Origin of the sequence: Cryobacterium sp. CG_9.6, from assembly GCF_029893365.1 — a bacterium.
In the GTDB taxonomy this organism is placed as follows: domain Bacteria; phylum Actinomycetota; class Actinomycetes; order Actinomycetales; family Microbacteriaceae; genus Cryobacterium.
Map to the genome: position 1 here is coordinate 56,356 of NZ_JARXUZ010000002.1, position 115,343 is coordinate 171,698.

At 61.3% G+C, this 115,343-nt stretch carries 109 protein-coding genes, 6 pseudogenes and 2 riboswitches (2 of these 117 only partly in view); of the genes and pseudogenes, 71 read left to right on the forward strand and 44 right to left on the reverse strand.

All coding sequences use genetic code 11. From position 1 onward, the window contains the following. The 4 genes in view from mobC to H4V99_RS15900 are tightly spaced (at most 12 nt apart) and all read left to right on the forward strand, a layout consistent with a single transcriptional unit that may run on beyond the window. On the forward strand, positions 1-34 hold the end of the coding sequence (gene mobC / locus H4V99_RS15885; protein WP_280680243.1) for a plasmid mobilization relaxosome protein MobC. It extends 362 nt beyond the left edge of the window; only the last 34 of its 396 coding nucleotides appear in the window; the start codon falls outside the window, past its left edge; the stop codon is at positions 32-34. Continuing rightward, positions 31-1,674 (forward strand): relaxase/mobilization nuclease domain-containing protein, encoded by a 1,644-nt coding sequence (locus H4V99_RS15890; RefSeq protein WP_280680244.1) that lies wholly within the window; start codon positions 31-33, stop codon positions 1,672-1,674. The genes mobC and H4V99_RS15890 overlap by 4 nt, the downstream gene beginning before the upstream one ends. A 12-nt stretch (positions 1,675-1,686) precedes the next feature. Further along, entirely contained in the window at positions 1,687-2,532 is an 846-nt protein-coding gene (locus H4V99_RS15895; RefSeq protein ID WP_280680245.1) for a hypothetical protein, read from the forward strand. Beyond that, a complete protein-coding gene (locus tag H4V99_RS15900; protein ID WP_280680246.1) occupies positions 2,529-2,744 on the forward strand; it encodes a hypothetical protein in 216 nt (71 codons plus the stop codon). The genes H4V99_RS15895 and H4V99_RS15900 overlap by 4 nt, the downstream gene beginning before the upstream one ends. Before the next feature lie 167 nt (positions 2,745-2,911). Here the strand turns inward: H4V99_RS15900 and H4V99_RS15905 are convergent, their stop codons facing one another. After that, on the reverse strand, positions 2,912-4,120 hold the full coding sequence (locus tag H4V99_RS15905; protein ID WP_280680247.1) for an ATP-binding protein: 1,209 nt from the start codon (positions 4,118-4,120) through the stop codon (positions 2,912-2,914). Positions 4,121-4,261: 141 nt separating this feature from the next. Then, on the reverse strand, positions 4,262-4,414 hold the full coding sequence (locus H4V99_RS16565) for a hypothetical protein (RefSeq protein ID WP_348522385.1): 153 nt from the start codon (positions 4,412-4,414) through the stop codon (positions 4,262-4,264). Between the two features lie 215 nt (positions 4,415-4,629). Here H4V99_RS16565 and H4V99_RS15910 point away from each other — a divergent pair, with 215 nt between their 5' ends. Both H4V99_RS15910 and H4V99_RS15915 read left to right on the forward strand, forming a co-directional pair. Then, entirely contained in the window at positions 4,630-5,031 is a 402-nt protein-coding gene (locus H4V99_RS15910; RefSeq protein WP_280680248.1) for a hypothetical protein, read from the forward strand. A 575-nt stretch (positions 5,032-5,606) separates the two neighbouring features. Then, positions 5,607-7,973, forward strand: coding sequence for an FdhF/YdeP family oxidoreductase (locus H4V99_RS15915; protein WP_280680197.1), 2,367 nt, complete (start codon positions 5,607-5,609; stop codon positions 7,971-7,973). A 25-nt stretch (positions 7,974-7,998) separates the two neighbouring features. On the opposite strand, the gene H4V99_RS15920 is transcribed toward H4V99_RS15915, so the two are convergent. From H4V99_RS15920 to H4V99_RS15930, 3 genes are all read right to left on the reverse strand, one after another. After that, positions 7,999-8,301: a DUF6457 domain-containing protein gene (locus H4V99_RS15920; RefSeq protein ID WP_280680249.1), complete on the reverse strand. Its 303-nt coding sequence runs from the start codon at positions 8,299-8,301 to the stop codon at positions 7,999-8,001. A gap of 138 nt (positions 8,302-8,439) precedes the next feature. Continuing rightward, a complete protein-coding gene (locus H4V99_RS15925) occupies positions 8,440-9,438 on the reverse strand; it encodes a 2-oxoglutarate and iron-dependent oxygenase domain-containing protein (RefSeq protein WP_280680250.1) in 999 nt (332 codons plus the stop codon). 497 nt (positions 9,439-9,935) lie between these two features. Beyond that, the gene (locus tag H4V99_RS15930) at positions 9,936-10,607 is read right to left on the reverse strand and encodes a helix-turn-helix domain-containing protein (RefSeq protein ID WP_280680251.1); all 672 of its coding nucleotides are present in this window, start codon (positions 10,605-10,607) and stop codon (positions 9,936-9,938) included. Between the two features lie 100 nt (positions 10,608-10,707). Here H4V99_RS15930 and H4V99_RS15935 point away from each other — a divergent pair, with 100 nt between their 5' ends. The 3 genes and pseudogenes from H4V99_RS15935 to H4V99_RS15945 all read left to right on the forward strand — a co-directional run bounded on the left by H4V99_RS15935 (position 10,708) and on the right by H4V99_RS15945 (position 13,524). Beyond that, positions 10,708-11,937 (forward strand): FAD-dependent oxidoreductase, encoded by a 1,230-nt coding sequence (locus H4V99_RS15935; RefSeq protein ID WP_280680252.1) that lies wholly within the window; start codon positions 10,708-10,710, stop codon positions 11,935-11,937. An 86-nt stretch (positions 11,938-12,023) separates the two neighbouring features. Beyond that, a pseudogene (ribA, locus tag H4V99_RS15940) lies at positions 12,024-12,617 on the forward strand (GTP cyclohydrolase II); the annotation flags it as partial. A 403-nt stretch (positions 12,618-13,020) separates the two neighbouring features. Then, a complete protein-coding gene (locus H4V99_RS15945; RefSeq protein WP_280680253.1) occupies positions 13,021-13,524 on the forward strand; it encodes a GNAT family N-acetyltransferase in 504 nt (167 codons plus the stop codon). A 244-nt stretch (positions 13,525-13,768) separates the two neighbouring features. On the opposite strand, the gene H4V99_RS15950 is transcribed toward H4V99_RS15945, so the two are convergent. Next, the gene (locus H4V99_RS15950; RefSeq protein WP_280680254.1) at positions 13,769-14,062 is read right to left on the reverse strand and encodes an antibiotic biosynthesis monooxygenase; all 294 of its coding nucleotides are present in this window, start codon (positions 14,060-14,062) and stop codon (positions 13,769-13,771) included. 43 nt (positions 14,063-14,105) lie between these two features. Continuing rightward, a complete protein-coding gene (locus H4V99_RS15955; protein WP_280680255.1) occupies positions 14,106-14,462 on the reverse strand; it encodes a sulfur reduction protein DsrE in 357 nt (118 codons plus the stop codon). 73 nt (positions 14,463-14,535) lie between these two features. Here H4V99_RS15955 and H4V99_RS15960 point away from each other — a divergent pair, with 73 nt between their 5' ends. The 4 genes and pseudogenes from H4V99_RS15960 to H4V99_RS15975 form a co-directional block, all read left to right on the forward strand. Next, positions 14,536-15,090, forward strand: a complete 555-nt coding sequence (locus H4V99_RS15960) for a helix-turn-helix domain-containing protein (RefSeq protein ID WP_280680256.1) — start codon at positions 14,536-14,538, stop codon at positions 15,088-15,090. A gap of 442 nt (positions 15,091-15,532) precedes the next feature. Continuing rightward, complete coding sequence (locus H4V99_RS15965) at positions 15,533-15,835, forward strand: DUF427 domain-containing protein (RefSeq protein ID WP_280680257.1); 303 nt, start codon at positions 15,533-15,535, stop codon at positions 15,833-15,835. A 216-nt stretch (positions 15,836-16,051) separates the two neighbouring features. Next, on the forward strand, positions 16,052-16,723 hold the full coding sequence (locus tag H4V99_RS15970; protein ID WP_280680258.1) for an isochorismatase family protein: 672 nt from the start codon (positions 16,052-16,054) through the stop codon (positions 16,721-16,723). A 26-nt stretch (positions 16,724-16,749) separates the two neighbouring features. Further along, positions 16,750-17,342: pseudogene (locus tag H4V99_RS15975) on the forward strand (flavodoxin family protein); the annotation flags it as partial. 438 nt (positions 17,343-17,780) lie between these two features. Here H4V99_RS15975 and H4V99_RS15980 read toward each other — a convergent pair. Next, on the reverse strand, positions 17,781-19,148 hold the full coding sequence (locus H4V99_RS15980; protein WP_280680259.1) for an NAD-dependent succinate-semialdehyde dehydrogenase: 1,368 nt from the start codon (positions 19,146-19,148) through the stop codon (positions 17,781-17,783). Between the two features lie 20 nt (positions 19,149-19,168). Next, positions 19,169-19,408 (reverse strand): transposase, encoded by a 240-nt coding sequence (locus H4V99_RS15985; RefSeq protein WP_280680260.1) that lies wholly within the window; start codon positions 19,406-19,408, stop codon positions 19,169-19,171. Positions 19,409-19,440: 32 nt separating this feature from the next. Here H4V99_RS15985 and H4V99_RS15990 point away from each other — a divergent pair. The 4 genes and pseudogenes from H4V99_RS15990 to H4V99_RS16005 all read left to right on the forward strand — a co-directional run bounded on the left by H4V99_RS15990 (position 19,441) and on the right by H4V99_RS16005 (position 22,447). Then, positions 19,441-20,084, forward strand: a pseudogene (locus H4V99_RS15990) (recombinase family protein). An 84-nt stretch (positions 20,085-20,168) separates the two neighbouring features. Then, complete coding sequence (locus H4V99_RS15995) at positions 20,169-21,428, forward strand: IS256 family transposase (RefSeq protein WP_280680261.1); 1,260 nt, start codon at positions 20,169-20,171, stop codon at positions 21,426-21,428. A 284-nt stretch (positions 21,429-21,712) separates the two neighbouring features. Then, positions 21,713-21,856 carry a GPGG-motif small membrane protein gene (locus H4V99_RS16000; RefSeq protein WP_280680262.1) on the forward strand — a complete coding sequence of 48 codons (144 nt, stop codon included), beginning with the start codon at positions 21,713-21,715 and terminating at the stop codon, positions 21,854-21,856. Between the two features lie 402 nt (positions 21,857-22,258). After that, the gene (locus tag H4V99_RS16005; protein ID WP_280680263.1) at positions 22,259-22,447 is read left to right on the forward strand and encodes a hypothetical protein; all 189 of its coding nucleotides are present in this window, start codon (positions 22,259-22,261) and stop codon (positions 22,445-22,447) included. A gap of 141 nt (positions 22,448-22,588) precedes the next feature. Here the strand turns inward: H4V99_RS16005 and H4V99_RS16010 are convergent. The 7 genes and pseudogenes from H4V99_RS16010 to H4V99_RS16040 form a co-directional block, all read right to left on the reverse strand. Further along, positions 22,589-24,092 (reverse strand): annotated as a pseudogene (locus tag H4V99_RS16010) (NAD(P)/FAD-dependent oxidoreductase). A gap of 356 nt (positions 24,093-24,448) precedes the next feature. Further along, complete coding sequence (locus H4V99_RS16015; protein ID WP_280680264.1) at positions 24,449-24,859, reverse strand: ester cyclase; 411 nt, start codon at positions 24,857-24,859, stop codon at positions 24,449-24,451. Between the two features lie 255 nt (positions 24,860-25,114). Beyond that, positions 25,115-26,298 (reverse strand): IS3 family transposase gene (locus tag H4V99_RS16020; RefSeq protein ID WP_280680265.1). Its coding sequence is split into 2 segments (ribosomal slippage): positions 25,115-26,037 and positions 26,037-26,298, totalling 1,185 coding nucleotides; the frame shifts between segments, so codons are not numbered across the junction. Between the two features lie 183 nt (positions 26,299-26,481). Further along, on the reverse strand, positions 26,482-27,624 hold the full coding sequence (locus H4V99_RS16025; protein ID WP_280680266.1) for a glutathione-independent formaldehyde dehydrogenase: 1,143 nt from the start codon (positions 27,622-27,624) through the stop codon (positions 26,482-26,484). Positions 27,625-28,233: 609 nt separating this feature from the next. Then, complete coding sequence (locus tag H4V99_RS16030) at positions 28,234-28,689, reverse strand: SRPBCC family protein (protein WP_280680267.1); 456 nt, start codon at positions 28,687-28,689, stop codon at positions 28,234-28,236. Between the two features lie 160 nt (positions 28,690-28,849). Beyond that, positions 28,850-29,434: a hypothetical protein gene (locus H4V99_RS16035; RefSeq protein ID WP_280680268.1), complete on the reverse strand. Its 585-nt coding sequence runs from the start codon at positions 29,432-29,434 to the stop codon at positions 28,850-28,852. After that, entirely contained in the window at positions 29,435-29,968 is a 534-nt protein-coding gene (locus H4V99_RS16040) for an FUSC family protein (protein ID WP_280680269.1), read from the reverse strand. A gap of 352 nt (positions 29,969-30,320) precedes the next feature. Here H4V99_RS16040 and H4V99_RS16045 point away from each other — a divergent pair, with 352 nt between their 5' ends. Together H4V99_RS16045 and H4V99_RS16050 are read left to right on the forward strand one after the other, a co-directional pair. Further along, positions 30,321-31,187 carry a DNA/RNA non-specific endonuclease gene (locus H4V99_RS16045; RefSeq protein ID WP_280680270.1) on the forward strand — a complete coding sequence of 289 codons (867 nt, stop codon included), beginning with the start codon at positions 30,321-30,323 and terminating at the stop codon, positions 31,185-31,187. Between the two features lie 1,134 nt (positions 31,188-32,321). Continuing rightward, a complete protein-coding gene (locus tag H4V99_RS16050) occupies positions 32,322-33,683 on the forward strand; it encodes a DUF4143 domain-containing protein (RefSeq protein ID WP_280680271.1) in 1,362 nt (453 codons plus the stop codon). A 155-nt stretch (positions 33,684-33,838) separates the two neighbouring features. On the opposite strand, the gene H4V99_RS16055 is transcribed toward H4V99_RS16050, so the two are convergent. After that, entirely contained in the window at positions 33,839-34,519 is a 681-nt protein-coding gene (locus tag H4V99_RS16055) for a response regulator transcription factor (protein ID WP_280680272.1), read from the reverse strand. A gap of 339 nt (positions 34,520-34,858) precedes the next feature. Between H4V99_RS16055 and H4V99_RS16060 the strand changes: the two genes are divergently transcribed. Continuing rightward, a complete protein-coding gene (locus H4V99_RS16060) occupies positions 34,859-35,071 on the forward strand; it encodes a hypothetical protein (RefSeq protein ID WP_280680273.1) in 213 nt (70 codons plus the stop codon). A 230-nt stretch (positions 35,072-35,301) separates the two neighbouring features. On the opposite strand, the gene H4V99_RS16065 is transcribed toward H4V99_RS16060, so the two are convergent. Next, on the reverse strand, positions 35,302-36,513 hold the full coding sequence (locus tag H4V99_RS16065; RefSeq protein ID WP_280680274.1) for an IS4 family transposase: 1,212 nt from the start codon (positions 36,511-36,513) through the stop codon (positions 35,302-35,304). A gap of 272 nt (positions 36,514-36,785) precedes the next feature. On the opposite strand from H4V99_RS16065, the pseudogene H4V99_RS16070 reads away from it, so the two are divergent. From H4V99_RS16070 to H4V99_RS16085, 4 genes and pseudogenes are all read left to right on the forward strand, one after another. Beyond that, positions 36,786-37,673: pseudogene (locus tag H4V99_RS16070) on the forward strand (IS1380 family transposase); the annotation flags it as partial. Positions 37,674-38,862: 1,189 nt separating this feature from the next. After that, positions 38,863-39,237, forward strand: coding sequence for a recombinase family protein (locus H4V99_RS16075; RefSeq protein WP_280680275.1), 375 nt, complete (start codon positions 38,863-38,865; stop codon positions 39,235-39,237). Next, a riboswitch (TPP riboswitch) is annotated at positions 39,209-39,309 on the forward strand. It overlaps the preceding gene by 29 nt. Before the next feature lie 56 nt (positions 39,310-39,365). Continuing rightward, a complete protein-coding gene (locus H4V99_RS16080; protein ID WP_280680276.1) occupies positions 39,366-40,130 on the forward strand; it encodes a 3-oxoacyl-ACP reductase in 765 nt (254 codons plus the stop codon). Between the two features lie 13 nt (positions 40,131-40,143). Beyond that, on the forward strand, positions 40,144-41,460 hold the full coding sequence (locus H4V99_RS16085; RefSeq protein ID WP_280680277.1) for an LLM class flavin-dependent oxidoreductase: 1,317 nt from the start codon (positions 40,144-40,146) through the stop codon (positions 41,458-41,460). Here the strand turns inward: H4V99_RS16085 and H4V99_RS16090 are convergent. The 3 genes from H4V99_RS16090 to H4V99_RS16100 are packed head-to-tail and all read right to left on the reverse strand — an operon-like array spanning position 41,457 to position 44,107. Next, entirely contained in the window at positions 41,457-42,251 is a 795-nt protein-coding gene (locus tag H4V99_RS16090) for an ABC transporter ATP-binding protein (RefSeq protein WP_280680278.1), read from the reverse strand. The genes H4V99_RS16085 and H4V99_RS16090 overlap by 4 nt on opposite strands. Further along, positions 42,244-43,038 (reverse strand): ABC transporter permease, encoded by a 795-nt coding sequence (locus H4V99_RS16095; RefSeq protein WP_280680279.1) that lies wholly within the window; start codon positions 43,036-43,038, stop codon positions 42,244-42,246. The genes H4V99_RS16090 and H4V99_RS16095 overlap by 8 nt, the downstream gene beginning before the upstream one ends. Before the next feature lie 7 nt (positions 43,039-43,045). Beyond that, complete coding sequence (locus tag H4V99_RS16100; protein ID WP_280680280.1) at positions 43,046-44,107, reverse strand: ABC transporter substrate-binding protein; 1,062 nt, start codon at positions 44,105-44,107, stop codon at positions 43,046-43,048. 38 nt (positions 44,108-44,145) lie between these two features. After that, positions 44,146-44,255: riboswitch (TPP riboswitch) on the reverse strand. On the opposite strand from H4V99_RS16100, the gene H4V99_RS16570 reads away from it, so the two are divergent. Then, positions 44,244-44,528: an SDR family oxidoreductase gene (locus H4V99_RS16570; protein ID WP_348522381.1), complete on the forward strand. Its 285-nt coding sequence runs from the start codon at positions 44,244-44,246 to the stop codon at positions 44,526-44,528. It overlaps the preceding riboswitch by 12 nt. A gap of 76 nt (positions 44,529-44,604) precedes the next feature. Here H4V99_RS16570 and thiE read toward each other — a convergent pair whose 3' ends face one another. Beyond that, positions 44,605-45,249: a thiamine phosphate synthase gene (gene thiE, locus H4V99_RS16110; RefSeq protein WP_280680281.1), complete on the reverse strand. Its 645-nt coding sequence runs from the start codon at positions 45,247-45,249 to the stop codon at positions 44,605-44,607. 147 nt (positions 45,250-45,396) lie between these two features. Between thiE and thiO the strand changes: the two genes are divergently transcribed. From thiO to moeB, 4 genes are read left to right on the forward strand one after another with little or no spacing between them, the layout of a single operon-like run. Then, a complete protein-coding gene (gene thiO / locus H4V99_RS16115; RefSeq protein ID WP_280680282.1) occupies positions 45,397-46,629 on the forward strand; it encodes a glycine oxidase ThiO in 1,233 nt (410 codons plus the stop codon). Next, positions 46,622-46,876 carry a sulfur carrier protein ThiS gene (thiS, locus tag H4V99_RS16120; RefSeq protein WP_280680283.1) on the forward strand — a complete coding sequence of 85 codons (255 nt, stop codon included), beginning with the start codon at positions 46,622-46,624 and terminating at the stop codon, positions 46,874-46,876. The genes thiO and thiS overlap by 8 nt, the downstream gene beginning before the upstream one ends. A 4-nt stretch (positions 46,877-46,880) precedes the next feature. Then, a complete protein-coding gene (locus H4V99_RS16125; RefSeq protein ID WP_280680284.1) occupies positions 46,881-47,708 on the forward strand; it encodes a thiazole synthase in 828 nt (275 codons plus the stop codon). Then, positions 47,705-48,874 carry a molybdopterin-synthase adenylyltransferase MoeB gene (moeB, locus tag H4V99_RS16130; protein ID WP_280680285.1) on the forward strand — a complete coding sequence of 390 codons (1,170 nt, stop codon included), beginning with the start codon at positions 47,705-47,707 and terminating at the stop codon, positions 48,872-48,874. The genes H4V99_RS16125 and moeB overlap by 4 nt, the downstream gene beginning before the upstream one ends. Positions 48,875-48,958: 84 nt before the next feature. Here moeB and H4V99_RS16135 read toward each other — a convergent pair whose 3' ends face one another. The 4 genes from H4V99_RS16135 to H4V99_RS16150 all read right to left on the reverse strand — a co-directional run bounded on the left by H4V99_RS16135 (position 48,959) and on the right by H4V99_RS16150 (position 53,337). Then, positions 48,959-50,119: a recombinase XerD gene (locus H4V99_RS16135; RefSeq protein ID WP_280680286.1), complete on the reverse strand. Its 1,161-nt coding sequence runs from the start codon at positions 50,117-50,119 to the stop codon at positions 48,959-48,961. 294 nt (positions 50,120-50,413) lie between these two features. Continuing rightward, positions 50,414-51,319, reverse strand: coding sequence for an ATP-binding protein (locus H4V99_RS16140; protein ID WP_280680287.1), 906 nt, complete (start codon positions 51,317-51,319; stop codon positions 50,414-50,416). Beyond that, positions 51,306-52,736: a Mu transposase C-terminal domain-containing protein gene (locus tag H4V99_RS16145; protein WP_280680288.1), complete on the reverse strand. Its 1,431-nt coding sequence runs from the start codon at positions 52,734-52,736 to the stop codon at positions 51,306-51,308. The genes H4V99_RS16140 and H4V99_RS16145 overlap by 14 nt, the downstream gene beginning before the upstream one ends. Positions 52,737-52,770: 34 nt before the next feature. After that, positions 52,771-53,337 carry a recombinase family protein gene (locus H4V99_RS16150; RefSeq protein WP_092111921.1) on the reverse strand — a complete coding sequence of 189 codons (567 nt, stop codon included), beginning with the start codon at positions 53,335-53,337 and terminating at the stop codon, positions 52,771-52,773. Positions 53,338-53,633: 296 nt separating this feature from the next. On the opposite strand from H4V99_RS16150, the gene H4V99_RS16155 reads away from it, so the two are divergent. The 13 genes from H4V99_RS16155 (at position 53,634) to H4V99_RS16215 (ending at position 66,137) form a co-directional block, all read left to right on the forward strand. Continuing rightward, on the forward strand, positions 53,634-54,458 hold the full coding sequence (locus tag H4V99_RS16155; RefSeq protein ID WP_280680289.1) for a hypothetical protein: 825 nt from the start codon (positions 53,634-53,636) through the stop codon (positions 54,456-54,458). A gap of 93 nt (positions 54,459-54,551) precedes the next feature. Beyond that, positions 54,552-55,229 carry a response regulator transcription factor gene (locus tag H4V99_RS16160; protein WP_280680290.1) on the forward strand — a complete coding sequence of 226 codons (678 nt, stop codon included), beginning with the start codon at positions 54,552-54,554 and terminating at the stop codon, positions 55,227-55,229. Next, a complete protein-coding gene (locus tag H4V99_RS16165; RefSeq protein ID WP_280680291.1) occupies positions 55,226-56,662 on the forward strand; it encodes a HAMP domain-containing sensor histidine kinase in 1,437 nt (478 codons plus the stop codon). The genes H4V99_RS16160 and H4V99_RS16165 overlap by 4 nt, the downstream gene beginning before the upstream one ends. A 68-nt stretch (positions 56,663-56,730) precedes the next feature. Next, positions 56,731-57,468, forward strand: a complete 738-nt coding sequence (locus H4V99_RS16170; RefSeq protein ID WP_280680292.1) for an ABC transporter ATP-binding protein — start codon at positions 56,731-56,733, stop codon at positions 57,466-57,468. After that, positions 57,465-58,364 carry an ABC transporter permease subunit gene (locus H4V99_RS16175; RefSeq protein WP_280680293.1) on the forward strand — a complete coding sequence of 300 codons (900 nt, stop codon included), beginning with the start codon at positions 57,465-57,467 and terminating at the stop codon, positions 58,362-58,364. The genes H4V99_RS16170 and H4V99_RS16175 overlap by 4 nt, the downstream gene beginning before the upstream one ends. A gap of 4 nt (positions 58,365-58,368) precedes the next feature. Then, on the forward strand, positions 58,369-59,328 hold the full coding sequence (locus H4V99_RS16180; protein ID WP_280680365.1) for an ABC transporter permease subunit: 960 nt from the start codon (positions 58,369-58,371) through the stop codon (positions 59,326-59,328). Then, on the forward strand, positions 59,325-59,903 hold the full coding sequence (locus H4V99_RS16185) for a hypothetical protein (protein ID WP_280680294.1): 579 nt from the start codon (positions 59,325-59,327) through the stop codon (positions 59,901-59,903). The genes H4V99_RS16180 and H4V99_RS16185 overlap by 4 nt, the downstream gene beginning before the upstream one ends. A gap of 36 nt (positions 59,904-59,939) precedes the next feature. Next, positions 59,940-60,620, forward strand: a complete 681-nt coding sequence (locus H4V99_RS16190) for a response regulator transcription factor (RefSeq protein ID WP_280680295.1) — start codon at positions 59,940-59,942, stop codon at positions 60,618-60,620. Further along, the gene (locus H4V99_RS16195) at positions 60,617-61,570 is read left to right on the forward strand and encodes a HAMP domain-containing sensor histidine kinase (RefSeq protein WP_280680296.1); all 954 of its coding nucleotides are present in this window, start codon (positions 60,617-60,619) and stop codon (positions 61,568-61,570) included. Before H4V99_RS16190 ends, H4V99_RS16195 begins: the two co-directional genes overlap by 4 nt. 146 nt (positions 61,571-61,716) lie before the next feature. Continuing rightward, entirely contained in the window at positions 61,717-62,196 is a 480-nt protein-coding gene (locus H4V99_RS16200) for a PepSY domain-containing protein (protein WP_280680297.1), read from the forward strand. A gap of 388 nt (positions 62,197-62,584) precedes the next feature. Further along, positions 62,585-63,253 carry a DedA family protein gene (locus H4V99_RS16205; RefSeq protein WP_280680298.1) on the forward strand — a complete coding sequence of 223 codons (669 nt, stop codon included), beginning with the start codon at positions 62,585-62,587 and terminating at the stop codon, positions 63,251-63,253. Between the two features lie 164 nt (positions 63,254-63,417). After that, complete coding sequence (locus H4V99_RS16210; RefSeq protein ID WP_280680299.1) at positions 63,418-64,959, forward strand: glycosyltransferase family 39 protein; 1,542 nt, start codon at positions 63,418-63,420, stop codon at positions 64,957-64,959. Continuing rightward, entirely contained in the window at positions 64,959-66,137 is a 1,179-nt protein-coding gene (locus H4V99_RS16215; protein ID WP_280680367.1) for a glycosyltransferase, read from the forward strand. The genes H4V99_RS16210 and H4V99_RS16215 overlap by 1 nt, the downstream gene beginning before the upstream one ends. Before the next feature lie 198 nt (positions 66,138-66,335). Here H4V99_RS16215 and H4V99_RS16220 read toward each other — a convergent pair whose 3' ends face one another. Continuing rightward, positions 66,336-66,668 carry a helix-turn-helix transcriptional regulator gene (locus H4V99_RS16220; protein WP_280680300.1) on the reverse strand — a complete coding sequence of 111 codons (333 nt, stop codon included), beginning with the start codon at positions 66,666-66,668 and terminating at the stop codon, positions 66,336-66,338. Next, on the reverse strand, positions 66,652-67,305 hold the full coding sequence (locus H4V99_RS16225; RefSeq protein WP_348522382.1) for a site-specific integrase: 654 nt from the start codon (positions 67,303-67,305) through the stop codon (positions 66,652-66,654). Before H4V99_RS16225 ends, H4V99_RS16220 begins: the two co-directional genes overlap by 17 nt. 215 nt (positions 67,306-67,520) lie before the next feature. Between H4V99_RS16225 and H4V99_RS16230 the strand changes: the two genes are divergently transcribed. Further along, positions 67,521-67,757: a hypothetical protein gene (locus tag H4V99_RS16230; protein WP_280680377.1), complete on the forward strand. Its 237-nt coding sequence runs from the start codon at positions 67,521-67,523 to the stop codon at positions 67,755-67,757. Between the two features lie 798 nt (positions 67,758-68,555). On the opposite strand, the gene H4V99_RS16235 is transcribed toward H4V99_RS16230, so the two are convergent. Then, positions 68,556-69,740, reverse strand: coding sequence for an ATP-binding protein (locus tag H4V99_RS16235; RefSeq protein ID WP_348522383.1), 1,185 nt, complete (start codon positions 69,738-69,740; stop codon positions 68,556-68,558). Positions 69,741-70,099: 359 nt separating this feature from the next. Here H4V99_RS16235 and H4V99_RS16240 point away from each other — a divergent pair, with 359 nt between their 5' ends. The 6 genes and pseudogenes from H4V99_RS16240 (at position 70,100) to istB (ending at position 74,573) form a co-directional block, all read left to right on the forward strand. Next, positions 70,100-70,462 (forward strand): hypothetical protein, encoded by a 363-nt coding sequence (locus H4V99_RS16240; RefSeq protein WP_280680301.1) that lies wholly within the window; start codon positions 70,100-70,102, stop codon positions 70,460-70,462. A 432-nt stretch (positions 70,463-70,894) separates the two neighbouring features. Further along, on the forward strand, positions 70,895-71,056 hold the full coding sequence (locus tag H4V99_RS16245; RefSeq protein WP_280680302.1) for a hypothetical protein: 162 nt from the start codon (positions 70,895-70,897) through the stop codon (positions 71,054-71,056). 157 nt (positions 71,057-71,213) lie between these two features. Then, complete coding sequence (locus tag H4V99_RS16250; RefSeq protein WP_280680303.1) at positions 71,214-71,552, forward strand: hypothetical protein; 339 nt, start codon at positions 71,214-71,216, stop codon at positions 71,550-71,552. Between the two features lie 41 nt (positions 71,553-71,593). Further along, positions 71,594-72,034, forward strand: coding sequence for a hypothetical protein (locus H4V99_RS16255; protein ID WP_280680304.1), 441 nt, complete (start codon positions 71,594-71,596; stop codon positions 72,032-72,034). 60 nt (positions 72,035-72,094) lie between these two features. Next, positions 72,095-73,770 (forward strand): annotated as a pseudogene (gene istA, locus H4V99_RS16260) (IS21 family transposase). Next, positions 73,767-74,573: an IS21-like element helper ATPase IstB gene (istB, locus tag H4V99_RS16265; protein ID WP_280680305.1), complete on the forward strand. Its 807-nt coding sequence runs from the start codon at positions 73,767-73,769 to the stop codon at positions 74,571-74,573. Before istA ends, istB begins: the two are co-directional and overlap by 4 nt. Before the next feature lie 14 nt (positions 74,574-74,587). Here istB and H4V99_RS16270 read toward each other — a convergent pair whose 3' ends face one another. From H4V99_RS16270 to H4V99_RS16310, 9 genes are all read right to left on the reverse strand, one after another. Then, entirely contained in the window at positions 74,588-74,878 is a 291-nt protein-coding gene (locus tag H4V99_RS16270) for an antibiotic biosynthesis monooxygenase (protein WP_280680306.1), read from the reverse strand. Positions 74,879-75,598: 720 nt separating this feature from the next. Beyond that, positions 75,599-76,009, reverse strand: coding sequence for a DUF4913 domain-containing protein (locus H4V99_RS16275; protein ID WP_280680307.1), 411 nt, complete (start codon positions 76,007-76,009; stop codon positions 75,599-75,601). Next, positions 76,006-77,832: a TraM recognition domain-containing protein gene (locus H4V99_RS16280; RefSeq protein WP_280680308.1), complete on the reverse strand. Its 1,827-nt coding sequence runs from the start codon at positions 77,830-77,832 to the stop codon at positions 76,006-76,008. The genes H4V99_RS16275 and H4V99_RS16280 overlap by 4 nt, the downstream gene beginning before the upstream one ends. Further along, a complete protein-coding gene (locus tag H4V99_RS16285) occupies positions 77,829-79,511 on the reverse strand; it encodes an ATP/GTP-binding protein (RefSeq protein WP_280680309.1) in 1,683 nt (560 codons plus the stop codon). The genes H4V99_RS16280 and H4V99_RS16285 overlap by 4 nt, the downstream gene beginning before the upstream one ends. Further along, a complete protein-coding gene (locus H4V99_RS16290; RefSeq protein ID WP_280680310.1) occupies positions 79,511-81,010 on the reverse strand; it encodes an SCO6880 family protein in 1,500 nt (499 codons plus the stop codon). Before H4V99_RS16290 ends, H4V99_RS16285 begins: the two co-directional genes overlap by 1 nt. A gap of 14 nt (positions 81,011-81,024) precedes the next feature. Next, entirely contained in the window at positions 81,025-82,590 is a 1,566-nt protein-coding gene (locus H4V99_RS16295) for a hypothetical protein (RefSeq protein ID WP_280680311.1), read from the reverse strand. A 3-nt stretch (positions 82,591-82,593) separates the two neighbouring features. Next, complete coding sequence (locus tag H4V99_RS16300) at positions 82,594-83,331, reverse strand: hypothetical protein (protein ID WP_280680312.1); 738 nt, start codon at positions 83,329-83,331, stop codon at positions 82,594-82,596. 31 nt (positions 83,332-83,362) lie between these two features. Beyond that, positions 83,363-83,665 carry a hypothetical protein gene (locus H4V99_RS16305; protein ID WP_280680313.1) on the reverse strand — a complete coding sequence of 101 codons (303 nt, stop codon included), beginning with the start codon at positions 83,663-83,665 and terminating at the stop codon, positions 83,363-83,365. Between the two features lie 11 nt (positions 83,666-83,676). Next, on the reverse strand, positions 83,677-84,297 hold the full coding sequence (locus H4V99_RS16310; RefSeq protein WP_280680314.1) for a DUF6668 family protein: 621 nt from the start codon (positions 84,295-84,297) through the stop codon (positions 83,677-83,679). A gap of 166 nt (positions 84,298-84,463) precedes the next feature. Between H4V99_RS16310 and H4V99_RS16315 the strand changes: the two genes are divergently transcribed. The 8 genes from H4V99_RS16315 (at position 84,464) to H4V99_RS16350 (ending at position 92,462) form a co-directional block, all read left to right on the forward strand. Beyond that, positions 84,464-84,742 carry a helix-turn-helix domain-containing protein gene (locus H4V99_RS16315; RefSeq protein WP_280680315.1) on the forward strand — a complete coding sequence of 93 codons (279 nt, stop codon included), beginning with the start codon at positions 84,464-84,466 and terminating at the stop codon, positions 84,740-84,742. After that, positions 84,739-86,049, forward strand: coding sequence for a chromosome partitioning protein (locus H4V99_RS16320; RefSeq protein ID WP_280680316.1), 1,311 nt, complete (start codon positions 84,739-84,741; stop codon positions 86,047-86,049). The genes H4V99_RS16315 and H4V99_RS16320 overlap by 4 nt, the downstream gene beginning before the upstream one ends. Beyond that, positions 86,046-86,558, forward strand: coding sequence for a hypothetical protein (locus H4V99_RS16325; protein ID WP_280680317.1), 513 nt, complete (start codon positions 86,046-86,048; stop codon positions 86,556-86,558). Before H4V99_RS16320 ends, H4V99_RS16325 begins: the two co-directional genes overlap by 4 nt. A gap of 2 nt (positions 86,559-86,560) precedes the next feature. Then, positions 86,561-87,685 (forward strand): M23 family metallopeptidase, encoded by a 1,125-nt coding sequence (locus H4V99_RS16330; protein WP_280680318.1) that lies wholly within the window; start codon positions 86,561-86,563, stop codon positions 87,683-87,685. 172 nt (positions 87,686-87,857) lie between these two features. Then, positions 87,858-88,277, forward strand: coding sequence for a helix-turn-helix domain-containing protein (locus H4V99_RS16335; protein WP_280680319.1), 420 nt, complete (start codon positions 87,858-87,860; stop codon positions 88,275-88,277). 229 nt (positions 88,278-88,506) lie between these two features. Then, complete coding sequence (locus H4V99_RS16340) at positions 88,507-88,743, forward strand: toxin-antitoxin system HicB family antitoxin (protein ID WP_140425453.1); 237 nt, start codon at positions 88,507-88,509, stop codon at positions 88,741-88,743. A gap of 196 nt (positions 88,744-88,939) precedes the next feature. Next, on the forward strand, positions 88,940-90,862 hold the full coding sequence (locus tag H4V99_RS16345) for a hypothetical protein (RefSeq protein WP_280680370.1): 1,923 nt from the start codon (positions 88,940-88,942) through the stop codon (positions 90,860-90,862). Between the two features lie 736 nt (positions 90,863-91,598). Beyond that, positions 91,599-92,462: a hypothetical protein gene (locus H4V99_RS16350; RefSeq protein ID WP_280680320.1), complete on the forward strand. Its 864-nt coding sequence runs from the start codon at positions 91,599-91,601 to the stop codon at positions 92,460-92,462. A gap of 37 nt (positions 92,463-92,499) precedes the next feature. Here the strand turns inward: H4V99_RS16350 and H4V99_RS16355 are convergent, their stop codons facing one another. Further along, positions 92,500-95,499, reverse strand: a complete 3,000-nt coding sequence (locus H4V99_RS16355) for a Tn3 family transposase (RefSeq protein WP_280680321.1) — start codon at positions 95,497-95,499, stop codon at positions 92,500-92,502. Positions 95,500-95,642: 143 nt separating this feature from the next. Here H4V99_RS16355 and H4V99_RS16360 point away from each other — a divergent pair, with 143 nt between their 5' ends. From H4V99_RS16360 to H4V99_RS16405, 10 genes are all read left to right on the forward strand, one after another. Further along, complete coding sequence (locus H4V99_RS16360; protein ID WP_280680322.1) at positions 95,643-96,212, forward strand: recombinase family protein; 570 nt, start codon at positions 95,643-95,645, stop codon at positions 96,210-96,212. 59 nt (positions 96,213-96,271) lie between these two features. After that, entirely contained in the window at positions 96,272-96,487 is a 216-nt protein-coding gene (locus tag H4V99_RS16365) for a hypothetical protein (protein WP_280680323.1), read from the forward strand. 462 nt (positions 96,488-96,949) lie between these two features. Further along, on the forward strand, positions 96,950-97,831 hold the full coding sequence (locus H4V99_RS16370) for an AAA family ATPase (protein ID WP_280680324.1): 882 nt from the start codon (positions 96,950-96,952) through the stop codon (positions 97,829-97,831). Next, entirely contained in the window at positions 97,828-98,214 is a 387-nt protein-coding gene (locus H4V99_RS16375; protein WP_280680325.1) for a hypothetical protein, read from the forward strand. Before H4V99_RS16370 ends, H4V99_RS16375 begins: the two co-directional genes overlap by 4 nt. Positions 98,215-98,505: 291 nt before the next feature. Continuing rightward, positions 98,506-98,748, forward strand: coding sequence for a glutaredoxin-like protein NrdH (nrdH, locus tag H4V99_RS16380; protein ID WP_280680371.1), 243 nt, complete (start codon positions 98,506-98,508; stop codon positions 98,746-98,748). Beyond that, positions 98,745-99,455, forward strand: a complete 711-nt coding sequence (locus tag H4V99_RS16385; RefSeq protein ID WP_280680326.1) for a single-stranded DNA-binding protein — start codon at positions 98,745-98,747, stop codon at positions 99,453-99,455. The genes nrdH and H4V99_RS16385 overlap by 4 nt, the downstream gene beginning before the upstream one ends. Before the next feature lie 291 nt (positions 99,456-99,746). Further along, the gene (locus tag H4V99_RS16390; protein WP_280680327.1) at positions 99,747-100,844 is read left to right on the forward strand and encodes a hypothetical protein; all 1,098 of its coding nucleotides are present in this window, start codon (positions 99,747-99,749) and stop codon (positions 100,842-100,844) included. Between the two features lie 929 nt (positions 100,845-101,773). Then, the gene (locus H4V99_RS16395) at positions 101,774-102,040 is read left to right on the forward strand and encodes a helix-turn-helix domain-containing protein (protein WP_280680328.1); all 267 of its coding nucleotides are present in this window, start codon (positions 101,774-101,776) and stop codon (positions 102,038-102,040) included. Continuing rightward, a complete protein-coding gene (locus H4V99_RS16400) occupies positions 102,040-103,320 on the forward strand; it encodes a HipA domain-containing protein (protein WP_280680329.1) in 1,281 nt (426 codons plus the stop codon). The genes H4V99_RS16395 and H4V99_RS16400 overlap by 1 nt, the downstream gene beginning before the upstream one ends. Before the next feature lie 479 nt (positions 103,321-103,799). Next, positions 103,800-106,664, forward strand: coding sequence for a DNA methyltransferase (locus tag H4V99_RS16405; protein ID WP_280680330.1), 2,865 nt, complete (start codon positions 103,800-103,802; stop codon positions 106,662-106,664). A gap of 276 nt (positions 106,665-106,940) precedes the next feature. On the opposite strand, the gene H4V99_RS16410 is transcribed toward H4V99_RS16405, so the two are convergent. After that, a complete protein-coding gene (locus tag H4V99_RS16410) occupies positions 106,941-107,243 on the reverse strand; it encodes a tyrosine-type recombinase/integrase (protein WP_348522386.1) in 303 nt (100 codons plus the stop codon). Positions 107,244-107,472: 229 nt separating this feature from the next. On the opposite strand from H4V99_RS16410, the gene H4V99_RS16415 reads away from it, so the two are divergent. After that, a protein-coding gene (locus H4V99_RS16415) for an IS3 family transposase (RefSeq protein WP_280676597.1) occupies positions 107,473-108,656 on the forward strand; the annotation gives its coding sequence in 2 pieces (ribosomal slippage) (positions 107,473-107,734 and positions 107,734-108,656; 1,185 coding nt in all). Between the two features lie 592 nt (positions 108,657-109,248). After that, entirely contained in the window at positions 109,249-109,656 is a 408-nt protein-coding gene (locus H4V99_RS16420; RefSeq protein WP_280680331.1) for a hypothetical protein, read from the forward strand. On the opposite strand, the gene H4V99_RS16425 is transcribed toward H4V99_RS16420, so the two are convergent. The 4 genes from H4V99_RS16425 to H4V99_RS16440 all read right to left on the reverse strand — a co-directional run bounded on the left by H4V99_RS16425 (position 109,653) and on the right by H4V99_RS16440 (position 113,018). Further along, a complete protein-coding gene (locus H4V99_RS16425; protein ID WP_280680332.1) occupies positions 109,653-110,873 on the reverse strand; it encodes a hypothetical protein in 1,221 nt (406 codons plus the stop codon). The two genes, H4V99_RS16420 and H4V99_RS16425, sit on opposite strands and share 4 nt — an antisense overlap. After that, positions 110,870-111,466 (reverse strand): serine/threonine-protein kinase, encoded by a 597-nt coding sequence (locus tag H4V99_RS16430; RefSeq protein ID WP_280680333.1) that lies wholly within the window; start codon positions 111,464-111,466, stop codon positions 110,870-110,872. Before H4V99_RS16430 ends, H4V99_RS16425 begins: the two co-directional genes overlap by 4 nt. A 44-nt stretch (positions 111,467-111,510) precedes the next feature. After that, a protein-coding gene (locus tag H4V99_RS16435; protein WP_280676597.1) for an IS3 family transposase occupies positions 111,511-112,694 on the reverse strand; the annotation gives its coding sequence in 2 pieces (ribosomal slippage) (positions 111,511-112,433 and positions 112,433-112,694; 1,185 coding nt in all). 66 nt (positions 112,695-112,760) lie between these two features. Then, a complete protein-coding gene (locus H4V99_RS16440; RefSeq protein ID WP_280680334.1) occupies positions 112,761-113,018 on the reverse strand; it encodes a hypothetical protein in 258 nt (85 codons plus the stop codon). Positions 113,019-113,251: 233 nt separating this feature from the next. Here H4V99_RS16440 and H4V99_RS16445 point away from each other — a divergent pair, with 233 nt between their 5' ends. Next, entirely contained in the window at positions 113,252-113,704 is a 453-nt protein-coding gene (locus tag H4V99_RS16445; RefSeq protein ID WP_280680335.1) for a hypothetical protein, read from the forward strand. A 267-nt stretch (positions 113,705-113,971) separates the two neighbouring features. Further along, positions 113,972-115,343 carry the 5' portion of a DDE-type integrase/transposase/recombinase gene (locus H4V99_RS16450; RefSeq protein ID WP_280680336.1) on the forward strand. Its footprint extends 158 nt past the window's final position, so the window shows 1,372 of its 1,530 coding nt (coding positions 1-1,372); the start codon lies at positions 113,972-113,974; its stop codon lies beyond the right edge, outside the window.

Here is a 115,343-nt window from a genome sequence, read left to right on the forward strand (position 1 = left end):
TGAGGATGTTATTGAGCGGTTGGCTGAGTCATGATGCCCAACATTCGGCGGGGCGATCAGATGGGTGGCCTGATGGTGTACCTGGCTGGTGGTGGTCGGTCGAATGAGCATGAGGAGCAGCACCTGGTCGCGGGGGACGCGGCGATCATGGCGCAGCACGGGTACAGCATGTTGGATCGCAACACGGCGCTGTTGATTGCGAAGAGTTTGGATGCTCCGCGCCGGGCGTTTGGCACGGAGATCACCCGGATGGCGCGGGAGAGCGACCCGGCCACGGGGGCGATGACGACGAAACGTGTCGGGGCGGACGTGTGGCATTGTTCGTTGTCGTTGAGGGCCGAAGAGGGCGCGTTGTCGGATGAGAAGTGGGGCGTCATCGCTCAGGACTTCGTCGATCGGATGGGTTTCACCGAGGCGTCCGGGAAGGCGGCGTGCCGGTGGGTTGCTGTGCGGCACGGTGTGTCGACAAACGGGAACGATCACGTGCACCTGGCTGTGTCATTGGTCCGCGAGGACGGGACGAAAGCGAGCACGCACAACGACTTCACACGCGCCCAGGAGGCATGCCGTGATCTGGAGCGTGAGCATGGCTTGGAGCAGCTCGAGAGCCGCGGTCTCGGGTTGGGGGAGCGGGGGGTGAAGCCGGCCGAGCGGGAGCGTGCCGCACGCACGGGGGCGTCGGAGATCGACTCACACACGCTCGAGCGTACGGTGCGTGCGGCGGCGACGGCGTCTGTTGATGAGGGGGAGTTCGTGCGCCGGCTGCGCCGTGGCGGTGCACTGATCCGCCCCCGGTATGCGGCGGGCCGGGACGACGTTGTCGCCGGTTACTCGGTAGCTCTTCGTTCCGCAGGCGGGACTCAACCGGTTTGGTTTGGAGGCGGGCGCCTTGCCCGGGACCTCACGTTGCCGAGGCTTCGCGAGGGCTGGCCGGACAGCCCTCAGACTGCGCAGGGCGCCGTCGACGAGTGGCGGGCCACGGCGAAGAACCCGCGGCAGTACCGCCCCGTTGCGCCGGGCCGGGAAGAGAGCACGCCGGCGCCGGAAATGTGGAAGCAGTACAGCGATGAAATTGGTCAGCTCCGTAAGCAGCTGCGCGACGTGCCCGTGACTGACCGTGCAACGTGGGCGCATGTCGCCCGCGAGACGGCCGGCGCGTTCGCGGCGTGGTCGCAGCGTGTGGAGGTGACGCCGGGGCCGTTGGCACAGACCTCTCGCGATTTGGCACGGTCGGCGCACCTGCGGGCGCACGAGTCCCAGCCGAAGCCTGTCCAGCTGGGGTCGGCGTCAAACGCCGCCATGATCCTCATGCAAGCCGCCAGCGGAGGTACGGGGACCATGGCGGAAGCGATCATGCTCCGACAGTTGGGCCGGGTATCCGTGGCCATCCTCGACATGCACAGTGCGGTCGGAGACGCCCGGCGCGCCGAGCAGATCACGGCAACGCTGCGCACTCAGTTTGCCGCGGTGACTGATCGTCTCCCGGCCGTACCCAGCAAGAGTGCCCAATCGGACTCCCGCACGAGGTCGGTCGAGGTGCCGGACGTGATGCGTCGTGCGACTGAGGGTCTTGCCGCGCCCGGGACCGGTTCGCCGGTTCCGACGACGTTGAATCCCAGCAGACGTAAGACACCAGCCACGCCACGTGAGCGTGACGGACACGGAAGAGAATAGGGGCGACAGATCATGGCTGAAGACACCGACGGTGTCGGCGAGACGTTCGACGATTCGCTGCGCATCGCACTGACCATCGCAGCGCAGTTCGGCGAACGCATTGCCCGGCTGCGGGAGCAACTGGCCCGCCAGCGTGAAGCGGGCACCGTTCAGGAATCGCGCGAGCTGCACGCACGCTTCGACGCGGAACGCGGAGCCGCCCGCGCCAGCCTCGCTCCCGTCCAACAGGCGGAGTGGTGGGATCAGGCCAGTCCCGACAACATCGCTGGCATGCACGAAACGGCGACGGCGTGGCGCGACGTCGACGACGGTGCCCGGGATGCGGGCGACACGATCAAGCGCGAGGTTCAGGACCGGTACGGGATCGACGTTGACGCCCCCGGAGCGGACCCCGCTGTGGTTGCGGCGGCGCTCCGTGACGGCGAGCGCGACCGTGCTGACGCTGCGGCCGAGCGGCAGCGCGCGGGCGAGGACCTCACGATTAGTCAACTCTTGTTTGCCAACGCTGACCGCCTCGACAGGGATGCTCAGGACGGTGCAGAACGGGAGTGGAATATCGCTGACCTGGACGAGTTCACCAGCCGCGACGGGGATGGCGGGGCGGGGACTGACCAGGCACGCACTGCGACGGGTTCGGGCGAGTTGGCGTATGACAGCTTCGAGCGGCGTGAACGGTTCGCGGCCAGCCTCGAAGGCACCGCCGATCAGAAAACGATTAACGCCCGAATTCTCGCAGATGGCGAAAACGCCAAGCACCCTCGTGAGGCTGTCATGGCGCAGTCGGGGAAAGCGGCGAAGCCGCGCCGAAACAGTAAGAGCAACACTCAGCAGCGTGACCGTGGGGGGCTGTCACGATGACGCGTTCAGAGGATCGGTACGTAGCGAGCTGGTCCGTGTTGCGGAAGGGCGTTCGAGTTGATGTTTACGTGCACGACGACCTGTTGCACAAGTCGCTTGCAGTTGTCTACGCGTCGGACGAGGAGGTCATACTCGTTCAGAGCAATCCGGCGTGGGGGAAGCTTCACTATGTGCGTGACGCTCGAAAAGACATCGAGCTCGAGCGAACCTGATCTGGGGAGCGCCAAGAAAGGGGCTGCGCATCATTGGGTTTTAGGAGTTTTTGGTGAGGCGCGTCGAAACAGTAGAAGTAGCGCTCAGCAGTGTGATCGTGGCGGGCTGGACCGCTGGGAAGGCACCGTGTGCTGAGCCTGACGTGCGGGAACAGGGCTGGACTGCGTCATACAGACCAGAGGCGGTCTACGGGCATGACGTGTAAACGGTCGTCAAATGTGTATGACCGTTCACCCAGGTAGAGGGCGACTCCGGCGATGAACGCGTCTCCTACCGTGTCGCGTAATTTGCGCATGGGGGTAAAGCTGTCACCGGGGACTCGACTCCCTGCTTTGATTTCGAATGCGATGATTGCGCCGTCGTCGCGTTCAATAACAAGGTCGACCTCATCGTGGTCGTGGGTTCGCCAATGGCCGATCCCGGCGACTCCGTCCATCCACGACGCCTCACGCTGTATTTCTCCGACGACGAATGTCTCGAGTAGATGCCCGAATTCAGTCAGCGATGTTGCGTCGCGGCGTGCCAGTTTCTCGGGGGTGAGACGCAACAGTCGCGCTGCCACGCCGGAGTCGATGATGTGGAGTTTGGGGGTGGCAGCGGTTCGTGCTGTCAAGGTCGAGTGCCAGGCCGGAAGCCGCTGCACGAGGAAAACGGCCTCGAGGAGTTTCGTGTAGCTGTCGGCTGTTCGTTCGTCGAGGCTGATGTCAGCTGCCGCGCTGGCAATGTTGAGTACTTGGGCTGTTTGGCTGGCGAGCCTTCCGAGTAGGCGAGGCAGCATGGCGGATTGTCTGATGTTGGACAATTCCCGGGCGTCGCGTTCGAGAGTCAACCGGACGTAGTCGTCGAACCAACGATTTCTTGATGCCGCGGTCGTTCGTTCTATCGCGATCGGGAACCCGCCGCGGGCAATGCGTTGGATGTATTCATCGCGGGTCGTCTTCGAGGCGGCCGCGTGGATCGCAGTGGCGGGGGACGCGAAGAGCGTTTCGACAAGGTGGCTGGTGTGTCCCTCGATTTCTGCCTGTGTCAGGGGATAGATGGTCATCCGGTTCAACCGTCCGGTCAGCGCTTGCGCCGCTTTAGGCAACGCGTCGTGTCGGGTTGACCCGGCCAGAAGAAAACGGCCCGGGCGTGTGTTCTTGTTGAGCTGGGCTTTGATCGCATCCAAAACTAAGGGTGCTTTCTGGTATTCGTCCACACACACCGGGGGCGTGCCCGCCATGAATAGTCCCGGGTCCGCCAGGACGGCATCTCGGGTTGCTAAATCGTCTAGGTCGATGACCTCCGCGTTGTGGGCATCAGCCAAGGATTTCAGCAGGGTGGACTTGCCTACGGAGCGGGGACCTTCCAACAGCACCACTGGCTCTTCGGTCATCCGATCCCGAATTACGCTGAGGGCCCGGCGTTCTATGTGATGTGGCGAAGCTGACGTCATCCCGCAATCCTAGTACTTTCTACGGATTTCGAAGCACTTGAACTGCGGATTCCGTACCACTTAAACTGCGGATTTCGAGGGTCAGGAGTTGCGGAAATCGCCCGCCCGGAATGTGAGGGTTCCAGCCAGGCTGCGTAGATCTAGGAAGTCCCTCCATCTAGTGCTCGTCACACCGCGCTGAAGGCCAGTGACGGCTTTTTCGGCGATCACTGTCTCGGGAGGATGGCCGGATATCGCAAAAAATCACCGCCAAGGAGACACGGGATGCGCACCAGGCGGGTGTGCTGGGCAAATTGGCGAGTAGCCCTTGAAGGTAGCGCTTGTCCGGCGACACACGAAGCTATGAGACCCAGCGTCCGCGAAGTGATGAGTTTTAGTGTCCACGATGTCATGAGATAACACACCGGTGGGCTCGCGCGCGACGACAGTCCGACCTTCACCGGGCGCCGTTGACGATCTCCAAGATCGGGCAGGTCATGCTCGACGACAACGCACGGCCACAGACCGCGGATCAGTCACTCGTGGAGGTCACCAAAGCCAACCGGCAGGTCTACTTTCAGGGCTACCAGGTGTCCCTGCCGACGACGTACGCTGACCGCACGTTCTACCGGACGATCACCGACGACGCGTTCTTGCTGACCGATCCTGTGACCGCTGAGATCGTGTTCTCATTCCCGCTGCCGATGGTCGCGCTGAACGTCCGAGGCCGATATGTTGCCTCCTACTCCATCCAGGGCGTTGGCGTGACCCACCCGACGAAGCCCTGGGAACGCAAGAACGCGGAGTATCAGACACAGTTCGCCCAGCGTCAGACTGATCTCCCCGCCGTGCTCGGTGAGCCAGAGCGGTAGCTGTGCACGAAGCCATGAGACCCCGCGTCCACGAAGTGATGAGACTCACTGTCCACGATGTCACGAGATAACACACCAACAACGTGGACCATCAGTACCCAAACCGACTATCCGCCAACACGGGACGTGACCAACGGACCCGTCGTGAACAGTGTATTTTCGGCGTGTGCGGTCATATCGATCTCTACTTTCTGGAGACCCTCATTTCTTGATGCCTGACTGTCCGAGTAATTCACTGCAGTCCAGCGCCGAGTGCTTCGGAGAGGCCAGCCGCAGCCAGTGAGGTGCAAGACGAATGAGAAGATCTGGGTCCGCCAAGGCGAAGTGCCGGAGTTCCCAGTTCTTGGCCCAAGGACCATGAAACAGCGGTCATCGAGGGTTTGAGGTTGGATCTGAGCGCAGAAGGTGGCCTGTGGTGTCGGGCCCTACCCAACGTGTCTAATTTGGCCCAGCGTGATTCAGTCAACACTGGCGGGCTCTTCTCCTCTAATGCGGGTGGAGGCCTTGCAACGACTCGCTAAGCCTGTTAGGTCTGGAGGAGACATCTCAAGTTGGGGTGTGGAAAGGGTAGGCCCATGACTCGCGAGCATCCCTCGGCGGTAGAACCGGACGAGACCGACCTTGAAGTGACAAAACCGAAAGACTGGGCCGCGGGTGTGCCCGGCGTGTACCACTCCATGAAGCCGGCGCTGGAGCAGATGGGTGTGATCCGGACCGGTAAGACGATGCTCGCCCTCAATCAGAAAGACGGCTTTGACTGCCCGAGTTGCGCGTGGCCAGACCCCACTCACCGGAAGACCTTCGAATTCTGCGAGAACGGTGCGAAAGCCGTCACGTGGGAGGCAACACCGGTCACCATCGACTCGGACTTCTGGGCCGAGTATTCCCTCGATGATTTGCTGGAGAAGTCGGAATATTGGCTGGGAATGCAGGGTCGTCTGACCGAGCCGGTCTATAAGCGCGCCGGTGAGAACCATTACCGACCGATCAGCTGGAACGATGCGTTTTCGGTGCTGGCTACGAAGCTGAATGCGCTCGCGTCCCCGGACGAGGCTGCTTTCTATACGAGTGGCCGCGCCTCGAATGAGGCCGCTTTCGCATACCAGCTTTTTGTGCGTGCTTTCGGCACGAACAACCTGCCTGACTGTTCCAACATGTGCCATGAGTCAACCGGATGGGCCATGGGGCAGACGTTGGGCATCGGCAAAGCCACGATCAGCTACGACGACTTCGCCCAAGCCGATCTCATCATCATCATGGGCCAGAATCCGGGAACAAACCATCCGCGGATGCTGACAGCCTTGGAAGAGGCGAAGGATGCCGGTGCGGAGATCGTCGCCGTCAATCCGCTGCCGGAGGCCGGGCTGCACCGCTACAAGAACCCGCAGCGAGTCAAGGGAATCATCGGGCGCGGCACCCCCATCGCAAACCAGCACGTCCAGATCCGGCTGGGCGGCGATATGGCTCTGCTCCAGGCGGTCTCCAAACGGGTGCTGGCCGCCGAGGCGAAGCATCCCGGAACAGTGCTAGACCACGAGTTTTTGGCGACGCACTGCTCGGGCCTAGAAGACCTCACCAAGCATCTGCACCTGCTCGATGAGCAGGCCGTGCTTGAGGCGACAGGACTTGAGGCGCACGAGATTGATGAATTGGCCGCACGTTACATTAAGGCCGATCGCGTGATTGTGACCTGGGCCATGGGTCTGACCCAGCAGAAGAAGGCCGTCTCGACCATCAAAGAGATTATTAATTTGCTCTTGTTGCGGGGGAACATCGGCAAACCCGGTGCGGGTGCCTGCCCGATTCGCGGTCACAGTAATGTGCAGGGTGATCGCACCATGGGCATTTGGGAACAAATGCCTCCGGCATTCATGAACGCCCTCGAGCAAGAGTTCGGGTTTGATCCCCCCCGAGAACACGGGGCGGATGCCGTTGAGACCATTAACAGGCTGCGGGACGGTGAGATCAAGGTTTTCATGGCGCTCGGTGGGAACCTGGTCGCGGCAATCAGTGACACGAACGCGGCCGAAGCTGCCATGCGGGGCGCTGAGATGACTGTGCAGGTATCTACGAAACTGAACCGGTCTCATGTGGTCACCGGTGCTGAGGCACTCATCCTGCCTACGATGGGTCGCACCGAGATCGATATGCAGGCGTCGGGGCCGCAGTTCGTGTCGGTCGAGGACACGGTCTGTGCCGTGCATCCGTCGTGGGGGAAGGTCGATCCGGTGGCACCCGACCTCCTTTCGGAGGTGGCGATAGTTTCTCGGCTGGCGCGAGTTGTTCTCGGTGACACAGTGAAGATTAATTGGGCCGGTTTCGAGCAGAACTATGACCTCATTCGCGACCACATCTCTCACGTGGTCGACGGGTGCGAGAACTACAACCAGAAGATCCGTCAGGAAGGCGGATTCATGCTTCCTAACGGCCCGCGGGATTCGCGCACTTTTCCCACGCCCGTCGGCAAGGCGATACTCACTGTCAACGTTCTCGAGCGCGTCGATCGCCCGCAGGGCACTCTCATTTTGCAGACACTGCGCTCACACGACCAGTTCAACACCACCATCTACGGGCACAACGACCGGTATCGCGGCATCAAAAACGGCCGCCACGTGGTCTTTGTGAATCCCGACGACCTCGCCGAGCTGGGCCTTGTCGATGGCCAGTTCGTAGATGTGCACGGGGTGTTCAGTGACAATGTCCCGCGTGTGTTGCGCAAATTCAGGTTGGTCTCTTACCCCACCGCTCGCGGGTGCGCGGCGGCCTACTATCCGGAGGCGAACGTTCTGGTTCCGCTCACCCACCTCGCCGAGGGCAGCAATACCCCGGTGTCGAAGTCGGTGATCGTACGGCTCGATCCAGTGGCCGCGGATACCAACAACGATCCAGGCACGAAGGCAAGCGCGGTGCCTGAGCGGTCGGGGGCGGCACTGCCGGGCTGACCGCTGGCCACCCGGCCCGCGAGCGTTACTGCGCTGTATCCACCCAGCCGGTGCGGGGCGTTGACGTGGCGCAGATTTGGCGGGCCACCGCGGCTGCGGTTTCCACGGCCGCTGTCGCGTTTTTCTCGCCCGTTGCCGCCGCGAGTCCGGCCGCGTAGCCGACAACGAAGGTGCTGATGGGGCCTGCTGACGGGCTGACAGCACTCGATTCCGCCGCGAGGTCAAGCAGTAGATTGCGATCAACCTGGAGGTCGAGAATCTGCAAGGCTTGGGTGAGCTGGCGGCTCCAGTCACGCAATTCGGGTTCGCGGTCGTCATGGTTCGTCATGGCAGCTCCTTGTGTCGGCAGTAGTCGTCAGCATAATTTTAGGAGCATCACGGACCGCGTTGCTTCGCTAACCAGCGCTCGCATCCAGCCCATAAAACCGAAAGCGACACCGAAATCCTATCTGGTGCCGTCGTGCTTCTACTGCAGGTCGGCGTGGTGGGCGGCGGCCACGTTGGGGTGGGCACGCAGCCGGTACCGAAGGGCATTGTCACCGTAGGCGGTCTCCAGGATGGCACTGTTGGTCGGGTCCGCGGAGAGTCCGCGGGCATCACGCGACAGGCTCTCGTCTAGCTGCAGCCGCGGCATGACGGTGTCGAGGGAGGGGTTGAAGAAGAACGGCACGGAGATGCGGTCTGATCCGTCTTTGGGGGAGAAGACTCGGTGCAAGGTCGCCTTGAGGTAGCCATCCGTTGCCAGTTCGAGCATTTCACCGATGTTCACCACGAAGGCACCGTCGAGTGGGGGAGCATCGATCCACTCGCCGTCATGCTCGACCTGCAGGCCGTCTTTACCCGGTTCGACGAGCAGCAGAGTGAGTACGCCGCCGTCGCGGTGTTCGCCGACGCCCTGGCTGCGTTCGGGCTGGCCGGGGTAGCGCACGATCTTGGTAAGCAAGAACGGGTTCTTGGCAAAGGCGTCATCGAAGACGTTTTCGGGGCTGCCGAGGGCGAGGGCCCAGGCACGCAACAGGCGCAGTGCCACGCGGCTGAGTTCGTCATTCCAGCGTAGGGCGATGGTTTTGAGTTCGGGCAAGGATTCGGGCCAGAGGTTTGGGCCTTCAAGGCGCCAGTAATCGGGGGTGCCCTCGGCGAGGGGCACGGGCTCCCGGTCTACCCCTATGTCGATCTGCTCGCGCCAGTCCACTATATTAGCGGTGAGTTCCCCGCCAACGCGGGTATAACCGCGAAACTGTGGGCTGAGAATGTTCTCCAACTTCAACTTTTGCTCGGCCGGCAGGTCGAAGAACTCCCGCGAGACGGCGAGAAGGCTCTTCGTGAGCTGGGGGTCGACGCCGTGGCCGGTCAGATAAAAGAACCCGACCTCGTGTGTGACGCGCAGCAGTTCGACGCGGAATGTCGCGGCTGCGGCGTCGCCGGCGTCGAGTTGGGAGAAATCGAGAATCGGAAGTGTGAGCATGATCCAAGTCTGCTACGTACGGCCAGACAAGCGAATTGTGATGACGCTGAACTTCGGACTGGGTGGGTGGGAACGGGCCCGGCGATGCTGCAGCATCCGCTGCTTCGAGCAGACTGGAGGCACCCCCAATCACCGACGAACAGGACGCATCCATGCGCTACCGCTCTCTCGGAACAGCAGTGCGGTCGTCTCTACTACGCACTCGGCACGATGACCTTCGGCACGGAGGCTGCCGCCGCCAGCTCTCACATGCTTCTGAGCTAGGTGAGCTGCTGCGGATATTTCGGACAGTAGGCGCTTTTGAAATGAAGGTCTACTGAAAGCACAGGTCAGCCTGACCGCACCACAGGTATCTGCGCAAAGAACTTGGGGAAATTTTGGCCCACCTAATGTGCGCGCCCTGAAACTAGGGTAGAAAATCTCGTCTTCCCAGAATGCGTAGAGAGCCTTCCGCATGACCTCGCTGTGCTTGCGTTGCCGGCCGGGTCTCGGGGATTTTACGTGGCGTCGGGCCGTACAATTCGTGCGCAGCAGCGCCCTTCTCCAGGGTCGAAGCGCACGTGGCTTGGGTCTTCATCGGCGCCGTCAGCAGCACCTTGGAGCAGTGCGACGTTCGCCTGGCAGATGGTCTCTGTGTGGCTCTGAGCGAGCTGGTGGAATGGACAGTTCGTCAGCGTGACTACACCATCGCCCTCGTTATGGGGTTCGTATCCGCTGGATTCCAACATGACGTCCAACGAGCCCGCCTGGGCTCCGAGCGCTCGTCCGTACTGAATGGCCACTCGTGTCAGTGCTTGACGGATCGGCTCGCTGGTTCGATGCGACTCGTCGATCGCTGAGCTGAGAAGATCGGCTGCAAGCTCGTAGTGCCGCTCCGGGATCGAGACGACAATCTCACCGACCGCTGGACGATACAGCTTGGCCGGTCGCCCGGAGCCAGGACCGGTGCGCCCCGACAGGCGCTGGAAATCACTTGCCAGAAGGCCGTTCGCGGCCAGCCGGTCGAGGTGGAAAGCGGCGGTCGAGCGCGGCACGCCGAGCGCGCTGGCCGCTTCGTCTCGCCCAACCGGAGCCGCGCTGCGCGAAACGAAGTCGAACAACTTTCGGCGCAGGGGGTCACTCATCGATGCGACCGCAGAGATGTCGTTCATGTGAGTTCGTGCATCCATGTATGCATCATATCTCTAAAACGGAGTATCTTGACAGAAGAAAGGTGGAGCTTCTACAGTCAGTACTACTAGCCGGGAATTGCGAAGGAAAAGAGAAACCATGCCAAACTCCGAAGGTTTTGTCATCGTAGGAGCCGGGCTCGCCGGCGCCTCCGCAGCACGAGGGCTGCGCGAGGGCGGCTTCCTCGGCCGCATCCGACTCATCGGCGCCGAAGCGCATCGACCGTACATCCGTCCACCGTTGTCGAAGGACTACCTCAGCGGTTCAGCTGAGAGAGAGTCAGTCTTCGTCGACTCCGAGGCTTGGTACGTCGAAAACAACATCGAACTGTTTCAGAACGCGACGGTGACTGCACTAGATCTTGCAGAGCACCTCGTTCACATCGACGACACTGCCACAATCGGATACGACAAGTTACTGCTCGCCACGGGCTCCGCAGCGCGACGACTAACGATTCCGAACGCTGACCTGGGCGGCGTGCACTACCTGCGCACCCTTGACGATGCTGAGACCCTGCACCCCATGCTGGCACAGGGCGGACAGCGGCTCGTCCTGATCGGATCCGGCTGGATCGGTATGGAGGTAGCGGCGACTGCGCGAACCCTCGGCAATGAGGTCACGGTTCTGGAGCGCGACCCGATTCCTCTGGCGAACGCGCTGGGCGATGAACTTGGAACGATGTTCGCCGATCTGCACAAAGAGAACGGCGTCTATCTTCGACCCTCCGTCGTTGTGGAGAGTATTGCAGGCGTTGACGGGCGGGTAACCGGCGTTGTACTCGAGGGGGGCGAAGTGGTTCCCGCCGACCTGGTGCTCGTCGGAGTCGGGGCGATTCCGAACATTGGGCTTGCGAAAGTGGCCGGCCTCGCCATTTACAACGGTGTACTGGTGGATGCGGCTCTCCAGACAAGCGAGCCGAACATCTATGCGGCCGGCGATATCGCGAACGCGTATCACCCGGTGGCCGGGATGCACCTGCGCAGCGAGCACTGGGCGAACGCCCTGAACGGCGGCCTTGCCGCCGCCCGTTCAATGCTCGGCGAAGAGGTGTCGTACGACAACATCCCCTACTTCTACACGGACCAATTCGATCTCGGCATGGAATATTCGGGGTTCGGCCCCCTGACCCGTGGAGCGGAGGTCGTTTACCGCGGAGACCGCGCAGGCCGCGAGTTCATCGCGTTCTGGCTGGCTGGTGGTCGTGTGGTCGCTGGAATGAATGTGAATGTCTGGGATGTGAATGAAGCGGTGCAGGGCATCATCCGCCGAGCCAACCCGGTCGATCCCGCTCGGCTTGTTGATGAAAACGTGCCGTTGGACGAGCTATGACTAGGGAAATCACCGAAGACATCCCGATCCCAAGTCGACGCTGGGCTTCGAGTGTCGCGAGCAACACAGGTCTGGGCCGTGCAGTCGATGCTGCGCGGGTGTTCTTCGAGGTCGAGACGACAATACCGACCCGCCACGGACTTTTTGTATTCCGCGCCTACCGAGACGTGATCACCGGCAGTGAACACCTCGCGATCATTTCTGGTATTCCGGCCGACGGTGCACTCGTACGAGTGCACTCGGAGTGTTTGACCGGCGAAGCGTTTAGTTCACACAAGTGCGAGTGCGGACCCCAACTCGATACCGCGCTGCAGACCATTCACGAGAACGGAGGAGTTGTGATTTACATGCGTGGTCACGAAGGCCGTGGGATCGGGCTCATCAACAAACTGAAGGCTTACCGCCTCCAAGAAGACGGCCTCGACACGTTCGACGCCAACCTCGTGCTCGGTCTCCCTGCTGACGACCGCGATTATTCTGCCGCCGCCGCGATCCTTGATGATCTCGGGATCGGTGCGGTACGCCTGCTCACAAATAACCCTGACAAGGTTCATCAGCTTGTTGAGCACGGTATCACTGTGCTCGAACGAAAACCTCTTATCGTCGGGCTACATAGTCACAACGCCGGGTACTTGAGAATAAAACGCGACCGCATGGGACATCTGCTCGGCTCGCTCTGACCCGGACAGGAAGTCTGACGAGTGGGGGAGTATCTCAGTGGTGTTTCCGTAGGTTCTCATTGGTAGGACTTTGTGTTCGGCCAACGGTCCTGAAATGTAATGGCGAATGTTTTGAGAGCTGGCTTCCAACGTAGCGTCCACAGTGCTCGGTTTACTCCCGTCGGGTCCAGTGCGCCCGTATAGTGAAGTGAGACAAGTGCTAGGCGAATCTGCGATACCCGCATCCCCAAAACAATGCTCTCTCGCTCATCGGCTTCATTGACGAGCACTACAGCGTCTACGAAGTCATCGAAATGACCCGTCGAGTGCTCCCACTTCGTCACTACGAAACCCTGACCCTCGGCATAGTCTCCACGAATCGGAGGTAAGGCCACGTTCAGCTTCGCTGGATACGGTGGAAATCATGACCTACGCGCTTCGCTCCCTCGACGCTCTCGATCTTCCCGAGGTGCTCACGCTCAACAACGAGGCGGTTCCCGCCGTCAATGCTCTTGACGCTGATTCGCTCGCAGCCCTCGTAGCTACTGCTGCACACTCGGTCGTGGTCACGATGGTGGGGGATGTGCGGACCGTGGTTGGTTTCGTGATCGGCTTTGCCCCATTCGCCGAGTACGCGAGCGAGAGCTACCACTGGTTTGAAGCCCGATCGAGCGACTTTCTCTATGTGGACCGCATCGTAGTGGCGCCGAACGCACGAAGTCAGGGCATCGGCGAATTGCTCTACGCGTCAGTCTTTCAGGCTGCCCGGGAGGCCTACGCCGCCGAAGTGGTTTGCGAAGTGAATACTTTTCCGCCCAATCCACGGTCGCTAGCCTTCCATTCTCGTCTCGGCTTCACGACGATCGGCGAGCAGTCCAACACGGGCGACACAGTTGCCGTCGCACTACTCACGGCGTCCGTGTCGTAGCTCCTTGCGGCCTCGCCGTGCCGGCTTTAGATTGCACGGGTGAATGACGGTCGAAGCGATGGTTCTCGATGTTGCAAGACTCAGGAGTAACGCTAAAGGCTCTTGTCAAGCCCAAGCCACGTATTCTGGCCAGAACTGAGTCTGGGTTGCTGCGGCTAATCGCGCTGTCCGAATTATCCGCAGCAACCCAACACACAACGGCGCAGAACCGAGGTGCGTGCTTAGTTCTGCGCCGCAGGGTTGATCAGATGTCGCTGGCGATCTCAAATTGCGTGATTGTCGGGGGGCTGGCGAGGAGGGACCCGATTTCGGTAGCGCCTGCTCCGGCGCGCCAGTCACGGTAGGCCGTATCGGCTTCGGTTGAGGCCCAGCGTTCTAGAAGGATCAAGTGTGTTGCATTTTCTGTATCAACGAGCACGTCGACACCTAGGCAGCCGTCGAATACGCGGGTCTGGGCAAGGATTTTCCTCAGCATCGCGGGCGCCGCCGCAACTGTTTCTGGTTTGAGTTGAAGGTCGAGAATTACGGTGAGAGACATGAGAGCTCCAAATCATGTGGGTGGCGGGAAGACCGATAGAAGTTTAGAAGCTGAGGATCTGGTATCCCTCGATCACGAGGTTTCGGACGCTGGCTTCGCCCTTGTATTCGGTGAGCAGGTTCCAGCCGCCCTGAGCGATTTCGTCGGAGACACCGTGGGAGGTGACGCAGAATGCGCAGGCACCACGGATGTTGTCCGTGAGCGCTACGGCGAGGGGGTTCATCTTGTGGCTGGGCGCGGTGATCGCGGCCAACGTTTCAACGCCGGAGCCGTCGAAGACGACGATGACATCATCGCCTGCTTGCTTGAATTCGAGGGCAGTCTTGAGGCCGCGGTAGACGCGTGAGGCGTCGGAGGTGATCGGCTCATAGATAACGACGGCAATTTTCAAATCTGGCATGGTGTGCCTTTCTTTTTAGGTAGACCGCTCTGGCCACTACTAACTATACCGATCGGTCTGGTAAAATCCATTCATGGAATCTACGATTGCCACGCCAGTGCAGAGCGCGCGGGTGCGCCTGCTCGCATCCGCTCGTCGTCTTTTCCACGAACACGGCATCAATGCCACGGGAATTGATCTCGTTGTTCGTGGCGCGGGGGTGGCGAAGGCTAGCCTCTACAACAACTTCGCCAGCAAGGAAGCGCTCGTCGTGGCATACCTGGAGGAAGAACTCAACGGATGGGTCGATCACGCCCAAGCGCTGGATGATCCTTGGTGGTCGTCGCGGGAGAGGGTCGCTGCCCTTTTCGAAGCGCTCGCGCGCTCTGTCGAATCGCGCACGTTCTACGGCTGCCCGTTCACCAACGCGGTGATCGAACTGCCGGAGTGCCTCTCGGTGCGGCACGTCGCGAACCGTTACCGTGACGCGGTTCGCATGCATCTTTCCGAACTCGTTGAGGAGGACCCTGGCACGAGCGTCGTTTCCCGCCTCGTGCTGTTGTATGACGGCGCCATCACTGCCGCGAAGGTCGCCCATGACGCCGCTCTGGTGCGCGAAGCCAGCACCCTGGCGCAAGAACTCGTCTGACGACGCGGCCGATTCACCCGGAAGCGCGGGCCGCGCGCGACCTCGCCGTGAGAATCTGGCAGGCCTTTTCCAGCTACGCGATGAGCGTCTTTGACGATTGGCATCCAGCGTGGAAACGCATGCGCGCGCTCATGCGTCCCGGCGGCCGTGCGGGCATGGTGGATATGCAGTTGCCCGTTGGTGCCGCGAGGGTGTTTTGACCGCTCGTTCGGTGAGCCACAGCGGTCGGCGGCGCCGACCTCGATGCCCGGCCCTGGGCCGTGACCGCACGTGAGGGCGTGAGTGTGCAGTCCGCATCCGTGCGAGGCGGGCACATATGCGTCGTTGCCGGAACGATGCTCTGACCCTCGGGGGAGCAAAATGTGTTCCAGATCACAGACCTTCTCAGCGGAGGCTTTTACGCTTGTGGACAAAAGTATATGCAACGGAAAGGTTCATTCCCATGAAGGCAGTACTCAACGGCACCGTGATCGCCGAAGCGCCCCAGGACGACCTGGTCAAGATTGAAGGCAACTGGTACTTCCCACCCGCCAGCGTCAACTCCGACCTCTTGATCCCCAGCGCCACGCCCTACACCTGCCCGTGGAAAGGCGAATGCCAGTACTTCAACGTGAAAGACGGCAACACCACGCTCCAAGATCAAGCATTCAGCTATCCTGCGCCGTATCTTTCCGCCTTCGAGCGGGTCGGGCGCGATTTCAGCAACTACGTCACATTCTGGAAAGAAGTACAGATCACCGAATAATGCCCCGCGGGTGTATCGCACCCAAATTCTGCCGGCGTGATGAGAGCACCGGCGACGTGTGCGCTGAGGTCCAAGACGGGGCGACGGTGAGCGGTCCAGAACTCCGAATTCGGCGATGTGTGACCCAGATTACTGACTTGGCGGAGCGACGGCGCCTACGGTGTTAAATCAACGAGTGTGCGGCTGCATGCCCGGGAACTTTAAGAAGGAGACCCCATGCTTTTCGATAAATCCACCACGGGACTTGTGCTGACCGATCCGCAGAACGATTTCCTGAGCCCCGATGGCGTCACGTGGGCTCTGGTCGGTCAGAGCGTCGAGAAGAACAAAACCGTTGAGCACATAGAACAATTACTCGTGGCCGCTAAAGCGTCCGGTTATGGCGTCTTCGTTTCTCCGCACTATTACTTCCCTCATGACCACTTGTGGGAATTCGGTGGGACCTTGGAAAAGATGATGCACGAAATCGGCATGTTTGATCGTCCCGGTCCCTTGGACCTTGATGGGTTTGTGGGATCGGGCGCTGACTGGCTGGAACGCTTTAAGCCTTTCCTGGAAGACGGAAAGACGGTCGTCTGCAGTCCGCACAAGGTATACGGGCCGGAGCAGAACGACCTTGTGCTCCAGCTCCGGAAACGTGGAATCAGTAAAGTCATCCTCGCTGGTATGTCGGCCAACTTGTGTGTGGAAAGTCACTTGCGTGAACTGTTGGAACAGGGATTTGACGTGGCCGTCGTCGCTGACGCCACCGCCGCTGCGCAGCATCCTGAACTTGGCGACGGGTATGCGGCTGCTGTGACGAACTTCAATTACATCGCGGGGATGGTCCTGTCAACCGATGAAGCCGTGCAGATGCTCGAGTCCTCCACATCCGGAGAAGAACTGTGAACGCCTAGCCATCAGCCTATGGCGACCTGAGAGCAGTTTTCATTAACTGCACGTTGAAGAAGAGCCCCGATATCAGCCATTCGCAGGGGTTGATGGACAAGAGCATCGCGCTCGTGCGGTCTCAGGGAGTGCCGGTAGACGTCGTCCGCTTCATCGACCACGACAGTGCTACTGGCGTGTACCGGATATGCGCGAACACGGCTGGAAGGACGACGCGTGGCCCGACTAGGTATGGCCAAGCGTCGCCGCCGCTGACATTCTCGTCATCGGCGGACCGCTGTGGCTGGGTGACAACTCCTCAGTCACCCGCCAACTCATTGAGCGCCTCTACGCCATGAGTGGGCTCTTCAACGAGAAGGGTCAATACGTCTATTATAGCAAGACGGCCGGTACGATCATCACTGGCAATGAGGACGGTGTCAAACACGCGGCGATGTCCATCCTCTGCAGCCTGCCGCACATTGGCTACAGCATCCCACCGGCTGCTGATGCGGGTTGGAACGGTGAAGTCGGACCGGGACCGAGTTACCTCGCTCCTGGATCAGGTGGCCCGGAAAACGACTTTAACAATCGCAATAGGGGGTTCATGACCTGGAATCTTCTCCACACCGCACGAATGCTGGGGGGCAGATTCAACCGGTGGAAGCAACACCTCAAATATGGAGGTGGATTACGGGACGTTCAAAAGGTTGGACGGCCACAGAACTGGGGCGAGAAGCGATGCGATCGCCAGGCCGACCGCCGGGGTGGCGTCGCGAGCATCCGCAGAAATTCTGGGACCTCGTCGGGCGAGGCATCTCGAACGAAGAAGCTGGCGAGCGGGCCAGCGTGTCGGCGCCTGGATAGAGGACCGATACAACCGCCGGCGCCCCTCGATCGGAGATGTCAGCCCCGTCCCCTTCGAACTGCAATACTCGTCAGAGACCGCGGAATTTCAGCTCGCCGCTTAACCCGTGTCCACTAACCGGGGGCAAGGCCACATAAGGCGTTAGGAAACGCGCCAAAGCACCACGACTGAACGGTGCTTACCGCTTCGGCTGAGAATTTCGGCGAAAGGTCAGCCGATGCGGATGAGTTTCTTGTTCACGAATTCGCTTGCGCCGTAGCGTCCGAGTTCGCGTCCGAAGCCGCTTCTTTTCACTCCGCCGAACGGGAGCTCTGCGCTACCGGCGTCGACGAGGTTGACGTAGACCATGCCGGCTTCAATACGGTCGGCGACTCGCAATGCCTGCTCGGGATCGGTCGTAAACAGGTACGAACCAAGCCCGAAGGGAGTGTCATTCGCGAGGGTGACGGCGTCATCCTCGGAGGCTGCTCGGTAGACGAATGCTACGGGTCCAAAGAACTCCTCGTGGTAAGTGTCGTTGTCCCGCGTGACATCGGTGAGCACGGTAGGCGGGAAGAAGGTGCCAGAGCATGTGCCCGCGGTTGCCACGGTCGCTCCCTGCGCGACCGCGCGATCTACCTGCTCCTGGAGATTCTCGGCCGCAGCGAGGGATGAGAGGGGCCCGTAGTCTGCGCCGGGAACGGTCGGGTCGCTGGGGGACATGGCCAGGATGGCTGCGGTGAACTTCTCCGTGAACTCATCGTAGAGTTCATCGATCACGATGAATCGCTTAGCAGCGTCGCAGGCCTGCCCACCGTTGCGTAGACGACCAGCGACAGCGGCGCTCACTGTCGCGGCCATGTCGTCGGTACTCAGCAGGATGAACGGGTCTGACCCACCAAGTTCCAGCACGACTTTCTTGAGGTGGCGACCGGCCACCTCAGCAACGGCCGCGCCGGCGCCCTCCGAACCGGTAAGAGAGACGCCCTGCACCCTCGGGTCGGCGATGACCGTGGCAACCTGCTCGCTGTCGGCATACACGTTCGTGTAAGCGCCAGCCGGGAAGCCTGCATCATGGAAGATTTGCTCTATTGCCGCCGCCGATTCCGGGCACTGCGACGCATGCTTGAGGACGATCGTGTTCCCGGTCATGAGATTTGGACCGGCGAAGCGCGCAACCTGGTAGTACGGGAAATTCCACGGCATGACGCCAATGAGCACCCCCAGTGAGGTGGAACGCATGAACGCGGAACCCTCTCCGCCGCGCAGGGTGATTGGTTCGTCCTTCAGAAATTCCTGCGCGTTGTCGGCGTAGTACCGGTAAATGTTGGCGGCATAGTCGACCTCGCCGAGCGCTTCATCGACGGGCTTACCCATCTCGCGCACGATTACGGCCGCCAGCTCCTCGCGGCGTTCTTCATGCAAATCGCCGACCTTCCGAAGGAGTGCAGCTCGCTCGTCGGTCGAAGAGTTCCGAGACCAGCCTTGGTGGGCCTTATCAGCCGATGCGATGACCTGCTGGAGTTGATCATCGGAAATTTGAGGGTATGTTTTAATCGTTTCGCCAGTGGCGGGGTTGATCACGGCAGGGTGGCTCACGAGCCACCTCCTTTCACGGTCTAAATACTGTGCCGGAAATTGTTACGTAATACGAGCCAATCATGTTCGCTGAATTTGTCAAGACGAATCAGACCAGCGGTGTCGTTACGGGCCTTAAATGCGCCGACCCACCAGCCCAGCGATGCCTCGTTGATGCCGAGTTCGCGGGCCACGGTCACTATCGCCCTGCCAGTGTTGATCACGAGCATTACGGCCTCGTCTTTGCACCCAGGAGTGAACTCCCTGCGTGTCTTTCCCATGTGAACATTTTCTCTTGTGAGGTGTCCACTCAATGGGGCAGGGCCAACTGATCGGCCACGCGCGTGCAACGACGCGTCAGCAATCCACCGACCGACAGCAAGTCAATATCCTCGTTGCTGGCGTACGGCGTACGGCGTACGGCGTACGGCGTGATGACATCTACGTCGACCATGAGATCTCAGGAGCTCGCACATCACGGCCCGACTTCGATCGCGCGCTTGACGCCCTCCAGACGGGCGACACTCTCGTCATCACGGCTCTGGACCGGCTCGGGCGATCGACGCAGAACATGCTCGCTTTCACCGAAGAGCTCTGCGCCCGCGGTGCCAGCCTGAGGGTGCTCAACCCGGGCGGCGACGACGTCGATACCGCGACACCGATGGGGTCCATGCTATTCACGATCATGGCGGCGCTCGGGCAAATGGAACACGAAATCAAGCGAGAGCGCGTAGTCGACTCGATCAACAAGCGCCGCGACGCCGGAAAAATCTGAGCGGGCGACCTCGACTTATTACCGACAGTCAAATCCGAAACGCCCACCGGTTCATAAAAGGTGAAGAGACAGCGGCGCAGGTCGCGGTCGATCTTGGAATGTCCAGAGCGACCTTCTACCGCCGGGCGCGCGTCCTCGGGTTAGGTCATGTCCCGTGCAGTGGTGTAATTTCCGGGGTTTGATCGTTGGATTAACAACGTAACGAACCACCGTGCGATGGTCAGTGAGAACCGTTCAAAGTTCCTCACAGAAAGACACATCACACGATGGCTCTAGACCAGTCTGCCCTGCTCGCGCTCCTCTCGGAACTCAAGCTCACCAACATCACCGATCGAATCCGAATGGTTACCGAAACGCTCTACCAAGAACTCATCAACGCGGAGGCCACCGCCCACATCGGCGCGGCTCCGTTCGAGCGTTCTGACGATCGCACCAACCAGCGCAATGGGACCCGACCGCGCGTCTTGACGACCACGGCTGGGGACCTGAATCTGAAGATCCCCAAGCTGCGCCAGGGCTCCTTCTTCCCGGCGCTTCTGGAGCGACGCCGGCGCGTGGACCAAGCCCTGTTCGCCGTGATTATGGAGGCTTACCTGCACGGTGTCTCGACCCGCAAAGTCGACGACCTGGTCAAAGCCCTCGGCGCCGATACCGGCATCTCCAAGTCCGAAGTCTCCCGCATTTGCGCCGATCTTGACGGGGAAGTGGCCATGTTCCGTGGCCGTGACCTCAGTGCCACCGGATACCCCTACGTGTTCCTCGACGCCACATATTGCAAGGCCCGCGTCAACCACCGCGTCATCTCCCAGGCGATGGTCGTCGCCATCGGCGTGGCCGCTGACGGCCGCCGTGAGGTCCTCGGTTTCGATGTCGGTGACAGCGAGAATGAGGTCTTCTGGACCGAGTTCTTGCGGTCGTTGAAAGCCCGCGGTTTGGACGGCGTCAAGCTCGTCATCTCCGACGCCCACAGCGGTCTGAAGAAGGCCATCAGCACCGTTTTCCAAGGTGCAGCCTGGCAACGCTGCCGGGTCCACTTCATGCGAAATGTGCTCTCCATCGTCCCCCGCGCCAGCCAGGACATGGTCGCCGCCGTGATCCGCACCATCTTCGCCCAGCCCGACGCGACGCACGTCCAAGCCCAGTTCGACGAGGTCACCCGCATGCTCGACCGCTCTCACCCGAAAGTCGCCACAATGTTGCACGACGCCCGCGCCGACATCCTCGCGTTCTGCGGCTTTCCGCCCAAACACTGGCGACAGGTGTGGTCGACAAACCCACTCGAACGCCTGAACAAAGAGATCAAACGGCGAACGGACGTCGTCGGTGTGTTCCCCAACCCGGCGGCCCTGCTCCGCCTCGCCGGAGCGGTGCTCGTCGAGCAACACGACGAGTGGGAAGCAGGAGCCCGCCGCTACCTCTCCGAGGACTCCATGCGCCAGCTGGCCGCCTTCAACGCGGCCCTCACCAGCCCCGACGCCAGCGCCCTCACGGGGGTGATTCCCATTCCCGAGCTCAGTGCTGCATAATCAAATCAGCTGACCCGCACGGTGACGACGAATTACACAGAGATACTGGACGTGACCTCGGGTTACTGCCAGATCAACCTACTGACGACACTCTGACACCTGCGCGCTTGGGTTCTCTTGATCGTTTCGCATGGCCGGTAACAGATGATGACAGAGTCTGACCTCCACGACATTCTGGATAAAACACAGTGGTCAGAGACCAAGCAAGGGGTACGTTCGCTTTAACAGATCGAAAAACGCTGTGGGCGTACGGCCCGTCGGCGCTAAATGAAATGGAGCAGCACATGGCAACAATTCTCTGGATCATTGCGGTAGTCCTCGTTATTGCAGGCATTGTCGCGCTATTTCGACGCCAGATTCTCTGGGGTATTGTGCTCATCGTCGTGGGACTGTTGGTTGGTCCAGGTGGCGTGAGCATCTTCACTTGAGACTGCGGATCGAGTAGCCGTTTCGGGGCGTGGCGGAGCTCCGGAACGGTTTCGGCGTAAATGATCCACTGGCGCTCTTTGCTCTCTGAGGGCTGCATAACGTCGAGGAGGCCAAAGCTTTTCCTGACACTTGCGATCGTCTCGCGGATCGGACCGGCATGGACGGGTCTAATGGAGCCTTCACCACACCCGGGGCTCGACAAAGCCAGATGGACGCGCGGGCGGGAGGGACTGCACCCTTTACGAAATCAGAACCCCACGCACGACTTGACGAAAACCATGTCCTCACCCATTTAGGTCATAAAGATTTTTAGTGTTGCCCGAGACCCTGTCAGCGGACTCACTCACCACGTCGAGGGAGTGCCTTGCTACACTCGTCATTCGATCATCCGGGACCGCACCATGACCGCCGCCGAGGCGGGGCCGCGTTCCCTGGGGGACAGTCTCGGCGATCATCTGCTTCTCGAACGAGTGGCCACAGGTGACGCACTCGTCCTCAGCACCTTGTATGACGCCTTCACCGCCGAAACCTATGCAATCTGTTGGTTCAAATTCATGATGCCATCGTCGGCCGACAAAGCCATGGTCTGAACGTGGATCTTCATATGGACCCACGCCGCCGCACTCAACAAACAAGCCGGTTCAACGAAATCCATCATCCTGTCGACTGCGTGGGCCGTCACCTCGCAGCGCCGCAAAAAACCTCTTTCAGATGATTACGCGTAGTGCCTGCTAGTCGACGTGTCCAGGCCGACCATACGCTTCGAGGAGGCGCAGCCAGACCTCACTGAGTGTCGGATAGCTCGGCACCGCATGCCACAGCCGGTCGATCGGGACCTCGGCAACGACCGCGATCGTCGCCGAATGCAGGAGCTCGGCGACGTCCTGGCCCACGAAGGTTACGCCGATCAGCACCGCCCGATCGAGATCGACAAGCCCGGGCGTGACCCACGTAGACGTCGGCGAGTACCGTGGAACCGCCGAGCGAACTGAGGTCGTAGTCGAGGATGCGCACCCGATACCCTGCCTTCACTGCCGCGGCAGCGGTCAGTCCGACGGATGCGACTTCCGGGTCGGTGAAGGTGACCTGCGGCACCGCGTTGTGGTCGGCTGTGGCAACGTGTGAGCCCCATGGCTTGTCGTCGACCGGGGTGCCTGCCGCGCGAGCGACGATCACGTCACCTACGGCCCGGGCCTGGTACTTGCCCTGGTGGGTGAGCAAGGCCCGGTGGTTGACATCGCCGGCCGCACACAGCCATCCACTGTCTGGTCGCTCGGTGCCGAGCGCGGAGACGGATGCGAGGGACTCACCGACCACCCGCAGGGTGTCGTCGACCGTGAGCCAGTCGCCGTCAATGAGTCCCACGGTGGCAAGCCCGAGACCGCCAGTGTTGGGAACCCGGCCGGTGGCCACCAAAACCTCGCTCGCGATCACGGTGCCGCCGCTGGCGAGGGTCAGCTCCACGTCTCCGGCATCGGTGCGGCGGGCGGCCGTGGCAAAGTCATCAAGGAGCAGGATCGCGCCAGAATCGCGCAGCGCGGTCGCGACCAGCTCGCCGACAAACGGCTCCGAGCCACCGAGCAGCCCGCTGCGGGCGATGAGGGTGACGTGTGAGCCAAGAGCCGTATACGCGGTGGCCATCTCGGCAGCAACGACTCCACCGCCGATAATGGCCAAGCTCGTTGGGATGTCCGTCACTGAGGTCGCCTCACGGCTGGTCCACGGTGTGACCTCAGCCAGGCCTGTCACCTCGGGCAGCAGGGCCGCTGACCCAGTGCTGATAACGACGGCGTGGCTGGCGGTCAGCACTCGCACGCTGCCGTCGGCGGCAGTGACAGTGACCTCACGCGGGGCAGTCAGGGTGCCGCGCCCGCGCACCAAGTCGATTCCCACCGATTCGAGCCAGTTCGCCTGATCGGCGTCGGAGTAGTCGTTGACGATGGTGTCGCGACGCTTCAGAGTCGCTCGCGGGTCGACCACCGAGGTGACAGCCTCGGCGGCTCCGGGAACCCGCCGGGCGGCGGCGAGGACAGCGCCACTGCGCAGCAGCGCTTTCGACGGCATACACGCCCAGCAGGAGCACTCGCCGCCGATCAGAGACCTCTCGACGATCACCGTGCGTAGGCCACCCTGAGCCGTTCGGTCTGCCACGTTCTCACCAACAGTGCCGACCCCCAGCATGATAACGTCCCAGGTGTCTGCATCGGTGGAAGGTACAAGGGTCTGAATCGTCATCGAATCTCCAGCCGGGGCGAGATCCGTACCAACGGCACGGTTCGAGCAGCCTATCCCGAGCGTTCCACAACTGCCACAGCCTGGCGATCCGCCGGCCATTGATCGGTCAAGAATCGAAAGTTAGGTCGCTCGTTTTTTGAGGCGAACAAACGCGCGGTGAAACGAAACGCACGACGTTGGGAGCGGCAATGAATCTGCCTGCGCGCAAGCGCCGACAGACCGGCTACGCGAGCAGGAACACCAAGTACAGCCTTGCCTGCGTGCCCAGTACGCGATCACGACCGTCTCGCATTTCACATTATTTCAAATACGCGTTTTGGCGCTGTTTCTTTGATTGAAACGCCAGTAGTCGTAAATTACGGTGCCAAGCCGAGCTGTTCGAGCATGCCTTGTTGGTCGCTGCTACCCCACCGCTCGACAAGTTTCCCGTTCTCAAACCGGCTAATTTGCATGCCACGAACCGACATCGTTTTACCGCTGGCAGCGTGGCCCATCAGAGGTCCTTGATGGGTGCCGGTGAGGGTATAAGCGAATGCGACGTCGGTATCGTTAGCGACGAGACGCTCAACTGCGATGTGCAGGTCTGGAAAAGCGGCAATCATCTCGCCAAAGAACGCTTTGTAACCCTCAGGACCAGGGCCTTGTCCAGGGGCAGGGTCGTTATCGACCGCATCTTTTGCCACGAGGTTATCGAGAAGGTCGAGTTTTCCGCTGTTCACGGCGTCACCAAACTTTTGCTGGGCTGCGATATTCATTTCTTGACTCATGTGTTCACTCTCTTCCTAGACATTTACCGCGGATGGGTTTGTATTGGCCACGGGTGATCATATGTCTGCAATTCTTAAAATGAAAAAGACCGAACTGACCGCGTCCGATATCGAACACATATATAGGGTGGTCAGCTACGTGAAGCGACACGAAACACAGATTTCGACGCCGAGCACTCACGATGGCAATACTCGTGATGAACTAGGGGAATGAGCTGCCGCGGGCATTTCGGACAGCGGAATTAGTGGATTCTTCTACGCTGCCAATGCTGGCTGCTGATAACCATAGTGGACTTCATTGGGCCGTCGGTAACCGAGAGCGGAGTGCCGGCGTCGGCTGTTGTAAAACCCTTCGATGTAGCGAATGACGTCGCTGCGAGCTTGTGATTTCGTGGCGTAAGCGGTGCGATAAACACGCTCATTCTTGAGCATCGAGAAGAAACTTTCCGCCATGCTGTTGTCCCAACACACGCCGGTGCGGCCCATGGAGGAACGCATCCCCAGGCCGGACACGAGAGCCCGAAATTCGGCCGAGGTATAGACGCTGCCGCGGTCGGAATGCCAGATCGCGTCGGCCTCGATCACGGTCGTCGCAGCGGCGTTGCGGAGGGCGTCGGCGACGAGCTCGGTGCGCATGTGATCGGCGATGGACCAGCCGACAACCTTCTTGGAATAGCAGTCGATGACGGTGGCCAGATAGATGAATCCTTGCCAGGTATGGATGTAGGTAATATCGCCGACGAACTTCACCCCGGGGCGGTCGGCGGTGAAGTCGCGTTTGACGAGGTCGGGCATGTTGGCGGCCGCTTCGGCATCGGCTTCGGTAGTGATGCGGAAAGGCCGTGGTTGGCAGGCTACGAGGCCAATCTGGCGCATAAGCTGCCGCACCAGCTCGGGCGAGCACTCGGTCTGCTCCGCGGCGAGGTCGGCGTGGATTCGGCGGTATCCGTAGGTGCCGTCGGACTCCTCGAAGAAGTGTTGAATCCGCGCGATCAGGGCCTCTCGCCGGGCCGCGGTCGCGGACTGCGGCCGGATCGCCCAGTGGTAGAAACCGGACGTTGACACGGCCAGCCAGAGGCACATTTTCACCACCGAATTCCGGTTGGTGGGCTCAGAATTTTGGGAGTCGATGTACTCGTACTTGCTCACTACCGCTGCTCCCGCGCGAAGTAAGCGCTGGCTTTTTTCAAGAAAGCGGTCTCCGCCCGCAGCTCTTGAACTTCCCGCTCGAGTTCCTTCAGACGGGCCCGTTCCGACACTGTCAGGTCCGCTTCGGTGCCGCCGTTGGCCTCGCGGTATTTGTTGAGCCAGTTCCGGAGCGTCTCGGGCCCGACGCCGTATGCGGTGGCGACGTCCTTGATCGGTTTGGAGGTATTAATCACCTCGCGACACAGCTCGTCTTTGAACTCCTGGGTGAAACGCCTACGCGCTGCGGTCATGCTGATCTCTACTTTCAGTGAACCCTCATTTTAAGAGGGCCCACTGTCCGAGATATCCGCGGCAGGTCAGAATGACCCACTAAAAACATAGCGGCAGGGGAACTGTGCGGTCTAGCTCTCCCTGCCGCGCACGCCATAATTTGGACCACAGAACCTAGGTCACATGGGCCGCTAGGTGTTGGCCTATTCGGGCTTGAGGATAACCTTGGTCCACCCGTCGGTGCGGTCGCGAAAGTTCTTGTAGGCATCCGAGGCATCGCTAAGGGGAATCTCGTGAGAAACGATCCATGATGGCTTGGCTTTACCCACAGCTATCAGTTCGCGCAACTGCCGATTATATTTCTTCACCGGGCATTGGCCACTGCCAATGTTTATTCCCTTGAGCCACTGCAGACCGTAGTCAATAGCAATCTTGCCCTGTTTGGCGTTCTCGTCGATGCCGCCGGGATCTGCGGGCAGGAAAACACCAACAACACCAATTCCCCCGGTGATACGCACGGACTGAATCAGCCGGTTCAGAGTCATGGCGGGATCTTCGGTGCCCTGTGGGTCGTGGGCCTGATAGCCCACGCATTCACAACCTCGGTCCGCGCCAATACCCTTGGTCTGATCCAAAACAAACTGAACCGGGTCAGTCTTCGAGTCATCGATGGCGATTGCACCGATCTGCTCGGCGAGGGCAAGCCGGTCTGGGCGGCGATCCACAACCCAGACTTTACTCGCTCCCTTTATCGTCGCAGACAGGGCTGCCATCAGCCCGACCGGACCCGCACCGTAAATCACTACGGTGTCACCGGGTATGATTCCAGCCATCTCGGTAGCGTGATAGCCCGTAGGGAAGATATCCGAAAGCATCACGTAATCGTTTTGCTTTTCTACAGCGTCTTCACCCAGACGCAAGCAGTTGTTATCGCCGTAAGGCACACGCAGCATTTGGGCCTGCCCACCAGGATACGGTCCCATTCCCGCGAAGCCGTAGGCGGCGCCCGCACCGACCGGGTCTGACTGAGTGGTCATACAATAGTTAGTGAAACCGCGTTCGCAATTCTTGCAAAACCCGCAAGAAATATTGAACGGCAGCACGACGCGTTCGCCGACTTTTACCTTGTCGACGCCGTTACCGACCTCGATGACCTCGCCCATATTTTCGTGACCAAACGTGCGTCCAGTCTCAAAATTGGTGCGTCCCTCGTACATGTGCAAATCTGAACCGCAAATATTCGTGGCCGTAATGCGCACGAGAACGTCAGTGGGACGTTCAATCGTGGCATCCGGAACTTCTTCAACGTTGACCTCATTGGGGCCTTTATAAACGACTGCTTTCATTTCTTTTCTCCCTGGTTTTCATGACCGTAAACATGAACGGTCCGTCTTCTTTCGGAGGTGTACAAATTTCAGTGCCGGGGCAACCTCAAGCTGCCCGCAGATTGTGCCTAGTTTGTGTCTATCACCGTTCCATGTGCACCACCTCACCGCCGCAACTATCGCGACGCCCACACCGGGCATCACAGGCCAGTGTCCGTCTCGTACGAAGCGACCAGCAGTGTGCAGGCCGGATCAGAAGAAATTGACTGAGCCGAAAATCCTCATCACAAAAAAGCAAAAACGCAGGGGGCATTACATTCCCAGCTGCTGCGTGCTGGGGAAAGTCAAAAACACGTTCTCCAGAGACGGACATTCGCCAGCGTCAAGGACCACCGCACCCGCGCCAAAATTCTGACACACGTGCCCGCTTGAACAGACTGTGCGGTTCACTTTCACAGAACATGTGCTCGAGATGGCCGACGGATTTGGAGTTTATGTCGCGATCGGGAGTGTCAGTATTTTCCAAACGGTTACTACGTGTTGTGATGTCACGCATCTGGGCGGTGCTGTGGCGAACTTCGTGTGAGGTGTGCGGACTATCACGAGTTGTAAGCCGGTCTTCCAGCAGCGTCAGGCCTGCACATCTCCGCGCCATCCGACATCGCCGGATCCTTTCGCCTCGATGAATTTCTTAAAGTTCGTGAGGTCTTTCTTGATGGCGTGGTCGTCCAGGCTGAGAGCGGCTCCAGCTTTCTCAAGCAGCCCTTTGGCCTCCCAATCAAGCTGAACTGTCACACGCGTCTCGTTCGGGGCCAATTTATGGAATGTGACAACTCCTGCGTGGTCGACTTGGCCGCCAGTGCTGTTCCAGGCAACACGCTCGTCGGGGTGCTGCTCAGTTATCCGAGCCTCAAACGTACGCTCCACTCCGCCGATTTTGATCGTCCACTCGGTAAGAGTGTCGGTTACTTGTGTGATGGATTCAATAAAGTTCAGGAATTTTGGAAACTCCTCGAATTTTGTCCACTGGTTGTACGCGACGGTAACGGGAACGTTGACGTCGACAGTCTCGATGGCGTTGGGCATGATGACCTCCTAATGCGAATTCAACGGATGAAATAGTTTTGCAACCCCTTTCACCGTACCGAAGGCAAATCCAAGGTCAACCCCGGGAAGCAAAACTCACAAGGGACAAGAAGGTGCCTGTGCGCGGAACCGCAACAGCGTGAACGAGCGTCAGGACGGGCTAAACGACGGGCGAGGGATACCCTTCAAAATCTCTCTCGGTCCCCGGGCGAAGCGCGACCAAAATGCGCTTCAGATCGATGACGATCGCGGCCGTGGGGCTGAGCGATGTCGCTCCGGCGCCCAACGCTTGCATGCCGTGCAGAATCGCCTTGACTGCCACGACGGCAGCATCAAAAGGTGCGCTATCACGCGGGCCGTCGTTCGTTGCGCGCAAAGTTTCCGCTACCGCGTGCAGGGCATCGCTGAGAACCGGCTGTAGCTCGGGCGGTAGCTCAAGGGGAATAGGTTTACCCCAGATCATGCCTGCAAAAACCTCAGTCAAGTTGCGCACGTGAAAAGTGACGTTCTCCAGAGCCGTAAGGTCCTCATAATCAACAACAAGATTTCTGCGGTTGAACCGAGCGCGAGGGTTACCCTTACGGCTCTCGTCGGCGTGTTGCACAGCGGACCTGACGTCTCGGGCCGCGTCGGTGAGTGCGTTGCCTCTGGTCGCCCAGAGTTCACGCTTCGGAGGCCAAATCTCGACCAAGGCCACGCCGATATCGTTGAGGTGTGTGGCGAGGGTGCGTCGAAAACTAGTCAACTACTCGACAGCCGTGCCGACGGCAAGCGGTGGTAAAATCAGCAGGTCGACTAAAAGCCCCACCACTATTCCTAGACAGACTTGGGCGAAATAACCGGCCGAGTAGTTATCGGCTTCTGGGCCCCCGATGATGAGAACGAAAAAAGCAGTCAGGGGTACGTGTTCTCCGCCCACACCAAGCCATCGCATTCCTCCGATAAGAGAGCCGAGGCCGGTGACTAGCGAGATCGTCCACACGCTGGGCTCGCTCAGGAGGAGCACGGCCCCGGCGAGGACGATTCCCACAGTGAGCCCAGCGAGGGTTTGCAAAGCGCTACGGAGCGAACGCATAAGCGTGGGATGCATGCTCAAAAGTGCGCCCAGCGGCGCGTAGTACCGCAATTCCTGAGCATCTCCGGGGAGGAAAGGGGACAGCGTCCAGGCAATCGCCACAGCAACAGCGATCTTGGTGACCTGGAGGAACCGCGGAGGTCGAAGACGACGGCGAACCGACGCCAACCGTGATGCGTTCCACGGGAAAATCGTTCTCGGCATCGTCTGATTCGCTGCTAAAGCAACGGAGAGTTGGGATCCGCTCGCCTGCAGGTCAAGCGCAGATGCTGGCGAGGTGCTGGGAAACATCCGACAAGAGAAACACTCCCGCAGTAAGCCGGTAACGAAACTGACTCGAAAGGTTGACACCTTCTGTCACTTTATTCATGCAGATTCCTGAACCATCGAGATCTTTTTTAAGGCTAAGCAGCCATCAAAAACAGCAATATTCCCAGTTCGGGCACACGCACCTGCGGCCAACAAATAATACCAGCGAACAAAAAATCTTCCCCCTCAACGCCGCAAGATAAGTCCGAAAGCCCCAAATGGCAGCTCCGACTGCTTGACTATCACCATGACCGCAGATTTACTTTATCCTTCTGGATATAACGCCGAGTTCCTTAAAACTTGTGTGCCGCTTCCGGCCTCTCCCGGGGGAACCCTGATTCGTGAACTGCTTTACACACATTTCACCGTGCTAATCGACCCTGCGCGCCGCCTCGCGCTCGTGACCGGCGTCAACATCAACGGAGACCAGCTCGTTACCGCTGACCGGGGCGACGACTGGCACCTCGACTCGCGTATCCCGCTCTATGAACAGGCCGGGGAAGACGTCTACGCCAGAAACAAACTCGACCGCGGACATCTCGTCCGGCGCCAAGACCCTGTGTGGGGCGACAAAACGATAGCCCGTCGAGCGAATTACGATACCTTTGCTTACACCAACGCCGCACCCCAAGCCGGAGTCTTTAACCAATCGAAACAACTCTGGCTCGGCCTCGAGGACCACGTCCTCACCTATGCACGCACCAACGGTAACCGCATCAGCGTCTTCACTGCCCCCGTGCTCTCAGCCGAGGATCCGATATACCGCGGCGTGAAAATCCCACAAGCGTTCTGGAAAATTGCTGCATGGACAGCGACCGCAAAAAACTCCACCGTTCTGCGCGCTGCCGGATTCGTCCTCGACCAAAGCCCACAATTAAAAGACATCGAGCTCGACACGGTCCGCGCTCCTGCCCTCATCGACAATAATCCCCCGCCGCTTGGACCGTACCGGACCTATCAAGTACCGATCACCGACATTGTAGGCCTTACCGGGCTCAACATGGACGCCTTATCCGAAGCGGACGTCTACGCCCGGACCCCAGTTATCCGAGAAGGAACGGACCACCGAACGCACTGGATCGAACTGGTCGACATCGCAAGAATCCACCTCTGACCACACTGAATCTTCTACATCCAGCTCAGTTTCGCGCACAGGTATCTGGACTGCTGCGGGAATTGCGCTGTCCGAAATGCCCGCGGCAGCTCAGCCCTCTGGGCCGTGCTCCGTGACCACACCCACTACCAGGAACCAACTACGATCCCAATGCTCAAAACTGCTTGATAAAGACATTGAGATTCCCAATGGCCAGGTATGGCACGGTCAGAAACTTCTGCAGGTCGCTCGCTGATCATGATCATGTCGGGGATCTTGCCCGAGTTCTTCGCGGCAGGCCGTCTCGGCCGACGAATCGCACGGCCGGTTCGCAAGTGTTGATGCAGATCAGCACGTAAATGACCGCGGCCCTGCACGTAAAGTGCTTGGTAAATCGCTTCGGGGCTCACCCGCATCTCCTGCCGGTCCGGGAACACTCTCGCCAAGTGGTCACTGATTTGTTCCGGACTCCATTTCACGCACAGCTTCGTCTGCACCAAGGATGCCAGTTCCGGGTGATCGAATTTGCTGGCCTTAGGTCGACGCCCGCGAAGCTCAGCCTGTTTATGCGCCGCATACGGGGCATACCTCGTTCGTGCTCGAGGGCCAGCCTTGGAACCACCGCGAGCTAACTCCCGACTGATCGTCGCCGGAGACCTGCCCACCTCGGCAGCGATCGCCCGCACACCGGCACCGTTCACGTGCAAGTCCGCGATCCGCAACCGCTCTTCCAAGCACAAGTACCGCCCAGACCTCTCGGCCTCCGGAACAGGGATCCGTCCTCCCGTTGCTTGACGCCAACGCCGTCCAGTTCGTCGATTCACTCCCACAGCACCACCCGCCGCCGTCAGCGTCGACCCTTTAGACATCAACACCCAAAACCGAGCCTGCATCTCCACCAGCTCACACTTCGACCACATCGGCAACACCTCTCAAAATGGAGTGTCGCAACGACCAGTTGAATCCGCCAAACCTCATACGGGACAGTGAAAACGGTGGAGCGGTCGCACTCATCGAACGCTCAATACGGTGGACTAATAAGGCTCAAAATGGAAGCGTTTGAAACGCTCAAAATAGTGTACTAGTCGAGGTACGTGGAAGGGTCATCACAAGGAACGGTATCAGAGACGAATCATCGACGACACGCTCGACGAGTTGTTCCCTTCCTTCGCGGCGATCTCTATCGACGGGGCTCGCGCGATCGGCAAGACCTCCACCGGGCGGCAGCGAGCGAAGACAATTCTCGACTTGGACCTCCCTGAAATGCGGGAGTTGATCAGTGCGGATCCGAAATACTTGAGCCGAGTAGACACCCCCGTCCTCATTGACGAATGGCAACATGTCCCCGAGGTCTGGGACCGTGTTCGTCGCCTCGTCGACAGTAACTCGGCCGGCAAACGGTTCATCTTGGCCGGCAGTGCCGCACCCGTTGGCGCCCACCTCCACTCCGGAGCTGGGCGCATCATCAGATTCCAAATGCGACCCCTCTCCATCGCGGAACGCAGCCTGGCGACGCCCACAGTCCGCGTCCGCGAACTGCTCAGCGCAGACACCCCGGAAATCCACGGTTCAAGTGACGTCGAGCTGCGTGACTACGTCCGCGAAATCACCGCCTCGGGATTTCCACAACCCCGCCAGATGACCGATCGTGCCCGCGCAGTGTGGCTCGATGGCTACATCGAGCGAGTCATCACGCACGACTTCACCGAACAGGGACACAGCATCCGCCAGCCGGAACTACTGCGCGGCTGGTTGCGCGGTTACGCCTCAGCCACTGCCTCCGCAACCACGTTCGCGAATATCGGCGCCAGTCTCGACCTAGGTGAACCAACAGAACCGACAAAGAACACGTCGATCACCTACCGGGACGTCCTGAGCAGCCTCTACCTGCTTGACCAAGTCGACGCATGGTCGCCCAGTCAGAAACTCCTGTCACGAGATGCCCTCGCGCCGAAGCATTTTCTCGCGGATCCGGCACTTTCCGCCCGCCTGCTGGGCCTCAACGAAGCCAAACTGATGTCAGCTGCTGCGCCCGCGACCAACACCGGCGACCGGGCTCGCCTCGGCGATTTCTTCGAGGCACTCGTGGCCCTTAGCCTCCAGACCTATGCGGCAGCGAACGACGCGAAGAAGTCACACTTCCGCGACCATGACGGGCGGCACGAGATTGATTTCATCATCCACCGAGGAGATGCGGAAGCTGTCGGCATTGAAGTCAAGCTCAAATCCGCGGTCACCGACCACGACGTTCGCCACCTGCTCTGGCTGAAGAAGTCGCTCCCCGACCACATCGTCGACCTCGTCGTCATCAACACGGGTACCCATGCGTATCGTCGACAGGATGGCGTGGTGGTCTTCCCGCTCGCCTTGCTCACCGCCTTACGGACGATGCACGCGCCAGAACGACTCAAGCAGCTCACGGTACGTCACTCACACAAAGCGCCCGTAAGCGGAAGGCGGATTCAACGGGCCACGTTTAAATGTGCTCCGGGAATAGGTTGGAGGGAAAGGCGCTGAGGTAGTGGGCTAGCATAGCGAAGTCTTAACTTCAGTTTGGTAGCCCGTCCATCACTGTATGGTCCGCGTTCGGTATGGACTGCGTTCAAGGCGGGTACTCCACTTCGCGTGGACCCAATCCAACCAGTGGTGAGTCAGGTGCACAGGTGCACGACTCACGCGCGCGCCCTGGTCTCCACACTGCCAGGCTTGGGTTCAGGATTTGTAATCCGGACGCGATCTGGTTGGAAGCCGTGTTCTATTCCCCAGAGCACCGCGTTAGTCCTGCTGTTCGCCCCAATTCGTCGATAGCAACTTCGGATGTAGGTTTTGATCGAGTTGATCGACAGGTGGGTTCGCTCGGCGATCTGCGTGTTACCGAGCCCCTGCGTGATCAGGGCCAAGATTTCGGCTTCACGCTCAGTAAGGCCTCCCTCTCGGCCCGGCCAGTCGCCCATGACAACCGCTGAGATGTCCTTGCGTCCGGCGTGGATCCGCTCACCGTCGGCGTGGATCGCCTCCAGTGCGGCTACGAACCCGGACGCGGGTAGGCCTTTGGAGATGTACCCACCAGCTCCGTTAGCGAGCGTGGCTTCCATGTGCGCCGGATCAAGAGTCCACGAATAGACAGCCACCACCCCGACCAACGGGTTCGAGGCAAGCTCGCGAACCGCGGCCTGATCTCCACGAGTGGCCGCGAAAGTGTCGTAAAGAGCAATGTCAACTCGATGGTTAACCTGCTTATTTGCATCGAGCTCGACCACTCGAATCCTGTTATGGTACGAGCGCAGCATCTCCGCGACACCGCGAACGACCACCTCGTAATCATTGACCAGAGCGACACGAATTGGATCCATACGTCTACGATATGGTGTACGTTCTGATCTGGGTGAAAGTTCACCCCTTAGGGTGAGGTTGTCGCGCACAGCTCGGCATATTGTCGGCTTATGACCCTCTTTCCCCGATCTTCTGATGACATGCCTCACCGATCGCTTCGACCACTCTCAGACTCTCCGTCTGCACCGCACCCCGCCCCCCTTCGATGGGAAACGGTCAGGCAGAATAAAGTGCCCACGATCTACCTCCCGCAGCAAGACCGTGGCAAGGGACTCGAACAGCCAAACCCGGCGCGCGCGACATTCATACAGAGACCGAGACGGGGGAAATCGACAACCGGAGGTGACGAGACGCAGAGCGTGACCCGCGTCTCGGGTAAGCGTCGTTCGAACTTTCCGAAGATGCTCACGATCCGAGAATTGCTCGCCGAACTGGGCAAAATCGAAGACGCAGCGAGAGTATCCCGCGGCAATGAAGTGGATGCCCGTATGTGGACAAGGCGAGAGCAGGAGATCATCCAAGAACTCCACCGGCGCCGCGACGGGCTTGGTCCCGACCGTAACAACCGCTAACCCGACGAACTCGGTTCGCGGAGCTTAGCCTCAATGCCGTTCAGTTAAGCACTTGAATGGTGATTTCTTGCTCGTGATTGGGTTGTGGCCAGTGGGCGTGGTGGAAGCGTTTGGCGGGCCATTTCGAGACCTTGCGTTTGATGACGCGAGGGTTTGATCGTCGTCGGCGCGCGGGATTCAGCCTTCGGATGAGGGCGCGGATGGCATGATGCCAGACTGCTGTGGCGTGGTCAGGGTGCGGAGGGGGAAAAATCGCCCTGTGCCACTGAGCGGCGGGCGATGCGGAGTGCGGCGATGAAGGAGACCCGGTCGGGGTCGCGGTGAGCGTGCTGGGCGGCCTCGACCATGAGGGTGCGGATCGCGTAGTGGCAGCACAGGTGGCCCCAGATTTCCTGCTTGACCAGGTCCGGGGATTTGGACCGCAGCACCATGCGCGGGCCGCGTTGGTGGGTTTTCAACTCGTCGAACACCGTCTCGATCTCCCATCGTTCGGAGTACACGGTCGCGAGTTCTTCGGCCGAGGCCTCGGCCGGATCCAAGATCGTGGTCAGCAGACGGTAGGAGTCAGGATTGTCGCGTCCGTCGTCGATCGTGTAGTCCACGACGCGAACCGTCAATGGTGTCGTCAACTGCCGCCCCGTGCCGGAGGTCGGAATGATCGTTGCCAGCCAGGACCCGTCAGCGAGGGTCTCCTGGTGCCGGGGGCGGAGGTTCGTCTTGACCCGCCAGAGCAGATCAGCGCCCGTCGCTGCTGCCTGTGCCCACAACCGGAAGCCGTAGAAGCCGCGGTCAGCGAGGACCAGCATGCCCGGCTTGAAGCGGCCGGTCAGCTCTCGGGAGAGTTCAATTTCTGACGTCGTGCACGGGCCCATCACCGCGTCCAGAACGGCATGCGTTCCGCACTCGGCCAGCGCCACCAGGCGTGCCTGCGGAAAAGCAGATTGCTCCCCACGGCTGACCGGTGGCCGGCCAAAGAACTCCGTATTCACCACGCTGTCGGCCAGATCCAGGATCGTTCCGTCGATGGACATTAGACGCCGCCCAGCCAGCCACGACCTCGGCGTGTCAGGCCTAGCCAGCGGCCGAGCTACGCGGGCAAACAAGTCCCGCACCGGTTCGAACCCCAGCCGCCTGCGCGCCTGAAAGATGGCCGACTTTGACGGCGGCGCAAACGTCTCGGACCAGCCAGTTGACCACGACAGCCCATTCGTCAGCTGAGCGAACACATCCTCGTAGGACGCTTCGGCATACAGGCCCATCCCGATGGAGAAATACGCCATCACCCGTGCCGGCAACGCCCGGTTACGCTGCTCCGTCCGCCCCGCGGCCTGGACCACCTCGTCGATGACATCAGCCGGGAACACACGGGTCAACAAGCCGACCGATACCAAATCCGACAACCGACGGTCCGAGACCGGCTTCACCCACCCTGTACGCGCCATAGCCACAACGTAACACGAGAATGCTTAACTGAACGGTATTGGGCTTAGCCTGAATCCACCGATCGACGTGAGGTTCTGACGGCGCGTTAAACCGAGAATGCCCATCTGATCAGGTAAAATAGGACTTGTCTAGAGGTCAACGTTACCAAGCAGAGGGGCATCTCGTAGATGCAAGTTTCCCACACCAACCGCGCCGTTTCTGCATCATTCACCGACCCGAATCTTGTATCGTCCGCTGGGTTGGTCCCGATCATGAAATTGGCCGCCCGTGCGGGATTGGCTACGGGTGCTCCGGGGTGCGCGGCCTCAACGCCATCCTCGCGACAGTCAAGACCGACGTATCAGCGCCGATCATCATCGGCCAGCGACTGCGCCGCGGTTCCTGCCGATCACCGCGCGGCGCCGCACGCCCCATCAGAGACGCCCTGGCTACGACCAAACGGCTCCGCGGAGCCGACACGGCACGCGTGCCCTTTCGTGCCGACTCTGCCTTCTACGATCACGCCTCAATCAGCGCGGCCCTGAAAGCTGGTGCCGACGTTTCGGTCACCGCCCGCATGGACCCCGCCATCAAACGAGCAATCGGAACGATCCCCGGCACTGCCTGGACAGCAATTGAATACACCAACGCCATCTACGACGAGGGCACCAAAACGTGGATCAGTAACGCCGAAGTCGCCGAGGTCCCGTTCACCGCGTTCACGTCCCGCAAGAAGAACGAGCAGATCACCGGGCGCTTGGTCGTGCGGCGGATCCCGGAACTGAACAAGAAAAACGTCGACCAGCCAACCCTGTTCGACACCCACCGGTCCCACGCTTTCTTCACCACCAGCACCCTCGACACCGTCACCGCCGACAAAACCCACCGCGCCCACGCCACGGTAGAACTCGTGAATTCCGACCTGAGGAGCAGCGCTCTGGCGCACCTACCCTCAGGCGGTTTCACCGCCTATGCGGCCTGGCTGGTCATGGCCGTGATGGTGCTTAACCGCACCCGCGCCGCTGCGACGACCGAGGGAAACGGTCTTGCCTGAGCGACCACCGCAACGATCCGCCGGAAACTTATCAGCGTCCCCGCCAGAATCTCGACCTCCGCGAGGCGCATCACCCTGCACCTGCCCGAACACTGGCCCTGGGAGAAACCCTGGACGGCCCTGTTCAACCAGAACTTCCGCCCGAGACGACCCGCCTACATCCACATCAACAGGAACACCAGTGGAACACCCCGGGCCGCGAGCCCCGGACCACACCCACGCCCGAAACGCCAAAACCTCGCCAAACCAAAATCAGGATTCCTTCAGACGCCGACCGGTGGATTCAGGCTTATTCGTGGCCGTCGCGACATCGTAAGCGGCAAGGTGGACAAGCTTTTGCGCCGGAGTGATCGAACGCCTCCGCGTCGGACCACCCGATCTTGGCCCTTCGGGAATGCTGTTGTTCATAGGACTATCGTCGCGCACGACGCTTATTGATGGGCTGGACATGGTGAATCAGTTCCTAGTTCTCGCCCCTGCAACACGGCGGACTTGCTATTAGCTACTGGCCTCACCCGATCCTGACACGCAGGGGGTTACGAAATGCTGCGTTCAGCAGGTCCGCAACGCCAAAAGTTTCATCGAGTGTGAGCCCGACCAGATCAAGATCTTGGCCAAAATAGGCGCCGCCCGCCGGTCGCACAGTCTGCGGGAAGCCTTTGCGCAGCACTGCCCGATAACGACAATTGGGCGGTGTATTTGCCGGCAACGGCATGCTGCCAAGGGGCGGGGGTATGTTAGAGGGTGGTGCAAGCGGCATCGGAGCTGGTCGAGGTACCGCCGGTCTGGACCGCTCATCACGAGGAGATTCAATGTCGAATCAGGGTCATAAACCGTGTGCAACGGGAGATCTCGAGGTCCGTAGTCTGTCCGATCATGAATGGCGTGTGAGCGATCGACGCTGCCATGAAAGGTCGCCCGAGAAGGTGCTGGGTTACATCGAAAAACGTGGTTCCGTTTTTGAAGTCATGAACATAGAAGCACCGCGGCGACATGTCATGTTCGATCATTTCGAGTCGGCGGTCGCCTCGTTTGTGTCAGTTTTTCCGGCTTAGATTTTATCCACGGTGTTGGCGTCAACGTGCCGATTCACTCAGCGCGACAATAACGTGTCGACGTTGCGGCGTTTAGATGAAACCGGCGCGCCTCAGGCCGCCGACGCTGATGTTTTGTGACGTGTGGTGTTCGGTAATGATCGTTCGCACGACACTCCGGGACAGGTTCAGTTGGTCGCGGAATCACAGGGTGGGTTTTGTAATACTTGGCGTGTACCCGTCTATGTAACGCACTACCGAGTTGGTGATGCGGTTTTGTTATGCCAATTGGATACGGCCGGGTCTCCACCCGAGACCAGCACCCCGAAGCCCAACACGATGCCCTGACCGGGGCCGGTTGCGAACAGGTCTTCCTCGACACAGCGTCGGAGACCCTCGCCGGCCGACCCGAACTCGACAAAGCTCTACTCTCGGCCAACCGGGCTGGCGATCAAATCGTGGTGACTAAACTCGACCGGCTCGGCCGGTCGTTGGAAAACCTCATCGAGTTATCCAACACCCTGCAGGCGCGCGGCGTTGACCTGGTAATACTAGACCAGGGCATCCCGGCAGTTGATGAGTTCAGGACGCGGATTCGCCGATACCAGGCGGTTGCGTATACTCATTTTCAGCGACACGGGGTGCCGACTGTATGACGGTTGGCTGAGATGACACCCGTTGAACCTGATCTAGTTCGAACTAGCGAAGGGATGTCACGGAGAATTACGTGCACCGTATTGGTGCCGGATCTCGTCCTTTCGCCTTACCCAAGGTGAAGAAAATCATGCAAATAGCAGAACAGATTGTCCTGGTCACCGGCGGCGGACGCGGCTTGGGTACAAGCATCGTGCACGCTTTCGCGGCTCAGGGTGCCCGGGTAGTCATTAACTATCGCAACAGCGCCGCAGCGGCGGAGACCCTGGCTGCTAGATATGGCCGTGAACATGCTTTTGCTGTGCGGGCTGACGTGACCGACCGATCCCAGGTCGCGGCAATATTCACGCAGGCTCAGGCATATTTTGGGTCTCCTGTGACAACGGTGGTCAATAACGCGTTGGCCGATTTCAGTTTTAACGGCGATGCTCGCTCTGGCGCTGCCGACATCAGTTGGGACGAGTTTGAGGCGCAGTTCTCTGGCAGTGTCCGCGGTGCCCTGAACACGACGCAGCAGGCGCTGGCAGGCATGCGTGAGGTCGGGTTCGGCCGCATTATCAACATCGGCACGAACCTGTTTCAAAACCCGGTGGTGCCGTACCACGACTACACGGCCGCCAAGGCTGCCCTGCTCTCCCTGACCCGCACCCTTGCCTCAGATCTTGGCCTGCATAACATTGCTGTGAACATGGTCTCCGGTGGGCTGTTGCGCACCACGGATGCCAGCGCGGCCACCCCCGAGGACGTGTTCGACTTCATTGCCGCGTCTACCCCGCTGCGCAGGGTGACAACCCTGGCCGAATTTGCCGATGCGGTACTTTTTTTTGCTTCCCCCTGGGCGCGGTCGGTCACCGGTCAGAACCTGGTGGTCGACGGCGGCTTGGTGATGAACTAGGGCCGCGCCGGTTATGTCGGCCCCGCGCCAGCTCCACTTCAATGCGTTCCTTATGGGTTGTGGCCACCACGGTGCCGCCTGGCGGCGGCCGCAGTCGCCCATCGAGCAGTTGGGGGACATCAGTTTCTATGAACGGCTCGCCCAAAGCGCTGAACGTGGCTTCTTTGACGCCGTGTTCTTCGCCGACGGGCACGCCGTCAATGATGTGAGCACCGGCCCGCGGTGGTTTCTTGAGCCGTTGACGGCGATGGCCGCGATGGCGCGGGCGACGAGTCGGATCGGGCTGGTCAGCACTATCTCGGCGACCTTTTTTACGCCTTTTCACGCGGCGCGCATGCTTGCATCGTTGGATCACATTAGTAAGGGGCGCATTGGCTGGAACGTGGTCACTTCCATGTTTGACGCCGAAGCCCGCAACCATGGAATGGACGTGCTGCCCTCCCACGACCAGCGCTACAGCCGGGCAGCGGAGTTCATCGAGGTGGCACTGAAATTGTGGGATTCGTGGGAGGACGATGCTCTGGTCCTGGACCGCGGAGGTCTCTATGCTGACCCGGCCCGGGTGCAAGCGATCGGCCACTCCGGCGAACACTTCCGGGTGGACGGCCCACTGACGGTGCCGCGCCCGCCGCAAGGTCGACCGGTACTGTTCCAGGCCGGCGCCTCCGGCCCTGGCCGGGAGTTGGCCGCCCGTTATGCCGAAGGTATCTATGCGGTGGCATATGACCTCGCCAGCGGGCAGGAGTATTACCAGGATGTGAAGAGGCGCATTGCCGTAGCCGGCCGCGATCCGGATGCGGTGTTGATCATGCCCGGCCTCGTCACCTATGTGGGGTCCACACAGGCGCAGGCGCGGGCGAAGCAGGCGGAGATCGACGCCCTCCTACCGACCGAGCAGTCGCTCGTGCAGCTGGGAACGTTCGTGCAACAGGATTGCAGCAACTGGGATTTGGATGCGCCGGTGCCGGCGCTGCCGCCGCTGGCTGGCTTCACCGGGCCGCAGGGCCGGTATGCGACCATCCTACGAATTATCCAGGCTGAACAGCCCACGGTCAGGCAGTTACTGGGCCGGCTCGCCGCCGGCGGTGGGCATTGCACCATGGTCGGAACGCCCGAGCAGATCGCCGATCAAATCGAAGTGTGGTTTCATTCCCTTGCCGCAGACGGCTTCAATGTCATGCCGCCGCTGCTGCCGGAATCCTTGGACGAGTTCGTGGACCGGGTGATCCCCGTGTTGCAACGGCGCGGCCTGTTCCGCACCCGCTATACCGCCGAGACCTTACGAGGGCACCTGGGGCTGGAACGCCCCACGGTCGGCGCTTCGGTTTAGGGTCCTCTGGGCGAGCGGGTCTCTTCGTGCAGGGTCGCCAGGAGTGTGCGTTCGTATCCGGCGAACTCTGCTGAGGTGGTCATCGACAGCGCGCGCGGCCGGGGCAGGTCGATGGTCAGGTTCAGCCGCACGGATGCCGGCCGCGCGCTGAGAACGACCACCCGGTCGGCAAGGTAAATCGCCTCACGGATGTCGTGGGTGATCAGCACCGCAGTCCAGGCGTTCTGGGACCACACCCCTTGCAGCCAGGACTGCATGTCGGTGCGGGTGAGGGAGTCCAGGGCCCCGAAGGGTTCGTCCAGCAACAGGACATCTCTGCCCTGCACCACGGTGCGCAGCAAGGCCGCGCGCTGGCGCATGCCCCCGGAGAGTTCGAAAGGATGTGCATCCTCAAAACCAGACAGGCCGAAGGCTGCAAAGAGACTGGCCGCCCGTGCTCGGGCGATCTTCTTAGTTTCCCCCGCCACCTCGAGGCCGAGGGACGTGTTCTCCAGAATGCTCCGCCACGGGAACAACAAATCCTTCTGCGGCATGTATGCAAAGTGTTCATGGTCACCGGTGACGACATGCCCGTCGACCAGGACCTCCCCGGAACTGGCCGTCTCCAGGCCGGCCATAATGTTGAACATGGTGCTCTTCCCGCATCCGCTCGGACCGATCACGGCAACGAATTCGCCCGGCTGCGCCGAGAAGGCGACGTCGTCGAGGACCGGCCGTACCTGCCCGCGGCCGAGCGGAAACGACTTACATATTTTGCGCAGTTCGATCTTCGGGGGAGTCGCCTCAGCCATGCCAGCTCCTGCGTTCCTTCGAACTCCAAGGAATGATCGCCCGTTCGGCGACGTAGGTCAACAGGAACAGGCACACGCTCACGAACGCGGTCACCGCAACGGCAGCCAACACAAGATCGGTGCGAAAGGAGTTCTTCATCATCGCCATATAAATGCCCAGGCCTCGCTCGGCGCCGACGTACTCGGCAAAAATGGCACCGGTGACGGCGTAGGCGATTCCGATTCGAAGGGCCGTGAAGAACGAGGGAAGCGCCGACGGAAGACGCACGTACACGAACTGCTTCCACCGGTTGGCCCCCATGCTGCGCAGCAGATTGATCGCGTCCCGATCGGTGCGGTTGAAACCGTCAATCAGTCCGACCGTGACCGGAAAGAATGTCACCAGGGCGATGACGATGACTTTGGGTAGCAGTCCGAATCCGAACCAGATGACCATCAGCGGCGCGATCGCAATGATGGGTATGGCTTGGGATGCCACCAGCAGTGGCACCAGTGCTCGCCGCAGCCCTGGTGAAAAATCGATCAGGATCGCCAGCGTCCACGCGACGGTCAGGGAGACGGCGAAGCCGAGAAACGTTTCTTGCAGGGTGGGGAGCGTATTGTCCCAGATCGCGGTGCGGGCCTCCCAGCCCTGCTGAAGAATGCGTTGCGGTGAGGGCAGGATCGCCGGCTGCACTCCGCCTGCCGTCACCGCCACCTGCCAGGTAATCACGAGCGCGGTAAGGATCGCGGCGGGAGGCGCGAGCGCCGAGAGTACCCTCGTGCGGGGCGCTGGAGCCGGCTTCACGGTGATGCTATTTTTCGCTGAGGTACTGCTCGGTGAACAATGTCGACGTGTCCAGCGATGCCGTGAGCGGTTTGCCGTCTTCGTCGGCCAAGAGGCCGGCACGGTAGAGGAAATCGGCCAGCTGCTGCCAGGTTTCTGCCGACTGAGTGCCCACTTTACCGTTGGCATCTGTGAGGTAGGAAGCGCTCAGTTTTTCCTGGCTTTGGTAAACGAGTTCCGTGTTTTCGAAGACGCCGGGATTGGCATCGATCAAAATCTTCGCCGCGGCATCTGGATGATCGGCGGCGTACTGGTACCCCTGTTGCAGAGCCTGGACGAACTGAGCAGTGGGGACAGGGTGCTTGGCCGTCCAGGCCCGGTTTGCCTCGACGATCACCGAGTATTGGTCCGGTAGGCCATAGTCGTGCAGAGCGAAGAACTTCATCGGGGTGCCACGAAGAGCGGCGTCGATACCCTCCCAGGTGGTGAATGCCGAGGTGAAATCAACTTTGCCGGCATAAAGGGCCTCATAGGCGGAGGTGCCCAGCGTAATTTTCTTAAACTCGCCCGTTCCACCGTCGTTCTTGATGACATCCGCAGCCTCGGTGGGAAAAACTGCGCTGGGGTCTGCCATGCCGAGGGTCTTGCCGTCGAGGTCTTTGGGGCTGCGAATGTCGTCGCGGCTGGCCAGGACCCCGATCGCCGTAGCGTCGTGTTGCAGCACCGACATTACCGAGATGTTGTCCACACCCGCTGCCGCCGCGAAGGTGGCCACGTCCTGAAAGCTGATACCGAAGTCAGCTGAGCCGGCATTGATGAGTGCGTCAGTGGATGACTGGCTGTATGGAAGCACCGTCACCTCAAGTCCCGCCTGCGTGAAGTACCCCTTCTCAAGAGCGACATACAACCCGGTGTGATTGGTATTCGGTGTCCAGTCCAAGGCGAAGGCCACCGGAGTCAACGCGGTAGACGAGTCGGTGCCTGTCGCCGAGCCTGATGCGCAGCCGCTCAAAACGATCGCCGCGGCAAGAGCCAGCGCGCCGCCCGTCACCCTCGACGAGGGCGCACTTTTGGGTAGAGATGTTTGCACTGTCGTGCCCTCCTTGATTGTAGGAATATCAGGGCACGGGATGTGAAAGTTTGCCTCCCTGCGCTGGCATGATCCAGATCAGGTTCGACGGTCGAAGATTGATAATCTTCCTCTCAGCCCGGCTCACCGGACTCCCGTGTTCAAGACGAGTGTAACCAAGAAACAGCCAAGCCTGGACAAACAACGTGTTGGTTCACACTCAATGCGTGCGTACCAAGTCATCGAACATCATTATTGCGCCGCCGAGGAGGTTGCCGCCGAATCCCCACTGCGTCGAGTCACCACCCCGGAAGAGTTTGCAGACGCCGCGCTGTTCTTCGTCTCTACTTGGTCCCGTTCTGTGACGGGACAAAATCTTGTTTTTGACGGTGGCTTTGTCAACTTTTGGTTGACAGTACCAGCCGAGCTGAACCGAAACTAGAAGTAGAACTAGACCGTGTTCCCAGGGATTGGCACTCGGTCGGTGACGATTCAGAACTGAACGCTGAACCTGGACATTAATCCAGTGATGGCAGGTATGCGCGCAGTTCTTTCGCTGCTTCCGAGGGATCCTTCGCCTCGGTGATCGCGCGGACGACAACGACGCGGCTCGCGCCGGCCGTCACGACCTGCTCGATGTTACCGAGATGGATGCCTCCGATAGCAAACCAAGGCACGACACTTTTCTCAACGCGCACCTGGTTGGCGGCGTAGCTCACCAGTTCAGGCCCTACCGCGGCGCGGCCTGGTTTGGTCGGTGTTTCCCAGACCGGGCCGACACAGAAATAGTCCAGACTCAGATCGGTCACTGCCTTGTTCACTTGCTCGGGCGTGTGGGTCGACAAACCGACCATGGTCTTTTCACCCACAAGTCGGCGAGCGAGTGCCAACGGAAGATCTTTTTGGCCAATATGAAAGACCGGAGCCTGAGCGAGAGTCGCTATATCTGCGCGGTCGTTGACGGCCCAAAGCTTGTCATGCCGCTCTGCGGAACTGCGGAGCACCTGGAGAAGTTCTAATTCTTCGGCGGCCTCTACAGTTTTGTCGCGCAACTGAATTATGTCCACGCCTCCTTCAAAGGCCGCGTCGAGAAATGCAGCATAATCACCGCTGACTTTTCGGGCATCGGTGCAGAGATAGAGCTGAGCGCGATCACGAAGCATAGGCCCTACACTAGGGGTGATCTGCGGGAGCCTGCACCGACAAGGGAGACAGGCTGAGAGGGCATCGGTTATTTAGTTACCGGCCGACCGTGTTGTGCAAACAACTCACCTGATCCGGTTAGTACCGGCGGAGGGAAGGAACTGTCTTTGACTAAACCACACGTTTTATGCAGCGTTGATGTCGCTGTGATCGGTGCCGGCATTGTTGGCCTCGGAATCGCTTGGTCAGCGGCGCAGTCTGGGCGAACAGTCATCGTCATCGACCCGGCGCCAGCTTCGGGGGCGACGTATGCAGCCGCAGGTATGCTGGCTCCGGTCAGCGAGCTGCACTATCAAGAAGAGGGTCTGCTGGAACTAACGCTGGCCTCAGCGGCGTTGTATCCATCATTCGTGACCCCCCTGGAAACTGATGGTGCCTGCACTGGATATCAGATCACCAGAACGATTATCGTGGGCGCGGATGCGGCTGACCGGCAAGCGCTGGCTGATCTGCGCCAAGTTCAGCTGAGGCGGGGGCTCGCCGTAGAGCCGCTCACCATTCGTCAGGCCCGGTCTATGGAACCTATGCTCAGTCCCCAGCTGTCCAGCGCCTTCAACGTTGAGCAGGACCATCAGGTTGATCCCCGACAGCTGGCCAAACGGCTGGAGAGCGCCCTTGAGATGTGGGCGAGGCAGAAAGAATGGATGCATAGTCACCTGAGTCGGCAGTCAGCTACTGGACTGCTGCACGAAAACCCGGCGAACACTAGCTCGCGTGTCACCGGCGTCGCCTTGGCTGATGGTTCCACCGTTACCGCGGGCGAGGTGATCGTTGCCAACGGTCTGGCCGCCTCGGACTTGCACGGGCTGCCCGGCTGGCTGAACTTCTCATTGCGTCCGGTGTACGGGGATATTCTGCGCCTGCGCGTTCCGGAACACTTACAGCCTCTGCTGACGGCGACCATCCGTGGTGTTGTGCGCGGTAACCCGGTCTATATCGTGCCGCGCACAGACGGGACTGTGGTGCTGGGGGCCACCTCTCGCGAAGACGGGTCTGCTGCAGTGTCAGCCGGTGGAGTCCATCAATTATTGCGTGACGGCCAGGTTCTAGTGCCCGCTGTGGCGGAGCTGGAACTCATAGAAATCACAGCCCGTGCGCGGCCGGGAACACCCGACAATGCGCCATTGCTCGGACGTGTCTCGGGCGATTCCGCGCAGCTTGGCGATGACATTGCGGGACTGATCATCGCCACGGGTTTCTTCCGCCACGGTGTGCTGTTGACACCCATAGCGGCGCAAGTGTGTCGGCAACTGCTCGACGGTACGCCCGACGCCCGCTGGAACCGCTTCCGACCGGACCGATTTTCACTATCAATCCCACGAAAGGCACCTCATGACTGACACCCAGTTGGCCACCATCACCGTGAACGGAACAGCGCAGGCGTTCGCGTACGGAGAAACCGTCACGGATGTCATCGCGACTGTAACCGGACGACCGATCGCACCCGACGGTCACGCGGCGGATGGGAACCGGCTCGGCATCGCCGTCGCGCGCAATGCCGCAGTGGTTCCACGGAGCCAGTGGTCCATAACAACGTTGACCGAGGGTGACGTCCTCGAAATCGTCACGGCAGTGCAGGGAGGCTAGGGGTATGAGTACCACCGAAGCGAAGAGTCCGATCAACAGAGTGGGCACCGCTGACATACCCGGCCGCGATTCTTTACTGATCGACGGAGTCCATCTGGATTCACGGTTAATCATGGGTACTGGTGGTGCCCCGAGCTGGGAGGGGCTAGGTGCAGCCTTGTTGGCGTCCGGCACGGAATTGACGACTGTAGCGATGCGCCGGCACAGTCCGGCCACCAGTGGATCCCTATTCGAAATGCTCACCGACCAGAGAATTCGCGTCCTTCCCAATACAGCGGGCTGCTTCACAGCTCGTGAGGCTGTAATGACGGCGGAACTGGCTCGTGAAGCGCTGGACACGGACTGGGTCAAGCTAGAAGTTATCGCAGATGAAAACACGCTTTTGCCCGACGCCGTCGAGCTGGTGGACGCCACAGAACAACTGGTTGGTCGCGGTTTCAAGGTCTTTGCATACACCAACGACGACCCAGTGCTCGCGCTACGGCTAGAAAATCTGGGGGCCGTTGCCGTCATGCCACTTGGTGCTCCCATCGGCACCGGCCTGGGTATCCTCAACCCGCATAATATCGAACTGATTGTGGCCCGCGCCGGCGTCCCGGTGATTCTTGACGCCGGAATCGGCACGGCCTCGGACGCAGCACTAGCCATGGAACTGGGCTGCGATGCGGTTCTCCTCGCCACGGCTGTGACGCGCGCACAGGATCCGATTCGAATGGGGGAGGCCTTCAAACATGCCGTCATTGCCGGAAGACTCGCCTCACGCGCCGGGCGCATACCAAAACGACAGCATGCCTTGGCATCCTCAGCCATGGCAGGACGCGCGCACCTGTGAGTTGTCTACCACCACTGGTCGAACCGGCCGCTGACCTCACCACAGCGGAAGTACAACGTTATTCTCGGCATCTGCTCATTCCTGAAATTGGCGCTATTGGTCAGCGACGACTGAAAAACGCTAGGGTACTGGTGGTCGGCGCCGGGGGTCTGGGCTCGCCCGCGCTCCTCTATCTTGCCGCTGCTGGCGTTGGCACGATCGGCATCGTCGACGACGACATCGTCGAACTCAGCAACCTGCAACGCCAGGTGATTCATGGCGTGATGGACATAGGACGCTCCAAGTTGGCATCGGCCCAAGACGCCGTAGAAAACTTGAACCCGCTGGTAAATGTGCGACTTCATGACACCCGGCTCGACTCTCACAACGCGCTTGACCTTTTTGCCGATTATGACCTGATCCTCGATGGGTCAGACAATTTCGCCACTCGCTACTTAGTCAATGACGCCGCCGCCATCATGGGCAAACCATCTGTCTGGGGCTCTATCTACCGCTTCGATGGCCAGGTCAGTGTCTTTTGGGAGAGGCACGGACCCACCTATAGGGACCTGTACCCAGAAGCACCCAGCACCGGATCGGTTTCGTCCTGTGCAGAGGGTGGAGTTTTCGGCATGCTCTGCGCCGCCATCGGCTCAGTCATGGTGACCGAGGCGGTAAAACTGATTACCGGAGTCGGGAAACCCCTGCTTGGACGTGTCTTGCTATTCGATGCGCTCGCCTCGACTTGGCGAGAGATCAAGGTCTCTAAGGACCCCACTGGAAAGCCGATCACGGAATTGGCTGACTATCAGCTTTTTTGTCGAATGATTCCTGAACGCGATCCCGGTGTTGACAAGACTGTTTCCGTGCACCAGCTTTCAACGATGCTTGCTGACAGAAGTGCTGGGCTGTGCGACTTCGATTTGATCGACGTTAGGGAACCTCGAGAATATGAGATTGTCAGCATTCCTGGATCATGGCTAATTCCACAGGACCGGATCTTCTCCGGAATCGCCCTCACCGAGCTACGCCAAGACCGTAACATCATCGTGCACTGCAAGTCCGGCATACGTTCAGCTGCCGTGCTGGCCGAATTGGCAGCACAGGGCTACACCCGGGTGGAATATCTACAGGGTGGAGTGCTCGCGTGGGTGAATGAGATGGAACCCACCAAACCCGTGTACTAAACATCGTTGATTCTGCACCAGATACATCTCGACTGGTGACGAGTGATATTCGAGTTGACGGTATTCCTGCGTCGATGATTCTGGTCAGCGGTGGAGTGTCGGGTAGTGCGCGAACGTGTCTCCGGCGGAGGCTGCGTGCTGCGTCGTCACCTGATAGCTGTAGCCGAGTAGGTCAGCGACGAGTGGCGGTGGCATCTCGGTCACGAGGTCGTCGAGGGCCCGATTCTTCGCGGCCAGTAGGTTGATCCCGAGGTCACGGATCTTGGTCATGAGGTAGGAGTGATTGATATGGGTGCCGGCTTGGCCGCCGGGAAATAGCCAGGGGCTGGTTTCGACGTCCCGAGTCCGTGATGGTGCGCGGTGGGCGAGATGCGTTCGGACGAGTTCTGCGAATGGTTCGAGGATGAGGACAGGTATCTCGTTGAAGGTGAGGTGCAGGTCACCTTCAACGTCGGTGATTGCGTCGATTTGTAGGGAAGCGACGCGGCTGAGGGGCTGTGCGTAGAGGACGAGTAGCATGGCGGCGGTTCGGAATGCGACGGTGTCGGGTTCCTCGACGAGGCAGCGTCGGATCCATTCAATTCTGTCCTCGTGAGTCATCTTGCGCGTTGATTTTGACTTTCGATGGGGGACGATGAGCGGCGGAACGAGTCGCTCTTTCATGGCAACGACTAAGAAGTTCCGGACGGTGAATCGTGTCGTGGGACCGGCTGCGAGCCAGAGGTCGACATGCGCTTGCCGACACTGGTTCAGTGTTCGCCCGTGCTCGTCATGTAGCCAGGTCAGGAATGCGATGGCCGCGGTGATCTCTTGCTTGGCGTTGTGCACGGAGCTCTGGCTGTTCGTCGTTGCGGAGCTTTTCCGTCGGATGCTGCGCAGGTGGTGCCACGTAGCGAACCGCTCGACCGGCTTGCCCAGATCTACGGGCAATGGCTCCAGTTTTTCGGCCAACCAGCGTTCGAACCGTTGTAGTGCTTCGTCACGTTGGGGGAGGAGATGGGCGTCGACGAGGATGGCCCTCAGATGGTCGATGTGTCGGCTGGTGGGGAGCTGATCGAGGGTGTCATGCGTGAGTGATCCTTCGTCCGCCCCGAGTTGAGCGAGCGTCGTGCGAACTTTGGGATTCCGCATCCAGGTGTAGATGCTTTCTGGGCGATCGGCCGTGACGAGGGTCTCGCGAAGAGTGTGTAGCGGGGCGTTGGGACGAGCTTCTAGATCGAAGAGCGCGCTGATGTCGTTGCGCAAAGCACATTCGATGCATGTTGACGTGCGAAATCGCGGGCGTTCCTGTCCACAGGTGCTGCAGTTGAAACGTTGGCGTATTCCGGTGCACTCAACGCAGGCTGGAGCGCCCATCGGATCTCGTCCAGGGAGCATCCGATCGACCCCGCAGCCCGGGCATCGCCCGTGGCTGTGCGTTGCGTCGTAGAAGCAGATTCCGCAGATCGCTCCGTCCGGCCAGTGGACAGCGATCTTGTTGCATTGCCGTCGGCACCTGTCTGTGAGCCGCAGAGATAAGTGGCCCGGTTCCGGCACCGCTTAGTGGCCGATGAGTAGGGCTTGGCGGGCGGCGTCGACAACTTCCGGGGTGAGCCCGTCGAGCTTGTTGAGCTTCTGGATTCGTTCGATCTGCGTGACGAGGCGGTCGACGAGGCGGAAGTTCCCACCGGTCATTCGGACAATTGTGGCGATGGCGGTGGCGTGGCCGATGCCGCCATCATCCGTCACATTTCCTGCCGGGAGGCGGTTGCTGAGCACGGCGGTGAGTTCGTCGGGGGTGAGTGGTTTGTATTCGTGTGCAAATCCGATGCGGCTGTAGAGCTGCGGGTAGCGGGCGAAGCGTTTCTCAATGCCGGGCATGCCGATCAGGATGACGCCCATGTTGTGTCGGTCGAAGTAATCGCGAACTTGCTCGAGGCCTGTTGTTTTGAGGCGGTCGGCTTCGTCGATTATGAGCAGTTCGGTGCGCCCACTGGAGCGGGACTGGGTATAGACGTAAGGGTCGACGAGGCCGTGCTCGTGGTAATCGATGGCGAAGGAGATTCGTTGGCAGGCGGTGGGTAGGCCGCGGTCGATTTCTCGGATCGTCGCGGCGACGCTGGGGGTGAAGAAGGCAGTGTGTGCTTCGAGAACCCGCGGAGGCACCGGGCCGAAGTCGTCTTCAAAGATGGTTTGCCATTGCTCCCAGTCGTCGGTGCCGGCGTAGTGCCGGGCCGACAGGGTTTTTCCCACGCCGGGTGGCCCCCAGCAGAGGCCGATGTAGCGGTGGGCGCGCACGGTGTCCGCGAACTCGGTGAACCGGCGGTGCTCCCGCGTTGTTTGGAACGCCGCCATTCCGGTCTTGGGGACCGGGGTGGTGTTGACCTCGCCGGATCGTTCCAGGAGGAATCGTCGGCCGTCGTCGTTTTTGCCGAGGATGCTGCGCTCGGGGTCAGTCGGTGGCATAAAGACGCAATCCTTTTCGCGGGGCGGGCGCAGGTGGCGGCGCAGGCTCGTCCTTGTCACCCTCGTCGGGGTCGATGGGTAGGTATCGGGTGTCGCCGGGAAGAGCGTCGGCAAGACTCTGGCGTTGTCGGAGCTGCTGTTTCAGGTCTCGCCGCCGCTTGGCGCGGACGGCTTGCAGGTCCTGGAGTGAGACGGACTCTGAGGCCAGCTCGGGAGCGATAGCTCGACAGAGGAAGGCCTCGTCGAAGTAGACACGGATCTCGCCTGCGTCGCGTGGATTGAAGCGGACAGTCACCTGCTCCCCGACATAGGCGGCGAGGACCGGTGAGACGTACCGGGTGGACGCGAACTGGATGCCGTCTCGTTGCACTTTCCTGGTGGCCGCGGCACTAAGAAGGAGCAGATCGAGGTCCTCGGGACGTGCGGGGCTTCGGGGGATGAAACCTGACGCCGCCCATAGTTGTGAGGGCGCTTTGTGAGTTTCTGAGTGCGGACGATGGTTGTAGTCGTCGACGATGAATCGTTCGAGGATCTCGTCGAGTTGCCGGAGAGCCAGGGTTGCTGGGGTGATGGAGGTGCCATTTGTTCCGTGCGGGATGTGCCCGGGCAAGTGCGGGAGGAGCTCGGTGGTGACGGTTCCGTAGAACCGTTCGATCTTCCCGCGTCCCTGCGGGACGCCGACTCGGGAGTGGATTAGCTGAATGTGGGTGTCAAGGCATACGCGTTCCAGTCGGGCGGAGGTGAAGTCCGAACCGTGGTCGCTGTACAGCACGTCGGGCAGGCCGCAGACGGGCCAGCCGGAGTTCGCTTTCCTGTTGATAGCCTGATGCAGGGCGAGGGCGGTCTGTTCCGCCGTGGGGGCGCCGAGGAAGACGGTGTACCCGGCGATCGCTCGAGAGTAGTCATCGAGGACGATCGTCAGCCAAGGCCGGACGGGGACGCCGGTCTTGTCAAGGACGGCGACATCGAGGAGGGTGTGATCGACCTGCCACTGCTCATTCGGGCGGCTCGCGTTTCGGCGGAACACCAACTCGAACCGGTCCCGGTAGGCGGCATCCCCGTGCTGGGCAAGGGTGCGAAGGCCCGGGTCAAGTCCGGCGATGATCGTTCGGACGGTGGTGTAGCTCGGCACCGCAAGTCCCCGGTCGTGGGCGATGTCACCGACACGGCGATGAATGAACGCCGCCGTCGGCTCCGGCCGGCGCAAGGCGAGAGCTTCCACGACCTCCACCAGCTCGGGGGCGATCCTTCGTGTACCTCGGTCGCCTCGGCGGGGACGTTCCAGAGCGCGCGAGCTCGGATCAGCCCGATACCCGGTCGACCAACGGGTGAGAGTGCGGACCGGCACTCCGGACTCGGCAGCGATCCGGGCCCAGGGAACGCCGCCGTCGTGTTGACGCAGAAGTGCGAGTTTCATCTCGGCTGTTCTCTGCGCCATCGAGGGTCACGACCTATGCAGGGCTGACGTCTTCGCCAAGGTGACGGTAAATGGTCCCGCGGGAGACCCCGAAGGTTTCGGCGATCTGCTGCACCGTATACGTCTTCTCGTCGTACATCGTCCGTGCCTGCCGCGCCTTCGTCGCCGTCATCTTCGAACGACCCCCTCCCTTTCGGCCACGGGCGCGTGCGGCGGCCAGGCCATCTTTAGTCCGTTCGACGATGAGGTCGTGCTCGAACTCCGCGATCGCGGCGAGCATGTGGAAGAACAGCCGCCCACCCGGGGTGGTCGTGTCGATCCCTTGGGAGAGTGCTTTCAGGCCGACGCCGCGTCGCTCGAGCCCATCGGCCACCTCTTTCAGGTTTCGGACGGATCGGCCGAGCCGGTCGAGTTTCGTCACGACGAGGGTGTCGCCGTCGCGGAGGTAGTCGAGGGCATCATCCAGGGCCGGCCGTTTGGCGAGGACTCCGGAGGCATGCTCGACGAACACCTTCTCGCAGGCAGCCGCCTCGAGAGCGTCGGTTTGCGCGTCGAGATTCTGCTCTCGGGTTGAGACTCGGGCGTAGCCGACAGATGCCATAACAGAACTGTACCTCTGACGTTCCTGACAGTACATAGATCTCGGACACGGGCCGTGGAACACGACACGCTGATTCTTGAATTGACTGCCGCATCTGTCTCGTGGACGGTCGTTTACGGTTACTGCGAGCGAGGTACGAAGTGGGCCATTCCGCGCGCCCACACGGATACGGGGCGATCCTCGCCGTGGTCGTTCCACTCGTGGGGCGCGAAGTCGCCGGTGTTCTTGTATGCACTTTCAGAAACGGCGGCTGTTTTTTCCAGTGATGTCACATCGCCTGGCTCGAAGTTTGTTCCATGACATCCCTCACTGAATCAACCGTCCGATCGACCAGGGTCAGCGACCTGCTGTTCAGCAAGGTCCCGCAGGTGACGCTCGCTTTCTGGATCATCAAGGTTTTCTCCACCACCGTCGGTGAGACGGCTGCTGACTTTTTCAATGTGGCCCTAAATTTCGGCCTGACCGTCACTTCTATCGTCTTCGGGATCCTGCTCTTGATTGCATTGGGGGTGCAGTTCAGAACGAAGCGCTACTCGCCGACGGCGTACTGGATCGCCGTGGTGCTGATCAGCGTCGTCGGCACCCTAATCACGGACAATCTCACCGACGTTGCCGGAGTGCCGCTGTGGATATCGACGACGGTGTTCGCCTCCCTCCTCACAGTGACCTTCGTCATCTGGTTCCTGCGGGAGCGCACCCTCTCGATCCACTCGATCGTGTCCCGCCGACGTGAAGCGTTCTACTGGCTGGCGATCCTGTTCACCTTCGCGCTCGGAACCGCGGCAGGAGATCTGCTGGCGGAAGGGCTCGGGCTCGGATTCTTGGTATCTGCGATCTTGTTCGCGGCGGTCATCGGTGTGGTCACGATTGCGTTCTTCGTCTTCCAAGCCAACGCGGTGGTCTGCTTCTGGATCGCGTACGTGCTCACCCGGCCGCTCGGCGCCTCACTGGGCGACCTCACATCACAGCCGGTCGCGGACGGCGGCCTCGGATGGGGCACCGCGGCCACCAGCGCGGTGTTCCTGATCGTCATCGTCGGCCTCGTCGTGCACCTCACGATGACCCTCTCCCGCCAGCGGCGCGCCCTCGCTTCCGAAACCTCGGCGACGGCAATCGCCTGATCCACCCGCCCCGTCACCTACCATTCGAGGTGACGATGCGGCGCTGGAGGCAACGAGTCCGGCTCCGATCTGATGAGTGGAGAGGTGGAGCGGATGCGGATCCTGGTGGTCGACGACGAATTCGAGATGGCGGGACTAATCAATCGCGGTCTGACCGCTGAGGGCCACGATGTCGTTGAGGCACATGACGGCATCGTGGCCATCAGCGCAGCTAGGGCGGCGGGCTTCGACCTCGCGGTGGTCGACGTGATGATGCCGGGCATGTCGGGCTTCGAGCTCACCCGCCGGCTGAAGGCGCTGGACAGCACGACGGCCGTCATCCTGCTCACCGCCAGAGACGCGGTCGACGACCGGGTCCGGGGCCTGGATTCCGGAGCGGATGACTACCTGACGAAACCCTTCGCCTTCGCTGAGCTGTCGGCCCGCATCCGCGCCGTTCGCCGCCGGGATGCGTTGAACCTGCCGGCGGAGATCGACATCGGCGCACTCACCATCGATCTGGCCCGTCATCGGGCTCACACGGCTGCCGGGGAATTGCCGCTTAGCAGGACGGAGTTCGACGTGCTCCGGGTGCTCGCTCTCAGCGGCGGCGCGACGGTCACTCGTGCGACGATCATCGAGCAGGTGTGGGAGTCGAGCACCCACATCGACCCGAATATCGTCGACCAGTACGTCAGTTACCTGCGCCGCAAGCTCGACCACCGGGAGGCCGGAGTTAGAATTATGACCGTACGCGGTATCGGGTTCGGCCTCACGGCGATGGATCCGTGATACTCGACCGGGTCGGGATCCGCAGCCGAATCGCGGGGGGCAGTCTGATCATCGCGATCCTGATTTCGATCGCGGCCGGGATCGTGATCAATACACAGATCGAACGAATCGTGCGCGCCGGCACCGTCGCCGTTCTCGTGAGCGACGCCGCGCCCTATGTAGTCGCCCTGCAAACCGAGCCAGGCGAGAGCTTCGACTCCCCCGGCCTGTCGCAGTTGGTGGCCGTGGTCGATGCGAACGGAAAGGTGGATCTCAACACGCTTCCGGCCTCTCTCACCGGCATGCTTGCGGATATCGTCCGCACCTCCGACACGCGCATCGTGAGCGCGGGTCCGGCGCAGTATCTGGTGCGAGCCATCCCGGTGGATGTCTCGGGCGAGACGTGGCACGTCGTCTCAGCTCGGGGTGCTGGGCCGGAGACGACAGTCCTTGGTCAGATGAGGTTGCTCCTCATCGGTGGGCTTGCTCTGATCGCTGCGGGAGTGGCCGTATCGGCCTGGTTGCTCACTTCGGTCTCCCTCGGGCCGGTCAGGCGCCTGCGAGCGAAAGCGGAGACCCTCACCGACAGCTTCAGCACCGAGCTGCTGCCAGTGGGCCGCAGCGACGACGAGATCGCGCGTCTCGCCCGCACCCTCAATGACCTGGTCACCCGGCTCAGGGAATCGGCGTCGCGTGAGCGGCAACTCGTCTCCGATACCAGCCACGAACTACGCACTCCGCTCGCGATTCTCCGCACCCAACTCGAACTCGCAAGAATCGAATCATCATCGATCACTCAACTGGTCGACGACATTCGTGGCGCCGAGAAAAGCGCCGCCCGCTTGTCAGCCTTGCTGGGGTCCCTGCTCGAGTTATCGTCGATCGAAGCTGCGGGCAGTCGGGCGAACGCGACGGCCATCGAGTTAGAGAGGGAAGCCGACGCTGCAGCGGGCCGCGCCCGATACCGCGCGATGCGAGACGAGGTCGATGTCCACTATCACGGACAGCTCTCCAACGAAGCCGATCAGCCGAACTTTCCGATGACCGCGGAAGACTTCGGACGGCTCCTCGACAACCTCCTCTCGAATTCCCTCGCCGCCGTTCAAACCGTCGGCACCGTGACCGTCCAACTCGACGTCGATCCTCAACGTCTACTGCTGACCGTCTCCGACACCGGTGGAGGGCTTCCCCGAGAATTCGAAGCACATGCGCTCGACCGGTTCAGTCGCTCCGACGATTCCCGTGCTCGCGGCAGTGGAACGGGCCTCGGTCTCGCGATCGTCGCCGCGATCGTCAAGAATGCGCACGGAACGATCACGCTTGCCAATGACCCAGGCATCGGTCTGAGTGTCGCGATTCTGGTGCCCTCCTCGGGAACCGACACCGACACCGGCGACCTCGACGTCGACCTCGACCTCGACGAGGTCGACTTGCGCCGCCGAGAGAGTCCCTGACCGAGCGGTATCCGTGGAAATCGTCTCTCTCATCGTGGTCTCACCCGGGCCGGAATAGCGTCACCGTCATGACCAGTCCAGCCATCCGTACCTGGGATCTTTCTCGCTCATACAGTAACAATGCCGCGCTCAGCGAACTCTCGATCGAGATCGACCGTGGGGAGGTGTTCGGGCTCCTGGGGCATAACGGGGCGGGAAAGACGACGACCGTCAACTTGTTGACCACGCTTCTGACGCCGACTGCCGGACGCGCCGAGATCGATGGGCGGAACGTGGTGGACGAGGCCGCGCGGGTGCGTCGATCGATCGGATATCTGCCGGAGAACGTGCAGTTCTACGACAGCCTCACGCTGATTGAGAATCTCCGGTTCTTCGGCCGACTCTCTGGATTGCGGCGGCCGGATGCGCGCATCGCGGATGTGCTGCGGTTCCTCGAGTTCACCGGGCACGATAATCAGCGAGTCGGCACCTTCAGCAAGGGGATGCGCCAACGGGTCGGGATCGCTCAGGCCATGTTGCATGAACCGGCAGTGCTGTTCCTCGACGAACCCACCTCCGGCCTCGATCCAGAAGGGGTCAGAACCTTGCGGGAGACGATTGTACGACTCAATCGCGAGTACGGGATGACCGTGTTCATGAACACTCACCTACTTTCCGAGGTCACCAAAACCTGCACCAGCATCGGCATCCTCAACCACGGACGCCTCGTGCACCACGACACCCTGGCCAGGACGATGGCCGCGTTCCCCGCCGAGCAGTCACTGGAGGAGATCTACTTCCAACTCGACCCAGTGTCGGCGCCATGAGTGTCTTCGTCACCAGCGCTCGTCAAGAGATGCTCAGCGTGCGGCGGGCGCGGATCGCTCACCTGCTGCTAGCCGTGTTCCTCGGCATGGTCTCTGTCTCCTCGATCATCGGATGGGTCACTACCACCACGGTCACCAAGGTGTATGACAGGATCCTCGCCGACGAACTCACCACGGCACCGAATCCCTTCACCTCGATCCCTGCGCTCTACTACGCCCGAAATTCGGTCATCTACGTCGTGCTCATCGGGGCCCTCATGGCGATCGTGCTGGGGGTGCAGGCGACCCTGCGTGATCGGAAGTCGGCCACGACCAGCCTGATACTCAGTCGCCCGGTCAGAACAACCGCCAGGCTCAGCGGCCAACTCGCTGGACTTGGGATCGTGATCCTCACCGTTCTAGCGATCAGCACCTTCATCAGCTGGGCCGCAATCAGCATCATCACCGGTGCCCTCCTCGGGCCGGATGCGACCATCCGGCTGATCGGATTCGCCGCCTGCGCCTGGCTGCTCCTCATGGTGTTCGCGGTCACTGGAATGGTCGCGGGCATCTACAGCAAGCGGGAGACCACTGCACTGCTGGTCCCCTTCGTGCTGTGGAGCGCGTTGGCGTTCGTGCTGCCGCAACTCGGAACCGCGGCGCGGCCAGTCGCTCTGCTCAACCCCGTTCCGATTCCCCTCCCCACCGGTGGTTACTTCGACCTGGTGTCCGCGATCACCGGGCCACTGTCAGTCACCGAGCAGTTCAAGCGTGCAGCGAGCATCCTGCTGCAGGACAACAACGTCACGGGTGACCCGCTCCTCAGCGTCGTCATACTGATCGCCTTCTTCATAGTCGCCGCCACCGTCGTCGTGCTCACGCCACGACGCAGACTGAGGAGCGCGCTCGATAATTGACCTAATCACGGTCGCCCAGAAAGAACTGCTGGACCTTCGCCGGGATCGCCTCTTCGCAGTACTGGTCTCCTTCCTCACTGCGGTGACACTCATCTCGGTCGCTGTGGGAGCGGTTGCCTTCCGCAGCCAGCTTGACGCGTACAACCTGTACGTGGCGGATGTCGCGGCGAGCGGGTCAGGGGTGGCTCCTGCCGCTCCGCAGCTGTTCCCTTTGCAACTGCTCCGAGGAGGTATCGAGTACCTCGAGATCCTCGGCGCCCTGTTCGCCATCGTCCTCGGATACGGCACCATCGCGAAGGAAAAGCACCGCGGCACGCTGCAACTGTTCCTCAGCCGCCCCGTGAGCCGGTTCGCCTTCGCAGGCGGCAAGATCGTCGGGCTCGCCCTCGTCTGGCTGATTGTCGTGCTGCTGATCACGGCGGTATCGACCCTCGCGGTCGTCACCATCGGCGGCGGAGCGGTGACCGGCACAGACCTTTCAAGGCTGGCGATCGAAGCGGGTTTCGTCTGGTTCTACCTGGTGTTCTGGACCGCGCTGGCCATCGGCCTCACCGCGCTCACCGCGCGGCTCAGCACCGGACTGATCGTCGCTCTAGTGATCTGGCTGGCTTTTGTCCTGGTCATTCCGCAGATCGGCGACACCATGCACCCTGACAACCAGGTGCCTGGCGGTCTCTTCGCCGCTCTGCAGATCAAGAAACCGGACGAGCTCGCCGTGCTCGCGCAGTTCGCCGGCTTCGACGGGATCCGCAATGGGCTCGAGGTGTCGTCGGTCACCAAGCACTTCGAACGCCTGTCCTTCGCCTTCCTCGGTATCAAGGATCAGTACAACCAGCAACCGATTCAGGTGGTGTGGGCCGCAATGCTGCCATCCGCCATCACCCTCACGGCGGCGACGTTCGCCTCCGTGATCTTCGCCCTCGCCGCCACCACACGCCGCACTCTGCAAAGGAAGCAATCATGAACCGCTCGTCCGTCACCCTCGCCACGGCTGGAGTCGTGCTCATCGCGGCGGTCCTCACCGGCTGCCAGGCCGCGGGCTCGAGCGCACCGGCCCCGTCGGCCGGCGCGTCCTCGGGAGCAACCTCCGGCGCTGGATCGGTGCTCCCCGTCGCCGGCAACCCGATCTCGAATACAAGCACGACTCCTGGTCTGTCCATCGTTTCGGCCGCGGTCGAAGACAACGTCGACCCCTCGACCAAGAAGGCCATCAACGACCGGTTGCAGATCACTCTCGCAAATGCGACAGCGGCGCCTCTCACGAATGTCGAGATCTACTATGAGATGACCGACACGACCACCAAGCAGAGCGAGGGGTACTACTCGACCCTCACCGGGATCACCATTCCCGCGAACGGGGAGACCATCGTCTACTTCGACAATGAGACTGCTTCCGGTCACTTTCCGGAGAACACATTCAGCCTCTACCGCAGCTCGGCCAACCAGGTCGACTTCACCATCGAAGCCAGTGCCGACGGAGTGCAGATCGCTTCGGGCACGGCGAGCAAAGGGGCCGGAACCGGTGAGCAAGCAGACTGAGCGATGCTCGCGGGCTGAGCACGCGGGCCACACCTGATGAGAATCCTCGTAGTCGAGGATGACGTCAGAATCGCTGACGTCATCCGGCGCACCCTCGGTGAGAACGGTTATGCCGTCAACGTGGCCCTGACAGCGCCAGCCGGCGTGGAGGCATTCGAGATCGACACGTACGATCTCGTCCTCCTCGACCTGATGCTTCCAGGGCTCCCGGGCGGCGGCATGGAGGTATGCCGGCGCATCCGCGAAATGAACAGCGACACACCCGTGCTGATGCTCACCGCACTGGATTCGATGAGGTCCAAAGTTCAGGGCCTCGACGCCGGCGCGGACGACTACCTGGTCAAACCATTCCACCTGGTCGAACTGCTGGCGCGCGTACGGGCACTGCTTCGACGATCCCCCCGCGCGCAACCGCCAACCCTCGTCGCTCAGGGCGTAACGCTGATCCCGTCAACCCAGACTGCCCTCCGCGCCGGCCGATCCATCGACCTCACACCAAAGGAATTCGCGGTACTGGAGTATCTGATGCGGAATGCCGGCACGATCATCAGCGCCTCCGAGCTCATCGACCACGCCTGGGACACCAACTACGAAGGTTTCAGCAACGTCGTCCAGACCTACATCCGCTACCTCAGGCAGAAACTGAGCCTGCCAGGGGAAGCGGATGTCATCCAGACCCGACGCGGAGCCGGCTACCTGATCGCAGCCGACGAATGATCTTCCGTCAGGCCACGATCCGGCTCACGGTCGCCTACACGGTGATCCAGCTGGGCCTGTTCGCAGTCTTCGCGATCGGGATCTATTCCTTCGTCACCGGAACCTTCGATTTCGATGCCGCCGAGTCGGATGGCGAAGGAGCGGCGGTCGGGGCCGAGCAGGGGTTCAAGCTGCTGCGCTCCGCACTGATCATCTTCTACGCCGGGCTTCTCGTGGTTATCCCGCTCTCAAGTTGGCTGATGGCGCGTGCCGCTCTTAAACCGATCAAGGCGAGTTTCGAGCGACAACAGCAGTTCGTCGACGGCGCGTCACACGAGATGCGCACACCCCTCAGTGTGATCCAGGCGGAACTCGAGCTGGCGTTGACGCGGTCACGTTCACCCGTTGAGTATCAAGCAGCCATCACCACATCGCTTGAGGCCGCAACCGGGCTGACTCGGCTCACCGACGACTTGCTCCGGCTGTCTCGCACCACTAGGGAGGATCTCGCAGCAACCTTCTCCTCTGTCGACATTGATGCCGCCGTCGCGCACGTTGTCGCGACGGCCAACAACGGTCACAACACAGGTCCGCTCGTCACAGCAAATGCGGGACAGGGGTTGCGAATCTGGGGGTCTGAGGAGCTGATCTCCCGCGCGATCGGCAACGTCGTCGACAACGCAATCAAATTCAGCAGCAAGTCGGATGTCATCAATGTGACCACCAGCCGGACCGGCACGACGGTGACCATTGAAGTTCACGATCAGGGAATCGGCATGACGCCTGAGCAGGTGTCCCACGCGTTCGAGCGGTTCTGGAGGGCGGATGATGTCAGATCCACCTCGGGGCACGGACTCGGGCTCGCCCTTGTCCAGCAGATCCTGACCGCACACGGTGGATCAGCCGTCCTCGACTCCCACTACGGCGCCGGCACCACCGTGACCCTGAGACTTCCGACCACTTCGAGGTGACATCCCAGGTTGTCGCTCTCTCACGCTCGTCTCATCACGCGATTCGTAGCCTCATTACACGGCCCAGAAATCTCTCGGCCCGTCGATGAAGAACAGAGCGCGACTGCCGGTTCGGCTACCCGCGAGACTGAGAAGGAGCAATCAACATGAGAATGACAATCAAGCGGGCAGTGGCCACCGGAGTCATCGTGACTGGCCTCGCACTCGGTGGAACCGGAGTCGCGGTTGCCGCGACCAACGGCGCGGCGGCTCCCGGAGCCGCCTCACCGGCCGAGGAGCAGGACCCCACCTTCACCGGTAGTGTCACGGCCCCGAAGGACGCCGCCGAAGGCACGGACGCAGAAGGTACTGAGCAGGAAGGGGCGGATTCGACCACGGGCGAAGCGGACGAGTCCAAAGCCCTTCAGCCGCTGGCCACGACGACCGCCGACGAAGCGATCGCCGCTGCGCTGGCGGCCGTTCCCGGAAAGGCGGGAGCCGCCCAGCTCGAGAGCGAGAACGGGTACGTCGTGTACGACGTCGAGGTCACCGTCGCGGACGGCACCACGGTCGATGTGCAGGTCGACGCCGGCAACGGAACCGTCCTCGCCCAGGAAGCCGGAGATACCGAGACGAACGACGGCTAACCCACCACCCCCAGAAGAAAAGATCGATGACGGGAGCCACCTGTGCTCCCGTCGTCGAACTCGGTCGTTGCGCCTCGGGACACGCAGGTCTGTGAGACATCAACCAAGAGATGCAAAGGCCACCGCAGGTGCTCAGCCTCGAGAATGTCCGGGGGACATCGGACGTCGGCGTCCGACTCGTCGACCTCGATACCGGCCGCAGCTGTTTCGCTCGCTTTACCCAGCACGAGGACTGCCCCCGCCACGTTAAGACCGCCGTCAGAGAGGAAGGAGTGCCGATGCATGAGAGTCCGCTCAAAGGCTCACAGGTTCGACACATAGCAACACAAGGAGGCTTGCCTCTCGCGCCTCACCGCGAGAGGCGCCCCGTCACCCCGGAGGTAGCCCCATGATCGCGCCACTGATCCCTATGGCCACCAACCCCGGAGACCTCGGCGGCATCGTCGGCTTCGCTGCCACGCTGATGAACAGCATTGGGGAGTGGGGCGTCGGGTTGTTCACCCTGCTCGAGACCGTGTTCCCTCCCATCCCGAGCGAAGTAATCCTGCCACTGGCGGGGTTCCTCTCCCAACAGGGCGACATGAACATCGTTCTTGTCATCATCACGAGCACCCTCGGTGCGTATGTCGGCGGGCTCGTGCTTTACCTCCTCGGCGCGGCCCTTGGGATGGAGCGCTCCATCCGCTGGCTTGCGAAGCTTCCGCTCGTTGACCGCGCCGACTTCGAGAAAGCCGCCGGCTGGTTCTCGCGCCACGGGAAGTCCGCCGTCTTCTTCGGCCGCCTCATTCCCGGCGTCCGCAGCCTGATCTCCCTTCCCGCCGGTGCGGACAGGATGAACCTCGCAGTGTTCAGCGCCTTCACCATCGCTGGCAGTGGTATCTGGAACGGCTTATTGATCAGCCTCGGAGCAGCGCTCGGCACCCAGTACGAGCTCATCGATCAGTACTCGTCCTTCCTCAACTACGCCGTGTACGCAGCGATCGCGGCCGTCGTGATCTGGCTTGTCGTCCGGCGCGTCCACCGCAACCGCACCGTCAACACCCCTACGCGTAACTGAAGCGATCCGTACTCATGGTGAGCAGCTGAGGCTGAGCAGTGGATCCGGGTTCCAAGAATTGGGGCGTGAGATACCGGGCCCGCCGCTTGCTGCATGAACGCACTCTCAGGGTTCTGAACCTCAGATCGACCCTGATTCTCGAAGCAGACAGGAATCCTGGACGAATGACGACACTCATGGTTCCATCCACGGCCTCGTCGGGGCTGCCGGGTGCCGGGCCGGTCACGACCCGTCGCCGTGCCATGGTCGCTGTGGGTTTCATCGGATTCGCGGTGTCCTTCGCCGGCTCGTGGGTCCCCTCATACTGGGGCGACGAGGCGGCAAGTGTGATGTCAGCGCAGCGCCCACTGGCGAGCCTGTTGCCTCTACTCGACAACATCGACGCGGTGCACGGTCTCTACTACCTGTTTCTGCACGGGTGGGTGTCCGTTTTCGGATCGTCGGAGCTCGTGGTGAGACTCCCGAGCGCGATTGCCGTCGGGGTGGCTGTGGCAGGGGTCTACGCGTTGTCGCGGATGTTCGTGTCGGGGCCAACCGCGATCATTGCTGCGCTGGTGTGCGCTGTGCTGCCGCGCATTCAATTCAGTGGCGGAGAGGCTCGCTCGTCCGCCATGGTGACCGCCTTCGCCGTGTGGGGCACCGTGCTTCTCGTCTTGGCGCTAGATCAGCCGGCGTCCAAGCGTCGACTTTGGATCGGATACATAACCCTCATGGTGGTCGGAACATACATGTTCCTCTACCTCCTGCTCATCGTGCTCGTGCATGGCATGTACGTCCTGTGGGCGAGGCGCGGACTGCGGAGTTTCGCCACGTCAGCCGCGGTAATCCTCACACTTACCGCGCCGATCCTCTTTGCCGGGTACAACCAGCGTGGTCAGATCGAATTCCTTTCAAAACGACCGGCCGTCAGTGCCGGGAGCGTGCTCGTGGATCAGTGGTTCGGCAACGTCACGCTTGCGATTGTCGCCTGGACTCTAATCCTCGTCGCCGTGATCGGAGCGTTCACCTGGCGGACACGTCGAGCGGGCCGACGGGACACTGCCGAACAGCATCTGGTCATCCTCGCAGCTCTCTGGCTCGCCGTGCCAACCCTGCTGCTACTGCTCGCCTCGGCCACCGTCATGCCGACCTACTCACTTCGATATTTATCGTTCAGTGCCCCCGCCGCGGCGATCCTCATCGTCGTCGGATCGACCTTCATCAGGGTGCGCGGCCGAGCGCTGGTCGGGCTTACGGTCGTCGCACTCCTCGCTGCTCCTACGCTCGTGGCGCAGCGCACCCCGTGGGCGAAAGGAAGCGACTGGCGCGATGTGTCGTCATACGTTGCTGCAGGAGCGGAGCCTGGAGACGGTGTCGTTTTCGACGCGAGCACCAGGCCTTCGCAGCGCCCACGGCTGGCCCTTCGGCTCTACCCGGATGGCTTCGCGGGGCTCGTTGACATCGAGCTCGAGAAGCCCTTCACTGCTCGCCCGCAACTCTGGGACCTCACACGGACGTTAGCCGAATCCGAGCAGGATCTAGCCGCCCTGCAGACTGTCTGGGTCATCAATCGGGTCGGCAGCGTCGCCGACCAGGCCGGCGCAGACGATCGCCTGCTGCAGCACCACGGATTCGTCGCTGAACCGACCGCGACAATTAGCCAGACATCGATCCGTAAATTCATCCGCGTCTCCGCCGCGCCGATTCCTACCGAGGTCAAGCCGTGATGCTCACCATCGTGATCCCGACATTCAACGAGCGGGCCAATATCGCCGAACTGCTCCGCAGAATCGAAGCCGTCGTCGACGTCGACGTCGACGACACTGAGGTTCTGTTCGTCGACGATTCCACGGATGACACCGAGGCGGTCATCCACGATCTCGCTTTTGTCATGCGCCTCCCGATCAGGGTCATCCACCGTGCCCTGGCGATCAATGGACTGAGTGGCGCGGTCACCCTCGGTCTCCGCGCAAGCCGCGGTACTTGGTGCATCGTGATGGATGGGGACCTCCAACATCCACCCGAGATGATTCCTAGTCTCCTCGCTACCGCACGGAGTTCGGCTGCCGACGTTGTGGTCGCGTCAAGGTACAGGCGAGGAGGAAGCGCAGACGGCCTGAACGGGTTCGTCAGGCACGCATCATCCTCGATCGCGACGGCACTCACAAGATCGATGTTCCCAAGGCGACTTCGGGACTGCAGCGATCCGATGACGGGATTCTTCCTCTTCCGCCGTGAGGCGGTCGACCTCGACGCCTTAAAGCCACGCGGGTTCAAAATTCTCCTTGAGATCCTGGCCCGAAATCGACTCACCGTCGTAGAGGAGTCATTCTCTTTCGGTGCAAGAACAGGAGGAACATCAAAGGCGTCCCTGCACCAAGGGTGGCAGTTCCTCGTGCAGCTCGCAGCTCTCCGCTTCGGGCGCCTCAGCCGGTTCGCCACCATCGGCGCAGTCGGTGCCATGGCCAACATCGGGTTGATGGCCGCATTCATCGGAGGGGGAATGGAATACCTCCAGGCCGCATCGATCGCGGCAATCCTGACCATCCTCGGAAACTTCGCCCTGCAGGAGAAATTAGTGTTCGCGGACCTACGGGCTGAGGGCAAATCGTTCAGGCGTCGATTCGCCTTCTCGATCGGGTTCAACGCCGCCGAGGCCGCCGCGCGACTGCCCCTCCTCTGGTTGATCGTCGATCTGCTGCACGTTCCGAGCCTTCTCGCGCAAGGAGCGACCCTGGTACTCGCCTTCCTCGCCAGATTCGTGTTCCATGCCCGTGTCGTCTATCGGCCGCGGCGTGAACACAAGCTGTCTGAGAATCGAGAACCATCCCAGCTCATGGGTCACGGCTCCACCGAGCCAGGCATGGTTACGTCAACCCAAGTCAGACCCAACAGGGCATCCTAAGCGGGACCCACCTCGACGGTTCCGGGGTGTCCAGGGCAATCTAAGCGGGACCACCTTGGCGTCTAACCGCTTTGCTGAACCAATGACCGAGCCATAAAGCGTCGATAAAACACGGCCAAATAACGCTGCGACTCACAGCACCTGTCGCACTGAAGCGAGCCTGCGGTCCGGGGTCGACCACGTTTGCGGGCTGTGGACTCAGCGGTCATCGGGAACTACTCGGGCCCGTCGCGGACGAACTTGAGAGTTGAGATCGATGACTCCCTCGTTGACCACTCGGGGGACTGGCTTCTCGTCTTCGGCGCGAACGGCGATGAGCTCGGCAGGTGTGCAGCTGAAGATGTCGCAAAGCGCCGACAGAATCGGCAGGGAAATGCGTTCTGGACGCTGCGTCACGAGTCGATAAATTTGCGACGCGGACAGGGTGATGTCGCGGTCCCGGAGGTGCGAAGCGAGGTCAGTGGTGTTGTGCATGGCGTTGCGGGCCATGAGCTCGGCAAGTTTCCAGTCGTAATCAACGCTGCGTTTCATCTGGGGGCTTCTGCTTTCTTCCGAGGGCTTCATTGATTGTGTTGTCCAGGACTCGACGGAGAGTTTTAGTGCGGTAGTCGCTTGAAACGGATGTGTAGAGCCCCGTAGTGGACGCGTATTCGTGTCCGACTTGGCGTTGAACGAAAAGAGCGTCCCAGCCATCTTCGATGAGGTGGGTGACGTACGAACGGCGCAGCGAATGAAAGTCCAGTCCGGGGGAGAGCCCCAAGTCATCACGGTACCGCCGAAAGCGGGCTCCGAGGGCAGCCTCCGAGACGATGCCTTGGCGCTCATTGGGAAACATGTCTTGTCCGTCGGTCATCAACGACCGTCCGCGTTCGTTCCATTCTTGGATGATGTCTTCCGTCCATTCGAAGACGGTGAGGACGCTGCGCTGCTTATGAGCAGAGCCTTTCATCGCTTTGCCGAACCGAACGTTGAGGACACCGAAGTTGCCAAATTCGGGCGCCTGCGGGTTGCGGGAGAAGTCAAACGTCTCGAGGTGACGCACCTCGTTTCGGCGCAGGCCGTAGGAATATGCAATCTTGAAAATGGTGCTGTCTCGGAAGCTCGGGAGCCACCCTTTGCGGTGATGCCGGGCGATCCGGTCTGCCTCATCGTCTGCCCGATCGAACAATGCTTGCACCTCTGCCTTTGTGAAAGCTCGCTTGCCGGGCCCTCGTTCTGATTCTTGGACATGGGTGGCGGTGTTCCACTCAAAACACACCTGGGTGGGTGAGTGCCGAACAGTTCAAGGCAGATTCGCGTCCATTCGTAGCCAGGGTCGGTGAGGTAGGCGCAGAAAAGCCTGAGGGCATTTTGGTAACTGCGCAGCGTTGACTGGGTGTTCTGGTGAACGGAACGCTGGTCTCCGAAAAACTCGTCGACATGACTCGATGTCCAGTTCCACGGGTGTTCGTTGGTGGCCTCGAGGAATCGCCGCACAAGGCGCTCTCGCTGTTGGATCGTCTGGAAACTCAAATTTCGGCTGAGCTGCTGGTTACGCCACCCATCGAACATTTCCTGCACGACCTGGTCTTCAGGATGAAGCAGCGGAACCGCAGCATTTCGCGATGCTCTACCAATTGAATCGATCGCCAAAACGTCTCCCAACGAGTGCATCAGATGCTTGATTCTTGCACTAGTTGCATGATCAGCGCAAACACTGAGCACAATGTGACTTCAACCCACGAGGAACACATCGCCTCAGCATCATGCGCGCCAACTGGATCACGTCAGCCGCCACGGGGAAATGCTGACCGAAAGGCAGTTTCCACCGCCACTGGATAGTCACACGATGCCGCAGGGCGAGGAGCGCCTAGTCGTGCATCTGTTGCAATAATACCTACTCTTGTTGACATAATCATTATTATCGGTCATATTAGGTGGGATTTTAGGTGTGATGTTTTTGTGTTTTTAGGTAATGATTTACTTGGTTTTTTCGTGTAGATGGTGTGGGATAAATGTATGAGCACGAAAACGTCTCGTCCAGGGCTTCGAGGCTACGAAGATTCTCTTCGGCTGTCAACGGCTGAAATCGTCGGAGGGCTGCGGGCGGCACTAGGCGCAAAGCTTGTGGCATTTTTGGGAGGCGTTCGTGAGACGCGTGCCGTTCGCGAGTGAGCGAACGGAACGCGGACACCGTCGAGCGGCGTTGTACTGCGGTTGCGTACGTCGTTTTATGTCATGGCGATGTTGCAGGAACGCGAAGCGGATGCAACTGTCGCTAGTTGGTTCCAAGGGATGAACCCGGAACCGGGTGACCAATCACCCGCTGCGCTGTTGCGCACGGAGCCGTTAGACGCAATTGGCCCGAAAGCCATCGCGGCGGCGCGGTCGTTTCGTGCGCACGGGTAGATGTTGCCCTCGGTTCGGCTGTCTAGATAACTACTCGCCTTGTCTGGTGATGAAGTCGGCCATGCCCGGCACAGTGAAAGCAACGAAACCGCGTTCGGGCGTGTAGATGTGACCGGTCCGGATCAGGTCTCGGCGGTTGACGGAGAGATCCGTGGTGCGCTTCTTCCGCAGCCGGGTCACGAGTTCGGCCATAGATGAGGGGCTGTCCTCGTCGAGGGCCATCGCGGACATAAAGGCCCGCTGGGTTGGTGTGGCCCGCTCCCATCTTGATTGATAGAGACCTTGTTCTACTTCAGTCCGCGCAGATTCGATGCCAATCTCAGCGTCTTGAAGCGTGATGGTGTCTGTGGCCCGCACAGCCCAGACATGACTTCCACACGCTTGAATGAAATAGGGGTATCCCCCGGTCGCTGTCACAGCCGCATCTAGGGCGTCGGCCTCCCACACGACCCCGTTGACATGCGCAGGAGCAGTGAGGGCGTCAGATGTTGCAATGGTGTCGAGCAACCCAATCTGTCGATAGTCGTACAGGCGCTCTGCGTAACTGGTCGCGTCGGCCAGCACGGCGGGCAAGGACGGCAACCCCGCTCCGACGAACACGACCGGAACAGGGAACACGTCCTGACCGAGATTATGCAACGCAACGTTGAGGGCAGCGAGATCCTCGGATGACGCTTCTTGGAGCTCATCAACGGCCAGCACAATGACCGTGTTCGCCTCACGCGCAGCACGGCCCAGGGCTTCCAAGAGTTCCTGGAGATCGACGGCGAGATCTCCGCTATCGGCCACACCGCGCTCAGGCATGACGTCGACGGTGAAGGAGTAGGTCCCTGATGGGTCCACACGAATTTGGAATGACCGCAGCGCGCCGGCAGCTTTGGACCAGAGTGCTTTGGCCCGGTCAGAGCTTGACAGGACCCTGCGAAATGCGAGGTGAAGCTCCTTGACCAAAGCGACGGCCAAAGGCTTACTACTCGAGGCCTCCACCTTGACAAAGATCAGCTTGAGTTCGGCCGCATCGCGTCCGAGTTGATTGAGCAACACAGTCTTACCCACTCCCCGGAGCCCAGAGAGGATCCACGGCCGTTCCCCCTCCCCCGATTCCCGAGCCTGGTAGAGCCGGTTCCGGAATTCACTAAGTAGATCAGAACGGCCAGCCAAGACCGGTGGCACTCGCCCGGCGCCGGGCTTGAAAGGGTTTATCGCAAGGTCCACAACTAAAATAATATCTCGACGAGTAAAAGAATCGTTTACTCGATCGTATAAGTTTGTATAAAAAGGTCCGCCGAAAGGCGAACCGTCCCTCAAAATAACGGGTAGGACAAAGCTGGCGTGGTCTTAGGATGGGCCGGTGCAATCCTCTTCGTCGCAGTAATAGTCTTTACTGCGGGCGCAGCCGCACCCATAATTGCGGGGGTTGCCATTGCGCTCTCGGTAGCCAGCACGCGCGAGCTGGGGCCTCGGGAGGCATTCTCAAATATGTGGGATCGGCGCTGATACCGTGGAGAAAAATAGCCGACGCGACTTCCCTCACGGTCGATACAGGCACGTACTATAAGCAATCGAGGTATCAGGTGACCGAAAATCACATCGTCATCTTGCCGGGGCGATCGGCCGAGGAATGGAGCCGTGGCATTGGTCCTTTTGTGCTCTCGTCCATGCTCCTGGCAGTGATTTTCGTCCCTGCGTACGTTCTGTCAGGGGCAACTGCGGCAACGGCACCCATTTGGCTGTACGCGTTGTTCGTTGTGATGTTGCTGCTGTTCTTTGCGGGGATGTTCGTCTTTTTAGCGGCAGCTTTCAAAGCCATGCGCGAGGCGAAGGCCGGGTACACCACGACGGGCGGCCAGTACCCAAATTTGCCGCAGCTCGAGTCACGGACCGGCGTTGTCATCAGGCCAGCGCCCACGACAACTTCGCCTCCACCCACCGCTTAGTTTCAATGATTCAGCGCGATACATGTTCCAGAGCTTGTTGGATTCACTCGCAGAGAAGACTCTGAACGTTGGATTCCCGGGACTCTACAACGCTGCTGGGGCCCGCTGGCGAGAGCTCGAAGGATCGGGGTTGAACCCGCCCGGCGGCGGTAGTCTCATTGAAAACACCGGCCCATGAAACGTCATTGATATCGAGCGCAGGTGAATACGTATAGAGAATTGGGTGAGAGTTATGACCGAAAACCATATGAGATGTTGCCGGGGCGATCCGCCGAAGAATGGGGCCGAAACCTCACTCCCCTTGCGCTCTGCTCGATGCTCCTGAGAGCGCTTCTGGTTCCGGCTTACCTTCTGGCAGGCGCAACTGCGGCGACGGTTCCCGGCTGGTTGTACGCGTTGTTCGGGTTGACAATGTTGCTCTTGTCATTAGCGATGTTCATCTATTTTGCGGTGGCCATCAAAGCCGCGCGCGAGTCCAAAGCCGAGTACACCACCACGGGCGGAATGTACCCGAAGTTGCCGCAGTTGGAGTCACGGACCGGCGTCGTCCTCCGGCCAGCACCTACGACAACTTTGCTTCCACCCACCGATTAGCTTTAAAGACTTACGCGACAGATACTCCAGAGCCTGTCGGATTCACTCAGCGGAGTTGAACCCGCGCGGCAGCGGTAGTCCCGTCGAAAATAGCGGCCCGGGAAACGTCATTGATAACGAACGCAATCGAATACGTACAGAGGATTGGGTGAGAGTTATGACCGAAGACCACATTGAGATGCTGCCGGGGCTCTCTGCCGCCGACTGGTCGCGCATTCTGAGGTCTCGCGTGCGCTGGCTAGCGCTTTTCATGCCGGTTCCTTTTGCTATTTACTATGTGTCCGGCGCATCCATGGACACGATTCCCCTGTGGCTTTACGTGTTATTCGGGTTAATCCCGTTGTTCTTCGCTCTGAGTGTGTTCTTCATTGTTGCGGCGTCAATCAAAGCCGCCCGCGAAGTCAAAGCCAGGTACACGACGTATGACGGGATCCACCCGGAATTGCCGCAGCTTGAGTCCCGGACCGGCATCGTCTTGAGGGAGGCCGCAGCTTGAGTCCCGGACCGGCATCGTCTTGAGGGAGACTCCCACCACAAGTGAAGAAGTCCGTTCGATGGAAGACAGTGATACCAACTCTGCTCCTCGGAGTTGTCACAGTCGTACCCGCCGTCATCCGCACCCGCGACGACTTCTCCATGTGGATCTACATTGGACTGCCGGTGCTCCTCCCTATCTTGGCGATCGCATCAGTACTGGGTCTTCTTCGTCGGCGGCGTTCGACCCGGGTGTGGGCAGAAATGGCGCAGTCGCATCCGAGCGAGCAGAAGAACATTGTGTTCGTCTACCTCAAGACTAAGAATGAGCTCACGCGGCTCGGTTGGCGCCTGCACGGCAACGCTCTAGCCTCGATTACTGCTATCGGCGTGGTGTTTGGCGATGATGTGAGTTTTTGTGACTATGGCAGCGTTAGTCGGACCCACCAGGGCAATCTAAGCGGGACCCACTTCGGCTGTTTCGGCGTGTCACGGGCAACTTAACCGGGACCCACCTCCACCGTGGTCGCAACGTGTTTTCGGTTGCTCAAGGTGGAGGTTCGGATGGAGTCTCGGGTGGAGTTGTTCTCACGGATCCGGCGTGATGCGCGCGTGGAAGGCCTGTCAATACGTGAGTTGGCTCGGCGTCATGGTGTCGGCCGGCCAACGGTTCGGTTGGCTCTCGCGCAAGCAGAACCGCCGTCCCGGAAAACGCGGGTGCGGACGGCGCCTCGGTTGGACATGTTCAAGAGCGTCATCGACGAGATGCTCCGCCAGGACCTCGATGCCCCGCGCAAGCAACGTCACACGGCGAGGCGGGTTTTCGCTCGCCTCGCGGACGAGGAAGCTGCGACGGAGCTGTCGTATTCAACGGTTCGGAATTATGTCCGCCGGCGGCGGCCAGAGATTGACGTGGAAGCCGGCCGGCTGCCGGAGGTCTTTATCCCGCAAGAGCACGCACCGGGCGCGGAAGCGGAGGTGGACTTCGGGGAAGTGTGGGTGGTTCTGGCTGGGGTGAAGACGAAGTGCCACATGTTTACCTTCCGTCTCTCCCATTCCGGGAAGGCAATCCACCGGGTCTATCCGACGCAGGCGCAGGAAGCGTTCCTCGAGGGGCACCTCGACGCGTTCGACGATATCGGTGGTATCCCGACGAGGCACATTCGTTACGACAACCTCACCGACGCGGTCGTGAAAGTCATCTACGGCTCTGGCAGGCAACAAAACGAGAACCAACGGTGGGTGCTGTTTCGTTCCCATTACGGGTTCGATGCGTTCTACTGCCATCCAGGTATTGAGGGCGCTCACGAGAAGGGCGGGTCGAGGGGGAAGTCGGCCGGTTCCGCCGCACTCATCTCTCTCCGATGCCCATCGTTGATTCTCTCGCCGACCTCAACAACCGAATCCGGCAGTGGGATCTCGACGATGAGCGCCGCAGAATCAGCGACCGGATAAGGACGGTTGCTCAGGACTTCGCCGTGGAGCGCCCGTTGCTGGCGCCGATCACGCTCGAACGGTTTGAACCAGGATTGTCGCTGACGCCGCGGGTGAGCCGGTCGAGTTTGGTGCGGGTGCGGATGGCGTCCTACTCGGTTCCTGCGCGTTTCATCGGCCGTCCCGTTCGGGTTTCTCTTCGTGCGTCGGAGCTGGTGATTTTTGACGGGCGCGCCGAGATTGCGAGGCATCCCCGGGTCGTTGCCGTGCACGGGCAAAGCGTGAACCTTGACCATTACCTCGAGGTCCTCCGATACAAACCCGGAGCGCTCCCCGGATCAACAGCGTTAGCGAATGCTCGCGCTTCTGGCGCGTTCACCTCCGCGCACGAAGCGTTCTGGGCTGCCGCCCGAAAGACCGACGGTGATGCTGGCGGCACGCGCGCCCTCATCGACGTTCTTCCGCTGCACCGGTCGATGGCCGCCGCCGATGTCATCGCCGGAATCATGGCAGCGCTCACCGTTGGGGCAGTCACAGCCGATGTCGTGGCCGTTGAAGCGCGTCGCCACGAAGCGTTGGGTGGGTCCCTGCAGGAGCGTCACCGCGTCGAACACAGTCGTGGTCCCGAGCGACGAGTGGTCAGTCTTACTCAACGTCGCCTCGCTGACCCGGCCGCCGTTATCGCTGGTCTTCCCGCTGACACCCGACCACTTCCCCCGGTCGCCGCTTACGACGAGCTGTTGCGATTGCCTGAACGATCCGAATGTGAGGCCGCACCCGCGGCGAAGAAGGGAAATGTGTCATGACGACTCCGACGACCATCACCACCGTTCTGCGCAGGAGAAGGGGCTTGACGGAGGAAGCCGCCAACGCAGCCATAGATCAGGCCTGCCGGAGGCTCCGCCTTCCCACGATCCGCGCTGTCGTGGACGAAGCAACAACCGCGGCCAAGAAGGAGCAACTCACCTATCAAGGGTTTCTCGCCGAGCTCCTTCTGGCCGAATGCGATGACCGCGACCGCCGTTCCTCGGCCCGCCGCGTCAAAGCGGCCGGGTTTCCGAGGGACAAATGGCTGGGAGACTTCAGCTTCGACGCGAACCCGAACATCAACCCCGCCACCATCAATACCCTCGCCACCGGCGAATGGGTGCGCCGCGGGCAGCCCCTCTGTCTCATCGGCGACTCCGGCACCGGAAAAAGCCACCTACTCATCACCCTCGGCACCGCAGCGGCGGAGAAAGGATTCCGGGTCAAATACACGCTCGCCACACGTCTGGTCAACGAACTTGTCGAAGCCGCCGATGAGAAAAACCTCGCCCGAACTATCGCCCGCTACGGCCGCGTCGACCTCCTAATGATTGACGAACTGGGCTACATGGAACTCGACCGCCGCGGAGCCGAACTGCTCTTCCAAGTCCTCACCGAGCGGGAAGAAAACAACTCCATCGCGATCGCCTCCAACGAATCCTTTTCGGGCTGGACGAAGACATTCACCGACCCCAGACTCTGCGCCGCAATCGTGGACCGGCTGACGTTCAACGGCACCATCATCGAAACCGGGACCGACTCCTACCGCCTCGCCCACACGCGAGCCCAACGAACCGGCTGAGCCAGCATCGACGGTCACTTCACCTGGACGAAATGCTCGACAACGGGGAATGGGTCATAGAAATGGTGCAGCAGGCCTTTCCAAAGCTCGTACTCCGGTGACGCCCGGAAACCATGCGTGTGAGCTTCCACGGAATTCCACTCCACAAGAAGCACATAGAGGTTCGGCGATTCCATCGATCTCGACAAGGACAGAGAACGGAACCCGGGCTGGCCGCCAATTAATGGACGCGCCTGCTTGAACGCCGCCTCAAACTCCACTTCGGAACCAGCACGCACCGAAAGAATTGCATGCTCAAGAATCATGCCCTCAGCCTCTCACGACGCTCCCAAGCCAAATCAATAGAAGGTTTAGTGGGTCCCGCTTAGATTGCCCCGGTGGGTCCCACTTGGGTTGACATAACCATTTTTGAGAGCACAACGTAGACGGGCCAACCTTCCGCCTGCCCATATCGGCGATAACACAAGCAAAGTTGAGCGTTGTTCCGGACGCGGTGAGAGAGCATTTGGCACTCTCCCTGCTTTTGACCGGGGGAACTCGGCAGCGGTCTCTGCTCTTGAATGTTCGAACGGTGGAGCACCGGCAGATCGATGAGTCTCAGATCACCGCGCTAGCGGATCAGCTCAATCGCAAGATTAGGGCCGAGACCGCCCAGCGACGGGCTGAATAGTCCTCCCGTGCACGAAATCCCGTTTCGTGGACACCGGATAACCCTACGTGTCATGCATCATGGATATCGGCGGATACGTTTTCGTCCGTCCGTGCCCCTGTTTCACTGTTCGCCCAAACCGCCATCGCATGCCCGTGCGCCGGTTAATCTTCAACTGTAGGGATGCTTCGGCGTTTGTGATTCCTTGACTCATCAACCGAGCATATTTAATGCGCGTCTCGGCCAGTGGGAGCGCGCTCGCACCCTTTTTTCGGCTTCGTGAACTGTCCTCCATCGTTGTCTCCAAAATCCGGTGTTGCGACGACGGCTAGAAAATGCCCTGCCCATGGGCGGCCCCGTCTGTGCCACCTTGACCTCAGGTGACCCGCATATCGGGGAACAACCCTTCCGGCGGTGCGGTGTAGGGCAGCGGTTCGCCGGGCTTGTTCGTGTCCTCCGACTTGGCGAAGGGACCTTCTGTGCTTAGCAGGATGGGCATGTGGTGGTCGGCGTGTTCGATCCACCATGTGCTTGACCCGGTGGCGCCGTCGAGTCTGAGGTGTTCCCACGCGCGCCACAGGGCGTCGATGCGGGCGAGTGCTTCCGGGTTCTGCCACCAGGTTGCCGACCATCGGAAGCTGGCGTTGCCGGGTCCAACACGGCGCGAGTACATGTGTCGCAGCCGGTCGCGTACGAATTCGTCGGATGAGCCGTAGAACAGCTGCGGTGTCTCGGCTTCTTCCTCTTCCTCGTTGTCATTTTCGCGCAGGTCGTCGAATTCGCTCACAGCTCGTCCTCCGTTCGAGGGGCGGCGTTCAGCCACGGTTGGGTCCCGCCAACCGGTGAGGCTTCGGCCGGAGCACTCGCTTCGGGCCTCACGGCCGGCGTGCTGGCTGGGTCGTGCGCTGCGATGGATGCGCGTACGGCGTCGGCGTGGGTGCCGCGCATCCAGGGAATGGTTTCGATCAGGGTGGCGGGGGCTCCGGAGGCGAACACGACGGCGCGGCCGCGGGGCAGAGCTCCGAGATCCGCGACGTCCAAGGTGCGCTCGCGCTGTACTTGGTGGGATGTTGAACGGTTCCCTCGCCCGACGCTTGTCGAGGTGGTGTGCTTGTCGTAGTCGCCGACCATCTGGGAGAGCTCATTCAAGAATTCGGGTTCTTTGACGCCGCCGCCGTAGACGGCGATGTTGGAGGCTGACCAGAGCTTGCGCATCCCGTCTCTGCCCCAGACTTCGACGCCCTGTGACCAGGACTGCAGAATGGTCATGAGGACGATTCCTCGGGAGCCGTAGTGGGAGTACAGGTCGGGGAGGCCGTGCCAGCGGCACACGTTTGCTGCTTCGTCAAGAACACCGAGCAACGGTACGGCCAGTCGCCCGCCGGGCTGGGTCGTGGCGAGATCTTCGGCCGCTTCGACGGTCGCCGCGGTGAGCGCGGTGACCAGTGGCCCGGCGGTTCCTTTGCCTTCCTTGGAGAGGCTGTAGAGGGTGTCGGTGCTCCGCACAAACGCGTGTGGGTCGAACTGTGGCCGGGAATCCCCGGCCACATTGCCGCCCAGGGGTGTCACCCACTGCCCGATCGCGCGGACCTTCAAGCATGACGCCATTTGCGCGGCCGTCCCATAGACGCTGTCGCGACGTCGCGGTTCGCCATTCACTTGGCCGTCGACGGCGTCGGCCATCTGGTCGTATCCGTGAGCGCGCAGAATGTCGACCGGAGCCTCATCGCCGGGCGTGGTGGTCCAGGTGAATACCTTGGTGATGGGTAGACCGGCGACGGCTGCGGCGAGGAGGAAGCCGGCCAGGAGGTCTTGGCCGGCGTTGTCGAAATACGGGTCGGCGCGCGAGTCGCCGGCACGAGAACCGGTAGCGAAGTGCTCGGCTAGCTTCGCGGCCTTCACGTCGTCGGTGACATAGCTAAGTGGGTTCCACCACCAGGTTGGTTCTTCCAGCGCGATGCGTTGCGGGTCGAACGCCCACACGCGGCCACCGCCCGCGGCTCGCACATCACGCGTGGCATCCAGAACGTCTCGCTTGTTCGACGTGGTGAGGACCGCGCCTGGAGCAGACAGGATCGCCGGAATTGCACGGCTGGTCGATTTTCCAGTGCGGGGCCCCCAGATGTCTACGTGCATATCTTCAGGGGATCCGTAGAGTTTTTGCCTTCCAGCAACGGTGATACCGATGGGTACACCGAGCCAGTCCGTGACGCCGAGACGATGCGCGGTCGCCTTCGCGCCCGTGGCCGACAGCGCGCGAAGATCGCGACCCTTGCTCATGTACGTCGCAGCTCCGTCGACGTTGCTGCGCCGCCGCCGGGCACGCGAGACCGATACGGCGACAAGGACGCTCAGGACGAGGACCGCGACGAGCGTGGCTGCGAGAATCCATGTCGCGGATGCTGACCAGGTCACGGAGCCTTGTAGCACGCCGAAAAACAGGCCGAACGGGTCACTGGTCAGGTCGGGGTTTACCCCGTCCAGTTGTGAACCCCACGTCACGGCCACCCACACGGTGCTCAGGGCCACGGCTACGAGCGCGAGGCACACGATCAGCATGATCGTCTGCCCGTCGAGGCCGTTTTGGTTTCGCCTGTTTGATGCGCTCACGCTGCACTGTCCTCGTCGTCGGCTGTGCGGTCTGTGCGGTCTGTGCGGTCGGCTTCGACGTCGACGTCCTGCCGGGCGTCGTCGGCGTTGCCCCGTCCACTGATCGGGTTCGACTCGTCGGGTTCAGGGAACGAGGCAGCAGGATGCCAGAGTTTGTTGGTGTCGTTGATCGCGCGCTCCGACTCGATCAGTTCGACCTTGACGGGGATGCCCGGATGCCCTCCGACCTTGATGAGGAATTTGCCCCGGCCCGGAGGGTCGGATTCGCGCCCCAACCCGGTATCCCACGTGCCCGGATCTTGCCAGGACGTGAGGAGTTCTTGTTCGGCGCGCGAGAGCGGAACAGCACTGGTGAGCATGGGCATTTCCGCGCCCGGTAGACCGCCGGCGATCACCATGCCGCTTCTCTCGACGAATCCGCGTGCCTTCATCCGGTCGGACTCGTTCGGCAGGGAGAGAAGGTCGCTCATCGTGTGCGAAATCATCGCCAGGCCCACACCGCGTTGACGGTTGAGCCGGGTGAGGGCGTCAACACGGTCGACCATGCCCGCTCCAGCGCGCAGCGCCCGCCAGAGTTCGTCGAGCACGACTAGGTAGTGACGGCGTGGCTCGAGGCCGGCGTCGGCGAGGGCGTTGGCGATGTTCACGGTGCCAAAGCCCGCCGACCAGCAGGCCAGCAAAATTGCGGCCTGCATATCGGTGTCGGAGTCATCGATCGAGGACACGTCGTAAACAACAGGGCGATCGCGCATCATGGGAACGTCGGTCGGATGGGCGAAGGTCTCGCCCAAACGTCCACCCGACGTGAGGCTAATGAGTGAGGCCTCTAGTTCCTCTGTGATCTTCTTGTACCGCTCAAGGTCGCCACGGTCCAGGGCCACCGCGCGCACTTCCGCGGGGGCCTCCTGAATCACACGCAGCAAGTCGCCGAGCACCGGGACGCCCTCGTTGCGCTCGTCGAGCACGGTGAGAGCCCGGTCGATGATGGATTCTTCGCGAGCGGACGGTGCGTCTTTACGGAGGATCGTGAGAAGGGCCGACACCATCGTTTGTCGGCGTCCGTGAGCGTCGGCGAGCACCATCTGACGCTCCTTCTCCTTACCGGCCAGGCGCAGCCGTTCGGCGGCCGCGGTTGCCTCGCCGGGATCGAGGATGTTCAGGTGCCCGCGGCCACGGCCGAGGGTGATGACTTGCCCGCCGAGGGCCCGGATCATGTCGACGTAGTCGGGTTTCAGATCACCCAGCACCAAAGGGAGGTTGCCGAATCCGGCGCCGCCGGCCGCCATCCGCCGGATGAGTGTTGACTTGCCCAGGCCCGGCAGTCCCAGCACGAACACGGAGGGGTTTGAGATGAGCCCGGCGTCCTGGAACCAGGAAATGGGGTCGGCGCACACGGTCGCTCCAGTAAAGAGCTGCAGGCCGATCGGGACGCCGACCATCGGGGTTCCTGTTCCCACCGAAAAGGGATGCATGCCGCACACCTGGACGGTCGTTCCGCGCCACTCGTCCACGGGGTGGATCACGCTGGCCTCGCCGCGACCGCGCCCCAACCATCCTCGGGGGCCGGGACGACGGACCTGCGTCTTCTTGTCCGTGTCTGGCTTCTTCTGTTTCGCCGTGGACCGCTCGGGCGGCTTCACCTTCAGCGCTTTGCGCCGGGTGGAATCGATGGCGGGCATTACAGCTGCTCCCTAACCTCAGATGGAATTCGTACATGCTTGGGCAGGACCAGGCCCAGCGGAAGCGCGGCCGCGAATGCGGAATCCTGAGACCCGTGCACGATGCGCAGCCGTAGCCGGGCCGTCGCAGAGAGATTATCGATCGCGGCCTTCGCATCGGCCTCATGGGCGGCGCCTGTCACCGTGGCGGTGACGAGCATCCCGAAATTGACTAGGCCGGCGCCGGAGGCTTCCTCCTGCGCCGTGGCGAGGACGGCGCGGGTTGCGGTCATGCTCCGTGCTGTGGGCTTGTTCGAGGACTGCACATTGAACGTTGACGCGCGCACGTCTGCCTCGACGATCGCCGCGGCCTTGGCCGCATCGATCGGACGGTAGAGCAGTGTGACACGCTTCCTGGCGACGTCTCGGTGCGGGGCTAACAGGCGAGCCAGAATGCTTGAGGGGACGTTGCCGCGCGGGGCGCCGCTCATCATCCATGTCACCGACAGGGCCGAATCGTGTCGGTAGGTGTCCCAGTTCGCCTGGTGGGCGGTGGGGCCGACTTCAGGCCAGTAGAGTTCTGGCACCTCACCGGCTGCGTTGGCGTCATCGATGAGGCGAGCTGCAGCCGGGTTGTACGCAACGCGGATGACTTCACAGAGCTCCTGTGCGCTCAAGGGGCGTGTTGCTCCCGCGCCCGTCGAGGACAGGCTTTGCGTGAGGCCGGGCAGGCGTGAGGCCAGCTCGCGGCCCATTTCATCGGGGGTGTGCTTCTTGCCTCCGACGCGGGCGGCTGCGTTGAAGGTGATCGCCACGAAAGCTTTGATGGTCGCGGATCCGGCGGGGTATTGCTTCACCAGGTCATGGAGGATGTTCTGCGCAAATTCTGGGGCGTCTGGATCGATGCGGCTGTTCACTTCACGGCGGAGCCGCGTTCCCGTGTCGGGCGCCGTTTCAATCGTCACGGACACCGCCTCGATGCCGGGTTCATCGCCGAGGCTGGCGAGCCACATGCCCCACTCGGCAACCCACACGTCGACCTGTTCGCGGTCGACGAGCGCTGCACCGTCGGGTTCGGTCTCGATGACGACGGTGTAGTCCGACGTCGCCGGGATCTGCAACAAGGCAAATGGACGGTTGTAGCTATCGTGCCACTCCGAAAGTCTTGAGCCCGCGGCCAGTCCCGGGAGTTGCACTGTGCCCCACTCGGCCCGGCCGAGCGGCCCCGACCGGTAGATATGCGTCCCCATGCGTGTGGTTACCATCCACCCGACCCGGGTGGTGGCTCGCATGAGCAGGCTTTGACCGTGCTTGTCTTTGACAGCGACCGTCAGCAGAAAAGCGCCGAAAATGAGCGCCGTGACGACGCCGTTCAGAATGTTTGAGGCCATCGTCACGATGACGCTGAAACCGGCCCCAACGAACAGAATCGCCGTGCCGATTGACCCCAAGCCCAGAAGACCAGCGGTCTTCGGTTTCGTCCAGTTGCCGTAGCTGCGCGGTGCGCTTTGCGTTGTCATCGAGAACCTCCTGCTCAGGAACCGCTAGGTCCGGTTGAATCATCGGCCGCCGACTGCACGGCGCTTTTTGCAGCCACTGCCGCGCCCTTGGCGCCGGCGCCCGCCATCTGCGAGCCCATCACAAGGGGTGCAGCGGGCCCGGCCGCCGCTGCAGCCCCACCCGCCGCTCCCCCAGCTGCCGCGCCACCGCCGGCTGCCCCGGCTCCTGCACCAGCGGCAACTCTGCCCCCAGCGCCAGCGCCAGAGGGTGTCGAGGTGGGAGCTGATGGTTTGCCGCCGCCGGACGTGCCTGAACCGGTCGGAGCATCGCTGCTGCCGCTACCTCCGCCTGTGGGCGTTGACGAAGAGCTACTCATGCGTTTGATTGCTCCGCTGGCGAGGTCGCCGCCGATCGCGCCCGCTGCGCCAGCCATCGCCATGCCCGCGGTGCCACCGCCTGCGACAGCACCCGTCATGGGAGCGACGAACTTGAGTAGAGCGGGCAAGGCGATGAGGGCCATGAGCATCAGCGCAAGTCCGGTGAGGATCGTCCAAATGCCTCCGCCATCATCTTTAAAAGCATCCGTGCCGGTGAGGCTGAACGCAGCGGCATAGATCAGTGCCGCTGCGGGCTTGTAGAGGATGAAGGCAATCGTCCAACCGATCACCTTCCCGAACCACTGCTTGCCCATTTGAGTGTTCGTGAAGCTTGCCGTCAGCGGCAACACACCCGCCAGAATGACCAGCAGCCCGCCACGCACGACCATGAGTGCAACCTGCACGTAGGTCATCAAAAGAGCGATCGAGCCCAGGATGAGAATCCCGATAAGCCCGATCGGCGAGCTGGCTGTAATGGCGACCATCGCCGCAACATTGGTCCCAAAGCAATTGGACTCCCCCGCCGCTGACACATCACAGTCCGTAGCTCCATTGAGAATCCAAATCGAGAACGCATCCGCAGCAGTGACGGCGAGGGAGATAATTGCAAGCCCAGTTCCCGAAACCACGATGAGAGTAATGAGCGACTGCAGCAGGTCTTTTCCCGGCTGTGCACGCTGTTCCCACGCCATGCGAATCCCGCCGATGATCACCGAGAGGATAGCCAAACCCCCGACGTAATACCAGAGCGAGTTCTGCAAAAACCCGACCGTTGTCGACGACCCTGCGGGAGCATTCGCGCCCAAGAGCCCACCCACGAGCGCGGACGCACCCGAGATAAGCAAGATCGCTATGAAGATCACTCCGAGGGTGCCCACATGATGAAACCCCTCACCGCGTCGGCTCCGAAGAGCGATCATCGCGCCCAGGGCGATAATCGACAGAACCGCGAGAGTGAGACCGATGAAGGTTACGTATCCGAGGATTGTCGCGAACTCTTCTGAGCCTGGGTTATTCGTAGGGAGACGAGTCGTACCCTCGCCAGCGGTCAGGACCGGAGTCGGCACCGCGACCCACATCGTCCCAATGCTCGCCAGAGCCTTCCCGAAACCTTCCAGGACGCTGTTCGCTAACTCCTGAACCGCATCGTTCGACGCATTCGATACGACGTTGGTAACTCCCTCACCGACGGCGCATCCGATGTCGAACATTGAACAAGCCATGTTTTACGCCCCCGACCAAGGGATGTAACTGCCCAAATTTTCTACCTGAGCGGGCTGAAGGGGGTTGTTCCCCTCGGCATCTGTGACGCCCTTCCAATCTCCGCCTGACCACTGCAAGACGTTGGGGATGCTCACGAGTGCTCCGCTGCTGGAGACCTGGAACACGAGATCTACTGTCGTCTCGTCGACCGAATAGGAGTTGATCTTGAATCCAGCGAGCTGCGCCCTAAAATTCTGGTCATCCGATGCGTTCTCGCCTGATTTTTCTCTTTCCAGAGCGGCATCCTGGCCGGGACCGGGAACGAGGAACCGTTTGGAAAGCTCCGGCGCGAGTCTGTTGTCTGTACCCATTGCCATGAGATTAATTGAGGCAAAGAGAGCGCCCTCAGCAGTGTGTGCGTAGCAACTACGGAAGCCACCGTCGATGGTTCCGGGCCCCGCGCCCTTTGGGTCAGTGGGTGCAGCAACAGTGCCTACCAGTTCCCACTTTGTGTCAGGAGCGTTCGTCAACGTGTTCTCTGTGTCGAATCCCGGTAGGCCGCACACACTCTTGTCGGCGGCATCGCCGCTAGGGGACGTTGACGTGGGGTTGCTCGTTGGTTGAGCGGTGTTAGCGTCCGAGTCGCGGGTGAGAGAGGTCACGAGGACGATGATCGCGGCGAGGACGATGACCCCAACAACGATGGCGGCGGCGATGAATCCCGGGCGTGAGAACGGGCTTCTCTGTTCGGTGTTCGTCATGCGTTACTCCTTCGCGCGTTGTTGGAGGTGGCTAGGAGCCGGAGATGAATCCGACCAATGCCGTTGCTGCGCCGATGATCATGACGCCAACCAAGATGCTGACGAACGTCTTTACGTGCTCGCCGCCTTCGCCGCGTCGTGAGTTGAACATGAACATTACGGCTACCGCGATGAGGGACAGAATCGCTGCGATTAAACCAACCCATTTTGCCCACGCCAGGATTGTGCTGACGGCTTCAAATCCGGGTGGGGCCAAGGGTTCTGGGTCAGGAAGTGCTGTGAGCAGTTGACCGGCGGTGGCGAGCACGTGTGCGGCGGCGAGGGAGACGGTCATGGTCGGGCCTTTCAGTTGTGAGCGGGAACGCTCGGAGGTGCGAGGGCGAGATCGGTGAAGAGGGAACGAAATTCTTTGGGTAACGGGGCCGTCGCGTCCGGTGGGCCGAGTCGCCATGCATCGACCCAGGGCAGATTCCACACACGGGGAACGCCACCGATGATGACGTGTTCAAGGTGGCGCAACACTTTGGGCCGTCGGCCGGGGGCATCGGCGATCAGGACCAGGCCGGCGAGTTGCACGCCGTCGCCCAACATGTTTGAGGCCCATTCTGTTGCGGCGTGCTGCGCCTTGAGTAGGCCGGCGTAGTTCGTTCGCGCCACCAACACGACGCGATGCGTTGTTCCAGACGTCGTCGGAATCGGCCACGCATGGTCACAGGGTCGGGTGCCCGCGGTGAGGGCGGCGAGGGTGGATTCTCCGGCGCCGCCGTGGACGCCAAGCCACCAGATCGTTGCCGGCCAAACGGCTTTGCGCCGCGGTAGCTGGTCAGCTGCGCCGGGGATCGGCACGCCAGCTTGGGGAGTGGTTGCGCCGTGGCGTGGTTCCCGTTGCATGGCGAGGGGCGTGGAAAATTCGGGGTTTTCTGACTGGTCAGAGCCGACGAGCCACCGGTTCGCGCTCGTGCTCATACGGAGTTCCCCTCTGTCATGATTCATATCCATTCTTTGTCATTCACATAGACTCCAGTTCTACCCCGTGTTCAGGATTGCTGACATCGTGTATTTATATTACCTAAATAGTACGCAAGTGCACTTTTGCATACTCATTTGTCTCGCTGTCGGTTACGCTCGGAGAGTGGACGAGATAACAGTGTTGGTGACGTGGCCCGACTCGATGCTGGGCCGATACGGCGACATGCTGAGCGTGTCCGACGTTTCTCATGTTCTGAATTTGGAGCCGCGTAACATTCGCTGTTTGGTCACCAGCACCGATGTGGCTACCTGGCTGCCGGGGTTAAAGATCGGCAAGAGTTGGCGGATTGCACGCGATCAGCTGCGCGCTTACCTGATCGGTCATCACAACGATGACTCCGCACTCAGCTTTCCAAACGACGAGAGAGGCCCCGCATCATGATCGACGCCGTCCCCACTTTTCCTAGGATTGAAGCCACAGTCGCTGCGGACGCGACGGGTACCGTTGCGATCAACGGTGTGATGCAGTCGGTGGTCGGCGCGGATGAACAGGCCGTGCGAGCGGAAATTCTGACGCGTGTCACGGCAACAGCCAACGACCTGGGCCGCCCTGTTCGTCTGAACACTCGTGACAGGCTCGGGGAACAGCAGCTCGCTGTGTTCCCGGACGGCCACGTGGAAGCACTATCTGGCCTTGATGCTTTGGCAGCGCGGGTCACAGCGACCCCCACCGCCGACCAACCGGCCCCCAAGCCTGCCCTCAACACGGCTCAGCCTTCAGAGAACGTTGCTGTGCGTTCAGAGGGTCCAGCGGCCCGATTGACCCTGAACGATTTTTTGCAATCTCGGCCCGTCGCGCTGGTCGGACCGGCCATGATGGGCTGGCAGGGCACAGTGCGCAGACTCACTGGCGGCCTTGTCTCGGTCGCTCCAGGTCAGCTCGAGCTCACGCACCGAAGCGCCATTGATCGGGTCCAGCAAAGCCTGCGCGGACCCCGAACGGTCGTCGTCATCAACCCCAAGGGTGGCGCTCATAAAACCACCGCGACGTTGCTACTGGCAGCGACGTTTGGCACCTACCGCGGTGGTTATACGCTCGCGTGGGACAACAACGAAACCCGTGGGACGCTCGGATGGCGGGCGCAGCCCGCCCGCCACAGCAACACGGCCGTCGATCTGCTCCGCGACCTTGACCGCTTCAACGACCTCCGCAGTGCACGGGTGGGCGACCTCGACAACTATGTTCGCTCGCAGGGATCCACCCAGTTCGATGTGCTCGCCTCTGACGAGGATGCGGCCGCGTCGTCGACCATTAATGGCCAGGCGTTCAATGAGCTCCACACGACGATGAGTCGGTTCTACCGGGTCATCGTTGTTGACACCGGCAACAACATGCGCGCCTCCAATTGGGAAGCCGCCCTCGACGCCGCCGACCAGCTCGTCATCGTCTCCACAATCCGCGAAGACACCGCAGCCAGCGCCGCATGGCTGGTCGACGGACTGTATGAGAAAGGCCACGAAGAGAAGGTGCGCAACGCCGTCACCGTTCTCGCTTCCCCATCGAAGGTGGCCGACCCGCAGCTGAACCGCCGGTTGCATAGCCACTTTGCGTCCCTGACTCGCACCGTGCTCGACGTGCCCCACGACCCCTCACTGGTCGACGGGGGAACGCTGAGCTACGACGCTCTCGCCCCCGCGACGCGTGAAGCGTGGCTGCAGGTCACTGCAGCGGTCGCGGACGGGCTGTGAAACGAACCCTGGTTGCCGTGGTGCCCCTCATTGCTGCCCTCGCTCTCACTGGATGTGTCGGCGCCACGGCGTCGCCGACCGTGGCCCCGTCGACGAGCGCCAAGAGTGCACCGTCGTCGCCGTCCGGAACTGCAGTGCCTGACGCGCCCACCGATGATGCGAGCGTGTTGCCTGTGCCCGAAGCTGGAACGGACAGTCGGGCCGACGCGATCACCGCAGCTGAGAAGGTCGTGACGACCTTCGGGCAGCCCACACTCGATGCCACCACATGGATGAACAACATGTACCCGCTACTGACCCAGACGGGCGCGGCGGCCTATGAAGGAACTGATCCGGCGAAGGTCCCCGTCCACCAGGTCACCGGTGCTGGCATCCTTCTGGACGGCTCCACCGAGGTTGCTTTGATCGTTCAGGTGCCCACGGACGCGGGCCTGTACAACGTCAGCTTGAGCCGCCCAGGCGCGGCCGTGCCGTGGCTCGCTGACCGAATCCGACCTGCACAGGGATAACGGTGGCTGACGACAAAGGGAAAGGCGCTCTGATCCTCATTGGTGCGCCCGTCGCGCTGGTCGCGACGGTGTTCCTGCTGATCATCCTCGTGTTCTCGGGCACGGCAGCGACTGCTGCCTGCACCGAAGCGGCTGGCACGGTGAACCCCGAGACGGTGCCCACTGATCCTGTCGCCGGTTACTCCGGAGACCAACTGAAAAATGCCGCCTACATCATGAACGCAGCGAGTGCTCTCACACTGGACCGCACCGCTCAAGTGCTCGGGGTGATGACCGCTATGGGGGAAAGCTCGCTCGTGAACGTTGGCTACGGCGATGATGTGAACGGCGTCACCAACCCGGACGGTACCCCCACCAGCTCACTGGGCTTATTTCAGCAGCAGTGGAGCCTGGGAACGTGGGGAACCCGCGACGAAGTGATGGACCCCACCCATGCCGCGACGGCATTCTTCGAACGCCTCGTCGGCGTAGCCGACTGGCAGAACCTTGCACCCACCTTCGCCATTCACAAGGTGCAGGGTAACGCCGACCCGTTCCATTACGAGAGATTCTTCGGCGCAGCTGACCAGATCGTGACCGCTCTCGCCGGAGATGGTGCGGCTGGTGGTGGCTGCGGCAGTGGCGCCGTTGCTCTGCCGCTGAGCGCCGGTTTCAATATGACCGGCGACTACGGGCCGAGGGAGAGCCCTGTCGCGGGGGCGAGTAGTTGGCACCCGGCCGCTGATCTGCAGCATTACCCGAACCCGTGCGGTGACCAGATCTACGCGATCACCGGCGGAACCGTGACTCTCATTGCGGGCTACCAGGTCTCGATCAAATCAGCGGACGGCTACACCGTCTCCTACCTGCACATGAAACTTTCCGACGTGTCCGCACAGGTCGGCGACGCCATCACGACCGGTCAGCCGATCGCGCTCGTCGGCAACGAGGGACCCTCCACCGGGTGCCATCTCGACCTTCGAATCAACACAGCGGGCAGCACGAATGACGCCGTGAACACTCTCACAGCAGTTGAGGATCTCGGCGGTCCGTCAGCGTCGGCAGGGTTTGTGAATCCGGAGGAATACTTCACCCTGTTCGGCATGAAATTGTGTCCCGCAGAGTCGTGTCAGAGGCAGTATTCATGACCCCGAATCAGACGCGCAGCCTTCAGGGCATAAAAGCGGGGGTGACCTGCTGGAATAATGCCATAAGTGGTGTGGATACCGAGGCTGATATTCACCCCACCTGCACGGTCCGGCCCAGTGACCGTGTGCCGCATATCCGAATCGGATTTTCACATGAAAGACACCGCCCCTGATGGACGATGAATACTGGGACACCTACCCAGAGACCTTGACCACCACCGACGTGGCCAAAATTCTCCACGTCGGAAAGCCCGCCGTGTTCGCCCGACTTCAGAGCGGCATCATCCCGGCGCATCAGGTCGTCGGTTCCTGGATCATCTTCAAAGCTGAAATTCGTGCGTGGCTGGACTCCACCAGTAACCAGGAACCTGTCGGTCCCACGGCCGTCGTCGACGTGCTCGCCGCCTACGGTGACGAGCTGAGCTACCGCGACCTCATGGTCCTCTTCGACAAGACGAAGCCCACTATTTACCGTTGGCTACAAACTGGCGAGATACCCGCCTACCACGTCGGAACCCGCTGGATCATTCACAAGACGCAGCTGCGACAACGACTCCGCGAAACCAGCAACCAGCGTGTCGACGATGAATAAGAATAACGTCCGACACGCCGCGCCTAGCCCGAGGCCGCCGGCCTCATCGATTCCGCTCCGCCGCACCAACAGGTTAGAAGCGGCCAATGGGTGCGCTGCTGCGTCGTGCCCGAACGCGTCACCGAACTCAACGAGGCGCTCGGACGCGAACGGGGGCAACGCACCGATTTGGGCAACTCGGCGGCGTGTCTTTCCCGAATGCATTCACTTCACTGCCATGCTCAATGGCATGAGCGCAATCAAGGGCCGGGCCAGACGCCCGGAGAACACCCCCACCGTGCTGTTTCAGGCGCGAGTGAACTCCGCAATCCGTGAAGAGGTCAACGCCGCGGCTACCGCGAGCGGCGTCTCGTCCGGGATGTACCTCGAGGCTCTATTGCGCATGACGCTTGAGGCCGAAGGTCAGCTTCCCGTGCTTGACCTTTTCCCCCCTCGTCAGGAGGAGTTGCATATCCCAGCGGCTTAAACGAAAGAGCCCGTCGCTTCCGCGACGGGCTTCTCCAAGTTTCGTAGCTCAAACCTTCTCTGCTTGGCGGCGACGAGGTTCGAGCTAATTGAAAGATCCGGTTCTCAGGCCGGGGCTTTTGTGTACCCAATCGAAGACGACTCGAAGGGATGACCCCATAGTAACCGATGTATACCGTTTTGACGATGTTTCCGTGATGGGAACCCCGTTGGGCGTGTCTTCCGACCGGTGGACGGCCTGGGATTTGACGCGCCGCATCAGTCCGCGCGACCAGGTTAGGGTCATGGTGCGCGAGGCCGACGGTCAGCTACACATCAACCAATACCCCCGGTTGTACCGTGTCGGGCCCGACGCACCCACGACGCCGTGGTGTGTCCGTCTGGCCGACGCCGCGCATCAGTTCCGGTTGCTCTGCTTCGACTTTGACGCGAAGACTCCTGACGCCGTGGAGAACGCCGTCGACGACTGTGACGCCCTCTGCGGTGTTCTCGATGAACTCTCAATCGTCCACGTCGTCTGCCAGTCGTCGGCGGGCGGCGGCCGACATGTCTGGATCGGCATTGCTGGTGGGGCTTCCCCCGCGATCGTTGCTGCTGTCGCAAGAGTGGCCCACGCGACGTATGACACCCTCGACCACGGCATGTTGCTGAACCCAGCCGAGGGCGCCGCGCGTCCGCCCGGGGCTCCACACCGGGATGGCAGCACCTCAACGGTGCTCCGCGGTCGCCTGGATGCACTCGCGGCGCTGACCACGACGCCTGGAGAACTGGAACGGCTTGCCGTGGTGCTCGGAGAGCGTAAACCTGCTCTCCGCCACGTCGATACGCGGCCCTCGGGCCCAGTCGATGGCTCTCACCACACCCACCGGGACCTCAGCACGACGGGGGAAGGCCACATGGCTACCATCAATGGTGGGAGCAACCCGTCGTGGACGGGTTTCATGTGCTTGTTGACGGCGGCCAGCGCCGGATGGACGCGCGGGGACGTCGAGCACGCGGCCAAGACTGCCCCCGGTATGGAGCACTTCCGCACGAAGAACACGGGGCGCGGCACGCGCCGGCCCCGCAGCGCGGGCGAGGCCCACGATCGCCTGTCCCGCCAGTGGGCCAAGGCGCAGCAGTACGCGGCGCTCCAGCGCCCGCTCCCCGCCGCACAGAAACCCCAAGACCTCACGGAGTTGGGTGCGATCGTCGCCGATGTCGATGACCTTCTGATGCGCCTTCGCGTCAATGCCGGCCGGTGGGGACGCACCGAGTCGGCCATTTCCCAGCGCACCATCCTGATCGCTCTGGCCTACCTCACCTTGCAGACCGGGAAGCACGCTGTCGCGGCGTCCATCCGCGACCTGGCCCTGATGTCGGGCCTGGGCCGTACGACCGCAGCTAGCGCCCTCCACGCCCTCACCGAGGCCGGATTCATCCAGCAGGTCCGCAATTCTGACGGCGGCAACGCCGCCGAATGGGAGCTAACTGGAAAGTTTTCCACAGCCTATGACATGGTCCGGTCACAACCATCTAATAACCCCCGCCCCCCTCCCGAACTCTTCACGCTCCGGGCCGAACTGGTGCGCATGATCGAGAACCAACTGACTGACCAGCTCCACGACCTCTTCACTCGTAAAGGACTGGGTCACCTTGCTGGCAGGATCTACACGCTCCTCCGGGAGCACGCCGCCGTGACGATCGACTCTGCGGCCCGGCTTCTGGGGGTGTCCTCCCGCCACACGGCTACGATCCTGGGTCGCCTTCGCCGACACCGACTCATCATCAAACACCCGGAGGGCTGGGCTCGGTCACTTCGGGACTTGCGTACGCTGGCGGCTCGTGTTCTGGGTGTTGAGGGGATGCTGTACGCCCGGGCCGATCAGTATGAGGCGGAGCGTGTTGTGTGGGCGTGGTGGCAAGCCGAATACGCCACGATGACCAGTACCCCGAGGCAGCGTCCGCGCCGGCCTCACGTGTCGAGCCGGCCACTGTTTGAGGCCAGTACACCAGGTGAACGCGTTTGGCCCCGCTACCCGCGTTCACCGGATGGTCGGGCCGACCACCACCAGGCCCGCGAATATGTTGATGAAGGGGTGCTCAACCCGGAGAATCGCTGGCAGCTCTCCGTCGCATAGAAATCCTGGGGTCGTTCACTCCAGGCCCACGAGTACGTGGCTGGTGAATTCGTCGGATACCCAACATTAGTATCGTGTCGGGCGTTTGAGGACATGCCTCGAAACAGCGAAATGCAGGCACGCAGGGAAGTCGCGAGAACCGGCCGGAATGGTCACAACCAAGTTGCCGCGACGAATAACCTCGCGTGAGTGAGACCCATTCAGCCGCGTGGTTGGTCTGATTCCTTCTCGCAACCAGTCTCGGTCGGGGCGTCGTGCTGGTCCCGGATTGAGACTCGGCCGTATCCAATTTGCATGCAAAAGTATAACCAACCCGGTAATGCATTACATAGACGAGTACATGGCAAGCATTACAAAACTCGCCGCGTGATTCCGCGCTTTACTGATCCTGTCCCGGGGTGCCGTGCGAACGATCGTTACCGAACGCCACACCCCACAAACCCTTAGCGTCGGATATGCAACGAATTCACAAGCCACCCCGTGAAGACCGGTTCAGGTCGTTAGCCACAGCTGCCTCGGTCATACTCGACGGCTCTTTCCTCGGGAAGGAGCTTGTAGATTACCCGGTCCCTGAAAATTGACGCCTTGCTCGCAGCGCGTTCGAACCATCCGCCCCAGTAGAGGAGAAGCAGAACCTGGAACGGCTCATGCTAAAGTCAAATCCTAACTTGGGGGACCTGTGCTTACAGCTTCATTAATCTCTATTCCTGCAGGCACCCGTCGTATGTCTTCGCTGATGAGAGCCGTCGTTTTGGTTGCGGCGCTTTTCGTTGCGGTCGCGGGCCTCACCCTCGTTTCTTCGAACAGCGCGTCCGCGCAGGACTTCTCCCAGTGTGACAGTGTCGATAACACCCCAGGCCTGGAACTTATCTGCGATGTGAGCGTAGAAAACAACCTGAATTTGACCAGTGGGGTGGAGAGCTCCACTGTCGCAACCACGGTGTGTGAGGGGGCCAACGGCGCGTCTAAGTGTGGCCCTGCGTCGACGGAGTCTTACAACACGCTTACCAGCGCGGTGAGCCAGTGCAACTACGCACTGAACGGCGGCGGCGGTAACTTGGACTGCACCGTGACCGTGGTCAACAACATCACTGGTGCGGCCGATGAGGACAAGGCGCCTACCGGCGCAACAGTGAATCAGTGTGTTGGATCCGCAACCGGTGGCGGCACGGCGCTGATCTGTGACCCGTTCCCTGCCGCAACATCTAGCGCGACGATCACGCAGTGCAACGATTCCGCAATCGGCGGTGGTGGCGCTACCGGTGTCATCTGCACCGTGCACCCGTCCACCCAGAGTGCGCTGCTCCCGGTCACGATCACGCAGTGCAACAACTCCGCCAATGGCGGCGGAGCCAGCGTCACCTGCGATGCGACGCTAACGAACAACTCCCTCAATGGGGAAGCAGCGCCCAAGCCGAGCACTCTGATCGCGCCGCTGAAGAATACCTTGCACGACTCCCTCAATGGGGAAGCGAAGCCCAAGGCGAGCACTCTGGTCGCGCCGCTGAAGAATACCCTGCACGACTCCCTGACGGACGGATTCGGCCTCCCCGGCGCCACTGGCGTGCACGGAACGTTTTTCCTCGGAGTTGGGGTCTGAGTAGTAATGGAACGAAAACGTGCGCTAAGGATTCGGGCTAGTGGGGGGTATTCGGGTTTCTGAGGGGGCGCAGGCCTTCTTTGGGGAGGTCGCTGGTGCTGAAGCGGTAGCGGCCGAGGAGATTGATGTGGTCGCGGATCAGGGGTGAGAGTCGGGCGACGTCGGTGTCGTTGACGGGGTAGCCCTCGGCACGGAGTTGGTTCACGACGGCGTCGATGTAGCGGGTGTTCCAGAGGACGATGGCGTTGACGACAAGTCCGAGGGCGCCGAGTTGATCTTCCTGGCCTTCTCGGTAGCGTTGCCGGAGTTGGCCTCGTTGCCCGTGGAAGACGTCGCGGGCGAGGGCGTGGCGGCTTTCGGTGCGGTTGAGTTGGGTGAGGATCCGGCGTCGGTAACTGTCGTCGTCTAGGTACGCGAGTAGGTAGGTGGTCTTGGCGATGCGCCCGTATTCGGCGAGGGCACGGCCCAGGGGTGTGGGGCGGCCTTGACCTTGGAGGACGCGGAGGAGTTCTGAGGCTTTCACTGTCCCCGTCGCCAGGCTCCCGGCGATGCGGAGCAGGTCGTCCCAGTGGGTAGCGATCAGGGCCGTGTTAATGCGGTGGGTGGCGAGGTCGTTGAGGGGGCCGTAGTCGGCGTCACGGTTGATGCGCCAGAACCGGGTCCCGCCGATATCGGCCAGCCGGGGACTGAATTGGTAGCCGTTGAGGCGGAAGAGGCCGAAGACTTGGTCGGAGTAGCCGGCGGTGTCGGTCATGAGCTCGGTGGGTTGCAGACCGGTTTGTTGCTCGAGGAGGCCGTCGAGGATGTAGAGGCTGTCGCGAAGGGTTCCGGGAATGACGATCCCGTGGAAGCCGGAGAATTGGTCGGAGAGGAAGTTGAGGTAGGTGATCCCACGGCCGGCACCGAAGTAGCGGGGATTGGGGCCGGCGTTCAGAGTGCGGACGGGGACGACGAAGCGGATGCCGTCGGCGGAGGCGACGTCGCCGCCACCCCAGAATGCCGTGATGGGGATCGTACTTTGCATCTCCACGAGGCGGGCATTGGCTGCCGCGATCGTTTCGGTGCGGATGTAGTTCTGATCAGTCCAGGAGAGCCGGGCGCGGGTGAGAGCCGGGTTGTCGGGGTGGACCACCGGTTCCAGACCGACGTTGCATGCTTCGGCCAGTAGGACGGCGCAGATGCTGAGGTGAAGGTTCTGGGCGCTGGTGTTCCCCTCGGAGACATGCGTGAACTCGCCCGGGAACCTGGTCCAGCCGGCAACTTCGAGAATTTGGTCGGGGAGGTCCACGCGCGGGATCCTCGCGTTGACCGCATCGCGGAGAGCGGCGAGGGAGGCGGGTTCCTCGAGCCGGTCCAGCGGCGTCAGAACTGGTCTGGCGCGGCCGTCGATGGATTCGATCCGGACGGCGGGGTTGTCGTGGAGGCGGGAGGCGACCGCACGGTAGGCGTCGTCGAGCTCGGCCGCGAGGGTGGTGATCTGTTGGTCGGCGTCGAGGCTGTGTCCGTAGCCGGCGGCGATCTGTGGCCGCGCGGTTTCCCACGCGACGCCCTCGAGCAGTTTCGCTCGCGGGTCGCCCCACCGGTCGCTTCCCGGCACGAAAACGTCCCGTCGCCGCAGACTCTCCCGCAGCTTCTCCAGCACCAGGAACGTGTAGGCGCGGCGATTCAGGAATCCGTTTTCGTCCTCGATGCGATGCCGCCAGACGCCGGTCGCCAGATCTATCGATACAGCGTCGACGCGGATGTTGTGGCGGCCTTCAAGGCGTCGGAGCGCGTCGAACGCTTCCAGCGTCGCCTCGCCGCCGGGAGCGGCGCGCAGCTGGAGTGTCCGCAGCAGTGCCGGCAGGAACCGACGCACCGACGTGTATCGGGTCATCAGATCGTTCAGGTGCACGTCGGCCGGGTCGACGTTGATCTGGGCGAGGGTTGCGACGGCCGCCTCGAGGTCGTTCCGGGACACGTGCTGGGTGATCGCGGCCCACAGCGCCAACACATCACCCTCGGGCGGGTCGAGGAGAACCTGGACCGCTTGTGAGAGCGCCCACGCGGCACTGTCCACAGCGGGTTGAGAGCGGGCGCGTTCGTTCTTCCCGGCCTTCTCGGCGCGGGAGAGGAGGCTCCCGAGGAGCTGATCGAGCAGATCAAGAGCATCGTCGGTTGCTGCGATCTCCAGCTGTTGGGCCGCGGCGAGCAACGTCGCGATCCGCCTGGGCTTCGTCATCCGGGCGAGGGTCTGCGCCTTCGCGACGACCCCGTACCGGGCCAGAGCCGCCACACGGCTGGGCGGGATCGGTGAGACGTCCACATTCCCGACCCCGATCGCCCGGATGCTGTCCAACCGCTCCAGTGCACCCAGCAGGCCGCTGGCTGACACTCGTGTCGGCGCCCGACGTAGCCGGTCCAACACCGACGACCGTTCTCCTGTTCGGGTCACGAGAAGCTCCTCGAGCCGTGCCTGCTGCACCCGATTGGGCAACGACGCGAGCTCGTCCCACACTCGCACGTTGCTTTGCTCGCGGGCCTGCGCGATAGCCCGGAGCAGCGTTGACGGACGGGGAAGGAGAATCTTGGCCTCCAACAGCCATGCCGTCGCCAAGTCGAATAACACTGTCGGCCGTTCCGCTCCGATCTTGACGCGCGCCTGCAACCAGCCGGTGAACCCTGCCTGGCTGTCCTCGGCGGCGAAGTCGCGGTACCCGTACGCCGATTGGATCTCGCCAGCATGGAGACGATTCGTGCCCTCACGCCGGGCATAGTCGTGCAGCACCCGCCAATCAGGGATCTCGAGCTGGCCGGCGAGATACTCCGCAACGACCCGCGGGACCTCAGCCGGGTTGGGAAGGAAAACCCCCAAGAACCGCACCGTCCCGATCTGGGCGGCGAATCCGAGCCGGTTATGCGCTCCACGCCGGCCCGCGATCAGCGCCCGATCACGAGCACTGAGATGGAAGAAACGATCAAGCTGCCCCTGATCCGGATCCGCGGAGTACCGGGCATATCGCTCCTGCTGACCCGTCGACACAAAACTAACCGGCACAGGGTTTCCTCGGCATCCGCTTATGTCGACAAACGATCCTCTACCGACGTTCCACCCTACCGACGACACGCCGCCGAAATCGCGTCGACAACTCGCGTCGGAAAACAACGACGAAAAACCCGCGCCGCCGATATTCTCGACACATGCTTATCGGATACGCCCGAGTCTCCACACCCGACCAGAACATTGACCACCAAATCGACGCCCTCACCCGCGCCGGCGTCGAACCCGACAACGTCTACACCGACCGCGCGAGCGGGGCACGGGCCAATCGCCCCGAACTCGACAAAGCCCTCGCCTCCGCAAACCGTGCCGGTGATCAACTCGTCATCACCCGCCTCGACAGGCTCGGCCGATCCGTGCTCCACCTCGTCACCCTCGGCGCGGCCCTTCAACAGCGCGGAGTCGGACTGCGAGTACTCGAGCAAGGCATCGACACCACCACTTCGGAAGGCCGCGCCATGTTTGGGATGCTGTCCGTTTTGGCCGAGTTCCAGCGAGAACTCATCATCGCCAACACCCAAGACGGCCTCGCAGCCGCCCGCGCCCGGGGCCGCATCGGGGGCCGACGCCCGAAACTAACCACCGAACAAGGCGCCCACGCACGAGAGCTGTACGAAGGCCGGAAACACACCGTCCAGCAAATCGCAGATCTACTCCGCATCCCCCGCACAACCGTTTACGGCTACCTCAACCCCAAAACCCACGCTTAGCGCACGTTTTCGTTCCATTACTACTCAGACCCCGGTCCCCCCTGAACCTGCCCGCCACCGTGCTCACCCACCTCCTCGGCAGCCCGACCGTCATCTTCGGAACCGCCATCGCCGTCAGCGTCACCGGCGACGGTGAAACCGTCGGCCTCACCGACCGGCAGGTCGCCCGGATCCAGAAAGCACTCGCACACAAACCCGACGAGGGCACCATCGACACCCTCGTCGACAGCCTCTCCCCGTTCCCCACCGTCGTCGGCATGCTCCGCAACATCTAACCCCGACCACCGGCTGGCCCCACGAGGGCCAGCCGGTGAGGGGTGACCCCCTCACACTCCCCCACCAGCAGCTGGCACGGAGGCCGGACCCGACGAGCTGGCTAGGCCAGGTCATATCGACATTCGGCCGCTTGGCACTGGATCGGAGTTCGTTTCAGGCCCGTCCCGGCCCCGGTCCGATGGAAAGACCGTGAGGGCAACCCCTCATGGTCCTGCGTGGAAGTAATACAATACTTGTTTGTATTGCAAGTATTGCAAGTATTGCAAGTATTGCAAGTATTGCAAGTATTGCAAGTAGTGCAAGTATTGCAAGTATTGTGTTTATTGTGAAATAATGAATTATTGTCTTGTTGGCGTGTTAATAAAAGCAATATTCGCAAACAAGGCAATAGTTGAAAGACAATCAACCCTATAAACACAAACAAGTATTGTGTTTATTGACTTTCGAGAGAGGCAAGAACCGTGGTCCACACAGCAGTCATAGCGAACAACAAGGGTGGCGTGTCCAAGACGGAGCTGACCGTACAGCTCGCCGCTGCGCTCGCTCGAGCAGGCCAGCGGATTCTCGTCGTAGACATGGATCCACAGGCGAACGCCACACGTCGCCTCGGCATCGAATGGAACGCCAACGAACCCATCGCCACCATGTCCGAGGTCATCAAAGCCGACCAATCAGGCGCGGGGGAGGGGGCTGTGGTCGCCTGCGGATGGATCAGCCCCGATGGAACTCCAACAGCCGAAGCGGAAAACATCGATGTTCTCCCGGCCCGGTTTGACCTGATCAACCGGGAAACCGAAGCCGGAGTCATCGGAGCTGTGAGACGGCTCCAGAAAGCACTCGACGGATGGACCGACGACTACGACATCATCCTCATCGACACTCGGCCGGACCTGGGCCACCTAGTCCAGATGTCGATGGCGGCCGCCGACACTATCATCGTTCCAACCGACCCAAACTACGACTCCGTCGAAGCAGCCATCCGCGTGAGCGACTTCGTGACTCGTCACGCGATCGACATCGCCAACCCGACGCTCACTGTCGGCGGCATCGTCGTAACGCGACGAAAAGCCACCATCGAACACGACTACCAAATCGAGGGGCTACGCGGCCAGTTCGGGGACCTTGTGTGGAACCTCGGCGGCCTCGTAAAGATGTCCGACGGCTCAGAAATGCTCAACCCGTCCTACATTCCCGAATGGTCACGCTTCGCAGAAGCTGACGCGGCGGCTGTTTCGCTGTCCGACTGGAGCGACCGAAACGGACGCAAGACCGTCGCTCTCTATGACGCCGTCGCTCGAACCTACCTAGCCCGCTTCCTGGGCACCAAGGGGATGGCAGCATGACCGCCCCCAGTCGTCGACGGCCAGGAAGCGCAAGCCCCATCAGGCTGGTGCCCGAGGTCGAAGAAGTCCGCACGCCGCCCGCCATGGAGCCTCCGCCGTCCGCTCCATCACCAACGCCCGACTCCAGTGCGTCATTGGCCCCCGCAGTGGAAAGTGACGAGAAGAAAGCAGTCACGTTTGGGCTCCGCACGTCCCTCAAGAAGCGTGCCGAAACCGCAGTACTCCGAACCGCAGGCTACGACGGCGGCTACACATCAATGGCCGCCCTCGTTGACGGTGCGCTCGAACGTGAACTTGCACGGCTCGCAGTCGAATTCAACGACGGTGAGCCCTTTCCTCGAAATATCGGTGGATTCCGTCAAGGCAGACCCCTCGGAAGCTAACGGCAGAGCTGGAGAGGCGCCACCCCACCACCCCGCGCCACTACGGGAACCGTCACGGAGGCCGGATCCTGATCGAGCCGCTGCGCGGCGCTGTAAGAGCCTTTCGGTTTCACCTGTCTGGCTGATCATCGTAGCTTCCTCCCGTGCCTGCGTTCCGGGCTTTCGCGGCATATCCTCGCTGCGTTCCGGTATTCCACGACCCGGCACTACGGCACTCACGGTCGCTATCGATTTCTCTTGCCAGCTAGGCAAAAAAATTGTTGGTAGAGAGGGAGCAAGATCATGAGTGAGATGGTGACGGTTTACAGTAAGCCGCGGTGTGTGCAGTGCACCGCTACGTACCGGTACTTGGATGCGCGGGGGATTGAGTATCAGGTTGTCGACCTGACTGAGAGTGAGGCAGCGTTGGCGTATGTGTCTGAGGACTTGGGTTATTTCGCGGCGCCGGTGGTGGTGGTGGTGGATGATCAGAATCATTGGTCGGGTTTTCGTCCTGACCGTATCGACCTCATCGGTGCGGAGGCCGCCTCATGAACGAGGCAGAGGGGCCGCCGGCCGGGACTCCGGAGGACGACAGTTACCGGGCGGGGTGGTTGGCGGGGCATGCTGCCCGGCAGGTCGAGGTCGACGAGCTCGAAACGTTGGCGGATCGGTACTACCGGGCGGCGTTTGATGATGAGCGTCGGATCCCGCGGGAGATCGTCAGTTACGAGGAGCTCGAGCAACGCCGGCGCCTGAGTGAGCCGCCGCGTGAAGTGACCCGCAGTGAGGCCCTCGCCTCGTGGGGTATTGACGAGGACCCACCCGCACGAACCGTCACCGTGCAGGGCTCGCCGTCGCCGGCGGGGACAACGAACCGGTCGAGCAGGAGGAGCACCATGAGTACCAGAATCATCATCGGGAACCTGGCGAGTGACCCGGAGGCTGTGCAGGCCGGCCGGGTGCAGATTGTGAAGCTTCGCGTGGTCGAGAACACGGGGGAGTATCGGCAGGGCGCGTGGGTGGAGCATGAGGCGCCGACGACGCATTTTGTGGAAGCAAAATTTGAGCTCGGGCAGAACACCCTCGACACCCTCCACAAAGGTGATGCCGTGATCGTCGTCGGGCAGGAGCACACCGTCTCCTGGGGTCAAGGCGCGCAGAAACGGTACGGGCGCGTCATCGACGCCGACGCCATCGGCCCCAACCTCACCCGCGCCACCGCGACCATCCAACGCCGCAGCACGCCCACACCCGCATAAACCTGCGGCGGCGCGTGACCGCCCGCCCCTGACCGGCGCCGGCGAGGTCGCCACCGCCTGCGACCGCCCGGGCCCAGTCGGTGGCAGGTGAAGCGTCCAGGCGCTACCGCTGGGACGCGCGGCTTTGCCGCGCCCGCAACAGGCTTCGCGGCGCCGTGTGGGTCTCTGCCCGCGGTTCGGCTGGCTCCTCCAGCCGGCCGCCGCGCTGGCTGCTCAGGCGAGCCTTCGCGCAATAACGTAAAACGTATTACGTTTTCGTTTCGTTATTACGTTTCGTGTTAGAATAACGTTATGGATATCATGGAGACTCCCGCTGACGTGCGCACGTGCCGTTTCCCCGGCTGTGACCGCCCGGCGGCGGCGGGGGAGTCCGGTTCGGGCCGGCCTCCCGAGTACTGCGACGATCCCGCCCACAACCGGGCGGCGGCTTGGCGTGCCCGGCAGGCGCAGCGCGGCACCGTCACAGCGCCGGCCAAGGTCGATGGCCGGCCCGTGGATTCTGCTCGGCAGCGGGCGAGCGAGATCCGGTCGCAGGTGTCCGGGATGATCGAACACCTCGAAGGCCAGCTGCGCGTCCTGGTCGAGGAGCTCGGCACAGTGGGGGACCTCGACGCCGCCGAGGCACAAGCTGAGTCTGTCGCCAGCGATGCCGCCGAAGCCGTCGCCACGGCGACAGCTCGCGCCACGAGGGCTGAGCAAGCTCAGCGCCGTGCGGAAGCCGAACGAGTGGACGCTGACGCCCTCACCGCTGAAGCCCTTGCGGGCAGTGAACTCCTCGAGCACGCCCTGGCCGAAGCGCAGGAGAACGCGCTGGCCACCGAAACGGCGCGCCTGCAGCTCGTCGAAGAACTCGCCGACACTATTGCTGCCGCGGCAGCGGACCGTGAGAGCAACCGCACCACCGTGGCGGGCCTTGAAACAGAACTCACCACGCTGCGGGGGAGCCTAGCTGAAGAGCAGCGCGACCACGCTGCTACCGCTGCGCGGTTGGTAACCATGACCGCTACCGCCGCTACAGCCGAGGGCCGGGCTACGGCGGCTGTGGCGACGGCTACTGCCGCGACGGAACGCGCCGAGCGGGCTGAGGCGCACGTGCAGGCCGGGCGTGACCAGGTCGACGCCCTCCGCACGGAACTCTCTGCTGAACGCGACCGTGCCGGCGCTGCGAGTTCGCAGGTCGCCGTGCTGACCATCGAACGCGACAACGCCTTGGCCGCGATCATCCGCGAACGTGAATACGCGGACCAACGCATTGCCGACTTCCGCGCGTACGAACGAGACGAGCACGAACCTGAGAACACCGACGGATCCGCCCCCAGCTCGGCTGCTCCCGCTGGGAAGAAGAGAGCCAAGAGCACCCCGCAGACAGGCGACAAGGCGCACTCCTAGCCAGTACCCTGCCGCCATGGACGAGTCATCGCTGGGCCGCTGCCCGAAGTGCGGGGAAATGGTCAACGTTTATACGTTGGGAGACGGCACGGTGTATCTCGGGTGCGACGAACTTGCTTGCCTGTGGGCCTCTCATCTGGAGTCCATGCCTTTCGAGGAGTATGAGGGACCCGAGGCATACTGATCGTCGGCCAGGCGAGCGAAGACCCGCCTCGCCGCGTGACGTTATTTGCGCGGGGCCTTGAGGTCCTCGCCAAGCATCTCGTCGGTGACGCTCATAAATACGTCCAACCAGGGCGCCGTCCGCACCCGCGTTTTCCGGGGCGGTGGTTCTGCTTGCGCGAGAGCCAACCGCACCATGGGCCGGCCGACACCGTGACGCGGCGGGGCCAGCTCATGAATTGAGAGGCCTTCCACGCGCGCAGCACAGCGGATCCGTGAGAACAATTCCACCCGAGAGTCCATCCGAACCTCCACCGTGAGCAACCGAAAACGCGTTGCGACCACGGTGAAGGTGGGTCCCGGTTCAGGTGCCCGTGACACGCCGCAACGGCCGAAGTGGGTCCCGCTTAGATTGCCCTGGTGGGTCCGGCTAACGCTGCCATCAAGCGCTACTGGCCAACTGACAGCCAAATGAGCAATTCACTGACATTGAGATGAGCATTCTCACGTCGGGGCGTCAGAAGCCCGATCTCGACGCCAGTGATCGTGGGTTGGCGGGGTTGTTCGCTCCGGCTTCGCTCTCCGGCAACGAGGGCTAACGTCACGTTCCGCCGCACCACTGGGGTGGCCTGCATCACCCGGTCGGTGTGGCTCGGGACGTTGACGATGTTCCACCAGGCTTGGTGTGGATGATTCTCCACTTTACGAAAAGTGGACGATAGTCCATACTGAGTGATGTGGACGATAGCCCACATCGGAGGGATCCCATGGAAACCGTGTTCACTGCCCGCGACCTTGGCGCCGCCGTGCGCCAGCGACGGGAAGCTCTGGGGCTCACTCAGCGGGCCCTTGCCGATGCCGCCGGGGTGTCCCGCGAAACCGTGCTCGCTTTCGAGGCCGGCAAAGCCGGGGTGTCCCTCGGCCGGGTCTTCACCCTGCTCAGTGCCCTGCACCTCGCCTTGCACGTAGCCGACGCGCCCGACGGCGACGACAGCACTACCCTCGACGACGTGTTCGCGGACCTGGACCGTTGATGTCTCGCAAACTCAGCGTCTACCTCGATGGCACCCGAGCCGGGAGCTTGCACCAGAGCGCCACTGGTAACACCACCTTCCGTTACACGGGCGACTACACCGGTAGCGGCACAGCCACCCCGCTGTCTCTGTCGATGCCTCTGTCGCGCCGCGAGCATCCTTCCCGCGTCGTCACTCCTTTCCTGCAGGGCCTCCTGCCTGACAGTCCCACCAAACTTGACCAGCTCTCCCGCAAGTACCGCACATCTGCCGCGAACCCGTTTGGGCTTCTCGCCCACTTTGGCCGGGACGCCGCCGGCGCCGTCCAGATACTTCCGCCCGGGGAGGACTCCTCCGATGCGGCCACCCGTCAAGGTGATGTCACCGAGCTGTCCGATGCTGAGGTGGGGGAGGTCATCGCCGACCTGATCGAGAACGCTGACACCTGGGGCGGTGTTCGCACTGACATGCACTGGTCTCTCCCTGGTGCTCAACCCAAAGTTGCTCTGTTCCGGTTCGACGATGGCCGCTGGGGAACCCCGAACGATTCGACCCCCACCACCCACATCCTGAAACCCGCCATCTGGCCGTACACAAACCATGACGTGAACGAGCACGTGACGATGGCCGCCGCCCGGCTCCTCGGCCTGAGCGTGGCCAGAAGCGAGCTGATGACCACGGACCGGGGCGACCGGGTGTTCGTCTCCACTCGCTACGACCGCCGGCAGCGGAACCGGCCGGCCGGCCGGTGGGCGCGGCTGCACCAGGAGGACCTCTGCCAGGCGCTCTCCGTCGCCCCCATGCGGAAATATCAGCAGGACGGCGGCCCCGGCGTCAACCAGATAGCGGGACTGTTCGACACCCTCTCAGACCCCCGGGACCAGGCCGACAGCCGCCGCCGGTTCTTTGACGCCCTCGTCTTCAACGTCAGTGCCGCGTGCACCGACGCCCACGCGAAGAACTTCTCCATGCTCCTCGTCGGCCGGCGCGCCACACTCGCCCCGCTCTACGACGTGGGCACACACGCCCTCTACCCGTCGAAGGACCCGCTGCGTTCCGCCATGAAACTCGACGACGAATACACCCTCGACGCCATCGGCATGCCCGAGCTCCTAAAAGCGGCCACCAAACTCCGCATCCCCGCCGACGTGGCCGAAGCCCGCGTCACCCACATCCGGTCGAACCTGGCCGGCGCGTTCGCTGACGCGGCCGCCACCATCGAGGGAATGCCCGACGTGCGCGGCGTCGCGGCCGCCGTCGCCAACTCCATCCACGACCTCGCCACCCAGCGCGGCTGGTGACGCCCCGGCACCCCAGCTTGGAGGGCAAGAGCACCAATGACGGCCCATTCTGGTGTTGCCCGCAGTGCGGTGTCGTTCGCCTCGTGTGGCGTTGCTCGTCCTGACGCGATCCAGAAGGGGCGCCGATCCATTGCCGGCGAAACCGGGGGGAGAGGTAGCGTCACCAGCATGTGCGGCAGATTCGTGGTCCCCAGCACGACCGGTGAGCTTCTGAGCGTTTTCGATGCTACCGGCGATAACGCCGACGGCTGGCAGCCCTCGTACAGTGCTCGAACGGACCACTATGCCTTGCGAGTGGCCACGATATGCAGGCCGATGTCGCTCAGACGGTCCATGGCCGCAAGGCTTGTCCAGCGCTGACACTGTCCTGATTGCGACCGCGCTGCACCTGAGCCGTTCGCGCCGACTGAGCAAGCAGGATCGTATCCGCCATAATCAGACTGTGAGCTCAGCACAGGGTCTGCATTGAGGGGAAACAAGTGGCTATTGCACTAAAGGTGAGCGCCAAACCGCTGTCCACTACTGAGATGAATAGTCGTGCTTCGGCCTTCGTGGCGAAGTGGAAGTTTGAGTCGCGTGAGCATGCCGAGGCGCAGACGTGGTGGAACGAATTTTTCGCGATCTTTGGTGTTGACCGGTATTCCACAGCTGTTTTTGAGCGCTGGGCAAAACGAGCCTCCACCGGGCACCAAGGCCGTATCGATGTATTTATGCCCGGCGTAATGATCGCCGAGCACAAGAGCCTCGGAAAAGATGGCGGGAAAGCAGAAATACAGGCCGAAGACTATCTTGCCGGCGGGGACATCTCCGCAGCTGAAATGCCGCGATATATTGTCAGCACCGATTTCGCAGAGGTACAGATCACGGACTTGGCGTCACCGGTTGACCCACCGTTCCGATTCCCAATTACGAAGTTGCCAAAGTACATAGCGCGCTTCGCGTTCCTTTCTGGGTACCAAGCACCGGTGCGGGCGATCACGGAGCAGACAGCCGTATCGGTTACGGCAGCCCGCCAGATGGGAAAGCTCTATGACGCCCTCCTGGGCGATATCGACGCGAGCGGCGAGGGCCACGACGCCGAGCAGGCCGCGATCTTCATGACCAGGATCCTGTTTCTCCTTTACGGTGACGACGCCGACGGTCTCTGGGAGCCGGATGCTTTTCGTAATTTCATCGAATACGCAACAGTTGTGGATGGCTCGGACGCTGGCGCCCAGATCGCTGTTCTCTTTCAGGTCCTCGATACTCCGATTGGGAAGCGCTCGGCGCGAATCGACGACCATTTGAAAGTCTTCCCGTATGTGAACGGCGGCCTGTTCAGCGAACGCGTTGACATTCCCTCCTTCGATCACGCAATGCGCGACGCGCTCATCGCGGCTGGCAACTTCGAGTGGGCCGACGTCTCACCGGCGATTTTCGGATCTTTGTTTCAGGGTATGAGCAGTCGTGCGAAACGGCGAGAGCAGGGCGAGCACTACACGACCGAGATTAACATCCTCAAGACCCTCAGACCACTATTCCTCGATGAGCTCGAAGTCAGGCTGCAGGCGGCCTGGCCGTCGATACCCGCTCTCACTGCTCTACACCAATCACTGGCGGACTACCGATACCTCGACCCCGCGTGCGGCAGTGGCAATTTTCTCATCGTCGCTTATCGAGAAATGCGTGACCTTGAGCTCCGGCTGCTCGTTCGGCTGCAAGAGTTGCGCCGCCTGGCACCGCTCGACAAGATCAAGCGGCTCGGCGATTACGCGTTGGATGGCACCGCAGATCTCAACGTCGTCCCTGATCAATTCGCCGGCATTGAGATCAATTGGTGGCCCTCCAAAATTGCCGAGACGGCCATGTTCCTGGTCGATCACCAAGCAAATCAGCGCATGGCATCGACTCTAGGATCGGCGCCGAATCGCCTCCCGATCACCGTCGCCGCGAACATCGTGCACGCAAACGCTTTGGAGGTCGATTGGAATAGGACAGTCGAGGCGACCGATTCCACTCTCGTTTTCGGAAACCCGCCATTCATCGGTCAATATACCAAGACCGACGATCAAACAGCAGATATGAAAGTCGCGTGGGGCAAGAACTATGACGGATATTTGGACTTCGTCACAGCTTGGCACGCCAAGGCGCTGGCCTACCTCAAGGATACAGACCGGGCAGCGTTCGCCTTTGTGACCACAAATTCGATCACACAAGGACAGCCGGTTCCCGCGCTATTCAAACCGATCTTCGGCGACGGTTGGCGTATCTCGTTCGCTCACAGAACGTTCAATTGGAGGACCGAAGCAACGGGTGGAGCTGCGGTGCACTGCGTCATCGTCGGCTTCGACAAAGGCACGGACAAGCCGCGCCTCTTCGACTACGCAAAGCCAAGTAGCGAGCCAGTTGAGATGCCCGTTGCGCGCATCAACCCCTATTTACTTGATGGCCCCGACCAGTTCGTATTCAAGCGAATGAAGCCTCTTGCGGCACTACCTGAGGTGAAGAAGGGCAGCTCGCCAACCGACGGAGGCAGTCTGCTCATCTCACCAGCGGAGTACCCGGACGTAATGGCCGATGCCGTCGCTGCGAAGTACGTTCGCCCATTCATAGGCGCCGACGAGCTCATCAATAGCGACGACCGATGGTGCTTGTGGTTGACAGAACTCGACGCAAATGACATTTCCAAATCACCGATTCTCTCCAGCCGACTTGAGGCTTCGAGGGAGATGCGGAAGGCGAGTAAAAAGGTCGGAACGCAGAAGCTCGTTCGCACGCCGCAGCTATTCGGTGAGCTCCGTCAACCAACCGTTCCGTATATTTGTATCCCCCGGCATTTCAGTGCAGACCGGCTGTTCGCTACCGTCGCGTATTTTGACGCTGAAGTCATTTCTGGCGACGCCAACTTTACGGCCGAGGACCCTGACGGACTTCTCTTCGCGGTCGTTTCATCAACGATGTTTTTGTCCTGGCAGCGGATGGTTGGCGGGAGAATCAAATCAGATTTGCGCTTCGCCAATACGATCACCTGGAACAACTACCCGTTTCCGCAGCTGAGCAACACCGAGCGTGAACGTGTCATCGCCGCAGGGGCTGCTGTTTTGGCCGCCCGTGTGGCCCTTCCCGGTCAGAGTCTTGCTCGAATGTACAACCCACTGGCGATGTCGGCTGAGCTTCTGCACGCGCACGACGCTCTCGATAAGGTGATCGACCGCGCGTTCGGCTTCGCTAAAGCACCCACTGAATCACAGCGTCAGCAGCGACTTTTCGATCGCTTCCTTGAGATGCACGAGAGTGACCAGCTCGCTAATCCGCCGAAGGTGAAAAAACAGCGCGCCCTATCAACCTCTGCGTCGCTGGTGTAGCGAGAATGCCGGAACCAACCCCGCGGTCAGCACTCAGCGCTCGTGTGTCAATTGCCCCGGATAAGTTGGTCGAATTTCTTTTGAAAAAGTTGAGGAGTAATGCAGGACCCGACACATACAGTGGGACGCCCCAGCGGAGTTGTGGCATTCCTAAGTGACTGAGAGGATGTCATTTTCCGTTCACGCTTGCACAATTATGCCGACGTCGTCGTTATGCCGACCTGGGCGTGGGCGCCCTTGCGGCGTAGGGGATTCGGCCGGAAGAGGTCGGCATAATTAGAGGGCCTCCAAGAAAGCGATGAGTGAGTCTGGAGGTCGGTAACGGCCGACCTTGACGGCAAGGGGTGTGGTGCGGTCGATTGCTTCCTGCATGTGAGTCATGTCGGCGTGCAGGTAGATGTTGGTCGTCGCGATCTGCTCGTGGCCCAGCCAGAGCGCGATCGCGGTAACGTCGACTCCCGCCAGCAGGAGGCGCATTGCCGCGGTATGCCGGATCGTATGCATGGTGACCCTCTTTCCGTGAAGCGAAGGGCAGTGTTCGGCCGCGAGGGCGAGGTGGTGGGCCAGGCGTCGTTCGATCGCATCGCGGTGTTAACGCCGGGCCAAAACAGGGCCAATAGTGATAATGGCCCTATTTTCGGTCGGCGTTAACAACCGATTCGTCAGGCTCTGGTCAAGGATCAAACGAGTTCTGCGGAGTGTCAATTGCCAATAGGAACTGCCCGTAGGTGGCTTGGCCTGACCTGCCGCGGATATCTCGGACAGTGGGCCCTCTTAAAATGAGAGTTCACTGAAAGTAGAGATCAGCATGGCCGCAGCACGTAGGCGTTTCACCCAAGAGTTCAAAGACGAGCTGTGCCGCGAGGTGATCAATACCTCCAAACCGATCAAGGACGTCGCCACCGCATACGGCGTCGGGCCCGAGACGCTCCGGAACTGGCTCAACAAATACCGCGAGGCCAACGGCGGCACCGAAGCGGACCTGACAGTGTCGGAACGGGCCCGTCTGAAGGAACTCGAGCGGGAAGTTCAAGAGCTGCGGGCGGAGACCGCTTTCTTGAAAAAAGCCAGCGCTTACTTCGCGCGGGAGCAGCGGTAGTGAGCAAGTACGAGTACATCGACTCCCAAAATTCTGAGCCCACCAACCGGAATTCGGTGGTGAAAATGTGCCTCTGGCTGGCCGTGTCAACGTCCGGTTTCTACCACTGGGCGATCCGGCCGCAGTCCGCGACCGCGGCCCGGCGAGAGGCCCTGATCGCGCGGATTCAACACTTCTTCGAGGAGTCCGACGGCACCTACGGATACCGCCGAATCCACGCCGACCTCGCCGCGGAGCAGACCGAGTGCTCGCCCGAGCTGGTGCGGCAGCTTATGCGCCAGATTGGCCTCGTAGCCTGCCAACCACGGCCTTTCCGCATCACTACCGAAGCCGATGCCGAAGCGGCCGCCAACATGCCCGACCTCGTCAAACGCGACTTCACCGCCGACCGCCCCGGGGTGAAGTTCGTCGGCGATATTACCTACATCCATACCTGGCAAGGATTCATCTATCTGGCCACCGTCATCGACTGCTATTCCAAGAAGGTTGTCGGCTGGTCCATCGCCGATCACATGCGCACCGAGCTCGTCGCCGACGCCCTCCGCAACGCCGCTGCGACGACCGTGATCGAGGCCGACGCGATCTGGCATTCCGACCGCGGCAGCGTCTATACCTCGGCCGAATTTCGGGCTCTCGTGTCCGGCCTGGGGATGCGTTCCTCCATGGGCCGCACCGGCGTGTGTTGGGACAACAGCATGGCGGAAAGTTTCTTCTCGATGCTCAAGAATGAGCGTGTTTATCGCACCGCTTACGCCACGAAATCACAAGCTCGCAGCGACGTCATTCGCTACATCGAAGGGTTTTACAACAGCCGACGCCGGCACTCCGCTCTCGGTTACCGACGGCCCAATGAAGTCCACTATGGTTATCAGCAGCCAGCATTGGCAGCGTAGAAGAATCCACTAATTCCGCTGTCCGAAATGCCCGCGGCAGCTCAGCCTGGCCGCTAACAGCGGAGGGACGCAGTAGGCATATGAAGAGAGTTCGACTGGGTCTGCAATGTCGCTAGCGCGGGACGGCCCAGAGCGGCGACGGTGCTTTCCGCGGGACCGAACTAACATGTAGACACGGATGTATCGGCGCGAGGACTTCGCGTAGGCAACGACTGGGAGGCGATGAATGACGATGCTCGCACGCACGCCAGCTCCCAGATTCCGGTATGAGTCGGACCTAGTTGCCTCGCTTCGAGGGCAACTCCCCCGCCTTATTTTCAGTTCCACATCACAGATCGACGTCGAGACATTTACAGAGGTTCCAGCCGTCCGTGGAGTGCCAGATCTCGCCTCGATCCGATTCGACCATGCCGCGATAGCGCGCCGTCGGGAACTCGGAATCCGTCCTCTCACGACTGACATCGAAGTCCGTGCGGTGCTCAGCCTGGGTCGGCATTCGAGAACGATTGGCGACCTGGCAGCTCGCATGCGTACATCGTCCGACTATGTTCGACGGGCGGTGATTCCTCTTCTCTGTGAGCAAGGCTGGGTAGTGTCAGCGAACGACGGAACGTTTTCTCGGGCTGAGGGCGCAGAACCCGTAATGCGCCGAGTCATCACCGTAGAGGCCAAGCTTCGCGATTGGCATGGCGCGCTCTCGCAGGCACGTCGTCAACGTCTGTCCGCAGACGACGCCTACATTGCACTCGAATCCTCGGCCGTCGCCACCGCGACCGTCGAACTTGCCTACGTCGCAAAATCAGGTATCGGGATCATCGCCGTGGACGCCCGGACGTCGGAAGCCCGCGTCTGGGCACGTCCCCAGCGTCGTCTCGCCAGCGCACAATCCGCAGTTGGCCGATTGCTCATCGCTGAACGCTGCCTTGAAATGCTGGAGCGGGGAGAGCGCGAGGGAAGAATCTATCCAGTGTTTGGGTGGACTCGGCCGCAAGGTCGCTAGCTCAGAACGTCTTTCCAAGCCGCCAAGTGCAATGGCCTGTTCAGCCCTGCCGGCTGGTCGGCGCGGCGGAGTTCATCGATGAACTTGGTTGCCGCCTTGACTTTGCGCGCAGACTTCGCCTCAGGTCGCTTGCCTTTTAGCTTCGATTGCAAGTCTGCAACGGCCATCAAATAGTGAAGACCGCCGAGCTCGTGCGAGTGCCCTTCTTCTTCTATTTCGAGGGAGTACGGGGTTACCAGTTCCTCGTGTGGCTCGAGCTCAGAGAGCCGTTCAAACTCTGAGTACTCGATCGTGTGTATTAGCTGGGAATCGAAGTAGCGCGGAATCCGCGGAGGCGGTCGCTGTCCTTTCCTGCCACCCATGATTCGCTGTCGGGCGAACGCCTGCTCGGGCCATGCCTGGCCGGTGGAGAAGCCAGTAGCGCCGAGTGCAGTCGCGACCCAACCCGTCAGGCCCGAATTGGGGAGGAATAGCTGCTTGTCCTCCAATGCGCAGAGCTCCGCGAGCTCTCGGTAGCCCGCGAGGATCGCGGCGTCTGTCAGCTGGCCGTACCGGACAGGGATCTCGGGCCAGTAGAAACGGAGATACCAGAGTCGCTCGTTGCTTTCGACGATTTCTTGAAGGAGCGTTGCGCGAAGCTCTTCGTCCACGAGCCACTGCCAGTCGAATGTGAGGTTCACCGCCATTGGCGCCTCCGACCCGACATAGGAACGGCTCTCGTCGACGAAGCTCATCGCTCGCGCTATCGACCTCGTTCCGTCGGTAGCGTCAACCCAGCCGCTGGCGGACAGAGAGACGGTAGCCCCAAGGTCGATTTGGATATCCAACGCCAATTTAATCCACTTTGCTTTCGGCTTCTGTGGGGCATCCATGAGGTTGATCCAGTCATCGTTTACCTTGGCGTCGGCATGGGATTCCCATGCCGATGTCGTTGCGTAGTGGAGTTCGGGATCAATGAGAATTACCGGTGCTAGCTGGCAGTTTGCGACGAATTGTTCAACGGCGGTGCGCTTGTGATTATGAAGGGGTACGACAACCCCAATGCCGAGATCTGGAGAATGCAGCCCGTTGATGTATCCGAGAGCTTCAGGAACACGCTTTGCGCCCTGGTAGCTCTTATGCACTAAAAAGGTTGGCACGCCTCCACCAAGTATCGTGGCGAGGTTGGCGGGAGCCGTACCAGCGGCGGGGTCGGAGGCGAGTCCTGACGTTCTCATTTTGCGGCCAACTTCTTTAGATCGGACAGGGTTCGTCGGGAGCTACCGCGCTGGTACTCGTGGTCGGAGAGCATTCGTCCGACGAGCGATTCGAGCTCCGGTGGCACCCTCTCGAGCATGGGGCGTGGGTTACCGACAACGAGGTCGGCGAGGTCATCGATGTGCAGGCCCGCGGTGGTGACAAGGTATGGGTGATTGCCGGTCAATAATTTGTAGAAGAGGACTCCACAAGCCCAAATATCCGAGGCTTTCCGTGCTTTCTCTCCACGAAGTTGTTCGGGGGACATGTACGCGACGGTGCCGACACGAGCTGGGTACACAGTAAAGGTCTCGTCGGCCAGGCCGCGTGAAAGTCCGAAGTCGATCAGAACCGGCCGAGCCCAGTCTCCGTCTCGAAGGATGATGTTGTCGGGCTTTATGTCACGGTGGATCACATCTACCGAGTGGAGCTCGTCAATGGTGCGCATAAGTCCCAGCGCAAACATTACGATTTGCGGCACGGTCGGCAGGCCGTTCGCGGCGAGGTTCTGACCGACACTCCCACCGTCGATGTGCTCGCAAATGAGTACAGTCCTGTTCTCAGTCGCGAACACTGAGCTGCCGCGGGCATTTCGGACAGCGGAATTAGTGGATTCTTCTACGCTGCCAATGCTGGCTGCTGATAACCATAGTGGACTTCATTGGGCCGTCGGTAACCGAGAGCGGAGTGCCGGCGTCGGCTGTTGTAAAACCCTTCGATGTAGCGAATGACGTCGCTGCGAGCTTGTGATTTCGTGGCGTAAGCGGTGCGATAAACACGCTCATTCTTGAGCATCGAGAAGAAACTTTCCGCCATGCTGTTGTCCCAACACACGCCGGTGCGGCCCATGGAGGAACGCATCCCCAGGCCGGACACGAGAGCCCGAAATTCGGCCGAGGTATAGACGCTGCCGCGGTCGGAATGCCAGATCGCGTCGGCCTCGATCACGGTCGTCGCAGCGGCGTTGCGGAGGGCGTCGGCGACGAGCTCGGTGCGCATGTGATCGGCGATGGACCAGCCGACAACCTTCTTGGAATAGCAGTCGATGACGGTGGCCAGATAGATGAATCCTTGCCAGGTATGGATGTAGGTAATATCGCCGACGAACTTCACCCCGGGGCGGTCGGCGGTGAAGTCGCGTTTGACGAGGTCGGGCATGTTGGCGGCCGCTTCGGCATCGGCTTCGGTAGTGATGCGGAAAGGCCGTGGTTGGCAGGCTACGAGGCCAATCTGGCGCATAAGCTGCCGCACCAGCTCGGGCGAGCACTCGGTCTGCTCCGCGGCGAGGTCGGCGTGGATTCGGCGGTATCCGTAGGTGCCGTCGGACTCCTCGAAGAAGTGTTGAATCCGCGCGATCAGGGCCTCTCGCCGGGCCGCGGTCGCGGACTGCGGCCGGATCGCCCAGTGGTAGAAACCGGACGTTGACACGGCCAGCCAGAGGCACATTTTCACCACCGAATTCCGGTTGGTGGGCTCAGAATTTTGGGAGTCGATGTACTCGTACTTGCTCACTACCGCTGCTCCCGCGCGAAGTAAGCGCTGGCTTTTTTCAAGAAAGCGGTCTCCGCCCGCAGCTCTTGAACTTCCCGCTCGAGTTCCTTCAGACGGGCCCGTTCCGACACTGTCAGGTCCGCTTCGGTGCCGCCGTTGGCCTCGCGGTATTTGTTGAGCCAGTTCCGGAGCGTCTCGGGCCCGACGCCGTATGCGGTGGCGACGTCCTTGATCGGTTTGGAGGTATTGATCACCTCGCGGCACAGCTCGTCTTTGAACTCTTGGGTGAAACGCCTACGTGCTGCGGCCATGCTGATCTCTACTTTCAGTGAACTCTCATTTTAAGAGGGCCCGCTGTCCGAGATATCCGCGGCAGCTCACACCACGTCTCGAACGTCTAATAGCCGGACTATGCCGTCCAAGTCGAACTTACGAAGGCCCGCGGTCTCTCGATCGACGAGGAGGAGATTGAAATGTTCCGCGTGCAGGATTTTCACCGCGTAGTCGTCAACGATTCCTTTGACTTCAGTCGCGCAAATCTGCCAAGTCTCGCCGAAGCTGCCGGAGCCCAAGAATACTGCGGTCTCGCACGCAAAAGCAGTTGCGACTTCTTCGGCGCTGAGGGAACTCGTCATTTGAGGTATCCGGTCCTGGATGGTGCGTCGCACTCGCGAATGTTCGTAGTGTGTTGTACGTCTCCCGGAGTGACGACGTGGGCGTCGTCGCCGGTGACGATGGGTTTTAGCGCGCCAGGATTTGGTTTCTGGTGGTCGGCGGCGTCAGGCTGACGATGTCCGGATAGACAAATGGCCCGGCGTGCAATCTTTGAGGATCACGCCGGGCCGTTCTAACGCGTAAGGCCGCGCTGATGCTCACGGTAAGTCATGATCCTGTTGTTGTCGAGTTGGACTTACTGGTCGGGCGCGTGGCGTGCCCCGATTGCGGTGGCCGTTTGCGTCCGTGGGGGTGGGCGAGGGCGCGCGTGATTCGGGAGGGCCTCGGCACGGATTGGACGGGCCGCAGGCTCCGGCCGCGCCGGTCCCGGTGCACGGGCTGCCAGGGCACGCATGTGCTCCTTGAGGTGAAGTTGGCAACGCGGCGGGCCGACACCGCCGACGTGATCGCGGCGGCCGTCGAGGCGAAGGCCGCGCTGGGCTGGGGCCGCCGGAAGATCGCGGCGGACTGCGGCGGACTGCGGCAGACCGGTCTCGACGGTCCGTGGCTGGCTGCGCGCATTCGCCGTCTCGGCCGGTGCGATTGGCGAGCGGTTCACGGCGTTGTTGGTGCGGGATGCTCCCGACGCCGTGGTGCTCTGGCCTAAACCTGTCGGCACCATCGGGGGTGAGGCGTTGTCGGTGTTGATGGCGTATGCCGAGGGTTTGGCTCGTCGGTTTGCCGCGACCGTCACGGTGACGTGGATCCAGGCCGGCATCGCCACGACGAATGGCCGTTTGTTTTGTTCGAGCTGGTGGGCTGCGGGTCCCAACACCAACCGGCCCTTACGCAAAGGTGTGGTCGGCGGGAAGGGTGGCAGGAGCGCCTGCCATATCCCTGTGATCGGCGTCTTCACTGTTTGAGAGGACTCTTCATGCCCGCAACCCCGCCGACCCTCCCGCCGATCGTTCCGCCTGTGGTGCCCCGGGTTTCTCCGGTGAGCCCTGCCGTGTCGCTTCTCGTGCCGGCGGGGTCGCCGTCGGAAACGGCCGTGCGCCGGGACCGGACGGAGAAGATCGCCCTGTTCCGCTACCAACTCATCCGCGCGGCTGCCGATGCCAGCGTCACGACGCGACAGCGCGGTCCGATGGTGCGAGACCTCGCGGCAATGGTGCATCCGGGGCCGTTCGGTGGCACGGTGACGGTTTCCAAAGACACCATCGACCGGTGGATTCGGGCCTGGCGGGCCGGCGGCTTCGACGCGTTGAAACCTCGAGGCCGCGCCCAGGGCGCCGTCACGCCGGCGCAGATCCTGGCGTTGGCAGCAACGCTGAAACGAGAACGGCCCGCCCGCACCTCAGCGCAGGTGCGCCGCATCATGATCGACACCCTCGGCGACGCGCCGAGCGAGTCGACGTTGCTGCGGCACTTCCGCACGCTGGAACTACCGACCGGGGTGCGCGAGGTCTTTGGCCGGTTCGAAGCGGATTACCCCAACGAAATGTGGGTCGGTGACGGCCTCCACGGGCCGCGAGTCAATGGGCGGAAAACGTATCTGTTCGCGTTCCTCGATGACCACACCCGCCTCGTGACGGCAGGCCGGTGGGCCTACGCCGAAGACTCCGTCCGGTTGACTGCGGCCCTCCGACCGGCGTTGGAATCCCGCGGCATTCCGGGCACGATATATGTCGATAACGGGAGCGCTTTTGTTGATGAGTCCCTTGCTCGGACCTGCGCGCGCCTCGGAATTCGCCTGACGCATTCGAAGCCGTATCGTCCGCAGGGCCGCGGGAAGATCGAGCGGTTCTTCAACACCGTCAACTCGCAGTTCCTCACCGAAATCACCACCGTCGACACCGCGACGGGCGTCGTCGATGCTGGGGTGGGCAGTATGGTGACGTCGCTGGATGAGTTGAATGCGTTGTTCAGCTCGTGGGTGGAGATGGTTTACCACCAGGCCGTCCACTCCACGACGGGGCAAACCCCGCTGCAACGCTGGGATGCCAGCTGGGTGGGCCGCAAACCGGTGCGGAAGTCGCGGGACGAGATCGCGGAGGCGTTCCGGTGGTCGGCGATCCGCACGGTGACGAAGTCCGCGACGGTGTCGTTGCAGTCCAACACTTACCAAGTTGATCAGCTCCTGGTCGGCAAACGGGTGGAGCTGGTTTATGACCCCTTCGATCTCGCCGGACTGATCACCGTCTCGGCGGGCAACGGCGTCCCGGCCGGCATCGCCGTCTTGAGCGAGATCCGGCGGCACGTGCATAAAAAGGCCGCCACGGCCGCTGCTGATGAGGCCGAGACCG

Bases quoted from the DNA above. Each gene is read 5' to 3' on its own strand.
- H4V99_RS15890 (WP_280680244.1), top strand. From the start codon at position 31: ATGATGCCCAACATTCGGCGGGGCGATCAGATGGGTGGCCTGATGGTG.
- H4V99_RS15895 (WP_280680245.1), top strand. From the start codon at position 1,687: ATGGCTGAAGACACCGACGGTGTCGGCGAGACGTTCGACGATTCGCTG.
- H4V99_RS15900 (WP_280680246.1), top strand. From the start codon at position 2,529: ATGACGCGTTCAGAGGATCGGTACGTAGCGAGCTGGTCCGTGTTGCGG.
- H4V99_RS15905 (WP_280680247.1), bottom strand. From the start codon at position 4,120: ATGACCGAAGAGCCAGTGGTGCTGTTGGAAGGTCCCCGCTCCGTAGGC.
- H4V99_RS15915 (WP_280680197.1), top strand. From the start codon at position 5,607: ATGACTCGCGAGCATCCCTCGGCGGTAGAACCGGACGAGACCGACCTT.
- H4V99_RS15920 (WP_280680249.1), bottom strand. From the start codon at position 8,301: ATGACGAACCATGACGACCGCGAACCCGAATTGCGTGACTGGAGCCGC.
- H4V99_RS15925 (WP_280680250.1), bottom strand. From the start codon at position 9,438: ATGCTCACACTTCCGATTCTCGATTTCTCCCAACTCGACGCCGGCGAC.
- H4V99_RS15930 (WP_280680251.1), bottom strand. From the start codon at position 10,607: ATGGATGCACGAACTCACATGAACGACATCTCTGCGGTCGCATCGATG.
- H4V99_RS15935 (WP_280680252.1), top strand. From the start codon at position 10,708: ATGCCAAACTCCGAAGGTTTTGTCATCGTAGGAGCCGGGCTCGCCGGC.
- H4V99_RS15945 (WP_280680253.1), top strand. From the start codon at position 13,021: ATGACCTACGCGCTTCGCTCCCTCGACGCTCTCGATCTTCCCGAGGTG.
- H4V99_RS15950 (WP_280680254.1), bottom strand. From the start codon at position 14,062: ATGTCTCTCACCGTAATTCTCGACCTTCAACTCAAACCAGAAACAGTT.
- H4V99_RS15955 (WP_280680255.1), bottom strand. From the start codon at position 14,462: ATGCCAGATTTGAAAATTGCCGTCGTTATCTATGAGCCGATCACCTCC.
- H4V99_RS15960 (WP_280680256.1), top strand. From the start codon at position 14,536: ATGGAATCTACGATTGCCACGCCAGTGCAGAGCGCGCGGGTGCGCCTG.
- H4V99_RS15965 (WP_280680257.1), top strand. From the start codon at position 15,533: ATGAAGGCAGTACTCAACGGCACCGTGATCGCCGAAGCGCCCCAGGAC.
- H4V99_RS15970 (WP_280680258.1), top strand. From the start codon at position 16,052: ATGCTTTTCGATAAATCCACCACGGGACTTGTGCTGACCGATCCGCAG.
- H4V99_RS15985 (WP_280680260.1), bottom strand. From the start codon at position 19,408: ATGGGAAAGACACGCAGGGAGTTCACTCCTGGGTGCAAAGACGAGGCC.
- H4V99_RS15995 (WP_280680261.1), top strand. From the start codon at position 20,169: ATGGCTCTAGACCAGTCTGCCCTGCTCGCGCTCCTCTCGGAACTCAAG.
- H4V99_RS16000 (WP_280680262.1), top strand. From the start codon at position 21,713: ATGGCAACAATTCTCTGGATCATTGCGGTAGTCCTCGTTATTGCAGGC.
- H4V99_RS16005 (WP_280680263.1), top strand. From the start codon at position 22,259: ATGACCGCCGCCGAGGCGGGGCCGCGTTCCCTGGGGGACAGTCTCGGC.
- H4V99_RS16015 (WP_280680264.1), bottom strand. From the start codon at position 24,859: ATGAGTCAAGAAATGAATATCGCAGCCCAGCAAAAGTTTGGTGACGCC.
- H4V99_RS16025 (WP_280680266.1), bottom strand. From the start codon at position 27,624: ATGAAAGCAGTCGTTTATAAAGGCCCCAATGAGGTCAACGTTGAAGAA.
- H4V99_RS16030 (WP_280680267.1), bottom strand. From the start codon at position 28,689: ATGCCCAACGCCATCGAGACTGTCGACGTCAACGTTCCCGTTACCGTC.
- H4V99_RS16040 (WP_280680269.1), bottom strand. From the start codon at position 29,968: ATGCCGAGAACGATTTTCCCGTGGAACGCATCACGGTTGGCGTCGGTT.
- H4V99_RS16045 (WP_280680270.1), top strand. From the start codon at position 30,321: ATGACCGCAGATTTACTTTATCCTTCTGGATATAACGCCGAGTTCCTT.
- H4V99_RS16055 (WP_280680272.1), bottom strand. From the start codon at position 34,519: ATGGATCCAATTCGTGTCGCTCTGGTCAATGATTACGAGGTGGTCGTT.
- H4V99_RS16065 (WP_280680274.1), bottom strand. From the start codon at position 36,513: ATGGCGCGTACAGGGTGGGTGAAGCCGGTCTCGGACCGTCGGTTGTCG.
- H4V99_RS16075 (WP_280680275.1), top strand. From the start codon at position 38,863: ATGCCAATTGGATACGGCCGGGTCTCCACCCGAGACCAGCACCCCGAA.
- H4V99_RS16080 (WP_280680276.1), top strand. From the start codon at position 39,366: ATGCAAATAGCAGAACAGATTGTCCTGGTCACCGGCGGCGGACGCGGC.
- H4V99_RS16085 (WP_280680277.1), top strand. From the start codon at position 40,144: ATGTCGGCCCCGCGCCAGCTCCACTTCAATGCGTTCCTTATGGGTTGT.
- H4V99_RS16090 (WP_280680278.1), bottom strand. From the start codon at position 42,251: ATGGCTGAGGCGACTCCCCCGAAGATCGAACTGCGCAAAATATGTAAG.
- thiE (WP_280680281.1), bottom strand. From the start codon at position 45,249: ATGCTTCGTGATCGCGCTCAGCTCTATCTCTGCACCGATGCCCGAAAA.
- thiS (WP_280680283.1), top strand. From the start codon at position 46,622: ATGACTGACACCCAGTTGGCCACCATCACCGTGAACGGAACAGCGCAG.
- H4V99_RS16125 (WP_280680284.1), top strand. From the start codon at position 46,881: ATGAGTACCACCGAAGCGAAGAGTCCGATCAACAGAGTGGGCACCGCT.
- H4V99_RS16140 (WP_280680287.1), bottom strand. From the start codon at position 51,319: ATGCCACCGACTGACCCCGAGCGCAGCATCCTCGGCAAAAACGACGAC.
- H4V99_RS16145 (WP_280680288.1), bottom strand. From the start codon at position 52,736: ATGAAACTCGCACTTCTGCGTCAACACGACGGCGGCGTTCCCTGGGCC.
- H4V99_RS16150 (WP_092111921.1), bottom strand. From the start codon at position 53,337: ATGGCATCTGTCGGCTACGCCCGAGTCTCAACCCGAGAGCAGAATCTC.
- H4V99_RS16155 (WP_280680289.1), top strand. From the start codon at position 53,634: ATGACATCCCTCACTGAATCAACCGTCCGATCGACCAGGGTCAGCGAC.
- H4V99_RS16160 (WP_280680290.1), top strand. From the start codon at position 54,552: ATGCGGATCCTGGTGGTCGACGACGAATTCGAGATGGCGGGACTAATC.
- H4V99_RS16170 (WP_280680292.1), top strand. From the start codon at position 56,731: ATGACCAGTCCAGCCATCCGTACCTGGGATCTTTCTCGCTCATACAGT.
- H4V99_RS16175 (WP_280680293.1), top strand. From the start codon at position 57,465: ATGAGTGTCTTCGTCACCAGCGCTCGTCAAGAGATGCTCAGCGTGCGG.
- H4V99_RS16185 (WP_280680294.1), top strand. From the start codon at position 59,325: ATGAACCGCTCGTCCGTCACCCTCGCCACGGCTGGAGTCGTGCTCATC.
- H4V99_RS16190 (WP_280680295.1), top strand. From the start codon at position 59,940: ATGAGAATCCTCGTAGTCGAGGATGACGTCAGAATCGCTGACGTCATC.
- H4V99_RS16195 (WP_280680296.1), top strand. From the start codon at position 60,617: ATGATCTTCCGTCAGGCCACGATCCGGCTCACGGTCGCCTACACGGTG.
- H4V99_RS16200 (WP_280680297.1), top strand. From the start codon at position 61,717: ATGAGAATGACAATCAAGCGGGCAGTGGCCACCGGAGTCATCGTGACT.
- H4V99_RS16205 (WP_280680298.1), top strand. From the start codon at position 62,585: ATGATCGCGCCACTGATCCCTATGGCCACCAACCCCGGAGACCTCGGC.
- H4V99_RS16210 (WP_280680299.1), top strand. From the start codon at position 63,418: ATGACGACACTCATGGTTCCATCCACGGCCTCGTCGGGGCTGCCGGGT.
- H4V99_RS16215 (WP_280680367.1), top strand. From the start codon at position 64,959: ATGCTCACCATCGTGATCCCGACATTCAACGAGCGGGCCAATATCGCC.
- H4V99_RS16220 (WP_280680300.1), bottom strand. From the start codon at position 66,668: ATGAAACGCAGCGTTGATTACGACTGGAAACTTGCCGAGCTCATGGCC.
- H4V99_RS16245 (WP_280680302.1), top strand. From the start codon at position 70,895: ATGTTCATCTATTTTGCGGTGGCCATCAAAGCCGCGCGCGAGTCCAAA.
- H4V99_RS16250 (WP_280680303.1), top strand. From the start codon at position 71,214: ATGACCGAAGACCACATTGAGATGCTGCCGGGGCTCTCTGCCGCCGAC.
- istB (WP_280680305.1), top strand. From the start codon at position 73,767: ATGACGACTCCGACGACCATCACCACCGTTCTGCGCAGGAGAAGGGGC.
- H4V99_RS16270 (WP_280680306.1), bottom strand. From the start codon at position 74,878: ATGATTCTTGAGCATGCAATTCTTTCGGTGCGTGCTGGTTCCGAAGTG.
- H4V99_RS16285 (WP_280680309.1), bottom strand. From the start codon at position 79,511: ATGCCCGCCATCGATTCCACCCGGCGCAAAGCGCTGAAGGTGAAGCCG.
- H4V99_RS16290 (WP_280680310.1), bottom strand. From the start codon at position 81,010: ATGACAACGCAAAGCGCACCGCGCAGCTACGGCAACTGGACGAAACCG.
- H4V99_RS16295 (WP_280680311.1), bottom strand. From the start codon at position 82,590: ATGGCTTGTTCAATGTTCGACATCGGATGCGCCGTCGGTGAGGGAGTT.
- H4V99_RS16300 (WP_280680312.1), bottom strand. From the start codon at position 83,331: ATGACGAACACCGAACAGAGAAGCCCGTTCTCACGCCCGGGATTCATC.
- H4V99_RS16305 (WP_280680313.1), bottom strand. From the start codon at position 83,665: ATGACCGTCTCCCTCGCCGCCGCACACGTGCTCGCCACCGCCGGTCAA.
- H4V99_RS16310 (WP_280680314.1), bottom strand. From the start codon at position 84,297: ATGAGCACGAGCGCGAACCGGTGGCTCGTCGGCTCTGACCAGTCAGAA.
- H4V99_RS16320 (WP_280680316.1), top strand. From the start codon at position 84,739: ATGATCGACGCCGTCCCCACTTTTCCTAGGATTGAAGCCACAGTCGCT.
- H4V99_RS16335 (WP_280680319.1), top strand. From the start codon at position 87,858: ATGGACGATGAATACTGGGACACCTACCCAGAGACCTTGACCACCACC.
- H4V99_RS16340 (WP_140425453.1), top strand. From the start codon at position 88,507: ATGAGCGCAATCAAGGGCCGGGCCAGACGCCCGGAGAACACCCCCACC.
- H4V99_RS16345 (WP_280680370.1), top strand. From the start codon at position 88,940: ATGGGAACCCCGTTGGGCGTGTCTTCCGACCGGTGGACGGCCTGGGAT.
- H4V99_RS16350 (WP_280680320.1), top strand. From the start codon at position 91,599: ATGAGAGCCGTCGTTTTGGTTGCGGCGCTTTTCGTTGCGGTCGCGGGC.
- H4V99_RS16360 (WP_280680322.1), top strand. From the start codon at position 95,643: ATGCTTATCGGATACGCCCGAGTCTCCACACCCGACCAGAACATTGAC.
- H4V99_RS16375 (WP_280680325.1), top strand. From the start codon at position 97,828: ATGACCGCCCCCAGTCGTCGACGGCCAGGAAGCGCAAGCCCCATCAGG.
- nrdH (WP_280680371.1), top strand. From the start codon at position 98,506: ATGGTGACGGTTTACAGTAAGCCGCGGTGTGTGCAGTGCACCGCTACG.
- H4V99_RS16385 (WP_280680326.1), top strand. From the start codon at position 98,745: ATGAACGAGGCAGAGGGGCCGCCGGCCGGGACTCCGGAGGACGACAGT.
- H4V99_RS16390 (WP_280680327.1), top strand. From the start codon at position 99,747: ATGGATATCATGGAGACTCCCGCTGACGTGCGCACGTGCCGTTTCCCC.
- H4V99_RS16395 (WP_280680328.1), top strand. From the start codon at position 101,774: ATGGAAACCGTGTTCACTGCCCGCGACCTTGGCGCCGCCGTGCGCCAG.
- H4V99_RS16400 (WP_280680329.1), top strand. From the start codon at position 102,040: ATGTCTCGCAAACTCAGCGTCTACCTCGATGGCACCCGAGCCGGGAGC.
- H4V99_RS16425 (WP_280680332.1), bottom strand. From the start codon at position 110,873: ATGAGAACGTCAGGACTCGCCTCCGACCCCGCCGCTGGTACGGCTCCC.
- H4V99_RS16440 (WP_280680334.1), bottom strand. From the start codon at position 113,018: ATGACGAGTTCCCTCAGCGCCGAAGAAGTCGCAACTGCTTTTGCGTGC.
- H4V99_RS16445 (WP_280680335.1), top strand. From the start codon at position 113,252: ATGCTCACGGTAAGTCATGATCCTGTTGTTGTCGAGTTGGACTTACTG.